Here is an 82,312-nt window from a genome sequence, read left to right as displayed (position 1 = left end):
GCACAAGGTCATTCGTTGGGTCTTCGGGGTCTTGCATTCGCAGAAGCCCTTTGACCCCAAACTGACATAACTCCTCAACCTGCTTGACTTCAACCTACATGCACAGTATCTACCGATACCGCTACTCTACAGAGGGGGGGACTGATTTGATTTTTGTGTAAGTGCGGACAAAATGCTCACACCTACACAAAAATTTGAACACTCTCATAGAGGGGATGTTGTTTGTGGAATGTATCTAGTCAATACCTAGCCAACCGATACAGGCTGAAGTGCCGGAAGCACTTTCTCACCAAAGACTTCAATAAACTGTTGTTGTTCACGGTTGACGTTATGCAGTAACAGTTCGCTGAACCCCAACTCAATATCTTGTCTCAGCCAATCAATATGTTGCTGAGGGTCGGCAGAAATGCGAACGGATCCATCTAACTCATGGGGTTGCACAAATTGACCCGCAACCTCAAACTGACGAGGGGATTGCAGTTCTGTCATCAATACATTTTCAAAAATGTTACTGCGCCACTGTTCGTGAGCTTTTTGGCGGGCGGCTGTTTCATCTCGGTCATAGGAAAGTTGGACTTTCAGCAACATTGGTTTTCCGGCTCCACCACCTCGACAGAAAGCGTCTACCACTTCCTTAAGTTGGTCGGGTGGGCGCGAAATCGTGATCAGTCCATCAGCCCAACTACCCAGCCATTCTGCGGTTTTAGCGGTCACGGCTGCACCGATGATTAGCGGCGGAGTATCAGGACGGGAATAAAGTTTGGCTTCTTCAACACAGACTAGTCCGCGGTGAGTTACGGTTTCGCCCGCCCAGAGCGATCGCATGATATCCACACATTCTTTGAGCCGAGTATTGCGATCGCTTTTGATCGGCCACTTATCGCCTGTGATCGTTTCGTTGAGCGCCTGTCCGCTACCAGCCGTGATCCAGAAGCGATCGGGAAACATCTCAGCTAGAGTTGCTGAGGCCTGAGCAATAATTGCAGGATGATATCGCTGCCCAGGCGCACAAACTACTCGATAGGAAAGGTTTGTTGCCTGCATAGCTGCCCCTAGCCACGACCAGGCAAAACCACTTTGTCCTTGCTGCTCAGTCCAAGGATGAAAGTGATCAGAGGAAAGAGCATGGGTAAAGCCTACTTGCTCTGCCAGTTGCACGTACTTCAGCAGTTCACTCGGCTTGAACTGTTCATGGGAAGCATGGTAGCCAATCTTTACCATAAGAATTTTTCCTGCTCGTGGTATTTAGTGAGGGCAGCTTTACTACCTTATTTCGCACGAGCATGGATAAAAATTCATCGGTTGTTAGGCATAAACCTTTTCCAGGTTTAACGGACACTGAGGTCTTAAAGGATTGTCTTCCATCGGTGGCTGAGCAATCACGCGCAGCTCATGGGGATAGCGGGGATGTGAATCATTCACCAACCAGATGGGCGGCACCATCATTGCCTCGTAATCGGCGATTGTATCAAAGGTGCCAGGTTGGGCTTTTAATTCAACGATTTGCCCCGGTCTATATTCAAATGCTTCTTCCCAATCTAAATCTGCCCCAGAATTCATAACCGTTATAAATAGTATTATCTTATACGGATTGTAAGGCTTGTTTATCGTTTAGGCAATATTCTGTAGCTATAGATACAATTTTTAATCGCGTTGAGAACACCGCAAATTCGATGCTTGGAGTTTTTAGGGTGTTTGCAAAATACCTCTACAGGAGGAATAAATATCCGTCGCTAAGATACGTTTTGCATAGGGGCGGTTCGCGAACCGCCCCTTGTATCTTCAGAAGTAGGTAACCCTTCACGGAAATTTCCTTCGCTACATTTGTTCTAGCTCTTTGCCCTTGGTTTCTTTGACCAGGAGGAGCACAAAGAAAAATGAGATAGCAGCAGCGATGGTATACAAACCATAGGCAGTGCCCAAGCCAAAGGACTCCAATAGGGGAGGGAAGGTCGTTGATACGAGGAAGTTGGCAATCCACTGCACGGCAGCACAAACAGACAGAGCGATCGCCCGTATTTTGTTATTAAACATTTCTCCCAGCAAGACCCAGACAATTGGACCCCAAGAAAACCCAAAGCAGAACACATAGGCATTGGCTGCAACCAGGGCGATAAGTCCTGACGTATCGCTCAGAGCCGGATTGCCTGCGGCATCAACAGGCGCATTGCCAAACAAAGCAGCGAGTGTTCCTAGGGTGAGAAACATGCCAATGGAGCCGATCAGTAGTAGCGGTCTTCGACCAAATTTATCGACAAAGGCGATCGCAATTAGCGTCGTCACAATATTAGTGACAGACGTAATCACCGTTATCCAAAGTGAATCTGCCTCTGTAAAGCCAACCGATCGCCACAGCACGCTGCTGTAGTAAAAGATGACGTTAATTCCGACAAACTGTTGAAAGATTGATAGTCCCATTCCCAACCAGACAATGGGCAACAGTCCACCGCTGCGACTCACTAAGTCTGAGAACTTAGATTTACGCTCTCGCATCACCGTTTGCTGGATATCACGCACCTTCTGCAAGATGTCTCCTTTCTCAATCTTGGAGAGAACCTGAATGGCTTCTGACTCTCTGTGCTGAGCCACCAAATAACGAGGCGACTCTGGAATTCGCAACGCCGCTATGCCATAGAGAACTGCCGGGGGAATTTCTGTCCAAAACATCCAGCGCCAGGCTGTAACGCCAAACCAGAACGGTGACTCAGCCGACCCTGCTCCGACTGCAATAAAGTAGTCACACAGCAGAGCAATAAAAATTCCAACCACAATGGCAAGCTGTTGCAGAGAACCCATTCTGCCGCGCCATGCAGCAGGCGAGACTTCTGCAATGTAGGCAGGGGCAATCACGCTAGCTGCGCCAACCGCAGCCCCTCCTAAAATTCGCCAAAAAATAAAGTCCCAAATTCCAAATGCCAGTCCAGATCCAATGGCGCTCACGGTAAATAATATGGAAGCGATGATCATCGCTTTGACTCGACCCAACCGATCTGAAATGTGTCCAGCGTAAAATGCCCCAACGGCTGATCCTAAAAGTGCTAGAGAGACAGCAAGCCCGATCTGTACGCTGTTTGCACCAAAGGCGGTTTGTATCGCTGCAACCGCACCATTGATCACTGCCGTATCAAAACCAAATAGAAAACCACCCAGCGCAGCAGAACCACAGATCAAGGTAACGAAAGATCGGCTCCGTCGGGCAACAGGTTCTTGTAGAGAAGTCATGGCTATATCTTTAGATAGGTAAATTGCTCAAAAAGATGAGGAATTAGATAGTTTAGAGCTAAAATGTTTGAATTCAAACAAACCGCTGGAAGTTCACTCAGCAAGAACTTTTGGGAACTTGCAAAACGGTATAAGGCTCCAACCATTAGCAGATTAAACTTTTGCAATGACGTTTCTCATCTGTCTTAGCGCAGGATTTCTCGCGGTTTCATGAAGTAAGCTGGGCTTAGCTCAATCTGAGGTGCTGTGATGACTGACATCAAAGAGATGTTGCGCCAGGTGTCACTGTTTGCCCATTTGCCCGATCAACAGTTGCAGTGGCTCGCTGAGCAGGGTACTGAAGTTTGGCTAGAGCCAGGAGAGTTGATTGCCGCTCAGGGAAGCCCGGCGGATGGCTTTTATGTGATTTTGCAGGGAGAAACCACCTGGACAAAAGAAGTGCAGGGGGAATCGGCTCATGCAGTGACGTTAGGCAAGGGAGACGTTTTTGCAGAACTGATTTTGCTGTTAGATGAAGCCTATCCCACAACAGGGCGAACCGTAACCCGTGTGCATCTCTACAAGTTGACTCCGGAGGGCTTCTGGGAAATGCTGAGAATCTGTCCGTCGATCTTCCGCAGCATTTTAAAAATTTCGGCGCAGCGATCGCAAATTCACGAGTCGGTCACTCAGCAGCAGGCTAAGCTGATTTCCCTTGGGACCCTCTCTGCGGGGCTAGCCCATGAGCTAAACAACCCAGCAGCAGCGGTTAAACGGAATGTATTTTACCTGGAAGAGGTGTTGCAAAAACTCCCTAACCTGGCGCTCAAGCTACACGAGCAGCCGATGACGGCAGACCGGATTAAGTTTTTGAGCGACCTATATCTTCAGGCGACAGAGTCCGCTAAGCAGGGCTGTCTGTTTGACCCGATCGCCCAAAGTGAAGCAGAAGATGCGATCGCCGATTGGCTAGAAGCCCATGATGTCGAGAATGGCTGGAAACTTGCCCCAATGCTAGTCACGGCTAATCTACACCCAGAGCGGCTAGATGAAATCATGACGCACATCGAGCCAGACTGTTTGGGCAGCGTTTTGACCTGGCTAGAAGCAACGCTGACTGGAATCAAGCTTTTAGAAGACATTAAGCTTGGTTCAACCCGCATGTCTGAACTGGTGACAGCGATGAAAAGCTATTCCTACATGGATCAGGCACAGCTTCAAGAGTTGGATATACATGAGGGCATTAACAATACACTCACTATCCTGAAACATAAGTTGAAATATGGAATGACGGTCAAACGTGAGTACGGTGACTTACCTAAAATTTGTGCCTACGGACCTCAGCTAAACCAGGTGTGGACAAATTTGATTGATAATGCCGTCGATGCAACTCAGGGAAAGGGACATCTGTGGATTCGCACTGCGCTAGAGGGCGATCGCGTCCTGATTGAGATTGCTGATGACGGAGGGGGCATTCCTGCTGATATCCAACCCCGCATATTTGAACAGTTTTTTACCACAAAAGAAGTTGGCAAAGGCACAGGGTTAGGACTAGACATCGTTCGCCGCGTTGTCGTCGGTCAACACAAGGGTGATGTTCACTTTGAGTCAAAGCCTGGGGATACACGCTTTCAGGTGCGCCTGCCTCTTCGCCCACCCAAAAGTGCTGCTCCCAGCAATTAGGATACTGCACTCAATACGTAAATCCTGTTTCTGCAATTGAATCTACTGTATATGTCCAAATGCTTTGGGGTTTAGGTAACTAACTGTACTTTATCCCAGATGTATGTACACATTAGACAACCAAGGGCTGAAACATGGTAGCGCGGCGCGGCGAAGATCTACAGTTTGATTTGACATTGGATTTTCGTAAGGCAGTTTTGGGTGGAGAAGAAATAATTCGGATTCGCCATTTAGAAAGGTGCCATGCTTGTGAAGGTTCTGGGCAACGACGAAGCATTGGCAGTTGGCTAGGAATGCAGCCAGGTATCTGTAATACCTGTGGGGAAAGTGGTCGAACTGCGATCGCCAAAAACTTGACGATTACTATTCCAGCAGGGGTTGATCAGGGGACTCGTCTCAGAGTTTCACGAGAAGGAGATGTTGGAGAAAATGGTGGTGAAGCTGGTGATTTGTATGTTTACCTGTTTGTGAGTCCACATCCTGAATTTCAGCGGGAGGGAACCCACTTATCATCAGAAGTGACGATTAGCGCTCAACAAGCGCTCTCTGGATGCGGCATACAGGTCAACACCCTTGATGGAGCGACAACGTTGACTATCCCTCCACAAACCCAGCCCAACACGGTCTTCACCTTGCAGAACCGAGGGGTTCCCACACTAGGTAATCCTGGGCAACGCGGTAACCATGAGGTGACGGTCAAAATTGACCAACAGTCCAACCCCTTGTGGAGTAAACCTGATTTCTCTGACTCAACTGACCTGGATGGAAGATCCTATCTTCCGTCAAAAGTTCCTCCAGAAACTCCAAACAATCTCCTGAATCAAGGCGTTGAGAAGTTTAAGCGTGAGGATTATCGAGGAGCGATCGCTGATCTCCGACAAGCGATCGCATTAGATCCTAATTTTGCATTAGCGTACTCTGCCTGGGGCAACGTTTGTATCGCGATGCAGGACTACCAGAGTGCGATCGCCTGCTTTGCTCAGGCTATTCAGCTTACTCCTGATCTGGTTGAAGCTTATGGTAGCCGTGGACTGGCGTATTATCTTTTGGGCGATCGACAACGAGCATTAGAGGAGTTAACTTACAGCATTCAAATTGATCCCTCGTTAGCTAACTCTTACTACACACGAGGGCAAATCAACCTGGAACTCGATCATATTCCCCAAGCTTTAGCGGATTTTGAGAGTGCGATCGATCTGTGTCTTTCAACTGAAACTTGTTATCTAGCCGACGATGCGCTACCTCGAATTCAAAATCACTATCGCTCAGGAATTGCCTCCAGGCACTCACCAGTTGAGCCGTTGATTCAACAAGCAGCCGAGGCGCAGAATGCAGAAAACTTCCAGCAAGCGCTCAGTTACCTCACTGAGGCAATTCAGTTAGAACCAGAACTGGCTGATTTATATTACTATCGCAGCGCAGCCTATCAAGGATTGGGGCAGAGGCAATATGCGCTGGCAGATTTATCTCAGGCAATTCAACTCAATCCTAGAGTTGCTGACTATTACTACAACCGGGGCGGAATGTACTTTGACATGAAAAATGACGCCTGCATTGCTGACTTCAACCAGGTGATCAAGCTTGACCCCTACCTAGCTGAGGCACACTTCAACCTCGGCAGTTTTTATGTTAATCAGGGCAGGAAGCAGGATGGGCTGCCTAACATTCAACGAGCGGCAGAGTTATTTCAGCAACGAGGAGACAGGCAGAGCTATGAGCAAGTTGTTCATGTAATAAATCAAGTCGCTACTTTGATATGATGACTGCAATTCTGATTACATAGCAGCGCTACACGCATACTTTAGAGATACGCAAACCCTTAGCTGCCTGAATTGCAGCTAAGGGTTGCTTCTACTACCTAGAGTTGCTCTGAAGTGCAGTCAAGAATATCCTCCTCCTACGCCTTCTCACCCCCGCTGAATCTTGCTATAGATGAGAGTGTGTAACGATCATTGGAGATAAAAGCGAGGGCTATGGTTAGAAGGATTGCGTTTTGGTTGCTGTGGGCGGGTTTTTCTGCCTATGCTTTTTTGCTGGCTCCGCCCAATCAGCCAGATACGTTTGCGTTAATCAAAGATCTCTCTACTGGACAGTGGGATGGCATTAATCCACTGGTGATTGCTTTGTTTAACATCATGGGCGTTTTGCCAATGCTCTACGCTTGTCTAGTGTTTATTGACGGCAGAGGGCAAAAGGTTCCAGCTTGGCTGTTTGCGTCGGCTTCGTTTGGTGTAGGCGCGTTTGCTCTGTTGCCTTATCTGGCTTTACGGAAACCCAATCCAACTTTCGTCGGTGAGAAGAATGCTTTACTCAAACCGCTCGATTCTCGCTGGACAGCGTTGGCGCTGGCGTTAGGAGCGATCGCCCTCCTCACTTACGGTCTAACTGCCGGAGACTGGAGCAATTTCATTCAACAGTGGCAAACCGATCGCTTTATCCACGTCATGAGCCTAGATTTTTGTATGCTCTGTCTGCTATTTCCAGCACTGATTGGTGACGATATGGCACGACGGGGTTTGCAGGATAAGCGAATTTTTTGGGCAGTGGCACTGGTGCCATTGCTGGGGGCGATCGCCTATCTCGTGCTGCGTCCACCATTGGAGACTGCTCCAGAGCGCGAATTGTCGCCCCAAAGTTAAATATTGGGATGTCAGGTCTCGCACTTCAACCCAAGACCTTAAGCTTGACAGCTACTACTTATACCAAACTCGTCTGTAGAATAGCGGCAGCTGTTGGGGCGAAGCATTCGGTCGCAATCCCTGCCACTGAAGCACAATTCTTTTGCCGAGTGCTTCGTCCTTACACCAAATAGTGCTTCTTTACAGAACGGATTCCGCATTAGAAATCAAAATAGATGTAAGGCGCAGCCTCATTTGGAGCTAGCAGCCACGCGGCAAATAGGCAAATTGGCACCAGCAGAATTTTGACTGACCAGTTTAACTGCACTTTTAGCCCTCGCTGAATCAGGTAGGCGATCGCCATTCCCACCACGATCAGTAAGAGTAGAAAAGTGATTTGGAGGCGATTGCTCCCTAATGCTTCTGCGTAAATCTTTTGAGCAAATTGAGCGTCTGCTGGATGTCCCCAGAGCCGCTGTACGACCAGACTCGACTCACGCAGGTCAGGCAGACGGAAGAAAATCCACGAGGTGAACACCATAAATTGTGTGAGTGCCCAGGCCGTTACTGTTCCGGGGAGGCTTTGCCACCAGTTCTTGAGCGCTGGGAGTCGTTGAGACTGCGCCTCGGTTAGCCGATGCACAACGAGCGCTAGACCGTGCAGCAATCCCCACACCACAAAACCCCAGGCGGCTCCGTGCCAGATTCCGGCAATCAACATGACGATCGCCAGATTTACACAAGTCCGGATTAGGTTCTTGCGCGAACCGCCCAGTGGAAAGTAAAGATAGTTGCGGAGCCAGTCGCCCAGGGTAATATGCCAGCGTCGCCAAAAGTCAGCAATACTGGTGGAAAAGTAGGGGAAGTTAAAGTTTTGCGGTAGCTCAAATCCCAGCAGAATAGCGCTACCCCGCGCCACATCCACATAGCCGCTAAAGTCGAGATAAAGCTGTAAGCCATAGGCAAAGGTCGCTAGCCACAGGTCGCCGCTGCCCGCCCGCTGGAGGTTGTTGAAGCTGAGGTCAACCAGAGTGCCGATGTGGTCGGCTAGCAGCAGTTTTTTCACCGCACCGCAAGCAATTAGCCAGAGTCCTTCGACGATTTGGTTGGGCGGCGGAAATTTCAGCGTCTTGATCTGGTCTGCCAGGGGATGGAATCGGGTGATCGGGCCGGAAATCAGTTTTGGAAAGAATAGCTTGTAGCTGGAAAACAGCAGAAAACTACGGGTCGGTGGCGCACCGCGATAGATGTCTACGAGATACGCGATGCATTCAAAGGTGAAGAAGCTGATTCCTAGTGGGGCGATGAGGCGATCGCCAATCCAGGCGGCATTCTCCTGGGCTACGGGTAGATTCAACACTGCGCCTACCGAAGACACCAGGAACGGCACATACTTAAAGCTCACTAGCAGCAAGACGTTCAGAAAAACGCCTATACACAGAAGCTTTAAGCGGCGATTGTTCCAATCTTGTTGGGCTATCTGCCAGTCCTCGTCCTCGCCTTCGGGAGCGCGCCAGTCGCGTGGGGCAGCGATCGCCCGTCCCAGCCAAAAGTTGAGCAGCGTCATTAATAGCAGCAGCGGCACATACTGGAGCTGCAGCGAACTGTAAAAGACCAGGCTGGCAACCAGCAGAATCAGTAACTTGAGCGATCGCGCCTCTAGTGACCAGTAGATGCCCAGAACGCTCAGCAGAAAAATGCCGTAAAGGATTGAGAGAAAAGTCATAGGTTCAGAGCAAACACCCCTGTAAAGCCAGGTCGTTATGACAACCGTATTCAGGATGACTGCAATCGCTAATAAAAGTCCTTACAGTCTTGCCAGTATAGTCCCGTCTGTAAATTAAACATCCATTTTATGGCACTGTGTGCCTGGATCGAGCAGCTGTGTAGAGAAGCTTCCCTACACAGGATTTCTTTGAAAAATGGCTCTGTAGGACAGACCAACCCAAGTTTTTCTCGCTCCTAATTCACTGCAAATTTGACCTATGACAGCAACTAAAACCTGGGAAACAGAACTGTTTTGGGGTCTGGGCTATGAGTTTGATCCGCAGTGGCTATTGACTCCGGCACAGCAGGCACTACAGGCAAAGCTGATTGACCTGTACGCGACGGTGCTGCAACCGAATGCGATCGCTTCCCTTCTCTCTCAAAAAAATCCGTAGTCTGTCACCTTGACTAAATACCGTTTGCTCAGATATGCTCTCACGTTAAGGTTGTCAATTTTACGCACAGACAGCCCTACACTACCCAAAGACCTAGCGCTACCCAAGGCTGCGGCAACAGCCTTGAGCAGCTAACCCCCAAACTGTACCGAGCAGTCTGGCGGCTAACGGTGAATTTTAACACTCCCTTAGCCACCCCGACTTGTCGTGTCAAAAAAAGCGGGGTGGCTAGGTTTTTAGGGTTTCCTCAAAAACCTTAAGGAGTACAACTCATGTCTCAATGTTTTTTGGAATCTCCCAACGCCCCGACTGTTGAGAGAGAAGTTTCTGCCCTTCAGAATAGTGAGCGCGATTACCCCATAGGGGGAACTGCTTCGCATCGCCTGCGAGTTCTGATCATCGGTTCTCGTGATGGCGTAATAGAAACCATTCACGACCTGCATCGACGTGGCTTTGCCCAAGTGGGAATGTGGAGTCCGTTGTTACCTGCTCCTAGTTCTGGTGAGGTAATGAGTATTTTGACCCGCGATCGAAGAAGGTAAGAAAAGAGGGAGGAGAGGGGGCGATCGCCCTCTCTCCTTTATCCATCCAACGAACTTCTTGCTCCACGTCCACTCCAATTGAGCTTGAGCAGATCGCGGAATCTTGCTGTAAATCCTCCTCAGATCAGGGAGATCCGTAGCAAGGCTGCTGTAGATCGACCCCTTGTTAGCAAATCTACAGCAAAGTAGTCGTTGCTCTATCCAAATTTGGGCAGATCTACAGCAAAGCTCCGTACAATAAGTTGTTAGATAACCTTAACTTGTTACATCTTAACCAAGCCACATTACTTCCAAATCCAATGAGGTAGGATTTGAATGAATACTTTCCTGAAGTGGGAATGCTGAAATTAATGTTGCTTAAGCACTTAATAAAAGGCTTCCAAGTTCATGTTGATATATGTTGGTGACGGTCGAGATGTAATTAAAAGGATTAGAAACAACCATTTGAAGGGTAATGTTGAAGCTTCAAGTACGAATACGAATAGCTTTGCCAGAACCCGAGAAAGGAGAAAGCATTGTTTCTGCATATCTAAGTGGTGGTCTGTGGCAATACATTATTTGTGACTCATATGAGGAAGCAAATGCCTTTCAGTGGTACGTAATAGAAAAGCTAGAACCTCGTCTAAATAAAGATCGTCGGAGTTGGGATACTAGCAGATTGTCTAAATTTGAAATACTACTGCACAACCTACAAAATAGCCAGTTCTATGAGTTTGGTGGGCTTGCTGGTTTAATTTCTGGTGCTGGAGTATATGCTTTTCACCATCATCAATATCCTACGACCAGCTAATAGTTTGGATGCAACGGATTAACCGAAGCCGCTTAGGTTCGGTTCAAAGACCCTGGAACTGCTGACCCGAACCGTTAGCGGTCACAAAGTCATATCGTTTGTTGGAGGTAAGCAGCGACCTGGAAACAAAATAATTGCTCAAACTGATCGTAAAGCCCCTCTAAAGGGGGATGCTTTAGAGGAGCATTAAAGCCACGTTGGTTTGAGTAGCAAGATCAATATTATGAATGTACGAGCATTTTTCCGAGCCGCTACAGTTGAAGATGCTGCCCCTCCTTACAACAACATTCAACTGAAGGTTTTCTACCCCGCCCAGTTGACAGGTAGCGACCAGGAGCAGGACATAGGCATTGTTCCTGCTGATGCTCAACACTCCCCCTTCAAGGTCGTTATTCTTTTCAACGGTATCAATTGCGGTCCTGAACTGTATCAATGGCTGGCTGTTAAGTTGGCAAAGCGTGGATTAGTGGTCGTTACATTTTCCTGGATTGCCGAAAATCTACCTGGAATGGTGGCGCTTACTCCTGGGGTTGACATTAATATGCTGACTCCAGCTATGTATGGTACAGCTCCGACGGCTTCTGCTTTACCGACTTTGCTAAGGGAGCTAGAGAGGCTCCAGGGTGAAGGGGTGCTGGCGGGTCTGCTCGACTTAAATGGTGTCATTCTGGGAGGACATTCTGCTGGGGGCAGGGTTGCAATTGAAAGCGCAGATTCACGCTTTTTTCCATCTGTTGTCGCTGCTTTCGCCTATGGCGCTCATACAGCAGCGATTACCCAGTTAGGTTATGCAGCAGGCACGATCCTATCTCTACCAGATTCCTTACCCCTCCTACTAATCGGGGGAACTCGTGATGGAGTTATTGCCAATAGTAGCCATCGCTATGGAGTGGGTTGGGAAGAAGCTACAACACCAGTTAAGCTGACCTTTCAAGAGGCGATCGCGGGTGGCAGAAGTGACAGTTATTTGCTGCTTCTAGAAGGAGCCAACCATTTTTCGATTGCCGATCCATTCGATTTCACAACAGGCAGACCATTTCTAGACTTTCCAGCTACCCAATCAGAAGAACAACTGCGGGACTTAATGGCGGAGGCGATTGCCATGTTCATCGATGCTCATGTTCGTGACGAGGCAACAGCCCTTGAATCTCTCAATCAACTATTAGCGTCTAACAATCCTTTGATTGCATCATTTGAGTGCAAGTAATTTGTAGTTTCAAGTCTGGTAGGTTGAGATTGGGTGGCTTTCGGTTATCAGTAGCGACTGTACCTATCAATCTCGTCGGGTGAGAATAAGATGCTGAAGCCGTACTTCAGCTAACCGTTCAGCTTGGTTAGTTCGGGTACTAACGGTAAACTCTCCAACCAAGGCGTAATAAACCATCCGAGCGCGTACCATTGCTTCAAAGGGTGTAAAGCCTAGTTCTAAAAACAAAGTTTTGGTATAGCTCAAACGCCGCTGGTCAACTTGCTCAAGTAGCAACGCAACCTTAGAATCGTTCGCTGCCCAAGATCGAATTGCGTGTTCGACCTGACCATCATCTTGAATCGCCAGTTCAAACAAGTGGAGCAGTTTTGTTGAAGCATCACCGCCCTCCACTTCAACTTGCTCAATAATGCTGTCTGTTTCACGACTGACCCAATCCTGTAAGATCGCCTCCAAAAGCTCTTCTCGATTTTTGAAATGCCAGTAGAAACTACCTTTTGTCACATTCAGCAGTTGAGCGATTGGCTCAACTCGCACTGACTCCACTCCTTTTTCTGCTAAAACCTTTAGACCCAAATCAATCCAGTCTTGCTGTCCAAGCTTAGAACTCTCTTTTTTCTTGACTATACGGTAGCGTATTGACATCTACGTTATGTGAATCCTAACCTATAACCATACGGTAGCGTATGCAAGAGAGGATTGAGATGAAGATGCTTCAAGTGAGTGGATATTGGTTAATTTGTACAGGTGTTTTACATGCTTTAGTCACTGGATGGCAATTTGCTGACCCTTTAATGGATATTGTGCAGGCGGGTTGGTTTAATGCAGTTGCACCACATCCATTGGCTCCTTTTTATGACCGAGAAGATGTATTTTGGTGCATGATGATCACACCATTTCTTCTCTTAATTGGGCAATTGTGCTGTTGGGCGCATACAAACAACGTTCCCTTGCCAAATTTTCCTGGCTGGATTCTCCTTCTAACGGCTGTTGTTGGAATTACTCTTGAACCAATTTCAGGACTTTGGCTCATCATTCCTCCAGCGCTATTGATTCTAGCTAATTCGCATAATCAGGAATCGTTAGGAAAAGCGCTATAGCGCTTTTCCTAACGCGATATCACATAGCAGCTAACAATCGTCCTGCAAACGTAGCAGCTTCTGAACACGGTCGTTGGTTGTTTCGTTTCGGTCGTGGGAGCATAGTTAGAAATAGTTGTTGGGAGTTCGATGGATGGTTGAAGCAGTTCTTTTCGATCTCGATGGAACGTTGCTCGATCGGGATACATCAATTCAGCGATTTATTGCAGCCCAATATGGCAGACTCGGCAACTACTTAAGCCACATTCCTAAAGCCGATTACGTTAGCAGATTCATCGAACTAGACTGTCATGGTCATGTTTGGAAAGATGAAGTTTATCAAGAACTGGTTGCAGAGTTTGGGGTAAGAGGTTTAGGTTGGCAGGCGTTACTTCAGGATTACGAGACACAGTTTCAGGCTCATTGTGTTCCATTTCCTTTTCTCGTTGAAGTGCTAAGTGAATTGAAGCAGCAAGGCTACTTGTTGGGCATCGTGAGTAATGGTTTAGGAACGTTTCAAACTCGTGCGATTGAAGGATTGGGAATTCAAGATTACTTTGAGGTGATCTTAATTTCTGAGATTGAGCAAGTGAGAAAACCACAAGCAGAAATTTTCCACAGAGCCGTGAAGCAATTGGGAGTAACTTCTGAGAGGAGTGTGTTTATTGGGGATCATCCTGAAGCGGATATTATGGGTGCAAAGAATGCTGGAATGAGAGCGATTTGGAAACGGAGTTTGAACTGGGAGGAGGCAAAAGGAGCAGATGCAATCATCAATGAACTCAATGAAGTTCCCTTCGTTCTTCAGCAGTTTGAGAGTAGTTGACAACAGGCAATAATTCCAATGCACCACCGACTTTTCGTTTACGGAACGCTCGCTCCAGGTCGACCCAATGAACACGTTCTAGCGGATGTTCCGAGAGAGTGGGAGCCAGCAACTGTCACTGACATGTTGCTTCCAGAAGGCTGGGGTGCAGCGGTTGGCTACCCAGGCATTGTCTTGGATAAGGATGGCGACGGAATTGAAGGTTTTCTCTTTAGCTCCGAGAGGTTGACTGAGCACTGGACTCGCCTGGATCAGTTTGAGGGTCAAGGTTATGAGCGTGTCCTAACGACAGCGAAGCTCAAAGACAGAACCACTGTGGATACCTACATCTACAAGCTCGGCACAAAGCTTTTGCACTCGTAGATCAGGACAATTGGCATAACTGTAACTTTCCAGTGCGATCGCCATCTCACAGGGTGCGTAACAACACGCTTTTAACTTTGTGTAGCTACAGTCAGAATCACTGTTGAACATTCAAGCATTATGAGTTGGTGCGTTTGCTTAGCAGCAACGCACCCTACCTTGACTACTCCAACACCACAAGCCCATCTAGCGCAAAGGTTTGTGAATTTTTGAGACTATGGAGGGCGCAGATAGTCTCAAGGAGTTTCTGCGTATCTCGAAGGGTTAATACTTCCATGATGCGAATCAGCCTTTAACGAAGTGCGATCGCCAATAGCAGAACACTATGTATAGTAATATACTTCGGTTGCTTGTAGAAGAAATATCATGAGTAGCATTCATCTTGCCCATTTTTGCCAACCGTTAATAGGGTTGCCCGAGATATGTAACTCTCAACACATGGTCATTATTCCATTGGGATACCAGGCAGTTGATGCAGAACTGATCTTAGAGGGTCCACCTGCAGCATTTGATCTAGTACTGGCAAGACTTGCACTCCACTATGTTGCTGACCTTGCACCAGTTTTCACCAATATCTTCCGTACACTCGCTGCTGGAGCACAGTTTGTCTTTTCGGTTGGACATCCCGTGATCACATCATGCGATCGGGGTTGGGTCGATGGAACGCCCCGTCAAGATTGGGTGGTTGACAACTACTTTTCAACCGGAGTAAGGGTTACCGATTGATTGGGGAATACTGTACAAAAATATCATCGCACCATTGAAGACTATTTTCATCTGCTTCAGACTGCAGGGCTTCGGGTTGAAGAACTGCGTGAAGCAAAGCCACAACGCAACCACTTTAACGACAGGCAAACGTATGAACGACGTAAGCGAATTCCACTTTTTCTTATCTTTTCTGCACGCAAGCCTATGTAATAGAGCATCTGTATAGGAACAGCTGTGTCTACTTTGAGATTCAGAAACTATCCAAATATTAAAATCAAAGAAATGATGAAAGCTTATCTTCTGCTACTCAGTTTAATCAGCACGGTAATCACTATCTCAGCCTGTACAAGTCAATCGGCATCAGAATCAGCAGCAGAGCCTGGGCAATTGTCAGATTTATCAGCATTGGAGTCTGCCGCCCTAGCAAACTTATCGATGATGATTAACGAACAATTCTCAATTTATGACACCCAAGTAAAATTCTCTGCCACGGGCGGAGAATTTAGGGAAGGACTTCCCCCCTCAGACGATAACTACAGCTACCAAATCGCTCAAGTAACACCAACGAAGGTTTACATGACGGCTATAGCTAATCAATCTAACCTCCGTAGTTTATCTGCTCAGATTTTTGTTATTCCTGAAGCTAGTCGGGCTCTAGCCTATAGCAACAGCCCAATTAGTGGCTCTATTTGTGTTACTAACACCCCTTCTCAATCTGCCCCAACTGAACCTACTGATGCTACTGTTGCCGAACCACCCTGCCCATCAGGGTCGTTTTCCGCTGGTGTGTTCTACCCCTATGGCGGCAACCAATGAAGCTAGGGCTTGGTTAGAGTAGCTGTCGAAAGCTCATTTGTCGTGTTTAGAGTTAGACCCGTGAAATCAAACCTTTAACTTCGCAACCATTTCAGCACGGGCAGAAACGTCTAGCTTCCGAAATATTCGCTTGAGTACCTGTTTTACAGCATCACGACTGATATTCAACTTTAAGGCGATTTCTCGATTGCTGAAGCCTTGGGCAACTAATTCCGCAATGTCAATTTCTCGTGGTGTTAAACCGTTGACTATAGATGGAGCGATCGCAAGACGCAAAGTTGCTAAACGCACGGATAAGTGTTGACATAGAGAACTGACTTGAATCAGATCACGGTCACCAAAGGCAGGAAGCTCTTTCCCACGCATAAAATAGATTCCACCAATCAGCCGACCGACCCCGATTAGTGGTGCAACCATGCCATGTTCGACCCCATAAATACGGAATACATTCTGATAAAGGTCGCTTTGGTGCCAATCCTCTAAAGACTGAACTGATAGATGGTGAACCGGAATTTGCTGCCGTATCATTTGTTGGCTCACTAAATCTGCACTTTGCCCAATATCTTGATAGTGATCTCGAAACGTATCTGGCAGTCCCCAAAGATCTGACTCAAATACTCGAAAACGGCTATCGAGCAAATCCAAGCCCCAAGCCGTAGCTCCTACCAGCTCACCCGCGTAGCTCATGAAGCAAGAGCGCAATTGTGCTTCATTTGAGACGGTAGTGATTTTTTCGATCAAAGGGGCAAATTTCATAGATTTGTACCCAGTTGGGGACTTGGTTAAAGGGTTGTAAGACTTTATTTTGTAGAACTGGTCTGCAATTTAGATGTTCTATGTCTATCCCCATTTCAACCTTTTTCGTTGGGCTTAATGGTTTTATTGCGTTTGCTTTGTCTTACATTGTCGTTATGGAACGTACTCGAACTCGCATCTGGCATGGAGAAACTGAAGCAGCACTTATAAACCAGCCTAATTACCTTGAACGTCCCAACAAATGGGCAGCTTTTGTGGAAAACTATACTCAAAAATCCCTGCTCACCAAAGCTGACGATGGCATTCTTCAGCGCAAGGTACGTGCCTATGGAAATTTTACAGAATACGTACCATTAGGGCTGTTGTTTATCATAACCTTAGAGTTGATGCATTCGTCGCCTTGGATGCTTTGGCTGATAGGGAGTGCGCTAACGATAGGACGGGTAGCCCACGCATGGGGCTTAATTACCACCTATGGTCCCTCACCTAGTCGCGCAGTCGGATTTTTCCTAACTTGGTTTGTTTACATTGTTGGTGCTGCTGCCTGCATATACTCCAGTGCGATCGCCATCCTGTGGGATGCGTCATGATGCACCTTTTTGTATGTAGTTATATGTAGTCACTGCTTGAGCTTCAAGGCTTAGTTCGGTACTAATTTGAATAACATCTGGCGAGGAAATAGGAACGCGAAACAGCTGATTATTAAAGTCAAATAACTGGGTTCTAAGTAAAATAGAGAGTAAAAGATAAGGGTGAAGACAGGAGGGGATAAGTGGAACTTACATCTAAGCAAATAGCAGAAGCATTTTCTAGTCACAAATTTGAACTCACTTATCCATACTGGTCAGATCATATTCGACGGAATAATGTAGGTGGTCAACAGTTTGACGGCAGAGACAATGTAATTCAGTCCTGTGAAAAGTCGGCAACGCATTTAGCAACGGTTAAAACAAAATTTAGCAAATTCAGAACTATTCTCAGTGAGAACTGTGTAGTAATAGATAGCCTCGCCGAATACGGATCGACTGGCAATGAATTGTCTACAGTTGCATCTTGTGACATTTACCACTTTGCCGAGGGTAAAGTGTCTGAAATTACTTCATACAACATTGAATTAAATCAAAGTTGATTGAACCACTTGAAGGCGTACAATAACCTCAAGACACATCGATCGCTGAAAGATTATCAGTGCGATCGCCCCCAGTTTTATGTTGACAAGAAAACCTAACTTCTTAACCTAATTCACTAATGGATGTGAAGGCAAAGCATTCAGGTCACGAACAGTGACAAACTGATAGCTGCGATCGCGTAAAGCCGTAAAGATATTACGCATCGCATAAAGAGTAGGCTGCTTCCAAGTGTGAGCAAGCACGACCCGACCATCAAATGCTCTACTCACCATCATGCGTTGCATAAAAGCAGTATCGGCACTATCTTTTTCATCGTGGGGAGTGTGCCAACCGACGCAGCGATAGCTCGGAAACTGTCTAACAATCTCATCATGCAGCTTCTTCGTTAATGCTCCATAGGGCGCACGGAAATAAGTGGGAGAATGTTGAATCGTTTGGGTGATGAGATCATGATTTCTACGCACATCATCAATAGCCTCATCCACAGATAGCTTTGCCAGGTTGCGATGGGTAAAGGAGTGATTGCCAATTTCATGACCTTGCTCAGCCATTGCTTTGAGCAGATCAAGGTGCTTTTTAGCATTCACACCGACCACAAAAAAAGACACTTTTATGTTGTACTGCTGCTGATTGAGTTCGCGAATTACCCGCAACAGTTCAGGGGTTCCTGCAATCGGTTCTGTTTTAGGATCATCATCAAAGGTAAAAGCAATCCGTGGCATCCTGACTTCCTCACTGATGCAAGTTTTAAGTTGCGTCTGGCTGCACTGCGATCGCCTTTATTCGGCGCTTGAGTACGGCAGACGCTCTGGGCAGCAGCGATTGCCCTGCCCTTCTGTGTCTACAGCGCATCATGACTAGATTCCGTATTAACCCCGAGCGATAAGCTCATCAAAAATGGCAGTTGCTCAAGTACTGTTTTTACCATTGACGTTCCTAGTAAAAAGGAGACCCGATTTAGTGAAGAATTGGGCGGGTTGAAAGCAGTCGGGTGGGTTGAAAGGCGCTTTAAAACTGACAAATAGCTCTTTAATGGACAGCAGATGGATATAAGCTGGAGTTTCAGTAACTTTTATCCATCTAGAAGAAGAACGAAAATTTGGGACAACTTGAAAAGCTCAACACTGGCTGCGCTCGTCCACGCTGAATTTTTCAATAATGTAAGGCGCAACACAACCAGAGAATACATCAACCAGCGCATTCCCAAACACTACGCTTCAACATTATGACTATTCACTCCTTAATCGAATCTCAGTACGCAGCACAGGCTAAATTCTTTGAACATTCGTCTAGCTTTCAGCAGTTAGAATCTGGCAAAGCTCCTGTCGAGTTCTACGACCAATTCATTGCTAACTTGTGTCAAACCCATTTAAAGAGCCCGCAGATTTTGGCATTTCTCTATGCAGTTTCTCCCCCGGAAGCGGCACCGCAAATCAGGCACAACATGCTGGAAGAGCTGGGACTAGATGAGGCAGGAATCTCCCATCCAGGGTTGCTGTACCAGTTAGCAGCAGCAGCAGGGTTTGATGAAACAGCGCAGGCTGAGCTGACTCGTGCCGCCCAAGAACAGCTCCGGGTGATGTGTACCGATCCCCTGATGTTTGGCACGATAAAGGAGTTGGGGTTATCCATCCTGTTAGAAGTAACCTGTTTTGAGTGGATGTTATCTCGGCTCTCAAGCCGCATCGGTAAAGCGTTAGAAACCCATCGGCAGCTATCCCCAAATCATCTGGAATGGTTTTATCACCACTCTGAAGTGGATATTCGCCATGCTGAAGAGGGCTTACTGTCAGTCGCGCACTACGTGAACTACTACGAGATTGACCCATCAGAACTAGAGGCTATTCTCGACATTACCTTCCGTGAAAACATCTTCATCAAGCGCTATTTTGGTGCGATCGCCCTAGCAACCGAAACCCAAATGATGGAGCCAATGGCATGAGAATCATTGAAGCAACGCTGTTTGCACTACGGATTCCGTTTATAGAAGCCTTTGCCCACAGCATCAAATCTCGCACCTATTCCGATTCGATCGTCGTGCGCCTCAAGGCATCAGACGGCACCGTTGGCTACGGAGAAGCCGTGGCTCGTCCTTATGTGACTGGGGAAACGGTAGAGTCCTGCCTTGAGTTTATGGCAGATACGCTATGGGCAGCCGTGCGGCAGGCGGATTACTCTACTGCCCCTCTCGATCTGGAGTCGTCATTGGATTGGTTAAAGGCGATCGCCGCCACCCTTCCTGCCGGGACTTCTGATACTGTTGTTGCCTGGAATGCCGCCCGTACCGGATTTGAACTGGCATTGGTCGATTGTTTGCTCAAGTCTCAGCAACGCTCGTTAGGAGAATTGCTTCCTCCTCAGCGTTCTCTTATCACCTACAGCGGCGTGATCACATCTAGCACGGTTGAGTCAGCCGCAAAGAACGCCAGGCGATTTAAGCAACTGGGAATTTCGCAGCTCAAAGTGAAAGTGACAGGAGAAAACGATCGCGATCGCATTGCTGCTATTCGCGAGGCGGTGGGAGATGACCTATCTTTGCGAATGGATGGCAATGGGGTTTATTCAGTTCAGTCTGCCATCGCTACCTGTCAAACGTTGACAGAATTCAAAATTGACAGCGCTGAGCAGATGATATCGCGCGGCAATCCGGCAGATCTGGCAGCCGTGCGCTCAGCCTCTCCCATTCCTCAAATGGCAGATGAATCTTTGATTACCCTGGAGGATGCTCAAGCACTGATCGCAGCAAAAGCGTGTCAGTTCTTCAACCTGCGGATTTCCAAATGTGGAGGATTGGCACATACCATTGCGATCGCTCAATTGGCTCAAGCGTCTGGAATTCGGCTTCAGGTCGGCTGTCAGGTGGGTGAAACGGCAATTCTTTCAGCAGCGGGACGACACTTGGCGGCATGGCTACCAGAGGTGGTGTTTGTGGAAGGCTCCTATGGCACATTGTTGTTAAGCGAAGATGTCAGCCGCACCAGCATTCACTTTGGACATCGTGGACAGGCAAAAGTGTTGACTCGACCAGGATTAGGAGTTGATGTCAAAGATGCCGTTTTAGAAAAATATGCTCACCAAACGATCAATCTAGCCACCGCATCGGTGCCCGGATTGGGCTGATGAGGGTAAACACAACACCTGCATCGGTGGCGCTGCTGCTAATCCATCCTACGAATCCTTAGAGCATTTATTCCCATGTCTATCCTACTTAAGGCTGCCGTTCAGTGGAACGGTCGATTTCTGGCGCAACGATTTGATGCAGCGGCACAGGCACCAGAAGCGGAGCAGCGATCGCTGCTTCAACAATTGCTGACTCGTCATCACACCACTGTATTTGGGCAGGCACATCATTTCGCTCAAATCCATACACCAGAAGACTATCGCTATGCGGTGCCCATACAAGACTATGAAGGATTTCGTCCCTACATCAACCGCATGATGCGAGGAGAGCCAAACCTGTTGGTGAATGAACCCGTGCAGCTATTCACCCTCACCAGCGGCACAACCGGACAACCCAAATACATTCCCGTTACCCCTTCGTCTGAGCGGGGTGGCTCCAACCTGATGCGGCAATGGCTCTACCGTGCCTTGAGCGACCATCCTCAGTTTCTCAATCGTGCCAGCGCAGGGATTGTTAGTGCCGCAGTGGAAGGCTACACCGCCTGCGGAATCCCCTACGGCAGCGTCTCTGGACGGATCTATCAACAGATTCCCTGGATCGTTCAACGCTCCTATGCCATTCCCTACCCCGTATTTGAACTAAAGGATTACGATACTCGATATCTGGCGATCGCCCGTTTTGCCCTGGCGCGGCAGCTTTCCTTCTTGACAACACCCAATCCCAGCACGCTGATGCGATTGGCGCAGGTGATGACGACTCATCGCGAAGGGTTGATTCGCGCCATTCACGATGGCACGTTAGGATTTGCGGCAGAACCACCCTTACAACGGCGGCTACAAGCCCGGTTGAAGCCCCAACCGCAGCGATCGCGGCAACTAGAACAAATTGTAGAAGCCACCGATGCCCTGCATCCCAAAGACTGTTGGACTGATTTAAAACTATTGGGCTGTTGGACGGGCGGCAGTGTAGGAATCCAAGCACAACGGTTGGCAACTGAATACGGCAATGTGCCAGTTCGCGATCTGGGTTATATCGCAAGCGAAGCTCGGGTTACATTACCCCATCAAGACCATACCCCCAATGGCATTCTCGACCTAACACTCAACTACTATGAATTTATTCCAGAAGACAAGATTAATGAACCCAATCCACCTATTTACCTAAGTCATGAACTAGAGCTGGGTAAACAGTACAGCATTTTGCTAACCACCTCCGCTGGACTCTACCGCTACCATATCAATGACATTGTAGAAGTCACTGGGTTTTACTATCAGGCTCCTATCCTGGCGTTTGTTCGCAAAGGAAAAGACATGAGTAACCTGACGGGAGAAAAGCTACATGTTAACCACATCCTCATGGCAATGAAGCAAATGGAGCAGGAATTTGATCTGGCGGTTAAACAATACTGTTTGGTGCCTAATTTGGATGAGATGCGCTATCACCTGTATCTCGAATTGCTGGAAGAACGGAGCGATCGCTGGATACAACACACTCTCATGCCTGCTATCGAGCGCTCACTTGCTCAGGTAAACGTAGAATATGCCCAAAAGCGAGACTCTGGGCGACTACATGCCCTCTGTTTACACCTCATGCATCCGGGCTGGGCAGAAGCATTGCAACGGCAGGCGATCGCCAATGGACAGCGGGATGTGCAATACAAATGGAAAATCCTCTCTCCTGAAGTGCCATTGGGCGATCGAGCGGACATCCTCAAAACATTTGAATCTCAGCCCAGGTAATGTGTTCTAAACCTTGAAGTATAGATTGAGATACAAACTAATGAGCCATAATTTGCAATGCCTTGACTCTACTCGTATTAAACGACGCGTGGCGTGTGGACGAAACTTACATCAAAATCAAGGGCGTGTGGAAGTACCTGTACCGAGCGGTCAATTCAGAAGGCAATACGCTGGACTTCAGGCCCAGTGCAAAGCGGAATAGCAAGGCAGCAGCACGATTCCTTCGCAAAGTCCTCAAAGCTCAGCACACTCAAACTCCACGGGTAATTATCGTGGACAAGAATGGCGCTTACCCAGTGGCAATGGATACTCTCAAACAAGATGAGGTGATTGGAAAAGCGACCGAATTGAGGCAGAGCAAATATTTAAAAGCAACTGTTGAAGGAAACGTAGTGTTGGCTAGGCCGCTTTAGCTTGACGGTCGAGCCACAGATCGAAGTTCGTCGCCCCAACACGTGGCTTGTCGCTAGGGGTGAGGGAGCGATCGTTCAACTCTATGCCAAAGTAGCGGGCGTGGATGTCTGTGATTACTTTGCGTGTGTCGTTGTTTGCGATCAAGAATCGTTGGACGAGTTCGTCGAGACGGAACTTTTCGGGACCAGCCACCTCGATCGTGCCGTTCAGGGGTGCCTCGACTGTGAGATCAGTCAGTACGGTAACCACATCATCTGACGCGATCGGCTGCACTAGCGCAGGTGACAAGCGAACCGTTTGCCCGTCGGTGCTTGATTCGGCGATGCCACTAAGGAACTCGAAGAACTGCGTTGCACGCAGGATCGTATAAGGAATCTTGGAATCCTTAATCAGCTTCTCCTGGGCAACCTTCGCCCGCATGTAGCCGCTGTCGGGCAAGCCATCGGCATTGACAACCGACAGCGCTACGTGATGTCCCACACCAGCCGTCGCTTCTGCGGCAAGCAGGTTACGTCCTGATGTCTCGAAGAACTCCAAAACTGGCTTGTCCTCGAACGAAGGCGAGTTCGCCACATCAACAACAACCTGAGCGCCCACAAGCGCTTCAGCCAATCCCTCACCTGTGATGGTGTTGACCCCTGATCTGGGTGATGCCGCCACAACCTCATGACCAAGCTGACGAAGGTTGTTCACAAGCTTGGTTCCGATTAGCCCGCTGCCACCAATAACTACAATCTTCATATCGAACCTCTTTTGTTTGTTGTTTTGAGTGAATCCGTTGCAGCAGAAACTTAGCCTGTCAACCGGGTTGGGGTCGTAAGACTGAATTACTACTAGAATTCGGGGAATTGTGCAGGTTGTTCAGCGGTTAGGAGCTAATGCGTTGCTCATTCCTTTCCCTTGCGCCTTTGAACCTGATGTCACTACATTAGGGAAGTTTTTTAGGTTTGTCGTTACCTACCAGTTCACTACTTTGAGGTCAACATGATGAATCTAAACCCTAGAAGAGAGGTGAACTTTTTTGCCATTAATTTTGGTTTGAATTGGCTAAATTCCTTTTCCTGCATCAGTTCTAGCCTTGTCGTGCTGGAAACAAAAAGTTCACTTTGACTCAGGTAAAATCAGGTCACTACCGTTAATGGAGTAAAAGACAATGGATTTAGAGCAAGCGCTGCAAGTTGCTAATTCCGTAGTCTTTGCCAGAGTGGGTAGACGGCTCAATGAAGTAGAAGCCGCCATTCTACTAGGAGCCTTGCAGGAGCAGACCTACGAGCAAATTGCTGAAGTGTCTGGCTACTCGCTCAGCTATATCAAGCGCAACGTCGGTCCCAAACTCTGGAACCTGCTAGAGCAAGCCTTCGGGGAGCACGTCAGTAAAACCAACTTTCGCGGGGCGTTAGAACATCAGTGGCGTCAGTCGCTGATTGGTGCGACCCAAACCCAGGCTCTAAGCATTGAGCAATCGACTGCCCGATCGCACCCGCCAGATTGGGAGAGTCCTATTGATACGGCTACCTTCTGCGGACGCAGTGAAGAACTGATGCGCCTCAAGCAGTGGGTGTTGGAAGAACAATGCCGCCTCGTGCTGCTGCTGGGCATTGGTGGGATCGGCAAAAGTACTTTGTCTGCCAGACTGGTGCAGCAAATTCAAATCGGGTTTGAGGTGGTGGTGTGGCGATCGCTGCAAAATGCTCCACCGTTTGAAGAGTGGTTAGAGACAGTGTTGCCGATGCTATTGCAGGCACAGGGAGAAGACATCACCGTGCCAAGTACCTTGGATGGGAAACTGCAAAAGCTGATGGAGGGGTTGCGGCAAAAGCGCTGTTTGCTGATCCTGGACAATGTTGAGACAATCCTGAGTGCTGGGCAACCGACACAGTATCGACCAAGCTATGAGGGGTATGGTCAGCTATTCAAAGAGATTGGGGGAGTCCCCCATCGGAGTTGCTTGCTGCTCACCAGTCGCGAAAAGCCTAGAGAGATTGTGCCACTAGAAGGAATGCAGCAATCAGTCAGAACATTCCTGCTCAAAGGACTGAACCCAGAAGCAGGACGAGAACTATTTCTCTATAAAGGGGCATTTGCGGGAACAGATTCAGAATGGGAGCAATTAGTAAATCATTACAGCGGCAACCCCCTGGCACTGAAGCTGCTAGCAGCCACAACCCAAGACCTTTTTAGTGGCAGCATTGCTGGGATATTGAACTATGTGCAGCAGGGGTTAGCGGTCTTTGATGATATTCGAGACTTGCTCCAGCACCAGTTTGATCGCCTGTCAGAAGTTGAGCAGGAAATGCTCTTTTGGTTAGCCATTGATCGGGAACCCGTCTCGCTGTTCGAGTTGAATGAGGATCTTGCAACCAAGGCTTCCAGACGCAGATTGCCGGATGCGATGCAGTCGTTGTTGCGACGCTCGTTGATTGAAAAGGAGGGTGAACAGTTCTTTCTCCAGCCTGTGGTGCTGGAGTATGCAACCGATCAGTTCGTGCGGTGTATTTCTGGGGAAATTGCCAGCCAAAGGCCAGAGCGGTTAAGAACTCATGCGCTGCTCAAAGCCCAGGCAAAAGACTATGTACGGGAGATGCAAAAGCGGTTAATTATTGAACCAATCGCTGAACAATTGTGGCTCCAGTTTGCCAATTCACAAGCCCTTGAGCAGCAGTTGAAAACTCTGTTGGAGCAGCAACAACAAGCACCTCAGCCAGATTATATGGCTGGTAATCTTCTCAACCTGCTGGTGCATCTGCAAAGCAATTTACAAGGCTGTGACTTTTCCGAGCTAGCCGTATGGCAAGCCGACTTGCGGCAGGTCAACCTGGCAGGGGGCAATTTTCGCAACGCTGATTTAGCCACATCTGTGTTTGCAGAGACTTTATGTAGCATCATGTCAGTCAGCTTTAATCCAGATGGCAGCTTGCTGGCAACCGGCGATTTGGACGGTAAGATTTGCCTGTGGCGTGTGGTCAATGGTCAACAGGTTTTGACATTGCAAGGACATACAGGTTGGATCTGGGCAGTCACCTTCAGTCCCGACGGAAAAACGCTAGCAAGTTGTAGTCATGACTCGTTGATTCGGTTGTGGGATGTGCAAAACATCGATTTTGAGCAACACAATCCTGCAAACTTGGACCAAGCGAGTGCTTCCAACCATCTCCCAGGAGCCTGTCTCAAGACACTGCGGGGGCATCTCAGTCGGGTTTGGACGATCGCCTTCAGCCCCGATGGTCAAATGCTGGCAAGTGGCAGTGATGACCAGATTCGGCTCTGGAATGTACGCGACGGCACCTGCCTAGCAGCTTTGCAAGGTCACATGGGTGGGGTCACTTCAGTCAGCTTTAGTCCCAATGGACAGATTCTGGCGAGTGGCAGCGAAGACTCCTCGATCCGATTGTGGAGTATTGATCACGGAACCACCCTCAAAACCTTGCAAGGACATACCCATTGGGTGAGGGCAGTTGCCTTCAGCCCGGATGGTCAAACCCTCGCCAGCAGTAGTGACGATCGCACTATTCGACTATGGGAGGTAAAGACAGGCACCTGCCGCAAAACACTGCAAGGGCATACGGGTTGGGTCACCTCACTCAGCTTCAGTCCTAATGGTCAAACGCTTGCCAGTGGTAGTGAGGACGCCTCAGTGCGGTTGTGGAGTGTGCAGGACGGAACGTGCTTCACACTTCTACAAGGTCACAGCAGTTGTGTTTGGGAAGTTGCCTTTAATCCAAATGGTCAAACCCTCGCGAGTGGCAGTGCAGACCGTTCAGCTCGATTGTGGGATGTCCAGGATGGCACCTGCCTCAGGACGTTTCAGGGGCAAACCAGTGGAGTCACTTCAGTCAGCTTTAGTCCAGATGGCTCCATGCTAGCCAGTGGCAGTTATGATGCCCTCGTGCGGCTATGGGATGTGCAGCAAGAAACTTGCTCCAAGAATCTGCCAGGACACACCAATTGGATTTGGACGGTGGAATTTTGTCCGAACGGTCAAATGCTTGCGAGTGGCAGCAATGATCAAACTGTGCGGCTCTGGGATGTGCGATCTGGTGCCCCCTCCAGAACCCTACAAGGACATACAGGTTGGGTTTTATTCGTTACATTTAGTCTTGATGGATACACCCTTGCGAGTGGTAGCAACGATCAAACTGTGCGGCTTTGGGATGTGCGATCTGGCACCTGTCTCAAAACCCTACAAGGACATACGAGTTGGGTTTGGGCAGTCGCCTTTAGCCCTGATGGTCAAACTCTTGCGAGTGGCAGCAACGATCAAACTGTGCGGCTCTGGGATGTGCGATCTGGCACCTGTCTCAGAACCTTACAAGGGCATACAGGTTGGGTTTTGTCTGCTGCTTTCAGCCCCGATGGTCAGACTCTAGCGACTAGTAGCCAGGACGGCTCAGTTCGATTTTGGCATGTGCAAGACGGAACGTGCTTGGCAACGTTACACAACCATACCAATGGCATTCGCTCCGTTGCCTTCAGCCCCAATGGTCGCATTTTAGCCAGTGGTAATGATGATCGAACTATCCGGCTATGGGATGTCCAAGACGGCACCTGTCAGAAAGTCCTGCAAGGGCACACCAGCCGAGTCTGTTCTGTTCAGTTTAGTCCGGTTGATGTTAGCCTGCCATCAGGTGCAGGTCCGATTTTAGTCAGTGGTAGTCAGGATGAAACCATTAAGCTGTGGAATCCGACAACAGGTGAGTGTCTCAAAACGCTAAGAGCTGATCGCCTTTATGAAGGCATGAATATTCAAGGCGTAACCGGGTTAACGGTCGCTCAAAAAGCCACCCTTAAAACGTTAGGGGCAATTGATGTACAGTGACTTTTTATTTGAGATAGAGACACATTAGTGTCGTTGAAGAAGCAAAGTTAAAGTTAGTCTGCTTTTTTGCCTCAAGTCAGATTGGCAATGCTGATGGACAGATGCTAATCCACTGAGCAACATCTCCCTGTAACCCTGCAACAGAGGAAATGTTGCTCGACGACACGAATTTGTCTCAATGTCATTTAATTTGGCACTGTATAGAAGATTTTATGCGGCAACCAGCGATAATGAGGGAAGTTTTATATCAATTCATTTCCACCCCAGCATTGACTATTTATCGCTCGTGTCTATTCACACTCAATTTTTGACTCGCTCTATCCGCTTGATGGCGCTGAGCTTCGCCACTGCCACACTTGCCGCGTTGGCATGGCACATTCCAACTCAAGCCCAACCTGCTTTTTCAGATGTGCCCTCGGACTATTGGGCAGCACCGTTCATTCAAGCGCTCGTCGATCGACAGGTGATTCGCGGCTTTACAGATGGTCGCTTTCGCCCTGATGAGCCGATCACTCGCGCTCAATTTGCTGTGCTGGTCGAGCAAGCATTCGATCGCCCGACTGTCCGCAGCGCAATTCGCTTTCGCGATGTGAGCGATCGTTACTGGGCAGCAGGCGCAATCCAAAGCGCTTACACTGAGAGCTTTCTCAGCGGCTATCCGGGCAATGTCTTTCTGCCCAATCAGCCAATGCCCCGCGCTCAAGTCTTAGTGGCGCTGACGAGCGGTCTGCAACTTGAACCCAGTGGAACCAATGAGAGTGTCATTGGTGGATTCCGTGACTATAATGCCATCCCGGAATATGCCAAAGATGGCGTAGCGGCAGCGACCTTCCGCGACATGACCGTGAACTATCCCGATCTTGATTTCCTCAGTCCCAATCGCGCTTCGACCCGCGCTGAAGTTGCGGTCTCAATTTATCAAGCTCTGGTGGCGACGGGCAACGCTCCCCCGATCGCCTCTCCCTATATCTACTGATCTAGAGCTAGAAGCTTCCCATCGCAGAGCGAGTTTGATCGAGCCGTACCCCGCATCGACGGTTAGATCGGCAGGATCGATGGTTGTGCTAGCAGACGAACAGGCAATTACCCGTCACCACTGGCTCACTAGCATCTTGCTAAACAGAACCTACTCATTAGCTGGCGTTGAAGCTGTGCTAGGCAACGGTTGCGGGGTTAATGTTACCGTTGAGAAGTAGCTTCTTGCCACTGGTGAGAATAACAAAACCTGAGAATGAGATATGGCAACGACAAAGATTAGAAAGACTGCTGGAATCTGCAATGGAGCTGCTTGCATTGGTCGAACGCAAATTCCCGTATGGGAGTTGGTTGCTTTGCGATCGCAGGGATGTTCAGACGCTAACTTACTCAGCGACTACCCCCAGCTAACCCGCGATGACTTGAAAGCTGCTTTTGCCTACTACGCTCAAAATCCAGAAGAAATTGATGCGGCGATCGCAGAAGCTGAGGGCTAGGAGGAAACCAGAATAGGGGAGGGGCGATCGCCTATCACTTTTCTCTCAGCTCAAAGCCCAATTCACTGCGAAAAGCCTGTGGAACTTCCTAAATAGATAGGTTCCAGAGGCGTTTCTTCAACACCCTGAGCTTGCCGTTCTACCCGATATGCTTTTGCGGAGGGGCGAGAACTCACGATCTTCGCTAGGGTTCCGTTGATGAAGTGTAAGCCAACGCCATCATCTGCCGCATAGCCATCTTCTAACACACCCTCTGTCACCAGTTGATGGTAAGCGGCTCGACGGTTGGCTTCTCCGTCATAGTGAGGACAGTGGCTACCCTTGAGCAAGCCCAGACATCTGAGAGGTTTGAGAACTCCATTGCCAGGATAATCACTCACCCCGGACTCAAACCAACAGAGTGAACCTGCACTCAATCCGCAGAGAACTGTTCCCTGCTCCCAAGCCTCTTTGATCAAGCGGTCTAATTCCCAATCGCGCCAAAGCGCCACTAAATTTTTGGTGTTGCCGCCTCCCACATAGATGATGTCTTGCTCCAGCAGAAAGCCTCGCAGGTCAAGGGTGGGTGGATTAAACAATGAGAGGTGACTGGGTTGGCATGAGAATTTTAAGAAAGCAGAATAAAACTTGACGATGTAGCGATCGCTATCTCCACCAGCAGTTGGTAAAAAACAAACTTTGGGTTGAGCTTTATCAACTAGCCCAAGGATGTATTGATCGAGTAGAGGGTTATCGGGTTCCATTGAGAAACCACCCCCACCCATTGCCACAATGTGTTGGTCTGAACCGGATGTTGGCATTCTACTCGCGCCTCAGTCATCAGAATAGTAAGCTGTTTAAGCCATCTAAGCCATCATTGTATGAGTGACTCGCTGAACTTAGAACAATTGTTGCTCATAAAATCGCCTAAACAGAAGCAACGTCCGAAGTTTGGTTCGGGTCAGCCTACATCATGATTTAGGCTGGGATTGCGTCATGACCTGCAAAAGCAACTGTTCTAGACGCTCAACGTCACCACACCGAATGCCAACAAAAAAGGTGGGAGTTTCGGCAACCCCGTTTTGCTGCCCACTTTCGATATCTGCTTCCACCCGCTCGGCATGAACATGTTCTGATAACTCCCTCAAAAATTGGGGAATATCAAGGTGCAGTTGAGCGGCATAGGTGACAATGTCGCTGTCATCAAGTGCTTGCTGATTTTCAAACAGCAGGTCGTGCATTTCCCAAAACTTGCCCTGATTAGCTGATGCTTCTGCGCTCTCGGCGGCTCTATAGGATTGTGGATGACGGTGAGGTTGTGGAAAATGGCGAAAGACAAAGCAAAACTGATCCCCCAATCGTTGCTGCATGGTTTTGATCAGTTGATGAGATCGCCCCGACTGCGGACATTGATAGTCGCCGTATTTCATTAAAACAAACCTGGCGCTAGGCAACCCTCGCACGTGATCGCGATCGCTCAAGGGCGGAATCACCTGACTTGTTTCACCATAAGGATGGGTAGACATTAAACATATTGCTTTGGGTGGATAGCTTTAGCCTAAAGGCAATGCTTATCGCTGTCACCTAGAGTCGAGTCAGCCCGCTTCCCCTAAAAAGGATCATCCTAATTGCCATTCTTGGAGATAGTTTTATGCCTGACCAAATGGTCAGGCAGCTAGTGGGAAAGGAGTAGCTGCGTTGATTAGCACTGCTCTAAAAGTTAACTCTGGTTAGATGCCAAACACCTGCAAAAGGGTGTTTAATCCAACAGATAGATTAGGCTAATTGTCCTAACAGGCAATTGCCAGCTTTGCCGAGCGTTCCTTAGGTCAGAAGTACTGTTCATGTTGCTGTAAAAGGCTCCCAGTCTGCTGACCCAACGCGATCGCAACTAATACCAAATCCGTTTATGAAGTAGCGGTATCGGTAGGGGCGAAGCATTCGGCAAAAGAATTGTGCTTCAGTGGCAGGGATTGTGACCGAATGCTTCGCCCCTACATCCAGTAGTGCTTCTTTACGAAATAGATTCCGTATAAATTCTCTGTTTGAAAATTTATCTCACCATGCCCATGTCCTTTCCTGATAACGCAGCCATTCTGAAAGATCCCTGGTGCATTCTGTTTGAAGGGTATGACCCTGAAGCAGAAGGCTATCGAGAAGCTCTTTGTGCATTGGGAAACGGTTATTTTGTGACTCGTGCTGCTGCACCCGATGCAACAGCAGATGACATTCACTATCCGGGCTGCTACCGGGCAGGTCTTTACAATCGTCTGGTGAGTCACGTCAATGGAGAGGACGTAGAGGACGAATCTATTGTTAACCTACCAAACTGGTTGCCGCTCACGTTTCGGATTGATGATGGCGACTGGTTTTCCATCGATCAGGTTGAAATTCTTGCCTATCGTCAAATTCTGTATTTGCGATCGGGAATTTTGCAGCGTGATATCCAGTTTTGCGATCGCCAGGGACGACAAACAACCCTACGTGAGCAGCGGTTTGCCAGTATGGCACAGCCCCATCTAGCTGGACTGCGCCTGGAGCTAACGGCTGAAAACTGGTCGGGTGCTTTGGCAATCCGTTCGGCGATCGATGGACGGGTGAATAATAACAACATCGAGCGCTACAAACACTACAACAAGCAGCATCTAGAGCTATTAGAGGTAAATGTTCTAAAACCGGAAGTCCTCCGGCTGGTGATGCAAACCAACCAATCTAGAATTGAGGTGTCGTTAGCCGCACGAACTCAGGTCTTTGTGAATGAGAACCGGGTTGGGTCCGAATGGATACCTGATCAAGAAAATACTTATATTCAAGAACAGACGCAGATTTCAGTTACTCAGGGTGATGTAGTGGCGATCGAGAAAGTTGCTGCACTGTATACATCGCGTGATCCGGCGATCGCCAGTTGCATAGAGGCGTCGCACAAAGCCGTTCAGGATGCACCTGGTTTTACCGATCTATTGGGGGATCACCAACACGCCTGGGAACGGCTCTGGATGCGCTGTGATATCGAATTTGAGCCAGTAGACTACCTGCGCGTAACACGGCTGCATCTGTTTCACATTCTTCAAACCATTTCACCGCACACCGCAGACCTGGATGTTGGAGTGCCATCACGGGGTTGGCATGGAGAAGACTATCGCGGACACATCTTTTGGGATGAAGCCTTTGTACTGCCCTTCCTGATCTATCGTTTTCCTAGCATTGCCCGCTCGATGTTGCTCTATCGCCATCGTCGTCTCAATGCAGCACGAGATTTAGCTCGTCAACATGGCTACCGGGGCGCAATGTTTCCCTGGCGCAGTGCCAGTTCTGGTGGCGAGGAAACGCCCCGCTACCAGTTCAGTTTGTTTTCTGAGAACTGGATGCCGGACCATACCTGGTTGCAGCATCACATTAGTGTGATCATTGCCCATACTGTCTGGAAGTATTACACCATTACCGATGATATTATTTTCCTATGCGATCAGGGTGCTGAGTTGTTGATTGAGATTGCTCGATTTTGGGCAAGTCTCGCAACTTATAATGAGGAGTGCGATCGCTATGAAATCCGGGGAGTGATGGGTCCAGATGAATATCACACGGCTTACCCTGACGCAAACACGCCTGGTATTGACAACAACACTTATACAAATGTGATGGTAGTGTGGACGCTATGTCGAACTCAAGAAGTTTTGGACCTGTTGCCAAACTCTCGTCGCATAGAGCTCTTTCATGCTCTATCTCTAAACCAGGATGAGATCGATCAGTGGCATACGATTAGCCAGAAGATGCACGTAGTCACCGAAGATGGTAGATTGAGCCAGTATGAAGGGTTCGATCGCCTACAGCCATTAGATTGGCAGCAGTTTGACGAGGAGCGAGTTAACTGGGTATTAGAGGAAAAAGGCGACGACATTAACCGTTACCATGTCGCGAAACAGGCAGATGTGGCGATGCTGTTCTTTTTGCTATCCGTGCCGGAAATTCAGGCATTATTAGAACAATTGGGATATGCCTGCGATCGCACTCAAATGCAGCGCACAATCGAGTATTACTTTGAGCACACAGTTCATGAATCTAGCCTGTCGCATTTGATTTATGCAGGTGCATTCGCCAAACTAGACTGCAAAAGATCCTGGCATCTCTTTACTAAAGTTATCCATACCGACCTGGCAGGCGATAGCAGTGGTGAAGTCAAGAATGGTATTCATCTAGGAGCAATGGCAGGAACGCTGTATATCCTTCAGCACCATTATCTCGGTTTGGAGATCCATAAAGGCAGCATTTACCTAAACCCGTCATTTCCAGAACAACTCACCCATCTGCGACTGAGCTTACAACACCATTACAACGATCTGGAAATCGCGAAAACGGATCATCATCTGCATCTCACGGCCGCAGACTCTAATCCATCCTCAATCACGATTGTCTACCAGGGAGAAGCAATGAACTTAGAACCAGGAGTTTCAAGATCTTTTGCCTTAGAGGAGATTTGAATCTACCTGGTTACAGAATTTGATATCACATTCGATATCACATCAGATTACACTTCTTACACTTCACAAGGTTCATTTGTATCGGTTTCCTGATGCAAGTGATCGATCCACTCATTGATATCTGCTTGGGTCAAATTTCCTCTAGGCTTTAATCTTGCATCTTTATACTGCCATTGCTCCACGTCGGGTCTGTATTGCAAGGGGGCTAGCAATGTTCCCTGGCACAGCTTTTCAGTAAGGTCAGGTTGGCTGCCTTCCTGTCCAAGTTTCTGACCCAATTGCTGCATTACCCAGCCAGGAATGCGCGATCGCTCTCCTGGATAAATAAAGCCAAACAACACCAGATGACTGAACAGTACCCGCCAGTGCTCCCCAAACTGAGCTACGAGCCGTGACCAATCCATGCGATCGCTATACGCCAAAATCAGGTGAGCAACATCCGCGCCATCAAAGCGATCGCGCGCCATGATATATGCCTTTGACCAGATCATTTCCTCTGGCGCACACACCTGCACTGGCATCCCTAACACCTCATCTGAAATCGCGTGTTCAAACCAGGCATCGGTCACGGGCAAGCAACCGTGAGCAGAGTTAGAAATGATATCCACATAATTTTCACCGTGGTATGCCTTGGCTAACCAGTGTGGCACCGCAATTTCTGTCTGATATCCTGCCTGAGCAAAGACATCTAGAATCGGTTGAACATCGGTAGAACGGGCGAAAATGTCCAAGTCCTTAGTGTGGCGGGCAATTCCTGTGTAACGCTCAAAGGCGTAAGCACCACCCACTAAAAACGGCAATTGTGCTCGATTCAAAATGCCCAATGCTTCGCAGTAAAATTCGCGAGTTTGAGGATCAAGTTGTGCTTGAGAAAATGGCATAAGTTCTTTTATCAGTTAGAAGAACTGCTTCCGTGATAACTTGTTGAAGCATCCAGGAGTTATCTATAGTGGGCGATCGCCTGACACGATTCCTCAACCTAAAGACCGAACTTCAGCCATCTTTACTGAATCATAAAAATGCACCCAAAAAGCTTTGGCGGAGGGTTTGGCTCCCGAATGCTGCAAGCCTGGGGAGAAGCACCGATCAAACAGTTTGTGCATGAAGCCGTAGAAGAAGCCCTCAGGCTAGAATCAGCCCTGGCAAAGCTAGACACCTCGCAGCGGGTCGCTGTACTACACTATTCCCCCATTCAGGAAACGGTGGAGGGAGAACCTTGTGATATTTTGCCGTTTCTGGGCTCTAGCCGCCTGGAGGAACCTTTAAATCGCTTTTCGGTGGCGTTTGCCCTACACGGTCATGCTCACCACGGACAGGTCGAGGGGCGAACCAGTAGCAACATTCCGGTTTACAACGTTTCTATGCCGCTGCTGAAGAAGCATTTTCCTGACCAGCCCCCGTTTCGTTTGCTGGAAGTTCCTGTATAACCTGGGTTATTGCACTTTTGACGAACGATTTTCGCAGGGGCATGGCATTGCCGTGCCCCTACAGAGATTTGTGGTTTATCCAAGTGGAAATTGCTGTAAATCCCTATTCATGATTGGAAGTCTGCTCTCAGGCGCTTTATATTGAATCTGAAGGCAAGTCATTTCTTCTGAAAAGTTGATCAAGCTGGAGTCAGCACCGATGCAGGAACCATTCCTTCAGGATGATTCAATTGCCCAATTGCCGCATAGTCCCCTGACTCCAGAAAATGACAGATTCAATGAGCTTCAATTTGGTTTTGCCCAACCAGGGCTGGACAAGACTAATTTGCTTAGCCACAATTCTCAAACGGAAATACGGCACGATCGCCTCCTGGAAACCACCGCAACCGTAGCTCACATATTGCTGACCGCAGCAAACCTGGATAGCTCCATCCAACAGTCCTTACAGTTGCTCGGTGAGACTCTGGAAAGCGATCGCGTTAACGTGATTGAAAACTTTGCCCCGGATTCAAACACTCTATTTCCCCATTGGCGGGTGTTGTACGAGTGGGATTCACCCGGCACTCCTTGCCAATTTTCTGATTCGACTGCGGCTCAGGGTAGCTATGAAGAGATTCCAGAGATATTTGAGCGATTGCAACAGGGGCAAACCGTTGCTTATCTGATCGAAGATTCCCCTGAACCTTTCCGCAGCAGTCAGCTTGCCGTTGGTGTAAAAGCAACTTACCTTGTACCCATTCAAGTTGAAGGACAGTGGTGGGGAGCCATTGGATTAGATGACTGCCAGAAGGTGAGACACCGCAACCCAGCAGAACTGAGCGTATTGGGAGTTTTGGCAAACTGTGTAGGGAGTGCCATTCAGCGGCAGCGAACCCAGCAAGCTCTGCTACAAGCAGAACTGGTGCGAGTCACAGAACTAGCTCGATCGAATGAAGCCTTGCAGCAGACCATCGATACCCTCGGTGCTTTAGATAACTTTGATGACTTTATCCCCGCAGTGCTGGCGATTGTAGCGCGGACATTTAATGCTGCTGATTGCGCTTACTACGAACACAAATGGGATCAAACTGTGTATTTGCGCTACTGGTATAGCAGTGGCAAAATCCTCAATCCTATGGAACTGCAACTGCTTGACCCAGAGCATCATCAGGTACTCCATCAACTTGCCACTGGATTCACCGTGCCGCTGGAGCATCTGCATGGCACAACCGTTCGAGACCGCACACACGCCGTTATTATCGACCACACTTGTGCTAAAAGCGTGCCAGATTTTCATGCCTTCGCGATTTCCCAGGGCTGGGGACTGGAACTCAACCAACCTCTCCTGGTTGACGGCAAAGCAGATGGGGCACTGGTAATCTACCGAGGGATAAATCAGCCCTTTTCAGATGTAGAAATCATGCTGGCTGAGGGACTTGCGAAACAGCTTGCACTCGCGATGCAAGCCAGCCGACTTTCTGCCCAGGCTCGCGATCGCGCTGTGGAAACGGCGATCGCCCGTGAGCGGGAGAAAGCTGCTCAGCAGCAAGCAGCCGAGTTAAGTCGAGCGAATACCTTGCTACGAAACAGTTTGAGTCGTTTGTCTACCGAGCCTAACTTAAACGACGTGCTGGGGCAATTGTTGCTCGAAGTCACTCGCTATGCAGGCGCATCGGTAGCACATGTGTTTAGCTATGATGCCACTCAAGATGCACTCACTCTGAAACTGCGGGTGCGAGATGAACAAGTGTTTTGGACAGCGGCTGACGATGAACCTGCCATTTTTCGATCGCCCATTTCTGTCACCACCACACCCGTCTTTACTCACCTTTGTCAACATCCTCAACTTGCAACCCTCAACATCAGTGAGTTTTCAGGGCGACTGTGGGCTGGTGTTTCAGAATGGTTTCAAGCCAAGAGACTTCGAGGAACGAGTAGCTGCGTATTGCTGGTAGGCGATCGCCCCTTTGGTTTCCTAGCAATGGCGTTCTCCCATCCCGTTGCCCTGCGCTTGGTGGATGAAGAACTGATTTTGGCACTGGCGCAGCAAATTGCCCTGGTGATGCAGCTCACCACTCTTGCGGAAGCCGCAAAAGAAACAGCCTTGTTAGAGGAACGCAATCGTTTTGCCCGCGACATTCATGACACAATTGCTCAGGCTTTAACAGGAATCATCCTGCAACTGGAAGCGACTAAAGGTATGGTGGCCACTCAACCCGAAGTCGCCCATGAACACCTGTCACGAGCCCGTGCCCTCGCCCGTGAGGGCTTGGCAGAAGCCCGTCGCTCGGTTTGGGCACTGCGTCCAGAAGCCTTAGAGTCACAGGATTTGCTGACCGTCCTCCATTATTTTGCACAGCGCATGACCACTGGCACTCGGTTGAAAGCAACCGTTGAGGTGACGGGTACTCCCTTCCCGCTTTCTCCCATGATCGAGATGAACCTGTTACGCATCGGGCAAGAAGCTCTGACCAACGTTTTAAGGCACGCTCAGGCAACAGCGGTTTACCTGACGCTGCATTTCGGATCTGAAGCGGTGCAGTTAGACGTGGTAGATGATGGACAGGGCTTTGACCCAGAGCAGATTACAGTAGATCAGGGGTTTGGGCTGATCGGAATGCAAGAGCGATCGCAACGACTGGGCGGTCGTTTCAGCTTGAGCAGCCAACCTGGATCGGGCACTACAATTTCAGTAACCGTACCCCCGTCGGGAGGGCAAGCAACATGACCTCTTCACCCATTCGCATTCTCGTGGCAGAAGACCATGCTGTAGTTCGGGATGGTTTAGTAGCAATTCTCAATCGAGAAGCAGATATGACGGTTGTTGCCGAGGCAGAAGACGGTCAGCAAGCAGTAGAACTCTACGATCTGCATCAGCCTGACCTGACGCTGATGGATTTGCGAATGCCCAATCTAGATGGTGTGGAGGCGATCGCCCAAATTCGAGCAACTGCTTCCCAGGCAAAAATCATTGTGCTGACAACCTACGATACCGATGAGGATATCTATCGGGGGCTGCAAGCTGGAGCGCGAGGCTATTTGCTCAAAGACACCACTTCTGAGGAACTGTTGCAGTCCATTCATACGGTGCATCAAGGACAGCGATATGTGCCGTCTAACATTGCCCTGAAATTGAGCGATCGCCTCGGCGCAACCGCACTCACCCAGCGAGAACAGCAGGTGATTCAGCTATTGGTTAATGGCAAAGGCAATGCTGATATTATGTCTGCCCTGAACATTTCTGAAGGCACCGTCAAGTTTCACATCAACAATATTTTGAACAAGTTGAATGTGAGCGATCGTACCCAGGCCGTCATCGTTGCGCTCAAGCGTGGACTGGCTCGTCTCAATCCTTAATCGCGTTTGGGTCCTGAGAGCATTTGGGCAACATCCTGGTTTTTTGATCAGGTATAAAGCTCTCCTCTAGCCCAGTAATTTTGATGTTCCTTTGGAGAGGAATTGGGCTGACTTGGTTCTAGGTGACAGCAACAGACATTACCTTTAGGCTGAAGCTGTTTACTAGTAATACCCATTTAAACAGATTTCGCGACACACCAATTTCTGTAGGGGCGCACTGCGGTGCGCCCCTACCTACATCTGCAACCTATTTAAATCAAATTAGCATCCAGAACGATAGAGAAGCTTCATAGTGCAAATCATCAGTAAAAGGACGATGAATAACAACTTACAGCAGCCCCCTATCCTGATCGATCGCCCCCTCCCCACTACTGGTGATCTACCCATCAATCCCCTTTCAACCAAAGGACTGTCACCTTGCAAGTTGAGAGCAGTCCTTGAGTATATTCATCTCCATATGAATGAAGGACTCTCTTTAGAGGCGATCGCTACTCACGTCAACATGAGTCAATTTCATTTTTGTCGTCTATTTAAGCAATCAATTGGGGTATCGCCCTATCACTATTTGCTGCAACAGCGGATAGAACGCGCTAAACAGCTATTGTTGCAAAACCAACTCAGCATTGCTGACATTGCGCTGGAAGTTGGCTTTTCCAATCAAAGTCACTTGTGTTTTCATTTCAAACGCTCAGTGGGCACTAGTCCTAAACAATTTGCTCAGCGATCGTAGCCAAGCATCGGTTCCTCACAGTACACATCGGACACTCCGCCGAGGGTCGTGAATTTTGTTGAAACAAGTAACAAGTAACCCCCGAAGGCACACATTCTGCTCATAGTGTTACAAACTTGGAGAAGGACGTGAATGTAGTCAAGAGTTATGAGCGCAGAGCATGGGTCAAAAAGACAATCGCAGGAGCGATCGCCTGATCTGAGTCTTAATCCCAAAGACTGGTCATGGAACTTTTGGCCCGCTGTACCCCTGTACCCCTACAGCAAGCGACGCACCCTTCGACGGGAAGTGGTAGCAGACACCATTTGGACGTTTGATCAGCTTCAGGGCATCCTTTACACGATTGTGCCAATCCGGATGACCGTCGTAAAGCTGGAAGCAGGCGGATTGCTCGTCTATGCCCCGGTTGCACCGACCAATGAGTGTATTGAGTTAGTTAAAGAGTTGGTGGCAGTCCATGGAGAGGTTCAGTACATCATTCTGCCGACTTCTTCAGGGTTGGAGCACAAGGTTTTTGTAGGTCCGTTTGCCAGACGCTTTCCGCAAGCGCAGGTGTTTGTTGCACCGAATCAATGGAGTTTTCCGTTGAACCTGCCGCTCAGTTGGCTTGGCTTTCCCAAAGGTCGAACTCATGTGCTGCCAGAGGACAGCAGCAAAGCGCCTTTTGCCGATGAGTTTGACTACGCAGTGCTGGATTTTAACTTGGGGCGAGGCTCCTTTGCAGAGGTGGCAGTCTTGCATCGGCGATCGCACACGCTGCTCGTGACGGATTCCGTGCTTTCTGTGCCAGAGGAACCACCTGCGATCGCCCAACTCGACCCATACCCCTTGCTGTTTCACGCCAGAGAGAGTGCCCTTGAACAACCAGAAAACACCGAAGCCAACCGCCGTAAAGGGTGGCAACGGATTGCACTATTTGCTCTTTACTTTCGTCCAGGTGCACTAGAGACCGTTGGATTGGGGCAGACACTAAGCGATGCATTTAAAGCACCTGAGCGCTCCAAAAAATCATACTTTGGGCTATTCCCATTTCGCTGGAAAGATACCTGGAAGCAGTCATTTCAGGCTTTACGGAGTGATGGAAGACCCTTTGTTGCCCCTATTTTGCAAACACTCATTCTGATTCAGGCACCCAAACAAGTTCTTGAGTGGGCAGATCAGGTTGCAGCATGGGATTTTCGCCAAATTATCTCCTGTCACTTTGACGCACCCTTTAAAGCCAGCCCACAACAGTTTCGACAGGCTTTTAGCTTCTTGGAGAAAGAGGCTTCTACGAATGCAGATTTGTTGATTAGTAGAAATCAGCACTTACCCGAAACAGATTTTGAATTCATCAGGAATCTGGAAGCCAATCTAGTCAGGCGTGGTATTGCTACCCCACCTAAGGAGAAGGTGTAATAGGAGTGTTATCTACGCAGGCAGCCTGATTCTGATTGAGCAGCCTGGGATGTATTTATTAAGCAGTCAAGTATTGCGATGTACGAGAAACACCTTGAACAGAGCACACTGCTCCGTACTTTGGAGGGTTGTGATTAACGGCAATGTCTCTCTTTAGAGCAATAAAACTTAACATTGTCTTATCTATCTTGGTGATAGACATGCCTCTCAGGTTTGGGGATTACTCTACGCCTGTAGGTAGTGTCGCTCACTTTAAAGGATTGGATTAATCATCAAGGAAATTTAATATGTCTCACTTTAGTACATTACGAAGCAAACTAACGGATGCTGAAATTCTAAAAGCATCATTACAGGATTTAGGGATAGAGGTGAAAACGAATACTGGGGTACGAGGACTATGCAATCAAACCGTTCAAGCTGACATTGTTGCCGTGTTGGATGGTGATTGTGATCTAGGCTGGTTGCGTCACTCAGATGGTTCACTTGCTATAATCGCTGACCTTTGGGGTGTTGCGAAGAAGCACGATCTGACAAAACTGATGGATGTGGTGAATCAAAAATACGCAATCAACAAGACGTTGGCAGAAGTGAAACGTCCTGGCTTACAACATGCAAATGTCAAACTCTCACTGCAAAACCATATAACCGCATAAGTCCTACAGATATGAATGATATGAATGCCACAAAGTCACAAAAGCAGGAATCCGCTGATCCGACCAAGCGTGATGTGATTACTCCTGAAAAATTGCCGAATCCAATCTTTCGTTTTGCTGTAACGCTAGCGGTTCTGCTTCCCATCTTATTTATTGCTGTCATTTACTATAGCAGCATCAGTTAACCTGCTTGATTTGGTTACTTCTTTGTATCTCACGGAGGGAGTGCTCTGGGCGATCGCCCAGAGCACTCCCTCCGTGAGATAAGGTATTACCAACCGATTGCAAGACCATCTGCACGAGGTTCTGAGGCAGACATCAACACATCATCATGACGCAAGATCATTTGTCCTCTGCCGAAGTATGAGGCTTCTGTAGTGATACCGATTTGGTGTCCCTTATTTTGCAGTCCTGCCACCACATCTTCAGGCGTTTGTGGCTCTAACAACACCTTGTTGTCTTCCATAAATCGCCAGCGAGGAGCATCCAGAGCAGTCTGCGGATTCATTACATAATCAGCTAGGTTGACCACCACTTGAAGATGTCCCTGTGGCTGCATTGCCCCACCCATCACTCCAAACGGGCCTAAAGGCTTTCCATCTCTTGTGAGAAAACCCGGAATGATGGTGTGAAAAGGACGTTTGCGAGGTTGGAAGCAGTTGGGATGATCAGGCTGCAAAACAAATCCAGTTCCCCGATTTTGCAGCGCGATACCCGTATCAGGCACTAAAATACCGCTGCCAAAACCCGCATAGTTTGATTGGATGAAAGACACCATCAGTTCTCCATCTGCCGCAGCCAGATAAACCGTTCCTCCTTTCGGTAAACCTGGTTGAGCAAGGGGCAAAGCATTTGTTCCAATGAGCTTGCTGCGCTCCTGAGCGTATGACTTATCCAACAGCCACTCATAGGGAAACTCCATATGTCGTGGGTCAGCAATATAGCGATAGGCATCTGCAACCGCCAGCTTCATCGATTCGATCGCCAAATGATAGCTCTCAACCGAGTCACGTGGATGATTAGCAAGGTCAAAATTCTCTAGAATGTTGAGCGCTAAAAGTGTGGTTAACCCTTGACCATTTGGCGGAATTTCCCACACGGTTAAGTCACGATAGGTTGTAGAAATCGGGTCTACCCAATCTGCTTGATGAGCAACCAAATCAGCTTGCGTTAGAAACCCTCCGGTCGCTGCTGCAAAAGCCGCCATTTTTTCTGCTAGCTCTCCTCGATAAAAGCTATCTCCCCTGCTGTTGGCGATCGCCTCCAAAGTTTTGCGATGTAAGGGACTGCGCCATATTTCACCCGGTCGAGGTGCTCTCCCCTCCGGGAAAAAAACAGCCTTAAAAGGTTCAAATTCAGCAGCGGTTTGAGGCAAATAAACCTGCTCAGCTTGCTTCCAGGCTTGGGCGGTCACAGGTGAAACCGGAAACCCGTCTGCACATCGAATAGCAGGCTCAAACAAACGTTCAAAGGGAAGTTTGCCATATCTTTCCCAGAGGGTTCTCCAGGCTGAGACTGCCCCTGGCACGGTGACGGGTAGCCAACCTAGCTCAGGTACACTTCTCATCCCATCAAATTCTTTAAGGCTGAGGGCTGCGGGGCTGTATCCAGAAGCATTCAACCCTTGCAGCTTACCGTCCCAAACTAAAGCAAACGCATCAGAGCCAATGCCGTTGGAGGTTGGTTCAACAACGGTGAGGGCGATCGCGGTGGCGATCGCAGCATCGACAGCATTTCCCCCAGCAACCAGCATCTCCATTCCAGCCATTGCCGCTAGCGGTTGGGAAGTCGCCACCGCGCCGTGTTGAGATAAAACAACTCGACGAGTTGAGGGATAAGGGTACTGAGTCAGGTCTACAGGATTCACAAGCTGTCCATTAAAGCAACATTCATACTGTAAACCTCCTACATCGATCACTTTTTGAGGTGTAATACCGTCTCTCTAAAAAGAGGTTACAGATGGAAGGGCACCCCGCTCCGCGGGGTGCCCTTCCATCTGTAACCCTAATTTTTGGAATTGTGTGAGTGGTAGCACGGCTCCGCCACGGACCACTCACGCAGGAAGTCTTGTGTACCACCCTGTACCCCGATAATCTGTACCTGGAAAATCGGAACTCTTTCTGGTATAGGGACAAGCGCATAATCTGAGAAAATATTTAGACCCCGCCTCTAATCGAGTTGGGCGATCGCCGTTTACAAAGGTTGATGAAGGGAATACACCATTCCCGCGATCGCTTCACTGCTTGCACCCATGCTGCTTGAAGTCATCCCTTCAGACTTCTGGAGTCGGGCAGCCCTTACCGACGAGGAAATGGTTTTCGTCATAGTTGAGCCACCCAACTCGGTTAACCAGTCGATTCAGCCGATTAAAATCAATCCCGTCACGTTGGAGAAACCCGCCATGAAACGCCGCACGTTGAACCAGATTGCCCTTGGAACCATCAGTGCAGCAGGACTTGCCGCCTGTCAGCAGTCTAATTCTGCCACTGGAACATCTAATGCCCCTAGCACCACCGATTTACCGACGATCGAGTGGGAAATGGCGACAAGTTGGCCCGTTGCTCTGGACACAATTTTTGGGGGCGCTCAAGTGTTTAGCGATCGCCTCGCTAGCCTGACTGGCGATCGGTTCAAGATCACTCCCCGAGCTGCGGGTGAACTGGCTCCTCCACTTGAAGTGCTGAATGTTGTGTCTCAAGGTGCGGTTCCCTGTGGGCACTCGGCTTCATACTATTACCTTGGCAAAAGTCCGGCTCTCGCCTTTGGCACAACAGTTCCCTTTGGGCTGACGGCGCAACAGCAAAACGCGTGGCTCTATGAAGGCGGAGGGCTGCAAAAACTGCAAGAACTCTATGCCAGCAAGTTTAATGTGATTCAGTTTCCCGCTGGTAATACGGGCACCCAAATGGGCGGATGGTTTCGCAAAGAGATTAAGTCCGTGAATGACCTGAGAGGCTTGAAAATGCGTATTCCTGGACTGGGTGGGCAGGTAATGGCAAAACTAGGCGTGACCGTGCAGAATTTACCCGGTGGGGAAATCTTCCAGGCACTTCAAACGGGGGCGATCGATGCCGCAGAATGGGTGGGCCCTTATGATGATGAAAAACTTGGATTGAATAGAAGTTGCTCAATACTACTATCATCCCGGCTGGTGGGAACCGAGCGCAACTTTAGAGGTACAAATCAACCTCAACGAATGGAACAACCTTCCCCCCCCATATCAGTCCGCCGTGCAAACAGCCGCTTATGAAGCGAATGTGACCATGCTCTCACGCTATGAAACCCGTAACAATGAAGCGTTGCAGCGGCTAGTAGATAAGGGCGTTCAGTTACGGTCCTACAGTGATGAAATTATGGAGGCTGCACAACAAGCTGCCCTAGAACTCTATGACGAATTTGCCGCCCAAGATGCTGATTTTCAGTCCGTGTACTCGGAATGGAGAGAATTTCGCGATCGCGTTTATGCCTGGGACAATCTGAATGAATCCAGCTTTACCCGTTTCACCTACAGCAAGTTGAACGAATAGCATCACCAGCTTTACTGAAACGACGCATTCACAAGCCAACTCACCGTTTGGGGAAAGGCAATCACGATCAATAACACCACAACTTGTAATGCCATAAAAGGAAGGGCACTTCGGTGAATGTCGATCGTGCTAACTTCCTTGGGCGCAACCGTTTGCAGGTAGAACAGGGAAAACCCAACTGGGGGTGAGATAAAGGCGGTTTGCAGATTAATTGCCATAATCACCCCAAACCAAACCATATCGATTCCCAAAGCTTGTGCTGCGGGCACTAGTAGCGGCATCGCGATAAAGCAAATCTCGATAAACTCTAGAAAAACACCTAGCAAAAAAATCACAATATTACTGACAATCAAAAAGCTAAGATAACCACCCGGTAAGCTGACCAGCAATTCGGTAATCAGTCGCTTGCCACCCAAGTCATCAAAGACAAGGCTAAACAAGGAAGAACAAAAAAGAATAATCAACACGAGAGCCGTAATCGATGCCGTGGAATGGGCTGCATCACGGATAAGTTTTTGATTCCAGCGTCGGTTGAGGGCTGCTAACACGCAGGCTCCAACAGCTCCAACGGCTCCTGCCTCAGTCGGAGTTGCAATGCCAAAAAAGATGCTGCCCAGCACTGCAAAAATTAACAAGATGGGTGGTAGAACCGCCTTTAAAAGTTTTTGAAATAAAGCCATACCGCCAATCATTCGCACTTCTGGAGGGAGTGCCGGAGCCGTTTGGGGACGCATTAGCGCCACTACCAAAACATATAGGGCATAAGACCCCGCTAGCATGAGTCCAGGAATTAACGCGCCTAAAAACAAATCTCCTACTGACACGCCAATCTGGTCACTCAGAACGACCAATACCAGGCTGGGAGGAATTAACTGAGCAAGAGTTCCAGATGCCACAATCACACCAGAGGCAAGCTGCTTGTCATAGCCATAGCGCAGCATGATTGGTAGTGAGATCATTCCCATCACAATCACGGTTGCAGCAACTACACCCGTTGTTGCAGCGAGCATGGTTCCTACAATTACGACTGCTAGGGCTAATCCGCCGCGCAATCGCCCCATCAAAATGCCAATTGTTTCTAGCAATTCCTCAGCAATGCCAGATTTCTCTAGAATGGCTCCTAAAAATACAAAGAAGGGAATAGCAAGTAGGGTGAAGTTTGACATCGTGCCAAACCAGATATTCGGCAGCAGCAGCAAGCGGTTGAGGTTAAAAGCACCCACTGCCAAACCGATCGCCCCAAAAATTAAAGACGTTCCCGCAAAGGAAAACGCTACGGGATACCCGCTGATTAGAATAATAAAAAAGACGACAAACATGGCGATCGCCAGCCACTCAAACCCCATACTGGTCTTGCTCCCGATGATTAATTAGTTATCTTTTAAGCTGTAAAACTGTGCATTTGAGGGCAGTTTTAGCCAACTTTATTCGTAGGGAAGTTGTTCTGCATCTTGCTGCACATTGACTGGCCGTCCTAATAGAAGGGCAGCATACTTGATAGTTTGGGCGATCGCCTGTAACAACAGCAGAGCTAATCCTACCAGTAGCATGGTTTTGATTGGGGCACGGGGCAACCCATTGGCATCAGAAGAAACCTCCTAGCTTCCCCACGTTCCATCTGGAAGTTGCCCCCAAGATGGCAACACGGGGTTGAACGCAACATAAAGACCCAGAATGCAAAACGGAATTAGAAAGAACAGCGTTCCAATCAAATTAATCCAGGTTTTTCGTCGTTCGCTCCAGTGGGCATACCAAAAATCGACCCGTACATTCTGGTCGTGCTTCAAAATGTAAGCAAAGCCCAGCAAAAAGATAACTGAGAATAAATACCATTGCAGCTCAATGAGAACATTGGAGGAAAGCTGCAATCCAATAAATCGTCCAATATAGCGGACAGCCACGTTATAAAAACCAACGGCGACAGTTAGGATTACGAGCCAATCTGCCCCTTGTCCCAAGACCTCGATCAGGCGATCGATCGCCCGTGCAAACTTAAGTAAAATTCGCATTTAAATTTGTTCGTCTAGAGTTTCACAAATCCTACATCTTTATGAGTCTAATGTTGCAACAGAAAAGGGCTACAGCGGGAGAGGCAACCTACTGTAGCCCTAATTCTTGGAATGGGCATCGGACTCATTTCGACTGATTGATAAGGCGATCGCCATAGTGTTTCTCAAAAGCAATAGGGGCACCACTCATCCGCTCAAGGTCATGACAAATTGCTTCCGCGTTGCCCCACACGATTGCATTCTCCCCACGCTGATTAATCTCGGTCTCAACCTGCTGACAGTACTGGTCTTGATCACGGGCAACAAAGAAACCATAGGTTCGACAGGCGATCGGGCGAGCATGATAAATTCGGCAAGCTCCCTCCTCATTCAGATAGGGACACACAACGGATAAGCCGAGGGTGTTTTCTGCAATCTGTTGCAGAAGGGCAATGATCTTCTGTTCGACGACAACCTGTTCTAAATTTGGGAGTTGCGCGACGGCTTCATCTACCCGTTTCCATTCCGCAGTACTGAGTTCAGGAGGATGGGCAAGGTGACGGCAACAATGGTCGCACCCCCGTCGGCAGGGCCACCAGTCTCGCTCAGATCGAATAGCCTGAACCCTCGATTCAATGCGTTCGTCTAAATCCTGTAGCAACTGTTGTAATTCGTCCATCTCAAAGTTGATTGTTTTCCCCTACTATTCTCCCCAACCCTGCCAGCATTTTAGGGCTGCTGCCATTGTTTGTATTAGAATTCATGCTCCTGTTTAGGACAGCACGATCACAGAGAAACTAGCTTGGGAACAAACCACTGTTGTTCTACTTTGCTTTGTGCCACAACAACTCCATTTTTAATAACAGTGCGTCCCATTGGGGCAGCACCGATCGCCTCACTGACTGAACGCACATTCAGCAATACCAGATCAGCTACATTGCCGGCTGCAATTCCGTGATGCTGGATGCCAATCGCCGCTGCTGCCTGACTGGTTGCCATTTCCAGACAAAGCTGGTGGCTCGATACGGTTCCCAGGTGCAGCACTTGCGCTAGTAAGGTACATAGCTTCAGCACATCGCCGTCTCCAAATGGAGTAAACAGATTGAAGACATTGTTGGTCGCCAGCCCAACCGTGACTCCTAATTCTGCTAAACGATGCACAGGTGCAATGCCACGACGAACATTGTGAGTATCTTTGCGAGCCATCATGTATAAGTCAGTTGCAGGTAACGCTAAAACGGATACTCCTGCCTCTCGCATTGCAGCAGCAAACGTCTCTAGTTCTGAAGGTGTTAAGGCTGCTAGCTTGGTCATGTGTCCCAGGCAAACCCGTCCCTGCCAGCCTCGCCTGACCGTTTCTTCTATCACGAACGGTAAGAGTAACGGCTCATCGTTATCTAAAAAGTCAAGATGAAAGTCAACATCACAGTCAAACTCCTGCGCCAGATCAAATACAGTTTCAATATTTCGCTTTGGATCTGGATCGACGTAAGGGGCAGAACCGATCGCATCTCCTCCCATTGCTAGCGCCTGACGGAGTTGATCCCTTAATCCATCGTGGTTTGTAATTCCCTCTTGGGCAAAAACGGCAAGCTGTAGGGTAATGCCCCAGGAGTAAGCTTTCCGCAAAGGCAGCAATGCCTCCATCGCATCAAGCCCCATCGTTGGATCGACTTCGACATGAGTTCGCATGGCAGTTGTGCCAAAGGCGATCGCCTGCTCGATTACCCGTCTTGCCCGATTCTGGATATCCTCAATCGTAAATGATTGCTTCAGTTTCAAAGTTTCGCGTAGGGCTTCATCAAGTGTGCCATCTAAAGCTGGATAGCGATCGAGAATCAAGGCTTTGTCGAGGTGAATGTGCCCATCCACCAGTCCTGGAATCAGCAGGTTCCCTTGAGCATCTAGAGTTTGAGTTGCGGATGCGGCTAGAGTTGGGGCAATGTGGGTGATGCGATCGCCCGCAATTCCCACATCCCACTGTCCTTGCCGTCCGGGCAGAATTGCATTGGTAATTTTTAGATCCATTGAAAAACTGTTAAATCGTGACAATACGCTCTTAAAACCATAGCCTTTAGTTTGCTTTAGAGAAAAACTTTGGGCGTTGCTAAATATACGGGTGTGATTCACGGCTCTCAATCCTCTTTGTAGGGGGATGGCAATGTGTCACCCGACGAAATTCATACATCAAATCAGCAACACTGGAAGGGCACTCCGCGACGCGGAGTGCCCTTCCCTCTGTAGCCTATTTTTAGAGAAACGTTGCTAAACCCTGTTTAGCTTTTGTTGATGCTACTCATTTTGTAAGAGATAAGTACCCCACGAGGGTACTGACACCTCTAAAAACATCCTCTAACTTGGTGTTTATGGCATTCAGCCATATCCAGGGCAAGTCCCACAACGTCTGCTCTGGCTCAACTCGCAGCGCTCCAGAAACTAATTGATATGGCGTTTTGGTTTGATTGATGTACCTTCTTGCATTAATCAAATCCGTAGTTTGGGATATTTTCAGTACCTAGTACTGAAAAAACTTAAGAAATTACACCCCTAATCAAACTGGGAGATCAAACATGACAAACGGGTATGCCAACGGCAGAGCAAGTACTGCCGAAATGGAATTTGAGTCACCACCCTACTCAAACCTAGACCTAGAAGATGAGTGGGAGATGCAAGAATCCACCAATTACTCCAACCCGGAGTTTGCTAATGAATGGGAAGTGCAAGAATCAACTCCCTACGCCAATCCTTACTCCAATCCGGAGTTTGAGGATGAGTGGGAAGTCCAGGAAGCTCTGCATTCGTCTAATCCTGAAATGGAGAGTGAGTGGGAAACAGAAGGTGAGTATTTCTTCAAAAAAGCTTTGCGAGGAATTGGAAAAATTGCCAAAGTAGCCGCTCCCCTAGCAAAGCGTCTGGCCCCCATTGCTGCCAAAACACTCATCGGAGCTATACCCGGTGTCGGAGCTGCTGCCGGCCCCTTAGCCGGAAAACTTGTGGGTGCCTTGCTGCGAGAAGGCGAAATGGAGGCAGTCCAGATGGAAGCAGAATTCTTTGGGACAAACGAGGCAGAAGCAGAAGTTAGCAATACAGAAGCTGCCTACGAAGCCGCCTTGACTGAAGTGCTAGCTGCCGAAGCAAGCCACAGCCAAAGTGAAAGTGAAGCTGAGGCATTACTGGGAGCTGCCGTCAGTAGCACGGTTAAGAGTATGAACGGACAGCGACCCTTACGTTACATTATCCCAGTTCTAGTGCAAGCGAACGCTCGACTTGTTCGGCTCTTACATCGTCAAGGTCCGGCGGGTCGTCAGCTTTTGCGGCTGATGCCAACCATCATGCGTCGCACGATCGCCAGTTTACGGGCGGCTCGACGTGCAGGTCAGCCAATCAATGCGGCATTAGCTCAGCGATTAATGGCGGCTCAAGCTGCACGAGTATTTGGCAACCCCAAAACTTTGACCAAGGCAATGATTCGCAATGCCATTATTCGTCAGCGTACCGTTGCTCCGGGTCGATCGATTTCCCGTTCCGCATAGTTCATTCAAACAAAAGGAGACTGTTGAATTATGGTAATGCAAAACGAGGCTGTATTTGAAATACCTGCTTCCCATGAAGTTTCTCAGTATAGCAATCCCTTTTCTACTGCTGAATACGAGAATGAGTGGGAAATGCAAGAAGCCTCTCAGTACAACCCCGAATACGAGAATGAGTGGGAAATGCAAGAAGCCTCTCAGTACAACCCCGAATACGAAAGTGAGTGGGAGCAGGAAGCTTCCCAGTACAACCCTGAATACGAAAGTGAGTGGGAAATGCAGGAAGCTTCCTTATACAATCCCGAATATGAAAGTGAGTGGGAGCAGGAAGCTGCTTTATACAATCCTGAATTTGAGGATGAGGGTGAGTATTTCTTCAAGAAGTTGGGCAGAGGGCTGAAATCACTAGCCAAAGTGGCAGCTCCGATCGCCAAAAGGCTTGCCCCAATGGCAGCAAGAGCATTAGTGGGAATGATACCGGGTGTAGGAGCGGTTGCAGGACCACTAGCTGGAAAACTCACCAGCGCCTTATTAAAAGAGGGTGAAATGGAGGCGGCTCAACTAGAAGCTCAACTATTTGGCACAAATGAGTTTGAAGCAGAAGTTGCTAACACTGAAATTGCTCATGAAGCCGCTCTAACTGAGGTTTTAGCAGCACAAGCGGCAGAAGCCGGAACAGAGGCAGAGGCAGAAGCGGCTGCGGCTGCGGCGTTGCCGATCACGATCACGATTATGGGTGGACAGCGGGCACTCAGACCCGTTACCCCTATTCTGGCTCAAGCCAATGGTCGATTAGTGAAGACATTGCGCCAGCAGGGTAAGGTCGGCAAACAGCTCTTGCGGACGGTTCCTGCCATTCAACGGCGAACAGTTGCCACTCTAAAGGCTGCCTCCCGTGCCGGTAAGCCCATTACTGGAGCAATGGCAGTCAAAGCAATGGCAGCCTCAGCACAACAGGTATTAAACAATCCTCGAACTGTACAGCGCTCTATCACCCGGAATGCAGTTTTGCGTCAGCGTGTTGCTCCGTCAAATCCCCGCCGCGCTGCTGCTCAGGCTGCCCGCTGTCCTAGTTGCGCCAGCAAAAGGGCTGTTCGCTAACAAGGTTACGAGTTCTAAGTTTTGAAATGTAGCTCGTAACAGAATGCATCAAACCGTCCCCACTTCCAGCCACTAATCGAATATGGTATCCTCACCTGCCTCATTTAAGGTGGCATCTGCACCCGCCACTCCAAAAACCACCTCAGCAAAGCCTACCCCACCCCCGAAGGTTGTTTCTGGTGATAACCTCCAAGGAGCTGCCACTCCCAGCGAGCAGCGCCTGATGGATAATTGGCTAAACGTCCAAGCCATTAACCTGATGCGGCATTCCAAATCGCTGCGTCCGTTTGCTAAAGATGAGTTTGGGACTGGACCAGCAGCCCCTAGCGAGGCTCACATTGAAGCTGTGAATCGGTTCATTGAAAAGTTTCGCAGCCGACTGACCGAAAATGCGCGTTGGGTGGAAGCTGCTGCTAATGCAGCACGCCGTGAACCTGCAAGCCAGCAGTTACGAGTGCTGCTGGAGCGTAAACAAACAGTGAGTAACCAAGTCCTTTATTTGGAAGGAATTTGGGATTTTTACTTTGATTTATTTGTGCAGCGGCTTTCATCATTTGGGGAACGGTTGCGAACGATCGATCGCATTGCGATCGGTTGCTACGAAAGAGTTTACAGTGGTCTCGGTACGGCTCAGCCCACCCCTAGCTTGTTGCCATTTAGCTATGCTGACAGCGGTTTCAGTCCAGCCACCTTCCGCCGGGGAGTGCCGCTGTCAAAACTACGTCGCAACTCAAATCTGTTTCCGCTGATTATGCTGCCCCAGCATCGTTTGGATAATGTGTGGGCACTCTCTAGCGTGTTGCATGAAGTGTCTCACAACCTCCAGGCAGATTTGGGTTTGTGGGAGGTCGTTCCTGCCCGTCTCTATCACCGCTTGACAACAGAGGGACGTTTTCCCTCTCAGATTGCTCAGGTGTGGGCGCGATGGCACAAGGAAACCATGGCAGATATGTTTGCGCTGGTGCTAGGTGGTCCTGCTGCGGTGGAGTCATTGATGGATGTGGTGGGGCGATCGCCTGCTGATACAGTCCAATTCAACCCGCTGTCGGTGCATCCAACGCCTTACCTGCGAGTGCTGATCAATTTGATTCTGCTAAAGCGGCTGGGGTTCACCAAGATGGCAACCGAGTTAGAGCGGGTGTGGCAGCGGCTTTATCCTCGGATTACGCCAAATGACATTCCCCCCAGTTTCATGAAGACCTTTTATCCGGCGGCTGAAATGGTGGTGGATACACTGGTGTTTCAGCCTTACAAACAGTTTGGCAACAAGTCAATGGTGCAGGTGGTGAACTTTGACCCGGCACAAATGGGGCTAATTGAGCTGGCAGGTCGGCGGCTGGCAAAGGGTGAAGACCCCGGTACCGTTCCAATTCGATTAATGATTAGCGCTGCTCGGTTTGCGCTCGATCAGCGTCTCGCCCCACCCCAAACGATTACTGACAATTTCTACCGCATCTTGGGACGACGTTAAGCGTTAACTTTCAAGCGGTTTCTCAAAACATTCCTTTCAATATTAATGAGGTTGCAAAGATGGCATTTCCTTTCAAGGACACAGCAGGTTCTGAAATAAGCCTCACTCCTGAGAATTTACAAAAACTGCGTCAGAGCTTCATCGATAAGTTATTTGGACCGTCTGCCACTATTGCAGGTACGCTTCCCAGGGAAGCTTTGATTGCCGACCAACTCGCGCAAATCACGCGCGTTCTGGGGCGTTCTGCCACCAATGAAACTACTGTTTATGACAATGGCTCAGTTCGATCAGGGGCATCCAGCGCTGCAAGTTCACTCACTTTGCAAGTGGAACGAGCACTAACGCAAGTGCTGGGGCGATCGCCCGGTCGTGGTCCCGATGGGTTTATCAGTGCGCTGAACAGTGCCTTTCCCACGGCAAAAGATGGGCAAGTGATGATGCAGCCCGCCCGCAGCTTAGTATCTCTGCACTCACCCATTACCGAAGGAGCAAGCGGACAGCTTTCAGTTGAGCAAGCAAATCTCTATCGTCAGGCATCAATTATTGGTAGTGATGCCCTGAAAGTGTTGGATGGCTTGACTCCGTTTGATCCTAAATCAGACATTGATGCTGTAAACGCCTTACGCGCTCTGGTGAGATCGCAAATTCGCAGCTTAATCGATGAGTTTGGGCGGCTCGACGAACCTCGTAAACAGCGGGTTAATTCTTACTTTAAAACACTCCTTGGCACAGGTGAAGAAGGAAAGGTAGATGGTTACTTATACCGCTTAGGCGAAGAGGGCCACTGGGGGCGCGGTCAGGTGTTTGGTCTAGAACTCAAAGTTGTTCCAGTCACGCTCGAAGACGAAACGCAGGTCGCAGGCTTTGCACTGTTGCTTGAGCATGTCAAAACGCTGCTTCGGAGTTGGAGAAATTACGAAGAGTCCAAGACAAATACCGAGACTATTGCCGGACGCTACAGCGATCGCTTATCGCGTGCCAGCATTATGCTGCCTGTAATCGCCGACAGCAACGCCAACCTGATGTCAGCAATGGATTCGATTGCCTTTACCCAAAGCGAACGCCGCTCAGACTCGGCCTTGTTTAGCAATCTGCAAGCTCCAACGGAAGATCCAAACATTCCAGGCAAGATTACCCTGGGAAATACCCAAGCCGCGATCATCTTACCCGACATTACTGTGAATGATTTTGATGAGTGGGTCGATCGCTTCACCAGCCTAGAGGCTCCTTCGGTGCTGTCAACCGCTGGACAGTTTGGCTTGGATTTCGTCACCGACCAGGCTGACACGCTGTTTTGGACGATTGGTGTAGTTCTGTATGCAGTTCTGCCACAGAAGGATCCGGCTGGCAGACTGCTCAGCAATAGAAACCAAGGCAAGCTGCTCGGCAAAGTACTGGCGTTTGAGCGCGTACAGCAAAGCTTGAGCGAACTGATCTATCAGCTCGACACGCTAGCCAGCCTAGGCGTAGGCAGCATTTCATCAGAGCGTCCCTTGGGAGGGACCTTGATGTAAGTTTTGTTTGCACTCGTGAATTTCGTTTGCACTAGTTGATAAGGAATCTGATTATGAAAGCACGCGACTACGATCGCCGCAATGACCAAATCGCGGCACTGTTGCAAAACACGATCGAACAACTTGGACCAGAACTGGTTGCTAACCCGCAGTTGGCAGAAGTACTCAACCGCATGGTCGATGACCAGCTACAAAAATATGACGCTTCTCAAAATGGAAAAAGCGCTCCGGCAGATGGGGGACTGGCTGATTTAATTGGATTCGGTAAAGATGCCACCACCGATCTTGGTGATGCACGAGTATCAAGTGGGGTAGTGGATTATGACGATACGGTCAGGAGTGAGCGTATCCTGGCGAGCGCCGACCTCTATTACCTCTACATGCACGAACGGCTCGGCGTGTTCCGCGTGATCGACAAACTGCAAGAACTCTTTCAAGCCGGTACACTGCGAATTTCTAGCGGTGAGGGTGCTTATGGGCTCTACCGCTTCGACAAGCACAACATCTTGCGCTATCACAAACGCGAACGGATGCGAGCCTATCGGCGCGTATTTGGCTACACCACGGTTGATCCTGGACCCGGTGCGCGTCCCAATCCCCAGTTTCACGGATTATTTTCACACTTCATTGGCGAAGCGGCAAAATATTGGCGTGATAAGCGCATCAGTGAGGTAATTCGCGAACGCGCTACCGATCCAACATTTGGCTCAATTGCGATCGTTCGCCGCTCTGGACTAGACCTCCGCAACAACCTGAAGAATTCATCCTACGGCTACATCAACGTCTTGCGCGTTGAAACCAGTCAAGCACTAGCTGAATGCTTTAAGATCCTGGAATCGTCTGATGTTCGCGCTCAATTTGGAGCCGATAACGCCTGGGAACTGATTGAACTCGTTTTGTGGCAGTACTTCCACGAATCAGTTCATGCTAGTACGATGAACCGGATGGCGGTCGCTGGACGTGAGATTATTCGCTGGTTAGCAGAACCGTTTGTGCTTCAGAAAAACCGCAGCGAGTTTGAAGCTCTGCTGCTGCGGATCGCCGAATACGCCGAAGAGTGGATTTCGAGCGAAGAGGGAATGCGCGTTAGCCGCCCAACTCCGCCACCGCGCCAGGTTTACATGCCCGGTGCGCCACCCTCTGGAATGCGTCGCGAACCGATAATTGGCAGACCCAGGGGAATGATGCCTGGCCCAAAAATGATGGGCTAGGGCAGCGTGTTCAATATGCGGGTCTGAAACACCAAGCTCTGAGTGTCCAGTTTGAATCTTTAAGTCCCATGCGTAATAGCTTGGCGATCGCTGACGAGTCTCAGATATTCGTCAGCGAGATTCAGACACTTATTAATGAATCTTCGGGCCTCATTCATGAGCCTCAACGGCTTAACCCACACGATATGCAGTGGAGAAAATCATGACAGAGAATCCCGTTACAGTAAAAAAGGCTCTGCAAAATCAATGGCTGTTTGAGTCACTCAGCACTCCAGAGGACAATGACCAGAATTGGTCTTGGGAGCAAGATTTTGCTGAAATTTCACCTAGTGACGGCAAGCAAAATAAAAGTACTTTATTTGAAACACCTCTAGCTCCGGAGGTACGTAATCTTGTTAGCCATTACTCAAGCACCCGTGATTTGTTTGAAGCACCTCTTCGCTCAGACGTAGATTACATGGCTGCGACAGAGGGAGTTGAAATTAGATTGAGACAGAACCTTTTCACGGGGAGAGAATCTCATGACCAGAAAGAAATACTCAAGTTAGCAGACCAACCAACACCAGGTACCAGGTACGAAGCTCTTGTCAGGAGAAGATTTGGTAACCTCGGAGGTAAGTTGAAGTTAAAAACAACAGAGTCAGATGCTTGGCGCAATGAGCAAGAGGGTGGAAGCTTGGTTAAAACTCCTGTCGAAATCACCATTCACAGGAAATGGAACAGTAGGAAAAGGCTACAAATTACAGAAGCTCTACTTACAAAGCATCGAGTTACAGTGATTACGCCTAGCAGAAACAGGGACAGTGCTATGGTGTCCCTTAGGTCTATTGGAGGTCAGGTCAAAGCCTCGCTTAGGAGGAGGCACAACAAGACCAGCAATCTTACGGTAACGTTAGTCCTAACCTGACGATCAAGTAGATCCTCCTGTGCCTTGAACTAAAGTTTGGGCTAAAAGCTAAAGTCTCAATTCTGTTGGGTTACGCGATGCTTCACCCAACCCATGCTGGAGTACAGTTCAGCTTTATTCTTCATCCTCCCTTCTTCATCCTTACTGACTGCGATATCTCAGAACTCAGCACTCACACATACCATGATCATTGATTGTCACTGTCATGCTGGAAAAGGTGACTTACTCACAGGACCGTGGGATACAGATGCACCTGTTGAACTTTACTTGAAGCGGGCACATATTGCGGGAATTAACAAAACAGTCATCTTTTCGCCCTTTCACAGTAACTATGGACAGGCGAACGCTCATACGGCTCGAATCGTCGCCAGGTATCCCGATCGCTTTATTGGTTTTGCTTTTATTCATGCTCAGCGCGATCGCGGTCGTGTCTATCAAATTATTCAGCAAGCAGTTAACCAGTGGGGATTTTGCGGCATCAAAGTTCACGGACATGAAGCCCCTGCCACTCGCGAAGTGTGTGAGGTTGCCCGTCGCTTTCGGCTTCCGCTCCTCTACGATGTTGCTGGTAAAACAGATGTTATTGAACTGTTGGCTCCACAATACCCAGACGTGAATTTCATCTTGCCCCATCTTGGCAGTTTTGCTGATGACTGGCGTGCTCATCTGAGAGTCATTGATCAAATTGCTCGATTTCCCAATGTTTACGCTGATACATCAGGCGTTCGACGGTTCGATTATGTGGTACAAGCAGTTAAGCGCGGTGGTGCTCACAAAGTTCTCTTTGGTTCGGATGGTCCCTGGTTACATCCCGGTCTAGAGTTACACAAAATTCGTTTGCTCGGTTTACCTCCTAAACAGGAAGCATTAATTCTGGGTAGAAATCTATTACGACTGCTTCAAAAAGTAAAAGCGCCGTCAAGACCGAGAATAGGGGCAGAACATACACTGGTGTCGTAATACCACTACTTGAATTAGCTCTGAATTGAAGCTGAATTAAATAAAAATAAGTCCCTGTCGCATTCCCAGCGTAACTGCTTCGGTGCGACTAGAAGCGTTGAGCTTAGAGAAGATCGAGCTAATGTGAAACTTGACGGTGTGTTCAGAGATGTTGAGCTGACGGGCGATCGCCTTATTCCCCAAACCCGTTGCCATCAGTTGCAGCACTTCCACTTCGCGGGGGGTGAGAGGGGCATCCAGAGCCTCAGACTGTACGGGCTCATTCGATTCAGGCAATTCCTGAAGCAGAATGTCAGATACATCAGGATGCAAGACCACCAAACCCGCTGCGATCGCCTCAACCGTGAGAATCATTTCATCCGTTGTGATATCCAGGGGTAAAATTGCGCGAACACCTGATCTCAGCAGTGCTATGGCGGAGTAAGCTTCAGTTGGACTCACCAGGAGAGCGATCGCTACCTCCTCTTGACTGGTCAACATCTCCAGGTTGGTATCTGTCAGCAGGGCAAACTCCAGTACCACCACATCGATCTGTTGAGAGCGGAAGAATTGCTCCAGCGTCGTTAAATCAGCCGTGCGTCCGACGACTTGAATCGTTGGCTCGTGGATCAGCATTGCCTCCAGCCCTGCTTGCATGATTAATGAGCGAGCCACGATCAAAACACGAATCACCGGAGCCTCCTCACAGGCAGGGTTAACGTTCACCGATGGTTAGAGTCAACTCAACTAGCTGTCCGCCCCGAATCATTTGTGCGGTAATGGGCTGACCGACCTGCTCTGACCGGAGCTGCGATCGCAACGCTTGCACATTGGCGATCGCCTCACCCCCCAACGTTAATAAAATATCTCCGATGAGTACTCCGGCGCGATCGGCGGGGCTATCTGCTTCCACACTCACAATTAACACACCCACTTCCTGAGTGAGGTTGAGTGACTGTTTCAACTGTGTCGTTAACTCCACAGGCTGCAGCCCTACGCCCAAATAGCCCTGTGTAATCCGTCCGTGTTGCACCAACTGATCCACGACGCGATTCACTGTTGTGATCGGAATGGTAATGGCAAAGCGACCGCGTGAATGCGTCGTATTAATTCCCAAAACGCGACCCCGAGTGTCGAGCAGTGGACTTCCAGAGAATCCCGGAAACGGTCGAATATCAGGACGAATCAGGCGATCAATTCGACCGCCTGTCCAGCTTTGCCACTCTCCTCCCAGTGATGCCAGAATGCCGCAGCTAGCGCGAATATTACCATCATCCGAACGTCCAAGCGCTAACACTAAATGCCCAACTCGCAGTGTATCCAGGTCGCCCAACTCAGCAGTCGGTAGATCAGGCGCATCAACGCGCAGCACTGCAAGATCTGTTCCCGGATCTGTGCCCACAACAGTTGCAGACAACGCACCCTCTGGAGTCATCAGCGTCATATCTCTTTTGCAGCGCACCGCATCAACAGTGGTGACAACAAGTCCCGATCGCCAATGAACTCCACTAATGGCAAAGCGTCCTGATGGTAAGGTGACAATCATCGGAGCAGCTTGGGCGATCGCATTTGCCAGTTCATCTGAAAAGTCTGATAAGGTCGTCATGGCAACTCTCCAATGCTTTTCTTCAGAATGCCAAACCTTCTTTGCTAGTAGCATCAGGCAAATCGGTAGCTAAGCGCCTGGAAAAATGGCTAGGGGAACAACTAGCCCGTATAACCTTTTTGTAAGGAAATACAATTTTTGAGCATTCGTTAGGATAAGGAAGCTGTTCAATTTCCGTGTTTAGTGAGAAGCATGATCGCAATTTTGGGTTGGAGTTCATTAATTTGGAAGCCTCAAGATCTGCCCTACGAAGGAACTTGGCAGCAGGGTGGCCCTGTACTTCCGCTGGAGTTCACACGGGTCAAAACTGCCCGTCCACTCACATTGGTACTTGATCCGGTGAATGGCGCTGATTGTCCTACACAGTTTGTTTGGAGTTCGCGGACAAATCTTGCTGATGTGATTCAAGACATCCAAGATCGAGAAAATGCAAGTCCAGAAGAAACTGGCTACATCGACCTACAGCAAAATCTGAGTTCTATCGAAGACTATCCCGAACAAGTTAATGTCGATCGCATTGTGCGGCAATGGTGTCACAAACAGCAAATTCCCGCCGCAGTTTGGACAGCAATTCCTCCTAACTTTACCGAAGAATTAGGAGTTGAGTTTTCTGTTGAGACGGCAATGCAGTACCTTGAGCAAGTTCCTAAATCTGACCAGGATAGCGTCGTGGAATACATTCAAAACACACCACGAGAAATTACCACTCCATTTCGGCAACATGTAGAAACTGTATGGGGGATACGGTAGAAATTTATCCTTACAGCCATTTCCAGTTGGATAAACCACAAATCTCTGTAGGGGTAGTTCGCGAACTGCCCCTACGCTATGGCTTACCCATCCGAAAATGGCTGTAAGAAACCCTCCAAATTATTACAGCAATACAGGTAACAAGTCGGTTTGAATCATGAGTGCTGCATGGACGGCTGCCAAGATGTGATGAGTTGATGAATAGATTTTTGGGCAGTGGCGATCGCCAATTGTCGTTTTTCCGCTCCCATCGCCAAATTTTCTGCATGGATAAAGGCAACCTCAGTGATGCCAATCAATTCAAACACCGCCCGCAGGTATGGCTCCTGAAAATCTAATGAGCCACCTGCATAGCTGCCACCTCGCGTGGTGATGACTGCTACTTTCTTGCCTTTCACGAGTCCCTCATAGCCATCAGAACTAACCACAAAGGTTCGCCTTACCCGAACAATTTGATCCAGATAGGCTTTGAAATTGGCAGGAACGCTGTAGTTATACATAGGAACACCAAAAACCAGAAAGTCTGCTGCCAACACTTCATCAATTAACTCATTCGAGATCGCCAAAGCAGATTCTAAGGCTGGAGTCATCCCAGCGGGAGGGGTAAATGCTGCTGCAATCCAAGCTTCATCAATGGGTGGAACGGGGTGTCTTCCTACATCCCGATAGGTGATGTGTCCTTCTGGATAAGTGTGTTGCCATGCCTGAACAAACTGTTTAGTTAATGCACGAGAGATAGAGCGTTCTCCTCTCGGACTTGAATCTACTTGTAGAATATGTGCCATGTTTAGACATCCTTTGTGTAAGTTTGATACTTGAATTAGTAGTGAAAGATGTGTTTGACCTGATCAATCGACCAGGCACCCAATAAAATTCCGAGTGCCCCGACAAATCCCATCAGCGGAGGTGCAGGTAACGGCAGTTTTAACCACCCGAATAAAACACCCACAATCCAACCTGCAACTAACGAGAGAATAAATTCCTTCATGATTTGAACCTCTGATTGATTAGATGAAAAACCTATGTATCTTAACGAGTTGAAGAATTCGTTTTTATCAGAGCGTCTAGCAGAAATAGAACGCAGCCAGTCGTGAAAAGACAACACGCCATTAAAATGAGAAATGATCTTGGCGAAAAACTTATCCAAGTATTGTTAATCGCATCCCATGTGAATAGAAGTGAGCCAAGCAAAAACAGGAAATTACCCAATACGCTGTAAGAAGGCATGAGAAACCATTACTCCAAATCGTATGTTTCTACAGAAGCTCATGAGGTTGGCGTTTCTTCTGCTTGAGGGTTTGATAAATGGCAATGAGTGAGACATTGCTGACCAACAAAAGGGCTCCAAATCCGATAAGGGTATTGACAATACCAAAGCGATCGGAGAACAAGCCAATTAAAATCACAGGAATGCCATATCCCAGATAGGCACAGACAAAATAGCCGGAAATGGCTCGTGCTGGTTGAGCGCTATCTAGTCGCACGACTTCAGCCAATCCACCCAGGTAAGTAAATCCGTAACAAGCTGTACCTGCGATCGCCACCCCAATCAACACCAAACTCAAAATTTCAAATGCTGTACCCAACGTAAACAAGGCATATCCAATTACCAGTAGCAATGAACCGAGCTGGAGCGATCGCCGTGCTTCCATGTGTCGGGCAGCAGGTTGAAAAAAAACTCCTGCAATCACAATGATGAATAACATTGGACCCGACCAGTTAGGTAGCCCATAATGCGTGAGTTGAGCGGGTAAGATGATGCCTACAATGCCTGCTAATGACCAGGCAAGGGCGATTGCTAGTCCTGCCCAGATTGTCGCTGAAGGAAATACAGGCAGTCGAATCAGGGGAGTTGATGTAGTTGCCTGTTCAGGAATGCCAAAAGTTAAGCCGATGCAACCGAGAATCAAACCAAAGACAACCCAATAGCTAAATGGAACCAATGAATCCTGAATGGAGAGAACTGCATTGGTAAACAGGGCACCACTAGAAAATCCTAGAGCAGTGGTTAAGCTGACGTAAGCAGCAACTTTAGCGGAGTGCTGAGGCATCAGAGTAGATAAATAAGCGGTTCCGGTTCCCGTAATTAACCCCACCCCGATTCCTTGCAACACCCGTGTTATTAACAGGGTGTAAATTGTGGGTTGGGCAATCATCAAAAACGTGGCAACACAGACCAATAACAAGCTGGTGAGAATCACCGTTTTGCGTCCAATTCGGTCAGACGCTCCACCTAGCAAAATTAATGTGGGTAGCAGCCCCGCCACATAGGTCGAGAAGGCGATCGCCGAGATCCCATTGCCAAATCCCGCTAGTCTTGCATAAGTACCATACAAAGGAATTTGTAGATTGGTGGCATGGGTGATCAGAAAAATGGCGATCGCGACAATTAAAGCAGGTCGTTTCATCGCTAGTTCCTACATACAGGAAATTTTTTACGTTGAATTTTAGAAGCCTTGGTTTCTAAAGAAAAACCTTTATAAAGAGAGTAGGCGATCGCCATTGACTTTGTAAAGAGATTTTTTTACTTTGTAGGTGTGGTAGAGAGCTAGCTATGGTAAAGAAAACGCAAACTCAAGAAACGGCTGTTCGGACGCGGCGGGCGATCGTTCAACTCTTAAAGCAGGAGGGCAGCTTGGATGCAGAAACCCTTGCTGCTCGTCTGGGAATTACAGCGATGGCAGTGCGGCAGCACCTTTACGCCTTGCAGGATGAACAACTGGTGACCTACCAGGAACAACCGCGACGCATGGGGCGACCTGCAAAACTGTGGCAATTGACCCCAGCCGCCGATCGCCTATTTCCTGATGGTTATGCAGAACTCACTTTAAGTTTGCTGAATTCTGTCAAAGAAGCGTTTGGTGAAGCAGGGCTAGACCGCTTGTTAGAAGTTCGCACTCGGCAACAGCTTGAAACTTACACCCAGCAAATGGAAGGTAAGCTAGCACCCGACACAACTGCGGAGCAAACGCTCAAGCAACGTCTACACAAATTAGCTGAAATTCGCACTCATGAAGGCTACATGGCAGAGGTGCAGGCTCAACCAGATGGCTCATTTTTGTTTGTGGAGAATCACTGCCCGATTTGCGCTGCTGCTACTGCCTGCACTGGACTCTGCGCCAAGGAGTTAGAAATCTTTCAATCTATCTTGGGAAATGAAATTAACATTGAGCGTGTAGAACATATCATTGCCGGAGAACGGCGTTGCGCTTATCAAGTCAGCTTAAGCATGTTGCAGATATAGGTAGGGACGCACCGCAGTGCGCCCTTACAGAAATTGGTGTGTCGCGAAATCTATTGAAATCGGTATTAAACAATTCCTGGTCCAAGGAGTAAAATCTCTTTGCTTGGATAGACTGAAGTAATCGTGGGGTAGGAGCGATCGCAATGAACAGTTCTGATTCGTCCAGCGGTGTAGAGGGTCAGATTGGCAAGGTTCTTCTGATTGGAGTCACTGGAGGCACGGGGCACCATGCGATTCAAGGGCTGCTGGAGCAGGGCATCACAGACTTGCGAATTCTTACCCGTAAAATTGATTTAAGCCGACCCTCTTTGGCTCAACTCAGCCAAGCCGGGTTAGAGCTAGTGGAAGCCGATCTGGATGATGCCACTTCTCTAGCTAAAGCCTTTGCAGGAGTTGAGCGAGTTTACTGCCATGCGACAGCCGGAGATTCTGCTAAGCCTGACCCTCGTGAGGTTTCTAGAGCCAGAGTATTAGCCCAGGTTGCTCAAGCAAGCGGGATTCGCCATTTCGTCTACAACTCTGCTGGAGGAGCCGATCGCCATTCAGGAATTGGACATATCGAGCAAAAGTATCAGGTAGAGCAAATCCTTCAACAAGCTGGACTCCCGACTACCATGCTGCGAGCCTGCCTGTTTATGGAGGAATTTTGGAAGCGGTATACCCGTCCATCTGTGCTCAAAGGCTCATTCTCCTTCGCAGTGCAACCGACTAAGCCCCTTCATCTGATCACCACTAAGGATATGGGGCGTGTGGCTGCTTATGTGATGAAACATCCTGAACAATACATTGGCAAAGCGATCGAGCTAGCTGGAGATGTGTTGACACCCCGACAAATGGCAGACGCATTTGCCAAAGCTCAGGGAAAACCAGTCGTCTATAAGGAAGTGCCGCCGTGGATCTTTTTACTCCTGTTTCGCAAGTCACTGTTTGACCTGATTCAGTGGTATCGCAATCATGGCTATCAGGCAGACGTGCCCCACCTGCGGGATCAGGAGTTTCCCGGCTTACTAACAACTTTCCAGGAGTTTTTGGAAGAAAGCCATTGGGCAGACAAAACGTTGACGATACCTAATTGAGAGCAAACTGTCATGAACCAGACCCACCGCATTACAGCCGATCGCTTTGACGCGGCTCTATTTGATTTAGATGGGGTGTTGACGGCAACGGCTAAGATTCATGCGGACTGCTGGAAGCGCTTATTTGATCAGTTTCTCAAACAGCACGCCGAGAAGATGAGTAAGCCTTTTGTACCGTTTGATCTGGCGAATGACTACAAGCTTTATGTTGACGGCAAGATGCGGTATGTCGGGGTGGAGAGTTTCTTGCAATCGCGAAGCATCCAGCTCCCTCATGGCGACCCGACTGAGTCACCCAATTATGATACCGTGTGTGGGCTGGGCAACTTTAAGGACATTTATTTTGGTGAGGTGCTGCATTCCCAGGGTATTGAGGTGTACGACGGTTCAGTTGCTCTGGTTCGCCATTTGCGCCAGCAGGGATTGAAGACAGCGGTTGTATCCTCTAGCCATCACTGCAAAGAAGTGCTTAAAGTGGCTGACATTGAAGACTGCTTTAGTGCGATCGTCGATGGCAATCTTGCTGATCAACTGCACCTGGCTGGAAAGCCTGCGCCAGATGCTTTCTTGCTAGGAGCCCAACAGCTTGGGGTTGAGCCAAGCCGAACGGTGGTGTTTGAAGATGCGCTTTCAGGAGTTCAGGCAGGTCAGGCCGGTCAGTTTGGTCTGGTTGTGGGGGTCGATCGCGCTCAACAGACTGATGCCCTGCTGCAACATGGAGCCGATATTGTAGTTCAAGATTTGAGTGAGTTGGTGCTGTGAGCCAATTCCGCCTCTAGCTAGTCATCGAGCCAAAAGCCAACGGGAGCAAGCGTCTATTCTTATGAGCATTTGGCACTTTTGTGAATACTCTGGCTTGCCGATGGACAGATTGAAAAAGTGAAGTTTGAATGTGGGACACCAAATTTTCTGCTTGTCCTATTAGCAGATAACCGGTTGGCTGCAAACTGAAATGGAATCGAACCAATGCTCGGATTTGAGTTTCTGACGTGAGGTACATCAGCATATTTCGACAAACTAGTAGATCGATGCGGGGCAGGGGTGGGGCCTGAATCAGGTTGCGAGTCCGAAAGATAATGGAGTGATAAAGCTGCCGCCGCCAACGGTAACCTTCCGCTGTAGGCTCAAAATATTTCTCCAAAAGGTCAGGGGGAACTGGCTCAACGGCATAGGAGGGGTAACAACCTTTTTGGGCTTGCAGTATGGCCTCTGAATCCACATCTGATCCGTAGATTCGTACTCGTTGCTGAAATTGCTCTATTCCCAAGGCTTCTGCTAATAGGATTGCCAATGAGTAGGTTTCTTCTCCCGAAGCACACCCTGCACTCCAGATCCGAATCGGTTCGTCGGGTGCTTTGCTTGCAATGATTTTGGGGATCACTTCATTCTCTAGATGATCCCAGACGGGGCGATCGCGAAAGAAGGAAGTGAAGTTAATATAAACAGTATTTAAGAGATGAGTAACTTCATCCGGTTGCTGCTTTAAATAGTCAAGATAGTCCTGATGATGCTCAGCTCTCACGTCCCGCATCCGCAGCCGAACTCGACGCAAGAGGCTAGGGAGCTTGTAACCCGTGAGATCAATCTGCTGAACTTGCTTAAGATACGTCAGTAAGTCTTCTAGGTCAGCCGAATCAGTTAAATCAGTTGCTTCTGTTGGCGAAACGGTTATGTTAGGAGGCAAACAATGGTACATAGATAGGAGTTAACCTGAGTCTGTGGGTTGAACTGAACAAGCTAACGACTGTCTAAATCTTAGATGCTCTCCTATGTGAGGCTCTGTCCAGTTTCGTACAGGAGAAAATCTTGATACCCTTCTGTTGATTAAATTGGGCGACTGGATGGTGGGAATCTCTCACCTGTGTACGAGGTGCGATCGCCTCCTGTGGAGCTATGCTATGCTTACGAGCTACGAGATTGCTATGGCTGCTAGAAATCGTCTGCTTGATTCTCTACCCCAACCCTTATTTGAAAAACTGACTCCTGCTCTCAAAAAAGTCTCGCTACAACTGGGCGATCGCCTGCATGATCCGGGTGAGATCATCTACGATCTCTACTTCCCTCTAGATTGCGTGCTGTCGATCACGTTGATGATGAGTAATGGCACAACGGCTGAAACGGGACTGGTCGGAAATCGGGAGGTGCTAGGGGTCAACGCCTTTATGGGAGGTCGAGAAACGACGCAAACCACCTATATTGTGCAACACGCAGGGGATGCCTTAAAAATTGATGCGCGGGTCTTGCTCAAAGAGTTTGATAGTAATAAAGACCTGCGCGATGTGATGTTACGCTACACCCAAGCCTTTATTGCCCAAATCTCACAAACTACTGCCTGCAACAGTCTTCACAAGTTAGACCAGCGATTGGCTCGCTGGTTGCTAGAAGTGCATGACCGCGTAGAGGCAGATGAGATAGCTTTAACCCAGGAATTTATTGCCGATATGCTGGGGGTGCGTCGTGCTGGAGTCACCCAAACTGCCCAAGCGCTTCAGGATCGTCGTCTAATTCGCTACCAGCGTGGGCACATTCATGTCCTAGATCGACCCGGATTAGAAGCCTCTGCGTGTGAGTGTTTCCACACCGTTAAGGAGGAATACGATCGCTTGCTGGGTAGCCATCACAAAGTACTACCGTAACGCCACAGTTTTGGGCAAAGCAAGCAGGAAATGAGCCAGGAAACCCATGTGCTGAGAAGCGCGATCGCATTCATGCACCTGAGGCTGGGTTTTGCAGACACTTATCCAAACTGCTAGACGTTGGTAGGTTGATTGCAACAATAGCCTGTATCACTAAACACACCCCTAAATACAACCCTTGCCTGTTGTATCGAGTCTCTCTAACCAACCAAAATTATCAGAGGACAGGTTTTACTGTTGAGCCTTGGATCTTATCCAGAATCTGGGCTGTTAGACCTGCCCACACCAAGATGCGCTTTATGAAAAGCCTCTTCGTAATCCTTTGAGGTTATTATGACCGCTAAAAATCAAATATTGGCTGCTCTCTCTGCGGATGTGCGCGATCGCCTTGCGCCTCATCTCGATCGTGTCAGCTTAAAGCAGGGTACGCTCGTCCAGTCCTCTAGTGAGCCAATATCCTCCCTTTATTTCCCGATCAACTGCCTCTTCTCTATCACAATCACGATGCAAAATGGTGCAACAGCAGAAGTGGGGATGGCTGGTAGTCGAGATGTGTTGGGTGTTAACGCTTTTATGGGTAAAAAGGAAAGTACCCAAACAGAATATACCGTCCAACTTTCAGGTGATGCGATGAAAATTGGTGCTCAAGCTCTGCGGCAGGAGTTTGACCGTAACGGTGAGCTACACGATTTACTGTTGCGCTATACCCAAGCATTTCTGGCACAGGTTTCTCAAACGGCGGCCTGCAACTCTCTGCACACGCTAGAACAACGCCTACCGCGCTGGCTGCTTGAAACGCAGGAGCGAATTCACTCCGACCATCTACCTCTAACACAAGAGTTTATGGCTACGATGCTGGGTGTGCGACGGGCAGGTGTGACGCAGGTGGCGCAAAAGCTTCAGGAGCGGAAACTGATTCAATATCGTCGAGGAAATGTCCAGATTCTCAACCAGGCTGGGCTAGAAGCCTCTGCTTGTGAGTGTTTCAGACTGGTTAAGGCTGAATACGATCGCTTGCTAGGACAGCAATAATGAAGCGATTCATCCCGTCTTTCTCGCGTCATATTGTTTCATTGGCAACCAAAGAGATGAACCAGCTACTCACACTATCCCCTCGCATTTTTGTCCTTGACTCAGACGACGATGCCCGACCGCTCTTAAAGCATAACCTCCAAACCTGGGGCTATCTGGTGACGCTAGCGCTTGATGAAGTGGATGCCCTTGAGCGAACTCAGGGAAAAGGCGATCGCTTTAATCTGATTTTGATCAGCCAGGTCGGGAAAACGATTGATCAGTGGATGGCGATCGGACAAAAGATTCGTCAAAACACAGTCCTTGACAGTCGCACGCCAATTATCGTCATGGCAGAGCGGTACGGGGCAGACCTCGAAGGGCAAAACATTCAGATGGGCGACAATGAGTATGTGACCTATCTAGAAGACGGGCAACAGTTAAAGCGCATCCTCCAGCAGCTATGTCCGGTCTATTAATGCTGTCCATTCTGTTGCTGCTGTTGCTGTACCAAAGTCGCAACGGTTCTAATTAATGCCTCCGGCTCAACGGGCTTGACAACATGCCGCTGAAAGCCCGCTTTGATGGCTTGCTGATGGTCGATTTCTGCGGCGTATGCGGTTAGGGCGATCGCCGGAACCTGACCGCCTCGATCGGGCGGAAGCGACCTGACTAGCCGCATTAGGGTATAGCCATCCGTATCCGGCATTCCAATATCGCTGAGCAACACATCTGGTGTCGATTGAGATAACAGAGCTAGCGCTTCGTTTGCGGAGGTCGCCGATAAGACTTCAGCACCCGCTTGCTCCAGCACAAAAGCAGCAAACTCCAAAGCATCTGGCTCATTATCAACCACTAAAATTTGGGTGCCTTGCAAATCAAAAGAATCCTCTAAAGGCTGCCGGTCTAGCTCCGCTGTGGGCTGAGCAGACGTAAGCGGCAGTCTCACGGTAAAGGTTGCACCCTGTCCTTCTCCAGGGCTGTCTGCCAACACCGTTCCCCCATGTGCCTCGACAATCTGACGCACGATCGCCAGTCCTAACCCCAGTCCCCCAAATCGGCGAGTCGTTGCGCTGTCAGCCTGCTGGAAACAGTCAAACACGCACGGCAAAAAGCTTGGGTGAATGCCAACGCCTGTATCGCTCACCTTGATCTGAGCATGGTGATCCAACTGTTCTAACCGCACGGTGACCCGACCCGCTTCCGGTGTAAACTTAACTGCGTTCGAGAGCAGATTCCAAACCACTTGTTGCAAACGGGTTGAGTCTCCTAAAACCGATGGAATTTCAGCATCTAGCGTTGCTTCTATCTCGATTGACTTAGCCTGGGCTGCTAATTGCACCGTTTCAATAGCGGCTCGAACAGTCGCCGCTAAACTGACTTGGCCCACATTCAAACTGAGCTTGCCTTGCAAAATTCGAGAGACATCCAGCAGATCATCAACCAACTGGGCTTGTAGTCTGGCGTTACGTTCGATCGTCTTCCAGGCTTTTTCAGTTTTGGCTGTGTCAAGATTGCCTCTGCGAATCATCTGAATCCATCCCAGAATTGGGTTAAGCGGCGATCGCAACTCATGCGATAGGACGGCCAAAAACTCGTCTTTAATCCGGTTGACCCGTTCAGCCGCTTCTCGTGCGGCTTGTTCTCGCTGTAAGATTTGCTCTCGCTCAATCTCAATTTGCTTGCGATCGGTAATGTCACGAGTTGTTCCCGCTACCGCTTGCACAGTGCCATCTGGGTTGAAGATCGGCACAAAGATATCTTCGTAAGCTCTGGTGCCAAACGCGGTTGTGTAAGATGACTCGTCTTTGAGCGGCTGACGCGTAGCGATCACGTCCTGAATTTTCTTTTGCAGACGTGCGGCTAGCTCGGTTGGATAATCGAGTTCAAAGAAGTTTTTGCCCACCGCTTGGTACAGCGTTTTTTGCCAAAGGTCAAGCAAGGGCTGATTGGCGTAGGTGAACCGTCCTGACAAGTCAAAGGTGTAGATAAAATCTGGCACGGAAGACGCAACGGCATCAAACTTCTGGAGCTGTTGCTCCAGCTCGGTGGAAAGCTGCTTCAGGGATTCTTCTGCCTGTTTGCGATCGGTAATATCAATCAAGGCACCCGGAAAGGAAATGGGTTTGCCTGTTGCATCATATTCAACTCGTCCCCGTGCCCTGAGCCAACGCTCTTCTCCACAAGTCGTTTGAATGCGGTACTCAGCCGCATATTCCCTGCCTGTTTCGATCGCCTGCTGAATCGCAGCAGAAACGCGAGGGCGGTCTTCTTCATGGATGGACTGGACAAAGAACTCAAGCGGCAATCCCTCAGTTGTCGCAATGTCTGGGTCAACCCCAAACAAATAAGCAAACGCTCCGTTTACCACAACACGATCGACAGGGATATTCCAACGCCAGATGTAAATCGCTCCTGCTGCCAGCGCAGACTCTAACTGCACGTGCGCTTCTCGCAGCGCCATTTCTGCATGCTGACGTTCGGCTTCAGCACGCTTTGCTTCGGTAATATCCCGTGAGATTGCTACCAGTTGCACAACCTGACCAGCGGCATCACGCACGGGGGTAACAATGCTATCCCAGCATTTGGGTGTGCCCTTAGCCGTAGGGAGATAGCCTTGAAATTGACCTGTGTTTCCCATTTTGGCAGCGGCGATCGCAGCTTTTGCTTTTTCATGGTCTTCACCCTGCCAACGGTCAGTCCAAATGGTATTGAGGATGGAGGACGGATCATCAATTTCTAAAAGGCATAGCCCACCTTTACTGATATAGAGAATTTCACTAGTCAACGCTAAAACCTTGATGCAGTCTTTGCTGCTCTCCAAGATGCTTTGCTTTAACTCTTCACTCTCTCGCAATGCCTCTTCCGCTTGCCTGCGACCCCGCAAGGCGTTTTGTTGTTCGCTAATATCGCTAATCAACGCCACAAAACCCTCAACGCTGCCTGACGCTGCAAACTGAGGCACGTAGGTTGCCTCTACATGACGGATTCTGCCATCTTGAAGCAAAACCTCACGCTCGAATGTGACTTGCTCTCCTGTCAGGACTTGCTCTACATAAGGGCGAAGGGTGGCATACACCGTTTCACCTAACACTTCCTGGATTGCCTTGCCACAAAGGTTGGTTACAAAACCCCCAAACCATTCTTCGTACCTCTGGGTGGTAAAGCGATATCTCTGCTCAGAATCAACAAAGGCAATAGAAGCGGGGATAACATTCGTGATCGATCTCAGTTCCGTTTCTCGTGGCAGCAAACTTGCTTCAGCCTTCTGATACAGGCTTAGACTCTGCAAAGCTGCTGCTGCAAAGCCCGCAAGGCTAGTCATTAAGCGCTGATCGCCCCAGTCAAACCGTTGCTGCTCAGCATGAGACAAAACCCAGAGAGTACCGAGCGGCTGATCGTTTACCCGGAGCGGCAAGACGAGTTCTTCAACAAAAGGATGTTGAAAAGAATGCAGGTGGGTGAAGTAACGTTCAGGATAGGTATAGAGTTGAGGGGCTTTGTGGTCTAGACAGACACCGCAAGGACAAAGGCTTTTCGGCAGTATTTCTCCCTCATGGTCAGCTAAAGCTCCAGTAACCGCAATCCAACGAAAGACTTCCTCCCCCTCAGCAGTGACCTCTAGTAAGCTCACCCCGGCGGTTCCTGCCTGGCACAAATCTCTCGCCACAGTCACCAGCGTTCTTAACATGGTTTGTGACTGTGCTGCTAGCTGCTGCGCCAGCGTGTGAAGGGCTTGAGTCTCAGCCTCCAGGTTTGCGGCTCGAAGCGATCTCTGAGCTAACGCCTCCGTAATTAGAATGTCCTCCAAACTCACAGAGGACGATGTTTTAGACATCCCTTTCTCCTTTTGAAGAAGACTGCCTTGACAGGTTCTTCCTGGGTTCGCCGATCGATTTCAAGTTCGATTTCATAATCTGACCAGCGTTAGTGCCATCGGTAAAGACATACAGTGCCTTTGCTCCCAGCAATTCACAGCCTTAGGGGAAATGTCTAGTTCTGCAGCAGATTTCTCCTGGGAGTTGAGATGCTGTTGGAGGTGACAAACCAAGTCTGGAATGGGCAGGAGTGTTGTGAGGGACATTGGCTTGCATCATAGGGCAGAGGGTGTAACTTTACCTACATTCCTAGGGCAGAGGTTGCATGACAGCTAAGGGCGGCTTTCGAGAAAGACACAATTGATACGGATACGTCGTTGGAAAGACGCAGCAACCCAACTGCCTCTTTAGGATCGACAAAAGGCTAAAGGCACATACTGCTGCCTATGTCTCTGGCTCAGATCTTGCTCAGAGCAAAACAGCTTTAAGCAATTTATTGCACTGCGATTTATTACACGGCCATGGCTTGCGGTTGTGGAGCAGGTTTCGCTATCCCTCACAACTGGCAACCCTTTAAAGATCGAATTCCCGCAGAGAATTTAGACGAGGATTTAGACCATGACGAATAGTTCACTAACTCGCCCCCTGGCTGTTGTGACGGGTGCCTCTAATGGCATCGGTTATGAACTCGCTAAGCAGTTTGCTCAAAAAGGCTTTGACTTGCTGGTGACCGCAACTGGAGCCAGTATCAATGAAGCGGCTCAAGCATTCAAGCAATTTGGTGCAAACGTTGAAACAGTCCAGGCCGATCTGGCTACCTATGAGGGGGTTGAGACGCTTTACAGCAAAGTCCGAGCGATGGGGCGACCTGTGGAGGCGATCGCCATCAATGCAGGAGTTGGGGTCGGGGGTGAGTTTTCTCATGAAACAGAGTTGAATGACGAACTCAACCTGATCAACCTAAACGTCGTGTCGTCAGTTCACCTAGCTAAGCGAGTAGTGAAAGATATGGTCGATCGCGGCAAAGGACGGGTTTTGTTTACCTCCTCGATCGCTGCCCTCATGCCTGGCCCCTTTGAAGCAGTCTACGCTGCATCCAAAGCGTTTATTCACTCCTTTGCCGAGGGACTTCGCAACGAGTTGAAGCACACAGGGGTCACGGTTACTTCGCTGATGCCAGGTCCGACAGACACCAACTTCTTTCACCGGGCTGGAATGGATGATACCAGGGTAGGTGCCAACAAAAAAGATGATCCGGCTGAGGTTGCCAAGCAAGGGTTTGAGGCATTGATGACCGGCAAAGATTCGATTGTCGCAGGGTCGACCATGACCAAGCTTCAGGGCAACGTGAGTAAGGTTTTGCCAGATACGCTCAACGCTGAACTGCATCGTCAACTGACAGAACCCAGCTAAGCCAACAAGTAACCGCATTGCTTCACCTTTCAAAGGGCATGAACTCAAAAGCCATGAACTGAGAAACATGAATAGTGGTTAGCCCTGGTTGATTGACAAAACTCCTAAAACTACTGATGTACCGTAGGTTGGGTGAAGCGGCGCGGAACCCAACAGAATTGAGGCAGGAGTTGGATTACGCTTTGCTCCACCCAACCTACATCAGAAGATTTGTCAGTCAATCAGGTAATTAGCCCATTGCGGAAGCAAATGATCGGTAAAGTGAGCGATTAACTCTAGTGTGTCGCTCACTTTGCCCTAAGTAATTGAAGCATTCAATTACTTACTGTTGGCAGCGATCAGCAAACTTTTGGGTAAAAAAATGATAGAAAGATCAAATTCAGAGATGTTATATCGAGAACTTGGCAGTACGGGAGAGCAGGTTTCTGCGATCGGGCTGGGGGGATGGCATCTCAGCTTGAAGCATGTAGATGAAGACTTGGCAACCCGAATTGTTCGCACGGCGATCGATCGCGGTATCACCTTCATGGATAACTGTTGGGATTACAACGATGGAGCCAGTGAAGTTCGCATGGGGAAAGCGCTTCGGGATGGCTATCGCGACAAAGCGTTCCTAATGACAAAGATTGACGGCCGCTCTAAAGCAGAAGCTGCCAAACAGATTGATGAATCCCTCAAGCGATTACAAGTTGATCACGTTGATCTATTGCAGTATCACGAAGTTTTGCGATTTGAAGATCCTCATCGCATTTTTGATGAGGAAGGTGCTCATGCCGCTGTCTTGGAAGCTCAGAAAGCAGGAAAACTCCGTTATATCGGCTTCACTGGACACAAAGACCCTTACATTCATCTGCACATGTTGGAAGTGGCAAACCAGCAGGGTTTCAAGTTTGATACAGTTCAAATGCCACTGAATGTGATGGATGCCCATTACCGCAGTTTTGCCAAGCTCGTCGTGCCAGAACTGGTTAAACAAAACATTGGCATCCTGGGCATGAAGAGTATGGCAAATGGAATTTTGCTGCGATCGAATACAGTAACGCCGATCGAATGTCTTCACTATGCGCTAAATCTACCCACCTCCGTTGTAATCACGGGCATGGATAGTATGGAGTATCTTGAGCAAGCCTTTGAAGCGGTGCGAACCTTTCAGCCTATGACAGACGATCAGGTACAAGCGTTACTCACCAAAACAACCGAAGCCGGAGCAAGAGGCGAGTTTGAGCCATTCAAAACCTCATCTATTTTTGACGGCACTGCCCAGCATCCAGCGTGGCTGGGAGAAGAACCTCAGCGCCTTCAACAACTGATGTCAGCAGCAGGATAGGGTTAACAGAATGAACATTACTTAAATCCAGCTTCCCCCAGAGTAAACACCAGGGACAGAAACGCTGATCCAGAAGCACTCGACCAAGGATGATGGCGTGATTGCTACTGAATTACGCAGTAAATAACACTTCAACCCCTCTTTCCTGTTTTGCAGGGGTTCCTAAGCTAAAATTCTCTCAGTTTCCTTAAAAATTTCAGAATTGCTGAAGGAAACAGTCTGGGTGATTTTCTAGCCTTATAGCCCCCTGTCTACAATGAGTCCTGAGCTGCCCCCTTCCGGTGATTTGATTAAGCAATTGACCGAGGCTGTGTCTACATTTGTGAGGTGGGTGGCGGAGCTAATCGTAGCGAAAAACTGGTTTACGCTGCTGATTTTGATTGCGATCGCCAATCTCTTCCTGTTCAAACCAGGGGGAGGAATTGCCCTCGAGGGGATAAAAAATGTTTTTAAGATAAGCGATTTGCCAGCAGAATATGACGCTTTATTTTGGGCAGTGGAAGCGGGGTTATTGGTAGGAGCGTTGGCGATCGCCATTCGTACGATGCCCAGAGCATCTCAAAATACGCCCGTTAATGTTCCAGACTATAAGGCAATCAAGGGGTTACGTCCCTTTACGCAGGATGACGCAGAGGTGTTTGCCCAGTTGCAGCGACAGAGCAATCTGCGGGAGTGTTTGAACTCGGTCACGAGTCCCGGCTTTCGGTTTGGTATCTTGCATGGAGTGTCGGGTTGTGGCAAGACCTCCTTTTTGCAGGCTGGAATTTTGCCTCGGCTCTCTAAGGCAGATGCGACTCATCGAGGTATCTATGTCCGGTTAGGGGGACAAGACCCGGTTCGGGCGATCGCCAGTGCTTTGTCTATGACGTTGGAAATTCTGCTGGAGTGGTTGCAGACTGAGCCAGACTCGGCAGGCTTTCACAAATTGCTGGATACAGCTTTTAAGGCGGCAGAGAAGCCCCTGATTTTATTTCTTGATCAGTTTGAGCAGTTCTTTGTCTACTATCCACGAGAGGAACAACGCCGCCCCTTTGTACGAGCGTTAAAAGCCTGGTATGCCAATCCACAGTCGTTACCCGTTAATTTAGTTGTCGCGGTTCGGTCAGATTTGCTGTATCAACTGGACGAATTGCACAAAGCGTTGGGCTATGCCCTGGGACCACAGGAGGTATTTCGGCTAGAGAAGTTTACGCCGACGGAAACGGTGAGTGTGTTGAGGGCGATCGCCCATTTAGAACATCTCAACTTTGATGCTCGCTTTGTTACTGAACTGGCGGAGGCAGAACTGGCAGATCGGGATGATGGGCGGATCTCTCCAGTCGATGTGCAAATTCTCGCCTGGATGATTGAGCAGCAGCCCCAGGGAGAACTGCGTGCCTTTGACCGCAATGCGTTTCAGAAGTTTGGCGGGGTGGAAGGGCTATTGCAGCGATTTTTGGAGCGAACGCTGGATGCTCGAATGCTGCCCAACCAGCGGCAGTCTGCCCTCAAGGTGTTGTTGGCACTGACCGATCTCGATCGGCAGGTGCGGGCAGGAGTGCTAGCCGTGAATGAACTCGTCACCAAACTGAAAGACACCGTTTCGGCAGATGAGGTGGCTGAGGCGGTGAGGTGGCTGGCACGGGGAGATGTGCGGCTAATTACACCCCAGGAGCGGGAAGGGGTGGTTGGCTATGAGCTTGCCCATGAGCGCTTAATTCCGGCTTTGCTGCGGCAAACTCAGAAGGAAATGACCGATGTTGAACGGGCTAAACAACTGCTCGATCGCCGGGTGAATGAATGGTTAGGCAATCAGCGCGATAGTCGTTATTTCTTTAACTTTCAAGAACTCTGGCTAATTCGGAAACAGCGCCCCTACATAGACTGGAGCGCAAAGCGAGAGCAAAAAGAAACGCTGATTCGCCGCAGTCAGCGGCGTGTGTATGGAACGCTGGCGGTCGTGCTGCTGCTAATCAGTCTTGCTGCCGGGTTTGGGGGTTGGTTACGGTTTACCCCCAGTGGTCAACTTCAAGGAATGCGCTGGGAACTCGACCGCCAACTGGCTAATGAGAGAGATAACCAGGTTGCTGAGGTTGCTGTAGCGTTTACTAAAAATGACCAATGTCAAAAGCCTTTGACCTAACTCGTACTCGCCTTCAACCTGAAAAGCCCTCCACTTCTCAAGATGCAGCAATGGCTCAGTTTGTCAGGGAAGCAGGCGATACATTAACCAAAAGTGAACTCTCACAGGAACCGCAACGGCAATGGCTCCAGCAGCTCACTAAAGCTGCCGAGGCGATTCAGGACGACCGGTCTAAATCCGATGCGTTGCGTGAGATTGCTACAGTCTATGCCGAGTTGAAGAATGATACCCAGGCAGCCACACTGCTCAACAGGGCAATCGACAGTGCCGAGGCGATTCAGGACGACGAGTCTAAATCCAATGCGTTGCGTGAGATTGCTACAGTCTCTGCCGAGTTGAAGGATGACACCCAGGCTGCAGAACTGCTCAACAGGGCAATCGACAGTGCCGAGGCGATTCAGGACGACGGGTCTAAATCCGATGCGTTGCGTGCGATTGCTACAGTCTCTGCCGAGTTGAAGGATGGCACCCAAGCTGCAGAACTGCTCAACAGGGCAATCGACAGTGCCGAGGCGATTCAGGACGACCGGTCTAAATCCGATGCGTTGCTTGACATTGCTACAGTCTATGCCGAGTTGAAGGATGACACCCAGGCTGCAGAACTGCTTAACAGGGCAATCGACAGCGCCGAGGCGATTCAGGACGACGGGTCTAAATTCAATGCGTTGCTTGACATTGCTACAGCCTCTGCCGAGTTGGAGGATGACACCCAGGCAGCCACACTGCTCAACAGGGCAATCGACAGTGCCGAGGCGATTCAGGACGACCGGTTTAAATCCAGTGCGTTGAGTAACATTGCCACAACCTCTGCCGAGTTGGAGGATGGCACCCAGGCTGCAGAACTGCTCAACAGGGCAATCGACAGTGCCGAGGCGATTCAGGACGACGGGTCTAAATCCTATGCGTTGCTTGACATTGCTACAGTCTATGCCGAGTTGAAGGATGACACCCAGGCTGCAGAACTGCTCAACAGGGCAATCAACAGTGCCGAGGCGATTCAGGACGACGGGTCTAAATCCTATGCGTTGCGTGAGATTGCCACAGTCTATGCCGAGTTGGAGGATGACACCCAGGCAGCCACACTGCTCAACAGGGCAATCGACAGTGCCGAGGCGATTCAGGACGACGGGTCTAAATCCGATGCGTTGCGTGAGATTGCCACAGTCTATGCCGAGTTGGAAGATGACACCCAAGCTGCAGCACTGCTCAACAGGGCAATCGACAGTGCCGAGGCGATTCAGGACGACGGGTCTAAATCCTATGCGTTGCTTGACATTGCTACAGTCTATGCCAAGTTGGAGGATGGCACCCAAGCTGCAGCACTGCTCAACAGGGCAATCGACAGTGCCGAGGCGATTCAGGACGACGAGTCTAAATCCAATGCGTTGCGTGATACTGCAGCAACATCGTGGGCGTTAGAAGACCAACAAAACCAGCAATCATTATTCCATGCAGTGCAGGAGGTGGCGCAGAGGGGGAGGCACAGGGACATAATTCTGGAGATGGTGTCTATATATGCTAAACAGGGGCAGTGGAATCGCGCCCTATCGCTGCTGCGGGGCCATGGCGATGCCAGTACGTTTGCCAATCTATTGACGATTAAAGCTGAGTCTCGTAATCCAAAATTGATTGATGGGGCAGTGGTGCTCGAAGTTATGGAAAGTGGCGATCCTGGTAGCTACACTCTAGAGGCAACAATTCAAAGCCCTGACGAAAGCTGCAAACAACGTGCCAGTTGGTGGGAGGTAATTACCCCAGATGGGGAGTTGAAAGCCCGTCAGGTGTTGGATACAGTGCATCGAGAACAACCGTTTACCAGTCGGCTGACCTCTGTTGATATTGCTGCGGATCAAGAAATTCTAATCCGCGCCTACTTTCAGGGAACTTTTGACCAATATTCTGGACTCTCCGGCTACACAGATCAGGCATTGCAGGGCAGTGTTGAACAGGGTTTCAAATCAGTACGACTTTCACCCCGTTTTGCCGCATGGTTGGAGAGTGAAGGAGATCAGCCTGGGGAATGTGTGGAGTAAAAGAGTGAAGGCTGGATTTAACAGATAAAACCTTGACAGAGCTGATGTTTGATAACGAAACCCGCCTCACAGAGATATCTAATTCCCCATAATCATTCTCATAATTAGTGAAGGGGATATGCTGTGCGATCGCCCCATCCCCTTCATCTCATTTGTAAACAACCAGCACTCACAGTCCATTCATTCAGGGTCTTAAATTGCCACCGTTTTCTCCTTCCGACTGCACTTTACGAGATTTGCGAAACCGTCGTCCCATTTCATTCAGAGAACTGTCGATTTCACCTTTGCCAGTTGCTTTTGCAGAGCTATAAACCTCTCGTGCAGCGGCGTATGCTTCACTACCCGCCAGCATGTAGGTGTTGTGTACCAGTTCTTGCAGGTCATTGAGCGCTACCCAGATGGGGTAAAGCGCCATGAACAGATCCACATCCTCCTGCATTGCATCAAAGTCAAATCGGCGAGGCAGGTAGTCTGGATGACGAGCCGCAAACTCGACAGACTTTTGCACAAAAGCACGGGTTTTGTCGCCTAACTTTGCCATCTTTCGCCGCTCCTCGGTCGTCATAGTGACTAAAAAGGGAAGCTTTTCACGGATAGTCTCCAAAGCTGCTTCAATCGCAGCTTGATCGGCAGTAGAAAGGTTAGCACTTAGGGGTTGAGATGGCATGTTAATTGCTCCTAAAATTAAGTAGATGAGCACCGATGGCGATCGCTCTGTCTTATTAGGAGTACCCCAAATTGAAATGCCGCTAACCAAGCAAAGGTCGTGTGAAATACGGAAATTTCAGTTAAGCTGTCTTGGAGATTCAGTAGATTTAACAGTGTTACTGCCCCATATCTGATATTTGATTGTCCAAGATACAAGTTTGAATAGCTGGCATACAAATTTGTGTGTTCAGGATACAAGTTTGAATAGCTAGCATGTAAGTTTGAATAGCTGGCATACAAATTTGTATGGTTGGTATATAAATTTGAATAGCTGGCATATAAGTTTGATTATTTGAGAGACAAACTTGAATGGCTAAGAGACAAACTTGAATACCTGAGATGAAAGTGAGTAGAGGGTCAGGCTTTATACGAATAGCTGTGGTGGCTAACTGCTTTTGAGTTCTACACAATCTTCACCTATAGGCTTAGACACCAGGTTATTAAATATGCCTCACGGGTCGGAGGAGAAGATTGGTTTAGGTCTTTAAGCTAGTTGAGTAGGTTATTCAAGGACTGACAGAGCGATCGCTGCAACTCCCATTAGTTAGCGCTGAGCCACAAAGTTGGTGAGTCCTTCGTTACAGCATTTATCCGTTTGACGGCCAACAAACTTGTAGAACTTAGAAAGTGAGATATGACCTATACAACGACAATCGGCGAAGCAACTTCATACTTTATGCAGACGCTCCAGCAAATTGAGAAAACAGGTGAGGTTGAACAACTCGTCGAACTATTCTCAAATGATGCAGAGCTAACGAATCTTGCAATGTTAGAACCCCTTAAAGGGAAAGAGGGCGCTCGTCAATTTTGACAAAAGTACCTTTCGGTGTTTGACCGTATCCATTCTGAATTCACTCATGTTGTTGAAGGTAATGATTCTTCTGTCTTGGAGTGGGTTTCAAGGGGAGCACTATCAACCTCTGAGGAGATTACCTACCGGGGTGTCAGCATATTAGAATTCAATCACGGAAAGGTGCAGCGCTTTCGCACCTACTATGATTCAGCTGCCTTTTTACCACAAGGCGCAAAGCACGGATAGAAACAGTTTTTTTAAGTCGTTTTTTAATAGGAGATAATGATGCAACTGAATCAAACTTTGTTGTGGGTTACTTTATCATTTGTGGTAGTAGGAGCGATCGCACTATTACTTCAACCCGTGATCGATTTCCATTAATCACTTCAAATTGACACTAACTCTCTTTAAGGCTGCACATATGAAGTCATTATGAAGCTGTGATGTGTTGCCTACTAGCATTTGTGTAAGTTCTAACACATTTGGTTTTCAGCCTTTCGACAGAGCAGTGCCAAGTTAAGGTTCGTTACCTTGACCGTGTACGCTGCTCTTGGACATAAGTAATGACTTCAGCTAAAGAATCGGTTCAAACCACTGAGTTTGAACAATCAATAACTGTTGCTGCACCCGCCGATCACATCTTTGATTTCCTCTCAGATGTGGGAAACGTGCCACAGTATTTGCCAACGGTGAAAAACGCTCAACCCCAACAGGGCGATCGCATTCGCACTCAAGGGCAATCAGGAGACCATTCCTATGACTCTGATGGTCACTTCCGGGTAAACCAGGCAGAACACCATCTCGAATGGGGTTCTGATGGTGAAAATGACAATGGTGGATGGATGAAAGTGCAAAGCAATGGAGATTCGCAGTCTCAAGTGACGGTGCACATTCACTTTTCGCCTAGACCCGAAATGGCCCAGAAGATGGCAGAGCGATCGCCAGGTCACAGTTTTGAGTCTGCCATGAATGAAGGAATTAATAAAACCCTGGAATCTATCAAACGGATTTGCGAAGGTCAAGGTGGTAAAGAGGAAATCGAAGCTAACAAGTAGTATGTTCAGAATAAGTCTTGTTAGTGGTTGGCTCTACCTATTGACTGAAGCCCTTCGTGCTGTAGCAATCGCTCTCTTACACTTTTTCAAGAGGTGGAATAACTATTTAGCTGGTATCCAAAAAACGAGATAACACAGTTAGGCGGTTGTTTCACCTCTTGCAGGACTATATCTAAATATACGTTTATCAAGTGCAAAATTATTCTCAATGTAGAGACAATGGTGTTGTTTGCGTTGCTACAAAAGTAAGCATGTGCCTCCGTTGCTTATAAATAGAACATGCCAACCTCAATTGAATTCAAACTATTAGCGCCTCATAACAAAGCTGCTGTACTAATGGGTTCATTTTCTGACTGGAATGAGATCCCGCTGCGAAAGGATGATAAAGGCTATTTTCGTACATCTGTTGAGCTAGATGATGGCGCTTATCAATACAAGTTCCGAGTACAGTCCAAAAGTTGGTCTCATGAACCGGACGAGTGGGTAGAGATCAACGACCCCTATATGACAGAAATTGATTCATCCACTGGCAATGGAGTAGTGCGAATTAAAGATGGAGAACGCATTGTTGACGACTATGTATGGTACCACGATGACAAACCATTGCCTGAGAATCACGAATTAGTTATTTATGAGTTACTCGTTTCTGACTTCTTTCGCGGTAGTCAGGATGACCACCAAGGTCACTATCAAGGTCGCTATATAAATGTGATTGAGAAGTTAGACTACTTGTGTGAGCTGGGCGTCAATGCGATCGAACTCATGCCCGTTAACGAAACTCCTGGTGACTATAACTGGGGCTATATCCCCAGCTATTTCTTTGCACCAAAACCAGAGTACGGATCAACTCAAGAATTGAAGCACTTGATCGATGAGTGTCATGCCAGGGGTATCCGCGTCATTTTAGACCAGCTCTATAATCATTCTTCAGAAGAAAGTCCACTGTTACACATCGATCGCGATTACTGGTATTATCCCTCTTTCATCACTCTAGGCGGAGGAAAATCGATGAGGCACAGGATGAGGAAGCCATCCTGAGAACTGGTTAATGCACTGGATTAATCTCACAAAGCCAGAGTGTAAACCAG

General features: G+C 48.8%; 71 protein-coding genes and 4 pseudogenes. 51 read left to right on the top strand and 24 right to left on the bottom strand.

Annotated features, from left to right (window positions below):
* Positions 1 to 246: 246 nt before the first annotated feature.
* The 3 genes from H6G00_RS14170 to H6G00_RS14160 all read right to left on the bottom strand — a co-directional run bounded on the left by H6G00_RS14170 (position 247) and on the right by H6G00_RS14160 (position 3,222).
* Positions 247 to 1,221 carry a TIGR03885 family FMN-dependent LLM class oxidoreductase gene (locus H6G00_RS14170; protein ID WP_190797233.1) on the bottom strand — a complete coding sequence of 325 codons (975 nt, stop codon included), beginning with the start codon at positions 1,219 to 1,221 and terminating at the stop codon, positions 247 to 249.
* Between the two features lie 84 nt (positions 1,222 to 1,305).
* On the bottom strand, positions 1,306 to 1,560 hold the full coding sequence (locus tag H6G00_RS14165; RefSeq protein WP_190642956.1) for a hypothetical protein: 255 nt from the start codon (positions 1,558 to 1,560) through the stop codon (positions 1,306 to 1,308).
* 258 nt (positions 1,561 to 1,818) lie between these two features.
* A complete protein-coding gene (locus tag H6G00_RS14160) occupies positions 1,819 to 3,222 on the bottom strand; it encodes a sugar porter family MFS transporter (RefSeq protein ID WP_190642957.1) in 1,404 nt (467 codons plus the stop codon).
* A gap of 249 nt (positions 3,223 to 3,471) precedes the next feature.
* Between H6G00_RS14160 and H6G00_RS14155 the strand changes: the two genes are divergently transcribed.
* The 3 genes from H6G00_RS14155 to H6G00_RS14145 all read left to right on the top strand — a co-directional run bounded on the left by H6G00_RS14155 (position 3,472) and on the right by H6G00_RS14145 (position 7,523).
* Positions 3,472 to 4,884, top strand: a complete 1,413-nt coding sequence (locus tag H6G00_RS14155) for an ATP-binding protein (protein WP_190797232.1) — start codon at positions 3,472 to 3,474, stop codon at positions 4,882 to 4,884.
* A 134-nt stretch (positions 4,885 to 5,018) separates the two neighbouring features.
* Positions 5,019 to 6,644: a tetratricopeptide repeat protein gene (locus H6G00_RS14150; RefSeq protein WP_190797231.1), complete on the top strand. Its 1,626-nt coding sequence runs from the start codon at positions 5,019 to 5,021 to the stop codon at positions 6,642 to 6,644.
* A 213-nt stretch (positions 6,645 to 6,857) separates the two neighbouring features.
* Entirely contained in the window at positions 6,858 to 7,523 is a 666-nt protein-coding gene (locus H6G00_RS14145; RefSeq protein WP_190642960.1) for a DUF2834 domain-containing protein, read from the top strand.
* Positions 7,524 to 7,722: 199 nt separating this feature from the next.
* Here the strand turns inward: H6G00_RS14145 and H6G00_RS14140 are convergent, their stop codons facing one another.
* A complete protein-coding gene (locus H6G00_RS14140; protein WP_190797230.1) occupies positions 7,723 to 9,228 on the bottom strand; it encodes an MBOAT family protein in 1,506 nt (501 codons plus the stop codon).
* Between the two features lie 259 nt (positions 9,229 to 9,487).
* Here H6G00_RS14140 and H6G00_RS14135 point away from each other — a divergent pair, with 259 nt between their 5' ends.
* The 3 genes from H6G00_RS14135 (at position 9,488) to H6G00_RS14125 (ending at position 12,203) form a co-directional block, all read left to right on the top strand.
* Positions 9,488 to 9,664 carry a hypothetical protein gene (locus H6G00_RS14135; RefSeq protein ID WP_190797229.1) on the top strand — a complete coding sequence of 59 codons (177 nt, stop codon included), beginning with the start codon at positions 9,488 to 9,490 and terminating at the stop codon, positions 9,662 to 9,664.
* 272 nt (positions 9,665 to 9,936) lie between these two features.
* Positions 9,937 to 10,206 (top strand): hypothetical protein, encoded by a 270-nt coding sequence (locus tag H6G00_RS14130; protein WP_190685104.1) that lies wholly within the window; start codon positions 9,937 to 9,939, stop codon positions 10,204 to 10,206.
* Positions 10,207 to 11,219: 1,013 nt separating this feature from the next.
* Positions 11,220 to 12,203, top strand: coding sequence for a dienelactone hydrolase (locus tag H6G00_RS14125; RefSeq protein ID WP_190797228.1), 984 nt, complete (start codon positions 11,220 to 11,222; stop codon positions 12,201 to 12,203).
* 66 nt (positions 12,204 to 12,269) lie between these two features.
* Here the strand turns inward: H6G00_RS14125 and H6G00_RS14120 are convergent, their stop codons facing one another.
* Positions 12,270 to 12,848 carry a TetR/AcrR family transcriptional regulator gene (locus H6G00_RS14120; protein WP_190797227.1) on the bottom strand — a complete coding sequence of 193 codons (579 nt, stop codon included), beginning with the start codon at positions 12,846 to 12,848 and terminating at the stop codon, positions 12,270 to 12,272.
* 59 nt (positions 12,849 to 12,907) lie between these two features.
* Between H6G00_RS14120 and H6G00_RS14115 the strand changes: the two genes are divergently transcribed.
* From H6G00_RS14115 to H6G00_RS14095, 5 genes are all read left to right on the top strand, one after another.
* Positions 12,908 to 13,303 (top strand): DUF6463 family protein, encoded by a 396-nt coding sequence (locus H6G00_RS14115; protein ID WP_190797226.1) that lies wholly within the window; start codon positions 12,908 to 12,910, stop codon positions 13,301 to 13,303.
* Between the two features lie 133 nt (positions 13,304 to 13,436).
* Entirely contained in the window at positions 13,437 to 14,108 is a 672-nt protein-coding gene (locus H6G00_RS14110; protein WP_190797225.1) for an HAD family hydrolase, read from the top strand.
* An 18-nt stretch (positions 14,109 to 14,126) separates the two neighbouring features.
* Entirely contained in the window at positions 14,127 to 14,471 is a 345-nt protein-coding gene (locus H6G00_RS14105) for a gamma-glutamylcyclotransferase family protein (RefSeq protein WP_190797224.1), read from the top strand.
* 366 nt (positions 14,472 to 14,837) lie between these two features.
* Complete coding sequence (locus tag H6G00_RS14100) at positions 14,838 to 15,197, top strand: methyltransferase domain-containing protein (RefSeq protein WP_199318478.1); 360 nt, start codon at positions 14,838 to 14,840, stop codon at positions 15,195 to 15,197.
* Positions 15,198 to 15,464: 267 nt separating this feature from the next.
* Entirely contained in the window at positions 15,465 to 15,995 is a 531-nt protein-coding gene (locus H6G00_RS14095; RefSeq protein ID WP_190797223.1) for a type IV pilin-like G/H family protein, read from the top strand.
* 66 nt (positions 15,996 to 16,061) lie between these two features.
* Here the strand turns inward: H6G00_RS14095 and H6G00_RS14090 are convergent, their stop codons facing one another.
* Positions 16,062 to 16,751 carry a LuxR C-terminal-related transcriptional regulator gene (locus tag H6G00_RS14090; protein WP_190797222.1) on the bottom strand — a complete coding sequence of 230 codons (690 nt, stop codon included), beginning with the start codon at positions 16,749 to 16,751 and terminating at the stop codon, positions 16,062 to 16,064.
* An 80-nt stretch (positions 16,752 to 16,831) separates the two neighbouring features.
* Here H6G00_RS14090 and H6G00_RS14085 point away from each other — a divergent pair, with 80 nt between their 5' ends.
* Together H6G00_RS14085 and H6G00_RS14080 are read left to right on the top strand one after the other, a co-directional pair.
* Positions 16,832 to 17,341 (top strand): MAPEG family protein, encoded by a 510-nt coding sequence (locus tag H6G00_RS14085; protein ID WP_190797221.1) that lies wholly within the window; start codon positions 16,832 to 16,834, stop codon positions 17,339 to 17,341.
* A 182-nt stretch (positions 17,342 to 17,523) separates the two neighbouring features.
* Positions 17,524 to 17,880 (top strand): hypothetical protein, encoded by a 357-nt coding sequence (locus H6G00_RS14080; protein ID WP_190797220.1) that lies wholly within the window; start codon positions 17,524 to 17,526, stop codon positions 17,878 to 17,880.
* A gap of 108 nt (positions 17,881 to 17,988) precedes the next feature.
* Here the strand turns inward: H6G00_RS14080 and H6G00_RS14075 are convergent, their stop codons facing one another.
* Entirely contained in the window at positions 17,989 to 18,603 is a 615-nt protein-coding gene (locus H6G00_RS14075; protein ID WP_190797219.1) for a polysaccharide deacetylase family protein, read from the bottom strand.
* Positions 18,604 to 19,106: 503 nt separating this feature from the next.
* Between H6G00_RS14075 and H6G00_RS14070 the strand changes: the two genes are divergently transcribed.
* The 4 genes and pseudogenes from H6G00_RS14070 to H6G00_RS14055 all read left to right on the top strand — a co-directional run.
* A complete protein-coding gene (locus H6G00_RS14070) occupies positions 19,107 to 19,823 on the top strand; it encodes an iron-containing redox enzyme family protein (RefSeq protein WP_190797218.1) in 717 nt (238 codons plus the stop codon).
* Complete coding sequence (locus tag H6G00_RS14065; protein WP_190797217.1) at positions 19,820 to 21,001, top strand: enolase C-terminal domain-like protein; 1,182 nt, start codon at positions 19,820 to 19,822, stop codon at positions 20,999 to 21,001. The genes H6G00_RS14070 and H6G00_RS14065 overlap by 4 nt, the downstream gene beginning before the upstream one ends.
* A 75-nt stretch (positions 21,002 to 21,076) precedes the next feature.
* Positions 21,077 to 22,741, top strand: coding sequence for a GH3 auxin-responsive promoter family protein (locus H6G00_RS14060; RefSeq protein ID WP_190797216.1), 1,665 nt, complete (start codon positions 21,077 to 21,079; stop codon positions 22,739 to 22,741).
* Between the two features lie 80 nt (positions 22,742 to 22,821).
* Positions 22,822 to 23,109 (top strand): annotated as a pseudogene (locus tag H6G00_RS14055) (DDE-type integrase/transposase/recombinase); the annotation flags it as partial.
* 31 nt (positions 23,110 to 23,140) lie between these two features.
* Here H6G00_RS14055 and H6G00_RS14050 read toward each other — a convergent pair.
* On the bottom strand, positions 23,141 to 23,896 hold the full coding sequence (locus tag H6G00_RS14050; protein ID WP_190797215.1) for an SDR family oxidoreductase: 756 nt from the start codon (positions 23,894 to 23,896) through the stop codon (positions 23,141 to 23,143).
* A gap of 412 nt (positions 23,897 to 24,308) precedes the next feature.
* Here H6G00_RS14050 and H6G00_RS14045 point away from each other — a divergent pair, with 412 nt between their 5' ends.
* From H6G00_RS14045 to H6G00_RS14035, 3 genes are all read left to right on the top strand, one after another.
* Entirely contained in the window at positions 24,309 to 27,971 is a 3,663-nt protein-coding gene (locus tag H6G00_RS14045; RefSeq protein WP_190797214.1) for an NB-ARC domain-containing protein, read from the top strand.
* Positions 27,972 to 28,257: 286 nt separating this feature from the next.
* Positions 28,258 to 28,947: an S-layer homology domain-containing protein gene (locus H6G00_RS14040; protein WP_190797213.1), complete on the top strand. Its 690-nt coding sequence runs from the start codon at positions 28,258 to 28,260 to the stop codon at positions 28,945 to 28,947.
* A 262-nt stretch (positions 28,948 to 29,209) separates the two neighbouring features.
* Positions 29,210 to 29,443: a DUF433 domain-containing protein gene (locus tag H6G00_RS14035; protein WP_190797212.1), complete on the top strand. Its 234-nt coding sequence runs from the start codon at positions 29,210 to 29,212 to the stop codon at positions 29,441 to 29,443.
* A 62-nt stretch (positions 29,444 to 29,505) separates the two neighbouring features.
* Here the strand turns inward: H6G00_RS14035 and H6G00_RS14030 are convergent, their stop codons facing one another.
* Entirely contained in the window at positions 29,506 to 30,243 is a 738-nt protein-coding gene (locus tag H6G00_RS14030; RefSeq protein WP_190797211.1) for a peptidase E, read from the bottom strand.
* Positions 30,244 to 30,393: 150 nt separating this feature from the next.
* Positions 30,394 to 30,948, bottom strand: coding sequence for a thioredoxin domain-containing protein (locus H6G00_RS14025; RefSeq protein ID WP_190797210.1), 555 nt, complete (start codon positions 30,946 to 30,948; stop codon positions 30,394 to 30,396).
* Positions 30,949 to 31,491: 543 nt separating this feature from the next.
* On the opposite strand from H6G00_RS14025, the gene H6G00_RS14020 reads away from it, so the two are divergent.
* A complete protein-coding gene (locus H6G00_RS14020; protein WP_190797209.1) occupies positions 31,492 to 33,900 on the top strand; it encodes a glycoside hydrolase family 65 protein in 2,409 nt (802 codons plus the stop codon).
* A gap of 56 nt (positions 33,901 to 33,956) precedes the next feature.
* On the opposite strand, the gene H6G00_RS14015 is transcribed toward H6G00_RS14020, so the two are convergent.
* On the bottom strand, positions 33,957 to 34,781 hold the full coding sequence (locus tag H6G00_RS14015) for a nucleotidyltransferase (RefSeq protein WP_190643759.1): 825 nt from the start codon (positions 34,779 to 34,781) through the stop codon (positions 33,957 to 33,959).
* Positions 34,782 to 34,919: 138 nt separating this feature from the next.
* Between H6G00_RS14015 and H6G00_RS14010 the strand changes: the two genes are divergently transcribed.
* The 7 genes from H6G00_RS14010 (at position 34,920) to H6G00_RS13980 (ending at position 41,629) form a co-directional block, all read left to right on the top strand.
* Positions 34,920 to 35,327 carry a hypothetical protein gene (locus H6G00_RS14010; RefSeq protein ID WP_190797208.1) on the top strand — a complete coding sequence of 136 codons (408 nt, stop codon included), beginning with the start codon at positions 34,920 to 34,922 and terminating at the stop codon, positions 35,325 to 35,327.
* A 199-nt stretch (positions 35,328 to 35,526) separates the two neighbouring features.
* Complete coding sequence (locus tag H6G00_RS14005; RefSeq protein ID WP_190797207.1) at positions 35,527 to 38,034, top strand: histidine kinase; 2,508 nt, start codon at positions 35,527 to 35,529, stop codon at positions 38,032 to 38,034.
* Positions 38,031 to 38,663, top strand: a complete 633-nt coding sequence (locus H6G00_RS14000; protein ID WP_190797206.1) for a response regulator transcription factor — start codon at positions 38,031 to 38,033, stop codon at positions 38,661 to 38,663. The genes H6G00_RS14005 and H6G00_RS14000 overlap by 4 nt, the downstream gene beginning before the upstream one ends.
* A 316-nt stretch (positions 38,664 to 38,979) precedes the next feature.
* The gene (locus tag H6G00_RS13995) at positions 38,980 to 39,393 is read left to right on the top strand and encodes an AraC family transcriptional regulator (protein WP_190797205.1); all 414 of its coding nucleotides are present in this window, start codon (positions 38,980 to 38,982) and stop codon (positions 39,391 to 39,393) included.
* Between the two features lie 147 nt (positions 39,394 to 39,540).
* Entirely contained in the window at positions 39,541 to 40,791 is a 1,251-nt protein-coding gene (locus tag H6G00_RS13990; RefSeq protein ID WP_190797204.1) for a DUF4336 domain-containing protein, read from the top strand.
* A gap of 287 nt (positions 40,792 to 41,078) precedes the next feature.
* Complete coding sequence (locus H6G00_RS13985) at positions 41,079 to 41,444, top strand: DUF1257 domain-containing protein (RefSeq protein ID WP_190797203.1); 366 nt, start codon at positions 41,079 to 41,081, stop codon at positions 41,442 to 41,444.
* 11 nt (positions 41,445 to 41,455) lie between these two features.
* Positions 41,456 to 41,629, top strand: a complete 174-nt coding sequence (locus H6G00_RS13980) for a hypothetical protein (RefSeq protein WP_190797202.1) — start codon at positions 41,456 to 41,458, stop codon at positions 41,627 to 41,629.
* Between the two features lie 86 nt (positions 41,630 to 41,715).
* Here H6G00_RS13980 and H6G00_RS13975 read toward each other — a convergent pair whose 3' ends face one another.
* Positions 41,716 to 43,359: a gamma-glutamyltransferase family protein gene (locus H6G00_RS13975; RefSeq protein ID WP_347278182.1), complete on the bottom strand. Its 1,644-nt coding sequence runs from the start codon at positions 43,357 to 43,359 to the stop codon at positions 41,716 to 41,718.
* 486 nt (positions 43,360 to 43,845) lie between these two features.
* Between H6G00_RS13975 and H6G00_RS36650 the strand changes: the two are divergent.
* A pseudogene (locus H6G00_RS36650) lies at positions 43,846 to 44,971 on the top strand (TRAP transporter substrate-binding protein).
* An 11-nt stretch (positions 44,972 to 44,982) separates the two neighbouring features.
* On the opposite strand, the gene H6G00_RS13965 reads toward H6G00_RS36650, so the two are convergent.
* From H6G00_RS13965 to H6G00_RS13950, 4 genes and pseudogenes are all read right to left on the bottom strand, one after another.
* Entirely contained in the window at positions 44,983 to 46,317 is a 1,335-nt protein-coding gene (locus H6G00_RS13965) for a TRAP transporter large permease subunit (RefSeq protein WP_190685177.1), read from the bottom strand.
* A gap of 78 nt (positions 46,318 to 46,395) precedes the next feature.
* Positions 46,396 to 46,980 (bottom strand): annotated as a pseudogene (locus tag H6G00_RS13960) (TRAP transporter small permease subunit).
* A 124-nt stretch (positions 46,981 to 47,104) separates the two neighbouring features.
* Positions 47,105 to 47,638 carry a YkgJ family cysteine cluster protein gene (locus H6G00_RS13955; RefSeq protein ID WP_190797201.1) on the bottom strand — a complete coding sequence of 178 codons (534 nt, stop codon included), beginning with the start codon at positions 47,636 to 47,638 and terminating at the stop codon, positions 47,105 to 47,107.
* 107 nt (positions 47,639 to 47,745) lie between these two features.
* A complete protein-coding gene (locus H6G00_RS13950) occupies positions 47,746 to 48,987 on the bottom strand; it encodes an amidohydrolase family protein (RefSeq protein WP_190797200.1) in 1,242 nt (413 codons plus the stop codon).
* A gap of 542 nt (positions 48,988 to 49,529) precedes the next feature.
* Here H6G00_RS13950 and H6G00_RS13945 point away from each other — a divergent pair.
* The 7 genes from H6G00_RS13945 to H6G00_RS13915 all read left to right on the top strand — a co-directional run bounded on the left by H6G00_RS13945 (position 49,530) and on the right by H6G00_RS13915 (position 57,653).
* Complete coding sequence (locus H6G00_RS13945) at positions 49,530 to 50,492, top strand: hypothetical protein (protein WP_190797199.1); 963 nt, start codon at positions 49,530 to 49,532, stop codon at positions 50,490 to 50,492.
* A 30-nt stretch (positions 50,493 to 50,522) separates the two neighbouring features.
* Positions 50,523 to 51,590 carry a hypothetical protein gene (locus H6G00_RS13940; protein WP_190797198.1) on the top strand — a complete coding sequence of 356 codons (1,068 nt, stop codon included), beginning with the start codon at positions 50,523 to 50,525 and terminating at the stop codon, positions 51,588 to 51,590.
* A gap of 82 nt (positions 51,591 to 51,672) precedes the next feature.
* Positions 51,673 to 53,061, top strand: coding sequence for a hypothetical protein (locus H6G00_RS13935; RefSeq protein WP_190797197.1), 1,389 nt, complete (start codon positions 51,673 to 51,675; stop codon positions 53,059 to 53,061).
* Between the two features lie 59 nt (positions 53,062 to 53,120).
* The gene (locus tag H6G00_RS13930) at positions 53,121 to 54,575 is read left to right on the top strand and encodes a hypothetical protein (protein ID WP_190797196.1); all 1,455 of its coding nucleotides are present in this window, start codon (positions 53,121 to 53,123) and stop codon (positions 54,573 to 54,575) included.
* A 53-nt stretch (positions 54,576 to 54,628) separates the two neighbouring features.
* Entirely contained in the window at positions 54,629 to 55,786 is a 1,158-nt protein-coding gene (locus tag H6G00_RS13925) for a hypothetical protein (protein ID WP_190797195.1), read from the top strand.
* Positions 55,787 to 55,988: 202 nt separating this feature from the next.
* On the top strand, positions 55,989 to 56,693 hold the full coding sequence (locus H6G00_RS13920) for a hypothetical protein (protein WP_190797194.1): 705 nt from the start codon (positions 55,989 to 55,991) through the stop codon (positions 56,691 to 56,693).
* Positions 56,694 to 56,876: 183 nt separating this feature from the next.
* Entirely contained in the window at positions 56,877 to 57,653 is a 777-nt protein-coding gene (locus H6G00_RS13915) for an amidohydrolase family protein (protein WP_190797193.1), read from the top strand.
* Positions 57,654 to 57,689: 36 nt separating this feature from the next.
* Here the strand turns inward: H6G00_RS13915 and H6G00_RS36645 are convergent, their stop codons facing one another.
* Together H6G00_RS36645 and H6G00_RS13905 are read right to left on the bottom strand one after the other, a co-directional pair.
* Complete coding sequence (locus tag H6G00_RS36645) at positions 57,690 to 58,325, bottom strand: response regulator transcription factor (protein WP_190797192.1); 636 nt, start codon at positions 58,323 to 58,325, stop codon at positions 57,690 to 57,692.
* A 22-nt stretch (positions 58,326 to 58,347) separates the two neighbouring features.
* Entirely contained in the window at positions 58,348 to 59,238 is an 891-nt protein-coding gene (locus H6G00_RS13905; RefSeq protein ID WP_190797191.1) for a trypsin-like peptidase domain-containing protein, read from the bottom strand.
* 192 nt (positions 59,239 to 59,430) lie between these two features.
* On the opposite strand from H6G00_RS13905, the gene H6G00_RS13900 reads away from it, so the two are divergent.
* Positions 59,431 to 59,988: a hypothetical protein gene (locus H6G00_RS13900; RefSeq protein ID WP_190643780.1), complete on the top strand. Its 558-nt coding sequence runs from the start codon at positions 59,431 to 59,433 to the stop codon at positions 59,986 to 59,988.
* Between the two features lie 155 nt (positions 59,989 to 60,143).
* On the opposite strand, the gene H6G00_RS13895 is transcribed toward H6G00_RS13900, so the two are convergent.
* The 3 genes from H6G00_RS13895 to H6G00_RS13885 all read right to left on the bottom strand — a co-directional run bounded on the left by H6G00_RS13895 (position 60,144) and on the right by H6G00_RS13885 (position 62,396).
* On the bottom strand, positions 60,144 to 60,773 hold the full coding sequence (locus H6G00_RS13895) for an FMN-dependent NADH-azoreductase (RefSeq protein ID WP_190797190.1): 630 nt from the start codon (positions 60,771 to 60,773) through the stop codon (positions 60,144 to 60,146).
* 35 nt (positions 60,774 to 60,808) lie between these two features.
* Positions 60,809 to 60,976 (bottom strand): DUF1427 family protein, encoded by a 168-nt coding sequence (locus tag H6G00_RS13890; protein WP_190643782.1) that lies wholly within the window; start codon positions 60,974 to 60,976, stop codon positions 60,809 to 60,811.
* Between the two features lie 268 nt (positions 60,977 to 61,244).
* The gene (locus H6G00_RS13885; protein ID WP_190797189.1) at positions 61,245 to 62,396 is read right to left on the bottom strand and encodes an MFS transporter; all 1,152 of its coding nucleotides are present in this window, start codon (positions 62,394 to 62,396) and stop codon (positions 61,245 to 61,247) included.
* Between the two features lie 146 nt (positions 62,397 to 62,542).
* On the opposite strand from H6G00_RS13885, the gene H6G00_RS13880 reads away from it, so the two are divergent.
* The 3 genes from H6G00_RS13880 to H6G00_RS13870 all read left to right on the top strand — a co-directional run bounded on the left by H6G00_RS13880 (position 62,543) and on the right by H6G00_RS13870 (position 65,070).
* Positions 62,543 to 63,232, top strand: a complete 690-nt coding sequence (locus H6G00_RS13880) for a metalloregulator ArsR/SmtB family transcription factor (RefSeq protein ID WP_190643784.1) — start codon at positions 62,543 to 62,545, stop codon at positions 63,230 to 63,232.
* Positions 63,233 to 63,375: 143 nt separating this feature from the next.
* A complete protein-coding gene (locus tag H6G00_RS13875) occupies positions 63,376 to 64,308 on the top strand; it encodes an NmrA/HSCARG family protein (protein WP_190797188.1) in 933 nt (310 codons plus the stop codon).
* A 12-nt stretch (positions 64,309 to 64,320) separates the two neighbouring features.
* Positions 64,321 to 65,070: a beta-phosphoglucomutase family hydrolase gene (locus tag H6G00_RS13870; RefSeq protein WP_190797187.1), complete on the top strand. Its 750-nt coding sequence runs from the start codon at positions 64,321 to 64,323 to the stop codon at positions 65,068 to 65,070.
* A gap of 13 nt (positions 65,071 to 65,083) precedes the next feature.
* Here the strand turns inward: H6G00_RS13870 and H6G00_RS13865 are convergent, their stop codons facing one another.
* Complete coding sequence (locus H6G00_RS13865; protein ID WP_190797186.1) at positions 65,084 to 66,004, bottom strand: protein-glutamate O-methyltransferase CheR; 921 nt, start codon at positions 66,002 to 66,004, stop codon at positions 65,084 to 65,086.
* Between the two features lie 202 nt (positions 66,005 to 66,206).
* Here H6G00_RS13865 and H6G00_RS13860 point away from each other — a divergent pair, with 202 nt between their 5' ends.
* From H6G00_RS13860 to H6G00_RS13850, 3 genes are all read left to right on the top strand, one after another.
* Positions 66,207 to 66,944, top strand: a complete 738-nt coding sequence (locus H6G00_RS13860; protein WP_199318477.1) for a Crp/Fnr family transcriptional regulator — start codon at positions 66,207 to 66,209, stop codon at positions 66,942 to 66,944.
* Between the two features lie 333 nt (positions 66,945 to 67,277).
* Positions 67,278 to 67,976, top strand: coding sequence for a Crp/Fnr family transcriptional regulator (locus tag H6G00_RS13855; RefSeq protein WP_190797185.1), 699 nt, complete (start codon positions 67,278 to 67,280; stop codon positions 67,974 to 67,976).
* The gene (locus H6G00_RS13850) at positions 67,976 to 68,434 is read left to right on the top strand and encodes a hypothetical protein (RefSeq protein ID WP_190797184.1); all 459 of its coding nucleotides are present in this window, start codon (positions 67,976 to 67,978) and stop codon (positions 68,432 to 68,434) included. The genes H6G00_RS13855 and H6G00_RS13850 overlap by 1 nt, the downstream gene beginning before the upstream one ends.
* Here H6G00_RS13850 and H6G00_RS13845 read toward each other — a convergent pair.
* A complete protein-coding gene (locus tag H6G00_RS13845; protein WP_190797183.1) occupies positions 68,431 to 71,793 on the bottom strand; it encodes a PAS domain-containing protein in 3,363 nt (1,120 codons plus the stop codon). The two genes, H6G00_RS13850 and H6G00_RS13845, sit on opposite strands and share 4 nt — an antisense overlap.
* 598 nt (positions 71,794 to 72,391) lie before the next feature.
* On the opposite strand from H6G00_RS13845, the gene H6G00_RS13840 reads away from it, so the two are divergent.
* From H6G00_RS13840 to H6G00_RS13825, 4 genes are all read left to right on the top strand, one after another.
* Positions 72,392 to 73,186 (top strand): SDR family NAD(P)-dependent oxidoreductase, encoded by a 795-nt coding sequence (locus H6G00_RS13840; RefSeq protein ID WP_190797182.1) that lies wholly within the window; start codon positions 72,392 to 72,394, stop codon positions 73,184 to 73,186.
* Between the two features lie 361 nt (positions 73,187 to 73,547).
* On the top strand, positions 73,548 to 74,513 hold the full coding sequence (locus tag H6G00_RS13835) for an aldo/keto reductase (RefSeq protein ID WP_190797181.1): 966 nt from the start codon (positions 73,548 to 73,550) through the stop codon (positions 74,511 to 74,513).
* A 256-nt stretch (positions 74,514 to 74,769) separates the two neighbouring features.
* Entirely contained in the window at positions 74,770 to 76,635 is a 1,866-nt protein-coding gene (locus H6G00_RS13830; RefSeq protein WP_190797180.1) for an ATP-binding protein, read from the top strand.
* Positions 76,614 to 78,668, top strand: a complete 2,055-nt coding sequence (locus H6G00_RS13825) for a tetratricopeptide repeat protein (RefSeq protein ID WP_190797179.1) — start codon at positions 76,614 to 76,616, stop codon at positions 78,666 to 78,668. The genes H6G00_RS13830 and H6G00_RS13825 overlap by 22 nt, the downstream gene beginning before the upstream one ends.
* A gap of 184 nt (positions 78,669 to 78,852) precedes the next feature.
* Here the strand turns inward: H6G00_RS13825 and H6G00_RS13820 are convergent, their stop codons facing one another.
* The gene (locus tag H6G00_RS13820) at positions 78,853 to 79,335 is read right to left on the bottom strand and encodes a hypothetical protein (protein ID WP_190797178.1); all 483 of its coding nucleotides are present in this window, start codon (positions 79,333 to 79,335) and stop codon (positions 78,853 to 78,855) included.
* Between the two features lie 675 nt (positions 79,336 to 80,010).
* On the opposite strand from H6G00_RS13820, the gene H6G00_RS34700 reads away from it, so the two are divergent.
* From H6G00_RS34700 to H6G00_RS13805, 4 genes and pseudogenes are all read left to right on the top strand, one after another.
* A complete protein-coding gene (locus tag H6G00_RS34700; RefSeq protein ID WP_199318476.1) occupies positions 80,011 to 80,187 on the top strand; it encodes a hypothetical protein in 177 nt (58 codons plus the stop codon).
* Between the two features lie 15 nt (positions 80,188 to 80,202).
* Positions 80,203 to 80,415, top strand: coding sequence for a nuclear transport factor 2 family protein (locus H6G00_RS36640; protein ID WP_347278181.1), 213 nt, complete (start codon positions 80,203 to 80,205; stop codon positions 80,413 to 80,415).
* A 317-nt stretch (positions 80,416 to 80,732) separates the two neighbouring features.
* Positions 80,733 to 81,224 carry an SRPBCC family protein gene (locus tag H6G00_RS13810; protein ID WP_190797177.1) on the top strand — a complete coding sequence of 164 codons (492 nt, stop codon included), beginning with the start codon at positions 80,733 to 80,735 and terminating at the stop codon, positions 81,222 to 81,224.
* A gap of 279 nt (positions 81,225 to 81,503) precedes the next feature.
* A pseudogene (locus H6G00_RS13805) lies at positions 81,504 to 82,199 on the top strand (alpha-amylase family glycosyl hydrolase); the annotation flags it as partial.
* Between the last annotated feature and the right edge of the window lie 113 nt (positions 82,200 to 82,312).

This window comes from Leptolyngbya sp. FACHB-541 (genome assembly GCF_014695875.1).
GTDB lineage: Bacteria > Cyanobacteriota > Cyanobacteriia > Elainellales > Elainellaceae > JAAUTN01.
This window is presented reverse-complemented; position numbering and strand designations above follow the sequence as displayed.

What these genes read in the sequence shown, in the direction of transcription:
- H6G00_RS14170 (WP_190797233.1), bottom strand. Translation starts at nt 1,221, where the DNA reads ATGGTAAAGATTGGCTACCATGCTTCCCATGAACAGTTCAAGCCGAGT.
- H6G00_RS14165 (WP_190642956.1), bottom strand. Translation starts at nt 1,560, where the DNA reads ATGAATTCTGGGGCAGATTTAGATTGGGAAGAAGCATTTGAATATAGA.
- H6G00_RS14160 (WP_190642957.1), bottom strand. Translation starts at nt 3,222, where the DNA reads ATGACTTCTCTACAAGAACCTGTTGCCCGACGGAGCCGATCTTTCGTT.
- H6G00_RS14155 (WP_190797232.1), top strand. Translation starts at nt 3,472, where the DNA reads ATGACTGACATCAAAGAGATGTTGCGCCAGGTGTCACTGTTTGCCCAT.
- H6G00_RS14150 (WP_190797231.1), top strand. Translation starts at nt 5,019, where the DNA reads ATGGTAGCGCGGCGCGGCGAAGATCTACAGTTTGATTTGACATTGGAT.
- H6G00_RS14145 (WP_190642960.1), top strand. Translation starts at nt 6,858, where the DNA reads ATGGTTAGAAGGATTGCGTTTTGGTTGCTGTGGGCGGGTTTTTCTGCC.
- H6G00_RS14140 (WP_190797230.1), bottom strand. Translation starts at nt 9,228, where the DNA reads ATGACTTTTCTCTCAATCCTTTACGGCATTTTTCTGCTGAGCGTTCTG.
- H6G00_RS14135 (WP_190797229.1), top strand. Translation starts at nt 9,488, where the DNA reads ATGACAGCAACTAAAACCTGGGAAACAGAACTGTTTTGGGGTCTGGGC.
- H6G00_RS14130 (WP_190685104.1), top strand. Translation starts at nt 9,937, where the DNA reads ATGTCTCAATGTTTTTTGGAATCTCCCAACGCCCCGACTGTTGAGAGA.
- H6G00_RS14125 (WP_190797228.1), top strand. Translation starts at nt 11,220, where the DNA reads ATGAATGTACGAGCATTTTTCCGAGCCGCTACAGTTGAAGATGCTGCC.
- H6G00_RS14120 (WP_190797227.1), bottom strand. Translation starts at nt 12,848, where the DNA reads ATGTCAATACGCTACCGTATAGTCAAGAAAAAAGAGAGTTCTAAGCTT.
- H6G00_RS14115 (WP_190797226.1), top strand. Translation starts at nt 12,908, where the DNA reads ATGAAGATGCTTCAAGTGAGTGGATATTGGTTAATTTGTACAGGTGTT.
- H6G00_RS14110 (WP_190797225.1), top strand. Translation starts at nt 13,437, where the DNA reads ATGGTTGAAGCAGTTCTTTTCGATCTCGATGGAACGTTGCTCGATCGG.
- H6G00_RS14105 (WP_190797224.1), top strand. Translation starts at nt 14,127, where the DNA reads ATGCACCACCGACTTTTCGTTTACGGAACGCTCGCTCCAGGTCGACCC.
- H6G00_RS14100 (WP_199318478.1), top strand. Translation starts at nt 14,838, where the DNA reads ATGAGTAGCATTCATCTTGCCCATTTTTGCCAACCGTTAATAGGGTTG.
- H6G00_RS14095 (WP_190797223.1), top strand. Translation starts at nt 15,465, where the DNA reads ATGAAAGCTTATCTTCTGCTACTCAGTTTAATCAGCACGGTAATCACT.
- H6G00_RS14090 (WP_190797222.1), bottom strand. Translation starts at nt 16,751, where the DNA reads ATGAAATTTGCCCCTTTGATCGAAAAAATCACTACCGTCTCAAATGAA.
- H6G00_RS14085 (WP_190797221.1), top strand. Translation starts at nt 16,832, where the DNA reads ATGTCTATCCCCATTTCAACCTTTTTCGTTGGGCTTAATGGTTTTATT.
- H6G00_RS14075 (WP_190797219.1), bottom strand. Translation starts at nt 18,603, where the DNA reads ATGCCACGGATTGCTTTTACCTTTGATGATGATCCTAAAACAGAACCG.
- H6G00_RS14070 (WP_190797218.1), top strand. Translation starts at nt 19,107, where the DNA reads ATGACTATTCACTCCTTAATCGAATCTCAGTACGCAGCACAGGCTAAA.
- H6G00_RS14065 (WP_190797217.1), top strand. Translation starts at nt 19,820, where the DNA reads ATGAGAATCATTGAAGCAACGCTGTTTGCACTACGGATTCCGTTTATA.
- H6G00_RS14060 (WP_190797216.1), top strand. Translation starts at nt 21,077, where the DNA reads ATGTCTATCCTACTTAAGGCTGCCGTTCAGTGGAACGGTCGATTTCTG.
- H6G00_RS14050 (WP_190797215.1), bottom strand. Translation starts at nt 23,896, where the DNA reads ATGAAGATTGTAGTTATTGGTGGCAGCGGGCTAATCGGAACCAAGCTT.
- H6G00_RS14045 (WP_190797214.1), top strand. Translation starts at nt 24,309, where the DNA reads ATGGATTTAGAGCAAGCGCTGCAAGTTGCTAATTCCGTAGTCTTTGCC.
- H6G00_RS14035 (WP_190797212.1), top strand. Translation starts at nt 29,210, where the DNA reads ATGGCAACGACAAAGATTAGAAAGACTGCTGGAATCTGCAATGGAGCT.
- H6G00_RS14030 (WP_190797211.1), bottom strand. Translation starts at nt 30,243, where the DNA reads ATGCCAACATCCGGTTCAGACCAACACATTGTGGCAATGGGTGGGGGT.
- H6G00_RS14025 (WP_190797210.1), bottom strand. Translation starts at nt 30,948, where the DNA reads ATGTCTACCCATCCTTATGGTGAAACAAGTCAGGTGATTCCGCCCTTG.
- H6G00_RS14020 (WP_190797209.1), top strand. Translation starts at nt 31,492, where the DNA reads ATGTCCTTTCCTGATAACGCAGCCATTCTGAAAGATCCCTGGTGCATT.
- H6G00_RS14015 (WP_190643759.1), bottom strand. Translation starts at nt 34,781, where the DNA reads ATGCCATTTTCTCAAGCACAACTTGATCCTCAAACTCGCGAATTTTAC.
- H6G00_RS14010 (WP_190797208.1), top strand. Translation starts at nt 34,920, where the DNA reads ATGCACCCAAAAAGCTTTGGCGGAGGGTTTGGCTCCCGAATGCTGCAA.
- H6G00_RS14005 (WP_190797207.1), top strand. Translation starts at nt 35,527, where the DNA reads ATGCAGGAACCATTCCTTCAGGATGATTCAATTGCCCAATTGCCGCAT.
- H6G00_RS14000 (WP_190797206.1), top strand. Translation starts at nt 38,031, where the DNA reads ATGACCTCTTCACCCATTCGCATTCTCGTGGCAGAAGACCATGCTGTA.
- H6G00_RS13995 (WP_190797205.1), top strand. Translation starts at nt 38,980, where the DNA reads ATGAATAACAACTTACAGCAGCCCCCTATCCTGATCGATCGCCCCCTC.
- H6G00_RS13990 (WP_190797204.1), top strand. Translation starts at nt 39,541, where the DNA reads ATGAGCGCAGAGCATGGGTCAAAAAGACAATCGCAGGAGCGATCGCCT.
- H6G00_RS13985 (WP_190797203.1), top strand. Translation starts at nt 41,079, where the DNA reads ATGTCTCACTTTAGTACATTACGAAGCAAACTAACGGATGCTGAAATT.
- H6G00_RS13980 (WP_190797202.1), top strand. Translation starts at nt 41,456, where the DNA reads ATGAATGATATGAATGCCACAAAGTCACAAAAGCAGGAATCCGCTGAT.
- H6G00_RS13965 (WP_190685177.1), bottom strand. Translation starts at nt 46,317, where the DNA reads ATGGGGTTTGAGTGGCTGGCGATCGCCATGTTTGTCGTCTTTTTTATT.
- H6G00_RS13955 (WP_190797201.1), bottom strand. Translation starts at nt 47,638, where the DNA reads ATGGACGAATTACAACAGTTGCTACAGGATTTAGACGAACGCATTGAA.
- H6G00_RS13950 (WP_190797200.1), bottom strand. Translation starts at nt 48,987, where the DNA reads ATGGATCTAAAAATTACCAATGCAATTCTGCCCGGACGGCAAGGACAG.
- H6G00_RS13945 (WP_190797199.1), top strand. Translation starts at nt 49,530, where the DNA reads ATGACAAACGGGTATGCCAACGGCAGAGCAAGTACTGCCGAAATGGAA.
- H6G00_RS13940 (WP_190797198.1), top strand. Translation starts at nt 50,523, where the DNA reads ATGGTAATGCAAAACGAGGCTGTATTTGAAATACCTGCTTCCCATGAA.
- H6G00_RS13935 (WP_190797197.1), top strand. Translation starts at nt 51,673, where the DNA reads ATGGTATCCTCACCTGCCTCATTTAAGGTGGCATCTGCACCCGCCACT.
- H6G00_RS13930 (WP_190797196.1), top strand. Translation starts at nt 53,121, where the DNA reads ATGGCATTTCCTTTCAAGGACACAGCAGGTTCTGAAATAAGCCTCACT.
- H6G00_RS13925 (WP_190797195.1), top strand. Translation starts at nt 54,629, where the DNA reads ATGAAAGCACGCGACTACGATCGCCGCAATGACCAAATCGCGGCACTG.
- H6G00_RS13920 (WP_190797194.1), top strand. Translation starts at nt 55,989, where the DNA reads ATGACAGAGAATCCCGTTACAGTAAAAAAGGCTCTGCAAAATCAATGG.
- H6G00_RS13915 (WP_190797193.1), top strand. Translation starts at nt 56,877, where the DNA reads ATGATCATTGATTGTCACTGTCATGCTGGAAAAGGTGACTTACTCACA.
- H6G00_RS13905 (WP_190797191.1), bottom strand. Translation starts at nt 59,238, where the DNA reads ATGACGACCTTATCAGACTTTTCAGATGAACTGGCAAATGCGATCGCC.
- H6G00_RS13900 (WP_190643780.1), top strand. Translation starts at nt 59,431, where the DNA reads ATGATCGCAATTTTGGGTTGGAGTTCATTAATTTGGAAGCCTCAAGAT.
- H6G00_RS13895 (WP_190797190.1), bottom strand. Translation starts at nt 60,773, where the DNA reads ATGGCACATATTCTACAAGTAGATTCAAGTCCGAGAGGAGAACGCTCT.
- H6G00_RS13890 (WP_190643782.1), bottom strand. Translation starts at nt 60,976, where the DNA reads ATGAAGGAATTTATTCTCTCGTTAGTTGCAGGTTGGATTGTGGGTGTT.
- H6G00_RS13885 (WP_190797189.1), bottom strand. Translation starts at nt 62,396, where the DNA reads ATGAAACGACCTGCTTTAATTGTCGCGATCGCCATTTTTCTGATCACC.
- H6G00_RS13880 (WP_190643784.1), top strand. Translation starts at nt 62,543, where the DNA reads ATGGTAAAGAAAACGCAAACTCAAGAAACGGCTGTTCGGACGCGGCGG.
- H6G00_RS13875 (WP_190797188.1), top strand. Translation starts at nt 63,376, where the DNA reads ATGAACAGTTCTGATTCGTCCAGCGGTGTAGAGGGTCAGATTGGCAAG.
- H6G00_RS13870 (WP_190797187.1), top strand. Translation starts at nt 64,321, where the DNA reads ATGAACCAGACCCACCGCATTACAGCCGATCGCTTTGACGCGGCTCTA.
- H6G00_RS13865 (WP_190797186.1), bottom strand. Translation starts at nt 66,004, where the DNA reads ATGTACCATTGTTTGCCTCCTAACATAACCGTTTCGCCAACAGAAGCA.
- H6G00_RS13860 (WP_199318477.1), top strand. Translation starts at nt 66,207, where the DNA reads ATGCTTACGAGCTACGAGATTGCTATGGCTGCTAGAAATCGTCTGCTT.
- H6G00_RS13855 (WP_190797185.1), top strand. Translation starts at nt 67,278, where the DNA reads ATGACCGCTAAAAATCAAATATTGGCTGCTCTCTCTGCGGATGTGCGC.
- H6G00_RS13850 (WP_190797184.1), top strand. Translation starts at nt 67,976, where the DNA reads ATGAAGCGATTCATCCCGTCTTTCTCGCGTCATATTGTTTCATTGGCA.
- H6G00_RS13845 (WP_190797183.1), bottom strand. Translation starts at nt 71,793, where the DNA reads ATGTCTAAAACATCGTCCTCTGTGAGTTTGGAGGACATTCTAATTACG.
- H6G00_RS13840 (WP_190797182.1), top strand. Translation starts at nt 72,392, where the DNA reads ATGACGAATAGTTCACTAACTCGCCCCCTGGCTGTTGTGACGGGTGCC.
- H6G00_RS13835 (WP_190797181.1), top strand. Translation starts at nt 73,548, where the DNA reads ATGATAGAAAGATCAAATTCAGAGATGTTATATCGAGAACTTGGCAGT.
- H6G00_RS13830 (WP_190797180.1), top strand. Translation starts at nt 74,770, where the DNA reads ATGAGTCCTGAGCTGCCCCCTTCCGGTGATTTGATTAAGCAATTGACC.
- H6G00_RS13825 (WP_190797179.1), top strand. Translation starts at nt 76,614, where the DNA reads ATGTCAAAAGCCTTTGACCTAACTCGTACTCGCCTTCAACCTGAAAAG.
- H6G00_RS13820 (WP_190797178.1), bottom strand. Translation starts at nt 79,335, where the DNA reads ATGCCATCTCAACCCCTAAGTGCTAACCTTTCTACTGCCGATCAAGCT.
- H6G00_RS34700 (WP_199318476.1), top strand. Translation starts at nt 80,011, where the DNA reads ATGACCTATACAACGACAATCGGCGAAGCAACTTCATACTTTATGCAG.
- H6G00_RS13810 (WP_190797177.1), top strand. Translation starts at nt 80,733, where the DNA reads ATGACTTCAGCTAAAGAATCGGTTCAAACCACTGAGTTTGAACAATCA.